The sequence below is a fragment of the Acinetobacter towneri genome, from assembly GCF_001758345.1.
In the GTDB taxonomy this organism is placed as follows: Bacteria; Pseudomonadota; Gammaproteobacteria; order Pseudomonadales; family Moraxellaceae; genus Acinetobacter; species Acinetobacter towneri_A.
Window position 1 is genome coordinate 1 of record NZ_MKQS01000003.1, and the last position, 103724, is coordinate 103724.

Consider the following 103724-nt stretch of genomic DNA (forward strand, 5'->3'; position numbering starts at 1 on the left):
GATTTTAGAGCGCTGTTACTGAAAAATGATTGTACTCAGAGTATGTCTAGACGTGGAAACTGTTGGGATAATGCAGTGACTGAAAGCTTCTTTCATACATTAAAAGGTCATGTGGTACATGGCAGTGTGTTTTCGACTCGAAAAGAAGCGAATGCTGTCTTGTTTGACTATATTGAAATTTATTACAATCGAGTCAGAAGACATTCTGCAAACGGCTGGTTAAGTCCAGAAGCCTTTGAACAGAAATATATTAAAAGTTTAGAGGGGCTGGTTGTCCACGATACTGTCTAGGATCAGTCCACCTATTTTTAAACAATAACAAGGCTTTAGATTTTCTACCCATTAATTCAATTAAAAATGGGGGTATTACCAGAGAACTTTATCTATTGCATCTAAATTGCTTAGAAAATTTAAAATTGAAGAGAATAGTAAGATGGAAAGCCTATTAAATTATATTAATAAAAAAGGTTTATTTTGTCTTACTTTCGATGATCCTCACTTTATGTATTGTATGGATAACTGTTTTGAGGATGTATCTGGAACATCTGAAATAGAATCTATTTTAGCTATGCTTCATCCCCAAAAGGATATAGATAAAATTCGATCGGAAAAGGGTACCTTCAAATCTGGTCAAACACATTTTAGTAAAGACTCAATGTTTCACTTTGTTGAAAAATTACATTCAAAGGATGACTATATTTTTTGTGATGATTTAGGTGATGAATGGGCTGATCATTTAGTAATTAACAATAAAGAATATAGTATTAGTTTTATACATTCAAAATATTCAAAAGAAAGAACAAATTCTGCGAGCCAACTGCAAGATGTAGTAGGTCAAGGAATTAAAAACCTTGGAAATATGCACTTTACTAGTAAGCAAATAGTTTCTAAAAGTTCTAATAGTTTAGCAAAATTTTATAAGAGTGGAAAAGGAGCTAATGGGAAAGGCGAAGGAGTTCAAACAAATATTTCTAGAATCCGAAAGAGTTCTGGTAATCTTGAGCAAGATATTGATTTAATTTTAAAAAATCCAAAATTACATAGGAAGTGTATCCTGAGTTGTAATTTTATTTCAAAATCTAATATAGAAATAGAACTGAGAAAATTACAACAAGGACATAAAGTGGGAGGGCATATTACTCAATGGTTATGGATTTTATCTTCATTTTCTCATGCGGCTAAAGATGCTGGAATCTTTCCAATGATTTATTGTGCAACGTAAACAGTACATATTTTTTTAAATATGAGTTTATCAAGGAGTCAGTAAGAAGGGTCATTGATAATCAAATCTTTGTAAACCTGACTTAATTTTCTAACAAAATCATCCTTCGCTCAACTGCCCTCATCACCTGTCAAAATGGACAATAGACAATCATCACAGAATAGATATACTGGATTGACCATTTCTAAACCACACGGAGAACAAAGATGGTAACTGCAGGTGATAAACCAGGAACAGGCTTCTATTTTTGTGTCCAATGCGGGCATCGCGTTTACTTAGAAATTGGTACAGACCGTTTACCCCCGTGTACCAAATGCCATGGCACCCAATATAACAACAAGGTTGCCTAAGCTACACGACATAAAACAGCAGATCCTGTTTTAATCTAAAGCCCTATCACCCGATGGGGCTTTTTGCTATTTTAGCCATAGAAAACCCAAGGCAATGAGGTAGAACATGGAAACAATACTCGGTTTATGTGTCGGCATTGGGCTAAGTGCTGCCAGTGGTTTTCGGGTTTTTGTGCCTTTGCTGGTCATGAGTGTTGCGGCGCTCATGGGTTGGTTTGAACCTTTAAAAGGTTTTGAATGGTTGGCAATGCCTGCGGTTTGTCTGGCTTTGACTGTGGCAACAATCAGTGAAATTGCTGCGTATTATGTGCCGTGGGTCGATAATTTACTCGATACCGTGGCAACACCTGCTGCCATGATTGCAGGTACACTCACCACAATGGCTGTAAGTAGTGGTGAAATGTCGCAATTTACCAGTTGGGCTTCAGCCATTATTGTCGGTGGCGGTACAGCAGGTGTTGTGCAAATGAGCACAGTGGCGGTGCGTGGTGTATCAACGGCAACCACAGGCGGTGTTGCGAATCCTGTAATTTCAACAGGAGAGTGGATTGGGGCTGCCGTACTTTCAGTGTTGTCTTTCGTTGTGCCTGTATTGGTGGTGTTTGTGGTGGTTATTGCTTTAATTTGGGCGATTCGCTGGATTCGAGGCAAAAAGAAAGTTGTTGAATCGTCCACATAGATTTTTGGTCAGTTTGAAAATATTCAAAAATAAGTGTGGTAATAAATTTAATATTTAAGCTTTATTTGATGGTTTGTGCGCATAAAAAATGCCTATTTGGGAAATTTTTTAAAATATAACTTAAAAAGTGATAAAAATTTTAAAAATAAATCAAAATAAAATCATTTCGGGGAAACAATCCCATCCTCAAATCACTACTATATATCTCAAGGGTGTGATGGGGATCGAAAAGAGTAGATTGCTACCAGTTGCGTACAACGTGCGTGTAGTACTTACCCAAAAGGTCTCGATTCGGCTTAGGACGCTATAAATCAGAAGTTTATAGGCTATAAGATCATGACTTATCCAGCATGATAGTTGAAGTAAACCACAGTTGTTTTCCCTAACACCCTAAAGAACATTGTTAAAAATATAAAAAATAAAACAAGATTAAGAAATAAAATTAAGAAAAAATAATAACTTAAATGAATTTTAAACCATCTTTCCGCTACAAAACTCCCATCAAGTTTTTCGTTTAAATCTGTTAATTTGTAATGATCATCCACATCTAATTAGGTGGGATATGAGTGTTGATTACGATTTTTGGTGTCGTTTATTACTGACCTGCGCACTGATTAACTATGCCATTTTAATGCTGTGGTTTGTGGTGGTGATTTTCGCGCATGACTGGCTTCGACAGTTACATGGCAGATGGTTCAAACTGTCAGATGCAAGTTTTGATGCCATTCATTATGGTGGCATGGCAGTCTATAAAATTGGGGTATTGCTATTGAATATCGCGCCACTTATCGCGCTGTATATGATGCGACCTTAATTTAAAACTCGATAAACAAGCATCGAAAAGCATAGAAACATCGCTTTAAACAGTACATTAAAAACACACGGTCATCGAAATAGAGGCGAAAAGCCCGCAATTTGAGGAGTTGGTAAACATGAATCAATTTAAACCTGCACTGATTTTAGGCGGTCTAATTTGTTTGGGGATGGTGCTCGCAGGTTGGATTTTGGGCAATAGCGCACTTACAATTAAACAATATGAGCGTGTGGTTTCAGTCAAAGGTTTGTCTGAGCGTGAAGTAAAAGCCAATGTGGCGGTATGGCCAATTCGTTTTAGTACAGCCAGTCAAGACTTGGCAGCGTTATATGACACCATGCAAAGCCAAACCTCTCAAATTCAAAACTTTTTAAAAAATGAAGGTTTTAGCCCTGAAGAAATGACTATTGCAGCACCTGTAATTACCGATAAATATGCCCAGCAATATGGAGGCGATGGCAATGTCGCTTTACGTTATACCGCACATCAAACCATTACGGTCTATACCAAAAATATTGATAAAGTGCGCAGCGCACAAAGCCGCTTGGTCGATTTAGGTAAAAATGGAATAGCCTTTGGTGGTGAAGATTATGGGCAACGCACCGAATATTTATATACCCAACTTAATGACATTAAACCTGCCATGATTGAGCAAGCCACACAAAATGCCCGCAGTGTTGCAGAAAAGTTTGCTGCAGATTCTGATAGTCGTTTAGGCAAAATTAAATCGGCCAATCAGGGTGTATTTAGTCTTGAAGACCGTGACAGCAATACCCCTTATTTGAAAAAAGTTCGTGTGGTGTCTACGGTGGAATACTATTTAGCAGACTAAGTTTGGCAGACTAAGCCAATTAAAAATCTAAATTTTACATAAAAAAGCACATCGCCCGACTGAATTGACAGCTCGGGTTGTGCTTGATATTTTGCCCGCACCACTTTGCGTGCTGTAGTTCATGGCTTTAAACGACAACTTTATTTACGCACCTCCACAAGATCCGTTAGTAATTGTCTATGAAGATGACGATTTACTGGTGATTGATAAGCCTGCAGGTTTATTGTCTGTGCCTGGACGTTTGCCTCAACATCAAGACAGCGCATATTTAAGAGTGCTMGCAAATTATCCTCAGGCAAAAATTGCCCATCGTTTAGACATGGCCACCTCAGGTATTCTCATGTTTGCCAAGCATCGTGATGCAGAAGTCGCATTGAGTAAAATGTTTCAGGCACGAACAGTAGAAAAAAACTACATTGCTTTAATTCAAGGCAAACTTGAAGGTGAGGGCAGTGTCGATGTGCCTTTAATTACTGACTGGGAAAACCGTCCACGCCAAATTGTGCATTTTGATTTAGGTAAACCTGCGCAAACGCTGTATCAAGCTTTGGAATATTGTGCGGTTGAAGATATTACCCGTGTTTTGCTCACCCCAATCACAGGGCGTTCGCATCAGTTACGGGTACACATGCAATATATTGGACATCCCATTACAGGCGATAAGTTATATCATCCTGAACCGAAAAAAAGTACTTTAGGTCGGATGGCGCTGCATGCCAGTTATTTGGCTTTCACGCAACCTTTAAGCCAAGTTCCTGTTGCAATTCGAGCACAGCTTCCTTTTTAGGGATTTTCGGATTTAATTTTCTAACAGGCGCATATTTTTCAATTTTTTTGTGAAAATACTCAAAAATTGGGATAGTCTTCGTGCCGCTAACTCGCTAACGTATCCTTAGAGCTTTAGTTATTCATTTGCCTTGGCATAAATGAAGGAGGTGAATGACTCGCTGTTTTAAAATTTTGTGTTTTTGAGTGTGGTGGGCTGTCAAAGCGGGTTAGAAAGCGTCTTTAAAACTGAAGATGACTTTTCAGCATCTGGCAGACCAATGCGGGGTAGAGTCATATGCTGTATAGTTATATGCTGTATATATTGGCTGCAATCATTATTGTATTGGTGGTGATTATTTTTTGGCAATCTCAGCGTAGCCGTGAGTTATCTGCCAGCATTCAATCTTTACAAAGCAATTTAGACCGCACTCGCTCCAATTTAGCGTCCGATGAGTTGGAAAGTAATGAATTAGAGCATCAGCTGGCTGTGCTACGCATTGAAATAGGCAGTTTAAAAGGTCGTTTAGAAACCTTGCAGAACTATCAACATATTTTAGACGTTGAGAAATATGTATTAGAACGTCGCCAACAAGTTGAAATGTTTGTAGAAATGGTTAAATCCGAAGCGGAAAATACGCGGGAGCAGTGCAAGCAACAAGTTGAAAAAGTCCGAGATTTTTTAGCCGAGCATGAGCAAAAAACCAAAGCCAAAATGCTTAAAACTGCACAAGATCAATTGGGTGCTTTTTATAACTTGGTTGAAGAACGTCAGCAACTCGAACAGATTATGACCGCGCTGTATCATAAAATTGAAAATCATACGCCTGATTTTCAGTTGCCTGCTCAGCAGCTATTGGATGATCTGATTGAAGGTTATGGCTACAGTGATACAGCACAACACTTGCAGCAAGTACGACACAAGATTCAAGATGCAGTCAAAAATCAAGAAGTTGCGCATTGTGCTTTTGTCGATGAGCAACGCCGTCTAGCGGCAATGACGTTACTGACTCAAGCATTTAATAGCAAAGCAGATTTATATTTGGCGCAGCTGACTGAACATAATTTGGCTGAATCACTTCAAGCTTTGCAGGATGATTTTACTTTGCTGAATCATTATGCGGCTGCATTTGGACACGCAAAAATTCTGGACTCTTATTTGACACTTCGACAAGAAGAATTAAAGTTTGCCGCTTTGCTGTTGGCATTTAAACAGAAAAGCTCTTGTCAGACGCCACAAATTAAACTGGCGGCAAATACTTAGAGCAATTGCGGTGTCTAAAAACAAGCTTTTGGGTGTTTCAGACTAAAGTCAGTGTATAACGAAATGAAAGCTGAGTCCTTCGAGTAAATTTATGCTATCTTGAATTCACTATTTTGTCACTTGCCAAATATATATTGGCTAAAAAGATAACAAGGACATTCGCATGACACGTGACTATGAACAATTCCCTGATGATGATAATGGCAATGTACTTTGGCAAATGCATGAAGATGGGGATGACCTGACAGAGCCACATGAGATTGAGTACTCCATCGCATTTACCACACAAGAACAAGCTGAAAAATGTGCTTTGTATTTGTTGGCCGAAGAACAAAAAATTTCATTATTTCAAGATGAAGAATCTGATGCCGTTGAATGGATCATTACCATTTATGTTTACATGGAACCAGAGTATTCAGACATTGTTGATTTAGAACAATGGTTCACTAAAATTGCTGAAGAACATGGCGGTGAATACGATGGTTGGGGCTGTATGGCTTACGTCTACGATGATGAAGACGAAGACGATTACGAAGATTAAATCGGTTATCTGAAAAGCATGTGTTGATCACATGCTTTTTTATTTTTAATACATAATCTGCTGCCTAAAACTCTGGCACTGATGAAGACATCATGAAAGATGCAGAGGTGCAAATATGGATATTGCAATCAAACGCGCTTATCTTGAAGCGACTCAAGCAGATGGAACACGGGTGCTGGTTGATCGTTTATGGCCGCGTGGTGTGAGTAAAGAACGTGCTCGTATTGACTTATGGCCCAAAGAAATTACGCCCTCGACTGAACTGCGCAAATGGTATCATCAAAACCCTGAGCAACATTGGAATGAGTTTCAGCAGCGTTATACAGCTGAATTAGCCCAACAACACGCTGCAGTACAGGCTTTAACTGAATTGGCACAGCAACAGAAAGTTACTTTAGTCACAGCAGCCAAAGATGAGCAGCACAATCATGTGGTGGTGTTAAAGCATGTTTTGGAGCAATCTTTAACATCAATGGATTAAAAATCCATCGTATGATTCTATGCATTATCCTTATGCTTTGTAAGGCTTTTAAGTTGATGAAAATTAAATAAAAAATGCTATAATATAGTTTTTGAGGTTTTTTATGTCTTTGCCGAATTGCCCAAAATGCCAATCAGAATACACTTATCAAGATGGCGACCTACTGATTTGTCCTGAATGCTCACATGAGTGGAAAGAAGGGGAACAGCTTGAAGAAACTGCTGCTGTGATTAAAGATGCAAATGGCAACGTGTTGGCAGATGGTGACACGGTAACTGTGATTAAAGACCTGAAAATTAAAGGTTCTTCGGCTGCTGTAAAAGTAGGGACCAAAGTGAAAAATATTCGCTTAATTCCAGAGGCAGCAGATGGTCATGACATTGATTGTAAGATTGATGGCATGGGTGCTATGAAATTAAAATCTGAATATGTGAAAAAAGCTTAAGTTAAATAGATTTCAATAGCGCAGGCAACTTGAGTGACCTGCGCATTTTGGGGTTTATTTAAGTATATTATGATTCAAATTGAGCAAGAATAACTTTAAGAATGTACAAAATTAATACTGCTTTCTTTTACCTAAGCTCTTTATCTTCTAGAGAAAAGAATAGTTTTTAGACAATATAATTGCTAGCATCATTGAACAATATACTTCACCACTCCCAAGAAAACTGGGGGCAATAGTTATGTCTGGATGGTTTGAGATTTCATAAGCAAGCAATGTTCAGTACCGCTTTGAACTTAAAGCGGGCAATGGCGAAATTATCTTAACCAGTGAATAATATAAGGCACAAGCTTCTGCTAAAAATGGCATCGCTTCAGTACAAAAGAATAGTCAGGATGATGCACGTTATGATCGACTGACATCTAAGAATGGTAAGCCCTATTTTAATTTAAAAGTTGTTAATCATCTAATTATTGGGACAAGTCAGCTTTATACTTCTGAACAATCACGTGACAAAGGAATTGAGTCGGTGAAAACGAATGGCGCAAGTGCCACGGTCAAGGATTTAACGCAGGAATCGTAATCTTTTACAGAAAATCTTGATGTTCAATTGTATTAGAAAAGCATGCTCTGGCGTGTTTTTTATTAAGAAGAGTAGGCAAGATGCTAAATTTAGGCTGGATGAAGCCGTTAAATCATAGATGATCATTTCAGGAGTTGTGAAGATCATGAATTTCAGATGCAATCTAAAAATGTTGCTGGCGATCAGTGGTTTGATAGGTAGCGTTAGTATTTTTGCTGCACCCTTCACTACTGATAAAACGATTGCTTCAAGCCAGTCGACTGCTTTACAAGGATTGTATTTTCAGCATCAAGATTGGGAGTTGGCTTGTGATAATACAGGAACCTGCCGTGCCGCAGGATACCAAAGCGATGATGATTTTGAACAACCGATGAGTATGCTATTGACCCGTCAAGCAGGTGCAAAGACTGCTGTACAAGGGCAATTGCAAATTCAGGAAGATATTGCTCAAGCGACTTTATTTTTAAATGGGCGTGTTTTGCAACAATTAAACTTTCATGAACGTATCGCCCATTTATCTGCTGCCAGTGTGCAAAAGCTGTTGGCACACGCGCGTCAGCATGTGGTAATAGAGTTGAAACATGCTCAACAACGCTGGAAATTGTCTGGTGCAGGCATGAGTGCGGTATTGTTAAAAATGGATGAATTTCAAAAGCGTGTGGGCACAGATTCTGCAATATTGGCAAAAGGCAATCAGACATCCACACAGGTTTTAAAAGCGCAAGCGATGACTAAAATCAATATTCGCATGCAGCCTCAATACCGAACTGCCAAAGCTCAGCTGCTTAGTGCAGCCAGTGCAGAAAAGTTATATCCGATTTTACAAAAAACCGTAGATCGTGAAGATTGTTATATGCTGTTTGAACCTGAACAAGCTGAACAGCAAATTCATACTTATCCCTTAAATCAGGATAGGGTGTTGGTTGAGGCAAATTGTTGGCGAGGGGCTTATAATTGGGGTGTGGCTTATTGGGTCATGGATAAAAAATTGCAAAAGATACAGCAATTTGTAACCGATTCTGCTTCAGAGTTCAGCAACGGACAGATTTTTGCATATCAAAAAGGGCGTGGAATTGGCGATTGTTTTAGTCAAATTGAATGGGCGTGGAATGGTCAGCAGTTTGTCAAAAGCTATCAGTTTGATGCAGGACAATGCAAAGGTTTTGCAGGCAGTGCGTGGGAAATGCCAAGCTTTGTCAGTAAGCTTGAATAGATAATGTCCACCAATAAAAGCTGAAATTTTTTAGATAAATCTTAAGTTTAATAGATTCACTGTTTAAGTCGTGTGCGCGACCAATTTTTCAATGATTTCATCCAGTTTTTTCAGACGCTTGATTTCATCCCACAAAGCTTTGGCTTCGGGATAATGTTTCGACATCATACCAAGCCATTGTTTATAACGTCCCAGCATCCCAATTTCTGTTTTGGCAGGGCCGTGAATAAAGCGAATTTGCAGTTGCAGCAAATCTTGCCAACTTAGCAAAGGTTGGTCTGAGTTTTGACGAATACATTGGGTCAAATCTGGGGTGGTGACTGCACCACGACCAATCATTAAATCTTCACAGCCCGATTCTAATTGGCATTGTTTGGCATCGGTATTGTTCCAAATTTCGCCATTGGCGATGACGTTAATCTTCAATGCTTCACGAATCGGGCGCAGTTGATCCCAAAACGCAGGAGGTGTATAGCCATCGGCTTTGGTGCGGGCGTGTACTGTGACCCATGCTGCGCCTGCATCTTCAATGGCGTGCGCATTTTCTAGCATGAAGTTCCGATCCATATAACCTAAACGCATTTTGGCAGACACTGGAATATGAGCAGGAACGGCATCACGCACCGCTTTAACCAGTTCATATACCACTTCGGGTTCATCGAGTAAGACTGAACCGCCTCGATGCCGATTGACGGTTTTGGCGGGGCAGCCAAAGTTCATATCAATGGCAGGAGCGCCCATAGCCGCAGCTTTGGCTGCATTGGCTGCTAACATTTCAGGATTATTTCCTAAAAACTGAACATGCACAGGTGTACCTGCAGCGGTTTTGCCGTTGGTGAGTAGTTCTGGGCAATAGCTGTGGTAGGTATGATCTGGCAGAATGCTGTCTGTGACCCGAATAAACTCTGTCACACACCAGTCAAAACTGCCTACAGACGTGAGTACATCACGCATGATGGGGTCGGTTAAGCCTTCCATGGGTGCAAGAATCAGTTTCACAAGATGCTGCCAGTTCAAACAAAAGTGGAGTTATACGTTTTTTTATTGAGGATGTCTAGGAAAAGGGTTTTGAATTGAAATGGTTGTAGCTAAGGTTTTGGTATTTAAGCTGTTTATTTGATATGGAAATAACGAGAGTGTAAATAATTTTGTGTAATTGCTTTTCATTAAAAGTAAAGGTGATTGCTTAGGTGGTCACCGAATTCAGTGATAAAGCGACTCACGGCTAAACGGTATAGATAAAACTTACTCAGATACTTTTTTGACGATTTTAAACTTCTTCAATATTATAATTTTTTAGACGTTTTCTCAAACTTTCCACCAATTAATAAGTGTATATGTTTATTTTAGAAAAAGTTTATCGATCTAACAGTCTATGGTATTAAATTCGGTAATGTGGATCTTTTTTTAATATGGAATTTTCAATATTTGTATCAAAAAAATCATAGATTTTTTGCATTTTTGCTTTGTATAACAAACTTTTGTCTAGGTAAATAATAGTTTTCCCTTTGTTTATATCAAAAATTACTCGACCTCTTGGAATTTTTTCATATTCATAGTTTTGTAGCTCAAAGTGCTTTTTCCGTAATATATTCCAATAGTCAACATGTGTATATGGGCTATCAATCAACCCTATTGAGTCTGCCTCACTAAAGCTAAAGTTATGAGCAACCCCAATTACTTGATTATTCCAGTACCAAAAGATCCCTATTTTCACTTATTATCCTCTTTTTAAATTGAAAACAGCTTGTCTTTAAACTCTAAAATATTTTCACTTTTATTGAATAAGCGTAAATAACAGAGAGCTGCTTTTCTTGCTTCTTGTGATACTGATGAAAAATGTGCTGGGTGAGGTGTTCGAAATACTAATATCTCATTATTCCATATCTTTATAGTAAGTTTATTAATGGATTTTTTTAGAATGATTTTTTCATTAGAAGATAGATTTAAAGATTCTTCTAGCTTAGGAAAATTGTTGTGATATTGCCCTACAAAGAAAATAACTTTAGGTTTTAATTCTAAAATCTGATCAGCTAAATTCTGAATAGACATTCTTCTCAGCTCTTCATATACATTTTTATACGCAGTAATTTTACTAAACTCATTAAAGGATTTCTTTTTATAATCGAATAAATAGAAGTTTAGCCACTGAACATATTCATTGTTATTGTTTGTTTTAATTAGTTTCATAAACTGAAGAAAACTACTTTGACCTGCTGTTCCTGTATAAAGCTCTATATGACGATTCTTACTCTTTTGAATAATACCTTTTATATCTAACTCTGGTTCTAAAAACTTATTTAGTTTACCCTGCCAACCTTTAGTTTCTTGTCCTACCAATAAAATTCTATTTTGTGATGAATTAAAGTCCTCATCGAAATTAGGGATAAATGGAAAGCTTAAATCTTGTAAACACTCCTTTTCTGATTCGGATAAATTTTTAAGCTTTGAACTTAATACCTCTAATTTGCTTTCAAAGTTAATCATGAACTCTCCTAAGCTTGTATTTATCTCTGGCTGCCTTTATGAAATGTCAACAGACCCTATTAAAATATAAGTGAGTATAAAAAACTTATTTATATCAACTTACTATAATAATGATTGTACTTCAATTGTTGGGGGCTCTAAATTTAAAAAAATATCAATTTAATTTAAACTGCTTATTCCCCCTCAACTAGGCTCTTAAATAATTGATCATCCAACATGTTGAATAGGTCAAACAAAAATATCTTACTTGCCCAAAATCATTTCCAACACAAATTTAGAACCAATAAAACCGAGCGCCAATAAAAAGAAACCAATAATGGTAAAGCGAATCGCTTTTTGGCCACGCCAGCCAAACTTATAACGTCCAAGTAACAATGCCCCATAGACAAACCAAGAAATTATACTAAAGGCAGTTTTATGCGCTAAATGCTGTGCAAAGAAATGTTCTATCGTAAAGAAACCAAAGCCTAGTGCGGCTGTGAGTAAAGCAAAGCCTGCAATCAACATGTCAAATAGCAAAGATTCCATATCTTGCAAAGATGGCAGCAAATTTACCCAAACTCGACGTTTTTGTTTGTTTTTGAGTTCGCGGTTTTGAAACCACATTAACACGGCATGAATGGTCGCCATCAACAATACGGCATAAGCAGACAGCGACAAAATAATATGAATGTCTAAGCCAATCGAGTTTTGGTTAATAAATAAATTATGCTGGCTGAATGAAAATCCTGTAATTAAACCCACGGCGGCTACAGGAATACCAATCAAATTCAGCGCAATCACAGGGCGGTAAGTACTAAACAGCACACTCAATAACAACATTAAACCTGAAGTAAATGACATCAGGTTAAACACATTGTAATTGACCCCCATCGGCGTCCACATATCGTTATACAACACGGCCGCATGCAGCAATAAGCCCAAACTGAGCAGAGAACGAATAAACCAGTGATTTGGCGCACGTTTAGACATTAAATATGAAAATAAATACCAAAAAGAACTGGTATAAGCGATTAATGCTAAAATCGTATAAACCAAGGGGAGACTGATCATGTCAAACCTTTTTCAGGATGATGAATATTCATTTATATAAATTCGATGCGAACTACAGTATCCTATAGCATCTTGCGCATAAATTTTCTATTTTAAAGAAACATTTTTTTGCTAATGGCTATTTTAAGCGGAATTTGCAATGTTTGATACCTTAACAGAACGACTCACGCAGAGTTTAAGAAATGTTACTGGCTCAGGGCAGCTAACCGAAGACAATATTAAAGATACGTTACGTGAAGTACGTATGGCACTTCTTGAAGCCGATGTGGCGTTACCTGTAACTCGTGAATTCATCGCGAAAGTTAAGGAAGAGGCATTGGGTCAGGAAGTGATGACTCAGTTATCGCCTGGTCAGGCGTTCGTCAAAATTGTCTATGACGAACTCACAAAAATGATGGGCGAGGCCAATGAAAGCCTTGACCTAGCTGCCAAGCCACCAGTTGTAGTGTTGTTGGCAGGTTTGCAGGGTGCGGGTAAAACCACCACAGCTGCAAAATTGGCACGTTTTTTACAAGAACGTCAAAAGAAAAAAGTCGCCATGGTGTCTGCCGACGTTTACCGTCCTGCAGCGATTAAACAGCTACAAACAGTTGCTGGTGAAGTAGGTGCGATTTTCTTTGACTCGAATGCCAATGAAAACCCTGTCGATATTGCCAACCGTGCGATCGAACAGGCAAAAATCCAGTTTGCTGATGTTTTAATTGTCGATACTGCAGGTCGTTTGCACGTCGATGATGACATGATGGACGAAATCAAGGCATTACATTCAGCGATTAAACCGACTGAAACTTTGTTCGTGGTGGATGCCATGACGGGGCAGGATGCGGCAAATACCGCCAAAGCCTTTAATGATGCCTTGCCATTAACGGGCGTGATCCTGACCAAGACTGATGGTGATGCACGCGGTGGTGCAGCGCTTTCTGTTCGTGCTATTACTGGCAAGCCAATCAAGTTCCTGGGGATGGGTGAAAAGCTGGATGCGCTTGAGCCATTCCATCCGGAACGTGTGGCACAGCGTATTCTGGGCATGGGTGACGTGCTTTCTCTTGTCGAAGAAGTTGAACGCAAAATTGACAAAGAAAAAGCCGAGAAAATGGCGAAAAAACTGCAAAAAGGCGGTAGCTTCAACTTTGAAGATATGTTGATGCAGTTTGAGCAAATGAACAAAATGGGCGGCATGATGGGCTTCTTGGACAAGTTGCCTGGCATGAGCAATTCAGGTATTCAAGATGCGATTGCACAAGCCAATCCTGAAAAGCAAGTGAAAAAGATGGAAGCGATTATCCAGTCGATGACCATTAAAGAACGCCGTAACCCAGACCTGATGAATCCAAGCCGTAAAAAGCGTATTGCTGCGGGTTGTGGTATGGAGGTGGCGGAAGTGAATAAACTCATCAAGCAACATGCACAAATGGCAAAAATGATGAAAAAATTTGCCAATCCATCGGGTATGGCAAAAATGATGCGTTCACTAGGCGGTTTACAAAAGCAATTCAGTGGTGGCGGTGGTATGGGCCCGCTGTTCGGCGGTAAAGAACCGAAATAGTATGTAATTCAAAGCAACAAGGCGCCGAGTGCGCCTTTTTGCTCTGCATTTTTAAGCTATTCAGGCAAGCGTGTTGTCGCGATCTTTAAGAAAACCTAACAGACGCTTACCCGAAATTCGCGCTGTTTCGGGCACACTGATGTGCATCAGGAACGAACAGCGAGCACAACAATGGCACAAATTTATGTGATACATGGTTATACCGCCAGTCCGGATGAAAACTGGTTTCCTTGGATTCAAGAATATGCCGACCAGCAAAAAGCTAGTCTGAAAGTGTTAAGACTAGATCCATCGCCAACGCCAACCCTAGGAGTGTGGAAGCGGCAAATGGATGAGCAGGTCGATGAGATTGACGAAAACACCATTTTCATTGCCCACAGTCTGGGCTGTATTGCTACTTTGCACCTTCTAACCAAAAAACTGAAAACCCAGAAAATTAAGCAGGTGGTGCTGGTGGCCGGCTTTAATGGCCGTTTGGGCCGACTGGACGAGGTCAATCCTTTTATTGATGCTTGTAAAATTGATTTTGACTTGCTAAAGCGCCAAATTGCGCATCGGGTAGTAATTTACTCGGCTGGCGATGACCGGGTACTGCCAAAATTTAGTCTAGAACAGGCGCGCAGTCTGGATGCAAAGATTATTGAGGCACAGCATCAAGGGCATTTTATTGACTCTCAAGGCTGTACTGAACTGGTGGAAGTCTGGCAGGCGATACTACCTCATATTATTGTGGAATAAGCCGTCTAGGCTTATTGGCCGTGGAGCAATGCTGGATGTAGCGCTGCAAACCTTTCAGCAATAAATCTTGCTCAACTAATGGATGGTAATGTTGCAAGAATTTGGCAAACAGGGGTGCATCACCACCGGTTAGTACAAGTTGCCGCGGAGATTGCTGCATCACATATTCAATACTGCTGAGCAGCCCCAGTAAAATGCCATGATGCACAGCATCCAGGGTATTGGTGCCGGGACTTAGGTCATCAAAGGCTGCTTCTGGAATCCGGATGCCTTTGGTGTGCTGAATTAACGAATCACGCTGCAAATATAGGTTGGGCAGAATATAGCCCCCCAGATGCTGATGGCCTTGGGTCAGATCAATGGTCAGCGCGGTACCGCAGCTAATCACGCATAAATCTTTGTCTGCTTCAGCCACGGCTAGTACCTGCAACCAGCGGTCAATTCCGAGCTGCTGAATATCATAGCCACAGCTCAGGCTGGCATATTCGGCCTGTACTCGGGCAAAAATCACCGGAATATTCAGGGGTTTTAAAATCTGCTGAATCCGTTCATTATTTTTCTGGTCCTGAACAGAAGATACCCCGACATGGGTCAGGTTCAGGCTTTTAAAATGCTGGATCAGGCCTAACAGTAAATCGGCAGGAGATTGCAGATGTAGTTCAGCGGCATGCTCTACAATCTGATGATGTTCGGTAATCCAGTATTTGAGTCGGGTATTACCAATATCTAACCATAAATTTTTCATGAAGATGACTCGGCAAGATCGACAGGGCGTAATCGTCCCTGATAAAAAATTTTAAGTCCTTGTACCGTTTCAATTTGCACCGCACCATCATCCTGAATGCCTAAGAAAGTACCCTGACAACTGCCTTTAAAATGTTTAAATTCAACTGGTCGTTTTATAAACGCGGCATGATGATTGAAGCGGGAGGCCAAATTATAACAATCATGATTAAACCAGTCACAGGCTTGTTGAATAGCAAGATAAAGTTCTGCAATCAGGCGCACACGGTCAATAGATACTAAGCCTAGTTCGGTCAGCGATGTGGTTTTTTGATCAATAACGGGTGAGCTGACAGGAGCAAGATTAAGCCCAACTCCAACTATGACTTGCTGTGCAGAAATTGGCTCAATTAAGATGCCGCCCCATTTGCCCTGCGGGCTGTATAAGTCATTTGGCCATTTTACTTGTAAATCCAGCGCTTGTAGACTTGGCATTTGCAAGATATTTAACGCAACTTCTAAAGCCAAACGCCCATTTACAGGTATTCGTAAATTTAGCAATGTGCTTAAATAGATGTTCCCTTCGGGTGATACCCATTGCCGTTGACGTTGTCCTCGACCATGCGTTTGTCTGGTACTACACACCAAGACACTCTGCACACCTTTTTGTGCAATTTCCCGTACATCATCATTGGTGGAAGTGGTAATCGGCTTCAGGATGAGTACTTCTGGAAGCTGTCCTGCATCTGTGAGTTGTTGTTGCAGTTGTCGGGTTTCTACATCCATACGAATTTACACATAGTGGAATATATTTATGGAGTTAATCATATATTTATTGATTGGTGCAATTGCTGGATTTGCAGCAGGGCTGTTTGGCGTGGGCGGCGGCTTAATTATTGTGCCAATTTTATATATTGTCTTCACTCAACTCAATTATGACCCATCGGTGTTAATGCACATGGCGGTTGGGACATCGTTGGCAACCATTATTGTAACTTCGATCAGCTCGGTTACGGCACACCATAAAAAAGGTGCGGTGATGTGGCCTGTATTTCGTAATCTTGCACCGGGTTTAATTGTGGGTGCATTTGTTGGTGCAGGTATTGCCGATTTCCTTTCGGGTCAGGGTTTGCAGTTATTGATTGGCGGTTTTGCACTGTGGGTGGCTTTTAAGATGTTTAGAGGCGCAAATATTGCGGTTGATCCTTCACATCATTTGCCTTCAACAGCCAAGCAAGTCATGGCGGGAGGTGGGATTGGCATTGCCTCTGCAATTTTCGGGATTGGCGGTGGCAGTTTAACCGTGCCGTATTTAAACCGTTATGGCGTGGTCATGCAAAAAGCGGTAGCCACCTCAGCTGCTTGTGGTTTGCCAATTGCGGTGGCAGGGGCACTCGGGTTTATGTGGTTTGGTCAGCAAGCCGAAATTACAGTACCCAATACCATTGGCTATATCCACATTTATGCGTTTATAGGCATTAGTGTGATGAGCTTTATTACTGCCAAGGTCGGTGCAAAAGTGGCGCATTTGTTATCGCCAGCAATGCTGAAAAAATGTTTTGCCTGCTTGCTCACCACCGTTGGGTGTTATTTTGTTTATCAGGGCATGCGAGTATTTTTCTAAGTTGAGTCGCTGCTTTTTTGTTTTAAGCTGTGTTTTTTTTAAGCCGGGTAAAATTGGCTCTAGCGCCATCAAATTGTCGGACAATGTCATGGCGTTGTGAGCTGTTTCGCAGTAAAAAGAAAGATGCTTGTATCGGAGCTATGCTTGCAGTCAAGGGATGATCTTGAGATGTCCTCAATGAGTGTGGCTCTGAATTCTCATCACTGCATCTTATAAAAACAAGATAGGAACAGTATGCAACAACAAGAATCAGAAAGTTTATCGGAACAAATTGCCCGCCACATCGCAGAACAGATTATTAGCGGTGATTTGGTTGAAGGTGAACGTATTCAGGAATTGCGTATTGCCAAAGAATTGGACGTCAGTCGTGGTTCGGTGCGTGAAGCGTTGTTGTTATTGGAACGTACCCATCTCATTGRAATTTTTCCGCGGCGCGGTGCAATTGTGTCGGAAATGTCGGCACAGCAGGTGCGTGCCCTGTTTGATACCTGCAGCCTGCTGCTGGGGCAGATTGTACAGCGCATTGCAGAAACCTGGCGCCATCATGAAATTGAACAGCTGCAAAAGCTGATGGAGCAGATTGAGGCCGAATACCGGCAGGGCCATACCGAAAAATTTTATGATCTAATTTTTCAATATCTGGCGCAGCAGCCTGATATGGTGGGAAATTTATACTTAATGAAGTTCTATCAAGAGTTATTGCCATCGTTAAGACGCAGTTACTTTTTGACCTTAAATACTTCGCGTCGGGAGTTACAGGAATCTTTTGAATTATTTAAACTGGTGAGTGATGCAATTTTAAGCAGAAAATCACAACAAGCCACTTTATTTATGGAAGATTTTTGCCGACACTTGCGCAACTTGGTGTTGGAATCTCTGACCCGTATGAAACAGATCGAGCTTGCATGGGCAAGACGTTCACGCCGTTAATTGGGACATTATGCGTTTAAGCAGTTTAAAACTTTCTGGCTTCAAATCTTTTGCCGACAGTACGACCTTACATTTTAAAGCCAACCGTACCGCTGTGGTGGGGCCGAATGGTTGTGGTAAATCCAATGTGATTGACGCCATTCGTTGGGTGATGGGCGAATCTAGTGCGCGCCAGTTGCGTGGCGGCAGTATGCAGGATGTAATTTTCACAGGAACTGCCAAACGCAAACCTGTAGGTGTAGCCAGTGTTGAACTGCGTTTTGACAATACCTATGGCAAATTGGGCGGTGCTTATAACGCCTATAATGAACTGTCGGTACGTCGGCAGGTCAACCGTGATGGTAAGTCTGAATATTTTTTAAATGGAACCAAGTGTCGTCGTCGTGACATCACCGATATTTTTCTGGGTACAGGTTTAGGCCCGCGTTCTTATGCAATTATTGAACAGGGCATGATTAATCGTTTGGTTGATGCTAAACCTGAAGAAATGCGGGTGTTTATTGAAGAAGCGGCAGGCGTGTCACGTTATCAGGCGCGTCGTCGTGAAACCATGCTGCATTTGGATCACACCACGCAGAATCTGGCGCGTTTGGAAGATATTGCTTCGGAACTAAAATCGCAGCTGAAAACCTTAAAACGTCAGTCAGAAACAGCAATTCAATACAAAGCGCTCGAAAGCGAAATTCGCACCATTAAAGTCGAAGTGTTGTCTTTTCAGTGTGAACAAAGTGCACGTTTACAGCAAGAATATACCCTGAGTATGAATGAGTTGGGGGAAAGCTTTAAATTAGTGCGCTCTGAGCTAAGCACTTTGGAACATGACTTAACTGCGACCAGTGAGTTATTTCAGCGTTTAATTCATCTATCGACACCGCTACAGCAAGAATGGCAACAGGCAGAAAAGAAACTGGCTGAACTGAAAATGACTTTAGAACAAAAACAAAGTCTGTTTCAGCAAAATACCGCGACTTTATCGCAGCTTGAACAACAAAAAGCACAAACCAAAGAGCGTTTGCAGTTGATTGAATTGCAGCTAGAGAGTTTGGTCGATCAGCAAGAAAACCAACAGGAAAATCTACAGCAGCAAGATCATTTGGCGCAGCAGCAGAGCCAGCAATTTCAGGATTTAAAAGCACAGCAACAAACCCAAGCTGCACAATATGCCCAAGTCAAAGCGCAAGTAGAACAGCAACAACAAAAGCATGTGCACATGCAGGCGCAAAGTGAGCAGTTAGCCAAAAATATCAGCCGTATTGAACAGCAAAAACAAACCCTGACACAGCAGTTTGCACAAATTCAGCCGCAAGATCAGCAAGAGGGAATGCAACAGCTGCAGGACGAAAAGACCCGTTTACAGGCCGAAATGCTGACGCTAGAACAGAATATTCAAGACAGCACTCAGCAACTCGCCACGTTGCAGGCAAGCTATAATGAGCACAAAGCGCAGTGTGCGACCTTAAAATCTGAGATTCAGATTTTGCAGTCAGAACAGAAAAACCTCAATCAATTGCTCATTAAGCAAAGCCCAAAATCCCAAGCCGATGTGGTGCAGTTGATGCAAGTATTACAACTTGCAGATGTGGCGAAACCACATGCCAATTTGATTGAAAAGTTTTTGGCTAAATGGCTGTCTGCGCAGGTGGTAGAGGCAGATACTGAATTTCAGGACAGCCGCGCACGTCAGTTAAAAGTCCAAGTGACGCTAGACTCGCAAACATCGAAAATACAGCTTTCGGGGTGTGAGTCCCTCAGTGACTGGATTGCGTCACCGCAAAGTAGTTTGTGGCAAAGTGTCGCAATTACAGAAAGTTTATCGCAGGCTTTAGCATTGCAAACGCAACTGCAGGCAGGGCAGTCTATCCTCAGTTTAGATGGTTATCATGTCGGACCAGATTGGGTCATCGGGCTGTTTTATGATGAAGCCGCACAGGCGGGGCAAGGGGCGCTCAGCCATCGGATTCGCTTGGAGGAAATTGAACAGGCGTTGGCGCAGCACCTGCCACAATATGAGCAAGCAGAACAGCAACTGCCTGAATTGCAGCAACAGGTACAACAGTTGCAGCAGCAATTGCAGCAGCAACAGCAACAGCTCAGACAGCAGCAGCAAGCTTTGCAAACGCTAGATGTACAAATGGCGAAAGCTGAAAGTGCTGCACAGGCTTTTGCGGTGCAGAAGCAACAATTACAGCATCATTTGGCACAATTAGATGAACAGCTCGAAGAAGATGCCATGCAAAAAGATGATCTGGAAATTGATTTGCATGCATTGGCTTTTAAACTTGAGCAAGCTTTGCCGCAGTATAAAACCTTGCAATTTCAGGTCGAGCAGCTGAATGAACAACTTGATAGTTCACAGCAGCAGTTTCAGCAGCAACAGCAAGAAGTGGAGCTGTTACGTCGTCAGGCGGTACAAACTCAGCAGCAAATTGAGCTGTTAGAAAAAGATATCACTTTCTTAAAAGCACAATATCAACAAATTGTGGCGCAAATGGAACAAGCCAAAAAGTTTGTCGATCCTGTTCAGTTGGAATTGCCTGCCTTAGAAACTCAGTTTTCAGAGCAGCAGCAACAGACTGAAAAGCTGCAAAAAACTTGGCAGGAATGGCAAGTGGAATTGCACAGTGTCCAATCCAAGCAGCAGCAACTGACCGAACAGCGGCAGCAGCAACAGCAACAAGACGAACAATTACGTGCCAAACTTGAAGAAAAACGCTTGGCATGGCAGTCGGCAAAGTCAGACTATCAGCATTATTCTGAACAGTTGAAAGATTTAAACAGCGAGATCATCACAGGTTTGCAGATTGATGTTGCCTCGCATCAACAAAAACTGGTGAAAGCACAGCAGCAGTTTGATAAATTGGGTGCGGTCAATTTGGCAGCTTCGGAAGAATATGAAGAAGTCACCGCTCGTTTTGCAGAATTAAGCCATCAAATTGAAGACTTGCAAAATACTGTTTCGCAGTTGCAGGCGGCAATGAAAAGTATCGATCAGGAAACTCGTAAACTGTTTATGAACACCTTTGATCAGATCAATACCGAATTGCAGGAGCTATTTCCTAAAGTCTTTAATGGCGGTGAAGCCAGTCTGAGTTTGGAAGATGATTGGCAATCTGGGGTCAAATTGATGGCGCGTCCACCAGGTAAGCGAAACAGTTCTTTGGCCTTACTTTCAGGGGGCGAAAAAGCCCTGACAGCTTTGGCTTTGGTTTTTGCAATCTTCCGTTTAAACCCAGCGCCATTTTGTGTGCTAGATGAAGTTGATGCGCCGTTGGATGATGCCAACGTGGGACGCTTTTGTAATTTAGTAAAAGAACTTTCTGAACAAGTGCAATTCATTTACATTACACATAATAAACTTGCTATGACGATGGCAACCGACCTCTTAGGTGTTACCATGCCTGAACCGGGAACCTCAAAATTAGTAACCGTAAATTTAGAAGAAGCCGCAGAATACGGCCTAGTCGCGGAGGCATAATATGGAAATCACCACAATCGTTGGAATTGTCATCGCTATTGTGATCATGGCGTTTGGTTTGAAAATGATTCTCAAAAAACCTACAGATTCAGCACCGTCATTGGATTCTGAATTGCAGTTCAATGAAGATTGTCAACAACCGATTATTCCACGCCATGTACGTGACCAATTGCAAAGCGACGCTAAGCCACCACGTGTGGAGCCTACTTTAATAGCAGATGACGTTGCACCAGAGGCGCCTACCAAGTCTGAACCGCAGGCTTTAACAGATGATATTGTAKCTTCTTCAAATCCTGAAACCGCCAAAGCTGAACCGAGTTTGCAGGCAGATACAAAAACTTCTGCGCTTGATCCATCCGCTACAGCATCCAAATCTGAAGCAGAACAAGATACGCCAACGCCGACAGCTGCAACTACAGAATATTCATTGTCGGATGAAATTCAGCAAGTGATTGCAGAAACGGAACCGAATGCAGAGACTGCTGAGCAAAACAAAGCTTCGACTGAATACAGACTGAATCAACACATTGAAACTGCAAAAATTTCTGACTTTAATGAAGAAAGTAGCATTTTAGATTCACACTTGCACGAACAAAAAATCATGGATGAAGAAAGTGCCTTAGCAACAGCTGAATCTTTTATTGCGCTGAATATCTTCCCTGAACGTCGCATACTTTCGGGCGATAAAGCCCTAAAAGTATTGATGAAATATGGTTTACGTTTTGGTGAAATGTCATGTTTTCATCGTTATAACGAAGATGGCACCAAATTATTATTCTCGGTTTTACAAATTAATGATGAAGGCGCAGATGGTTTTGATTTAGAAACCTTATCGACTGAACAAGTCAAAGGTTTGGCGTTCTTCCTCGCTTTGCCACATAGCGATGTGCAAAATGCCTTTGACACCATGGTTAGTATTTCGGGACTGATTGCACGTGAAATTGATGGAACGGTCTATGACCAAAACCATTTAGAATTTACCCCACAATTACGTGAGCACTGGCGGCATCAGGCAATCGATTATCGTGCTGGTCAGGCAAGTCATGCTTAAAATTACGATATCGCACTTGGTGCCAGCTGTGTAATTGAACTGAGTGCAACAAGATAAATTGCAACTTTGCAGCCGCATTTTTATAATGTGCGCAGCAATACAAGCTGTAGCATACGCTACATAGAAAATTGAAGGGCGGAACAAGACCGCCCTTTTTTATGGTGGAAATATGTCTGTAGATTTAACTGTCGTGGCGCAAATGCGTCAATTGATTCAACTACTTGCCAAGCACAATCATGCCTATTATGTGATGGATCAACCGACAATTACAGACAGCGAATATGATCAGCTTTTCCATCAACTCAAAGCGTTAGAGCAACAGCATCCAGATTTAGTTCAACCCGATACACCGACCAATAAAGTCGGTGGCACACCTTTGGCGAAGTTCACTACGGTTAGGCATGCCGTACCCATGTTGTCTTTAGGCAATGTGTTTAATCAGGAAGAATTATTTGCTTTTGCAAGACGTGTCGAAGAGCGTTTGCCTAATCAAAATATTGAATACGATGTCGAACTTAAATTTGATGGTTTGGCGATTTCACTTTGGTATGAGCACGGTGTTTTAGTGCGTGGTGTGACCCGTGGTGATGGGGAAACAGGGGAAGACATTACCCACAACGTTAAAACCATCCGCAATTTACCTAAAGTCTTGAGTGCAACAGAAGCTGCCATTCCTGAACTTTTGGAAGTGCGCGGTGAAGTGTTGATGCCAAAACTTGGTTTTGAAAAACTCAATGCGGCCAATATAGCTAAAGGTGAAAAAACCTTTGCTAATCCACGTAATGCAGCAGCAGGCAGTTTGCGTCAGTTAGATCCAAAGATAGCGGCATCACGTCCTTTGGCATTCTATGMTTATGGCATTGCGCAATGTGTGCCACCTCATGGACAAAGTACCATGTCCGACAGTTTGGCATGGTTGGAGCAGTTTGGCTTTGAAATTGGTGAACGTCATTTTGTCTGTAAGAGCATTCAAGAGGTTCAGGCGGTCTATGAGCAAATTAACCTTGAGCGTCCGAATTTAAGCGTTGAAATTGATGGCATGGTGGTTAAGGTCAATGATTTGAAGCAGCAACAGCAATTGGGTTTTTTAAGTCGTGAGCCGCGCTGGGCGACTGCCTATAAATTCCCTGCAGTAACAGCTTTAACCACCATTGAGAATATTGATTGGCAAGTTGGGCGCACAGGTACGCTGACACCAGTGGCGCGTCTAAACCCCGTTTCCGTAGGTGGTGTGACGGTATCCAATGTTACTTTGCATAATATTGGTGAAATTCACCGTTTGGATGTCCGTTTAGGCGATACGGTCAGTGTTTACCGTAGTGGTGATGTGATTCCCAAAGTGGAAAAAGTTTGGCCTGAATTTCGCCTTGCCGATGCACAAGAAGTGCATTTACCTAAACAATGCCCTGTGTGTGATTCACCAGTGGTGATGCCTGAGGGTGAGGCGTTGGCGCGTTGCTCAGGTGGTTTGTATTGTGCTGCGCAGCGTATTGAAGCGATTCGTCATTTTGTATCGCGTAAAGCCATGAATATTGAAGGTTTGGGTGATCGTTGGGTGGAGTCATTACTGCACCTGAACTTGCTGCAAAATGTGGCCGATATTTATCACTTACACGAACACCGCGACACTTTGCTCAGCATTGAAAAAATGGGTGAGAAGTCGGTTCAAAACTTGATTGACTCAATTGAAAACAGCAAAAAAACCACGTTGGCAGCATTTATTTATGCCTTGGGAATTCGTGGTGTAGGCGAAACCACCGCACGGATGCTTGCCAATACGTTTCAAACCTTAGAGGCTTTGCGTGAAGCTGATCTTGACGCATTAAAGAAAACTCCAGATGTGGGGGATATTACTGCAGAATGGATTTTGGACTTTTTCCAAGCGCCGCATAATTTAGAAGTGTTGGATCGTTTATTGGCTGCAGGCATTCACTGGGATGCTCCAATTGCACCGACACGTCAGCCTTTGAATGGTGAAAGTTGGGTGATTACGGGGACGTTGAGCCAGATGGGACGTGATGAAGCGACTCAGTTGTTGCAGGCCTTGGGTGCACGGGTGAGTGGCAGTGTTTCGGCTAAAACCAAATGTGTCGTGGCGGGTGAGAAAGCAGGCTCAAAGCTAGAAAAAGCCGAGAAGTTGGGTGTACAAGTTATGAATGAAGCGGAGTTTATTCAGCTGATGCAGGAATATGGTGTACTTGAATAAGCAGCATCCATATATTTTTATTCACTATAAGTACGAAGGCACTTCAACGATGAAGTGCCTTTGTTTTTATTGAGAGAAATCGAAGATTTAACGCTTCTTCACAATGCCATCATCAATGAGTTGCTGAAAATGTTCGATTAAACTTGTATCAATATTACGGTAGCGCATCCCCAATTCACGCTGACTTTTTTCTGCATTAAAATAAATTGGGTAGCCCATATTCAGTTCTACAAATTTGCGGGAAAAACCAAGTAGAGGGCCAAAGGCTTTAAAGGCAAATTTAGGCAACTGATTGCGTGGGAATGGATATTTGCGTCCAAAGTGCTGCGCTAAAATTTTCCCCATTTCTAATAAGCTGAGTGTGCCGCCGCTAATAATATAGCGCCCTTTAGCAGCAGGGTTAAAGGCGGCTTGAATGTGGGCATCTGCCACGTCACGCACATCAACAATGCCATTCCACATGGCAGGGACGCCTGCCAAGGTCATGCCATTGGCAAACTGCAATAACACTTCCACGCTACCCGATTGGGTGTTTTTGGTCAAAGATGGGCCAAGCACCAACGCAGGGTTGATGCAGATCAAATCCCAGCGGGTTTGTGCCTGCGCCATTTCCCATGCTTTGCGTTCTGCCGCCACTTTAGAATAAGGATAAGGCTGATGTTCTGGGCTGCTGCTAGTATTCCAGTGACTTTCATCAAAACAGTTATTGGTCGTCGTTAAAATATCAATCGCATCGCCGTAGGTTGCAGCAATACTTGAAGTCACCACCACACGCTTTACCGATGCAGTACGATTTACGCTGTTTAACACATTTTCGGTGCCAATTACGGCAGGTTCAATAATGTCTTTGATTGCATCTTTATAATTAGTGACCACAAAAGGTGAAGCCATGTGTAGCACGATTTCACAACCTTGCATGGCAACATCAAAAGCGCCTTCTTCAAGTAAGTTGGCTTGGAATAATTGTAAATTTCCTGTGCCTTTTTCGGCGATATCCGTCAGATGTTGAAAACTGAGAGTTTTATTCAGATCACGAACTGTGGCATGTACAGTATGTCCTTGTTCAAGCAGGTTTTTAATGACCCAACTGGCAATATAGCCTGTTGCGCCTGTGACTAAAATGGGTGCTGATGTATTTAGATTTGTCATTATTTTAGGAAACTGATGGAACTCGTGACTATCATATAGCAGTTGAATTTTAAAATCTGCTTTTGAGGCATTTTTTACGATACCTGAGTGTCACAGTACGGCTTCTTTCACTCTTTACAAATTGAAGCAAAATCATTGTATTGCCAGTTTAAAAGCTGATTTTTGCCAAACAGTTGTTTTATATATGGGAATTTTTAAGGTATATTGCAAATGCGTATGTTTATCATTTTTATTTTATAAAAATCATATATTTACAACAATTAACTTTTGCAATTTTGCATAAATGTGGTCATAATGACTAGATTAAGAAAAGGAGTACAGCAAATGCGTGGCAATCCAGAAGTCGTAGACTATTTAAATATGTTGATTGGTGGCGAACTGGCTGCTCGCGATCAATACCTGATCCATTCACGTATGTATGAAGATTGGGGTTTAAGCAAAATTTTTGAACGCATTGACCATGAAATGCAGGAAGAAGCGCAGCATGCCGATGCTTTAATTCGTCGTGTATTGTTCCTTGAAGGCACTCCAAATATGCAGCGCGATGACATCGACGTGGGTGAAGATGTGGTGTCTTGCTTAAAAGCCGATTTAAAACTCGAATATGAAGTCCGTGAAAAATTGGCGCAAGGCGTAAAATTGTGTGAAGAAAAAGGCGATTATGTCAGCCGTGATATGTTGCGTCAGCAAATGACCGACACAGAAGAAGATCATACGTACTGGTTGGAAAAACAGTTACGTTTAATTGAGTTGATTGGTTTACAAAACTATATTCAATCGCAAATGTAATCTGATCAAAGCAAAATAAGCCAAAACCCGATTTTTGATAAATCGGGTTTTTTTATAGATCATTTTTTATAGATGGGCTTCTTTAGATTAATTGGTTTTTTTAAAGGATGTATCTTGGTGCTTGGTAGATGTTGATTGAGCCGAATCAGTATTATACTGAGCTGATTTTCTAACTTGAGAGCAAAAGCCAGGTGCAACAACAGATTTTATTGATTACAGGCTGGGGCGGTGGTACTGCACTCTTAAATCCGTTACAGCAAGCCTTAACTGCACAAGGTTTTCGGGTTGAGCTCATCAATATTTTTAACGCTGCCGATACGGAGGTCATGCAGCAACAGGTCGAATTTGCACGTCAGTTTGATGTGATTATGGGGTGGTCATTGGGTGGGCAATTGGCAACGCTACTGGTCGATGCGATTGCTAGTCAATATGCAGAATATAAAACCTTAATCACCATTGCATCCAATCCGTGTTTTGTTGCACAAGCAGATTGGGATACAGCCATGTCACAAGCCACGTTTGCCCAGTTTAAACAATCTTTTGCACAAGACCCGATTCTAACCCTAAAGCGTTTTGGTTTTATGGTGTGTCAGGGTGTAAGCAGCAGTAAAACGGACTTATTACAATTACAAAGTTTGGTTCAGCCGCAGTCGCAATCTTTGCTTCAACAGGGTTTAAATTTATTGGAAAACTTAAACTTGGTGAAGATGCTTAAAAGTTACCCAGGTCAGCAGTATCATCTTTTTGCAGAGCAGGATGTTTTAGTTGATTGCAAAGTTGCGGCTAAACTGCAAAATTTAGCTGCAAAGTTTTTAAGCGTAGACGTTTTACAAGGTTCACATGGGCTGCCATTGTTCCATGCCAATGAGCTGACTAGCAAAATCTGCCAATATTTACAGAAAAACCCGCCAACAGGTCCATAAGTGACAAATCTCGCAATTTATTTTATCTGTAGACAGGTTTAAGATTTAGCACATCAAGTTTTTTACAAGATCAAGGATGATGGTGGGATGACAGAACAGATGGATTTGGCTTTTGATCGTGAACATCTTTGGCATCCTTACACCTCTATGACTCAGCCCTTAACAACCTTTAAGGTTAAGCGGGCATTTGGCAGCACCATTGAACTTGAAGATGGTCGCCAGTTGATTGACGGCATGTCATCGTGGTGGTGCGCGATTCATGGCTATAACCATTCTGAGCTGAACCGTGCTGTGACTGAGCAACTCGACAGTATGGCGCATATCATGTTTGGTGGATTGACCCATCGTCCTGCTATTGAGTTAGGGCGTTTGTTGCTCGAAATTACCCCACCGAGTTTAGATAAAATTTTTTATGCAGATTCAGGCTCCGTCGCCGTTGAAGTGGCGCTGAAAATGGCTGTGCAATACTGGACTGCACAAGGCAAAACTGAAAAAACCAATTTTATTACCACCCGTTCTGGCTATCATGGCGATACATGGAATGCCATGTCGGTTTGTGATCCTGTTACAGGGATGCATCAGGTTTTTGGCTCAAGTTTGGCGCGTCGTTATTTTGTATCTGCACCACAAACAGGTTTTGACCAAGAGTGGAATCCTGCCGATATTGCAGAATTGGCGCAAAGTTTAGCAAAGCATCATCAGCAGATTGCCGCCATGATTATTGAGCCGATTGTGCAAGGTGCAGGCGGCATGCGCTTTTATCATCCTGAATATTTGCGTCAAGCCAAATTGCTGTGTGAACAATATGATGTGTTGCTAATTTTTGATGAAATTGCCACAGGTTTTGGGCGTACAGGTAAGTTATTCGCGTGGGAACATGCTCAGGTCGAACCCGATATTATGTGTATCGGCAAAGGGCTGACAGGCGGTTATATGACTTTGTCTGCCACATTAACCACAAAGCATGTTGCAGAAACGATTTCGCAAGGTGAGGCAGGTGTGTTTATGCATGGCCCGACCTTTATGGCAAATCCACTGGCCTGCGCGGTTGCAGTCAAAAGTACCCAATTATTATTAGAACAAGACTGGCAAGCCAATATTGAACGTATTCAGCAGCAACTTGAACAGCATTTAACGCCATTGGCTAATTTGGCATGGGTGCAAGATGTACGGGTATTAGGTGCAATTGGTGTGGTAGAACTTAAGCATGCTGTCGATATGCAAAGTCTGCAACAAGAATTTGTGCAACGCGGTATTTGGGTGCGTCCATTTGGTCAATTGGTCTATGTGATGCCACCCTTTGTGATTACAGCTGCAGAACTAAATACTTTATTGCAGCAATTGGTTGAAGTGGTGACAGGCATGCAAGGAGCGAGCGTATGAGTTTACTCGATCACTATGCAGAACAGCTTGATCAACTTCGCCAACAGGGTAATTTTCGTCAATTTCGCAGCAATCAGCAGCAAGGTAAAACCATTGAAATTCAGCAACAGCAGATGCTGAATTTATCGTCCAATGATTATTTAGGTTTAGCTTCTGACTTGCGCTTCCGTGAACAGTTTTTTGATGAAACACCGAATGCACAGCGTTTAATGAGTGCCTCTTCATCACGTTTGCTGACTGGAAATTTCACTGTCTATGAACAGCTTGAAGCCACATTAACGCAATTATTTCATGGGCGAGCTGCCTTGTTGTTTAATAGCGGCTATCACATGAATATTGGTATTTTACCTGCATTGGCAGATGCGAAAACCTTAATTTTGGCCGATAAACTGGTACATGCGAGCATGATTGATGGCATTCGTTTGTCATCTGCAAAATATTTGCGTTATCGACATAATGATTTGGCGCATTTGCAGCAATTGCTGACGCAATATCATGCTGATGAAAATTATGAACGTATTATTGTGGTGACTGAATCTATTTTTAGTATGGATGGTGATGAAACTGATTTAGCCGCTTTGGTCGCGCTGAAACAGCAATTTGCCAAAGTCATGTTATATGTCGATGAAGCACATGCCATTGGCGTACGTGGGCAGCAAGGTTTAGGTTGTGCCGAACAATATGGCGTAATTGATGCCATTGATTTTCTGGTCGGGACATTTGGCAAAGCCGTTGCTTCAATTGGGGGATATTTGATCTGTGATCCGATTATCCGTGATTACTTGAGTAATCGGATGCGTCCGCTAATTTTTAGTACCGCGCAGCCACCTATTTGCATGGCGTGGACGCAATTTATGCTGAATCAGATTGTACACATGCAGGCACAGCGTCAGCATTTGGCCGCCTTGAGCCAATATATGCAACAGGGGATTCGGGACAAAGGTTTTGCTTGCCCATCCACTTCGCAAATTGTACCTGTGATATTTGGGGACTCTATTGCAACTGTAAGCAAAGCCCAACAAATACAGGCGGCAGGTTTTTATGTGATGCCTGTACGCCCACCGACTGTGCCACAAGGCAGTTCCAGACTGCGGATTTGTTTAAATACGCAATTTGAAACGGTAGATTTAATGCCGTTATTGGATTTGCTTTGAGTGTGCGTATGCGTATAGATAAAACACAAGTTGCACAGCGTTTTGCCCGTGCACATCAGAGTTATAAAACGCATGCCGTGGTACAGCAGCACATTTGTCAGCAGTTAATGGCAAAAATGCAAAAATATATTGTGCAGCAAAAGTTGTCGGGTCAATCTCCGCTTTACTTTAAAAAAGTCTTAGAAATCGGTTGTGGTTCGGGAAACTTAACCGACTTGTTACTGAGTGAATTTCAAATTCAACACCTGATTTTAAATGATTTATATGCCGAAGTGTTACAAGCGTATCTGCATCATCCGCAGTCAACTACTACGCAAATTCATGGCTTAATTGGAGATATAGAACAGCTCGACTTTCCGCAGTCTTTGGATTTAATTTGTTCAAGCTCGGCTTTGCAATGGGTGGAAGATTTTGGAGCATTGTTGCGTAAGGCGAATCAAGCGTTAAAGCCGCAAGGGTATTTGTGCTTTTCGACGTTTGGCCCTCAAAACTTTAATGAAATTAAGCAATTAACAGGTCAGGGCTTACATTATTTGAGTATGGATGCGTTACAACAACAGCTTAAACACTACGGCTTTGAAGTATTACGCTGTTCAGAGCAGCTTGAATCAATAAGTTTTGAACATCCCAAACAGATTTTGCAGCACTTAAAAGCCACAGGTGTCACGGGTACAGCGCAAGGGCAGCGTTGGAACAAAACGACTTTAACCGAGTTTTATCGGGGCTATGAACAGTTTAGTCAGCAGCATAGCTCACAGCAAAAAAGTTATACGCTCACGTATCATCCTATTTATTGTCTTGCACGGAGAATGCCATGACAGCTCAAGTTTATTTTGTGAGTGGTATTGATACAGGGATTGGCAAAACCTATGCCACAGGTTATTTAGCCAAGACCATGAATGAACAGGGTATTCAGACCATTACCCAAAAACTGATTCAAACTGGCAATCAAGACGTTTCAGAAGATATTGAGCAGCATCGTAAAATTATGGGCAGTGAATGGTTGCCTGAAGATGATGACAAGCTCACTATGCCTGAAATTTTCAGTTATCCTGCTTCACCGCATTTGGCCACACAAATTGATGGTCGTGAGATTGATTTTGCTAAAATTGAGGCTGCAACTGCGCAATTGGCGGCAAAGTATGATGCGGTATTATTAGAAGGTGCAGGTGGGCTCATGGTACCACTGACCCCAAACCTGCTGACAATCGACTATATTGCGCAAAAACAATATCCTGTTATTTTGGTGAGTTCTGGGCGCTTGGGTAGTATTAATCACACTTTGCTTAGTTTGGAAGCTTTAAAAACACGTGGTTTGAATTTATATGCATTGGCATATAATTTGAAGGATGAATCACAAGACCCTTTAATTTCGCAGGATACTGCCAAGTATTTAAAAAATTATTTGGCAAAAAGCTTTCCGAATGCACAGTGGATTGAAATTCCTGTATTGCCGAATATTTAATGGTTATTATTTTTTGTCCAATAAATTTGCCTAATAAAAAGCCACACATGAATGTGTGGCTTTTTTAGTCAATTTAGCATATTCAGCTTTTAGAATTTCTTAAAGCTTTTATTGCCAAACGGTTTACGTGGTGCATTTTCATCACGACGCTCGCGATTGCCATAGTTGTTACTATCCTGACGTTGTTCACGGTTGCCGTAGCTATTACCATCTTGGCGACGCTCGCGGTTGCCATAGCTGTTGCCATCTTGGCGACGTTCGCGGTTGCCGTAACTGTGCCCTTCTTGGCGTGGTTCGCGGTTGCCGTAGCTGTTACCGTCTTGGCGTGGTTCGCGGTTGCCGTAACTGTTACCGTCCTGACGACGTTCACGCGGTGCAAAACCTGTGTTTTGTGCAGCTTCTTCGGTGTCACGACGTTGCTGACGCAAGAAACCACCACGACGTGCTGCCAACGGTTTTTCCTGCATACGCTCATTGCGACGTTTTGCCATGCCGTACAAACCTGTGCCTTGACGTGGTTTTAACTCAACCGCTTTGGCAAGGTTATCGATGTCATTTTTATCCAATTCCATCCAGCGACCTGTACGTAATTCACGCGGTAAAATTACCGTGCCGTAACGGGTACGCAATAGACGGCTGACTTTCAGACCTTGTGATTCAAAAATACGACGAACTTCACGGTTACGACCTTCTTTTACTACCACTTGATACCAGCGGTTAATACCATCTCCGCCAATTTCAGAGAAAGATTCAAACTTGGCAGGGCCATCATCTAGCACTACACCGCGTAACATGTTGTTTTTCAGTTGTGGTGTTACTTCACCCATCACACGAACCGCATATTCACGTTCAATTTCGTTCGATGGGTGCATTAAACGGTTGGCTAATTCACCATCGTTGGTGAATAGTAATAAACCTGTCGAATTAATGTCTAGACGACCAACCATCACCCAACGATCATTGGCAATTGCAGGTAAGTTATCAAATACAGTCGGGCGTTGTTCAGGGTCGTTGCGTGAGCAAATTTCGCCTTCTGGTTTATAGTAAATCAGAACACGACGACGAATTTCATCTTCAATTTGGAACTGAACTTTACGACCATCGATGCGAAGMTCATCACCTGGTTCAATACGTTCACCCACTTGGGCAACTTGGCCGTTGACACTCACACGACCAGCGGCAATGACTTCTTCCATATAACGGCGAGAACCCAAGCCTACTCGTGCGAGTACCTTTTGCAACTTTTCACTCATAACAGCACAACCTTAGAAATGATCATCAACAGTTTACCTATTCAAGACACAGATGCAGATGCATCGAGTGCCATGAAAGCTTCCTTGGCATCCTGTAGGGGAGGCAATTGACTTAAGGAATTCAAGCCAAACGCATTTAAAAATTGGGGCGTTGTAACTAACAACGCAGGTCTTCCTGGGAGTTCCCGGAAACCAGATTCTTTTATCCAGTTCCAGTCAAACAATGTACGTAAAATTTGACTATTGTTTGATACTCCGCGAATTTGTTCAATATCTGCACGGGTCACAGGCTGGTGGTAGGCAATCACTGCCAGTATTTCTAGTAGTGACGGCGAAAGTCTGGTCGGACGTTCAGGCCATACCTGTGTAATTATTGTACGATACTTTGCCCTTACCTGAAAACGAAAACCTTGTGCGGTTTMGATCAGTTCAATCGAGCGACCATGTTGTAACATGGCCAATTGTTGTAAAAACTGGCGCAATTGTGCTTTGCTATATTTGTCTTGAAACGCTTCTTTTAGACGCGCTAAAGACACAGCACTGTCACTGGCAAAAATAATTGCTTCAAGTTGCATCAGTACTTCATGCTGTTGTTCGCCATCGGACAAACTTGAAATCATGGGTTCTGGATTCATGCTTGCGCCCCTTGAATGCTCAAAGGTGCTTCAATACCGCTACTGATAATGCAAACTTTTTGCTGGCGGGTCAGTTCTAAAATCGCCATAAAGGTCACCACCATGCCCATTCGACCCTGACTTGGTTTAAGCAGCGCATCAAAACTCAGTACTTCACCCGAGGCGAGTTTGGCTTCAATAAATCCAATCCGTTCTTCAAGTAAGACAGGTTCTTGCAAAATTTGATGCGTGACAGGTTCAGGACGGTTAAAAATGCAGAATAAGGCATCACGTAATTGATCGGCTGCATAGCCGACATTATTCACCGCAGTGTGTCCTAAACTCACATTGGTGGCAAAGGTGTCACGCTCTAAAACTGGCATTTGCCCAAGGCGTTCCGCTGCTTGCTTGACTCTTAAATAGGTTTCTAAGCGGTCAATCAGTTCTTGTTTCGGATCTTTCTGAATTGCACTAGTGCTTGGTGCTTTGGGCAATAATAGCCGTGATTTTAAATCGGCCAATAGTGCAGCCATCACCATATAGTCGGCTGTAAGTTCAATATTCAGTGATTTCATGGCATCCATATACGACAGATATTGCGATGCAATTGGGGCGATATCTAACTGGAGTAAATCGAAGCCATTTTTTTGAATCAGGTAAATTAAAAAGTCGAGAGGTCCTTCGAAATGCTCTAATAGAATTTCAAAAGCTGCAGGAGGGATATACAAATCCTCTGGAATCGACTCTTGCCATTCATCTAACACACGAATGTGTTGGGCAGGTTCCATCGCATTGTGGAGGGATTGATTCATTACAGTATTGGGCCACGCGAATTTTCAAAAGCATGCAAACGCTATTTCCGCTTTAGATAGGAGGAGCGGTAGAGAAATAGCACAAAATTAATAGCGGCTAGTCTAAAGGATATCAAGGTTGAAATAAATCTGTTCTACGACCAAATATCAAAAAAAGCCAAAAATAAATAGGGGTATTTTCTTAGGTGATGATGCCACAAAGAAAACAAATACGATGTGTATAAAGGAGTGCTTATTCAAAAGCACTCACATCTCCCACACCACGACGCACAATTTTCGGATTGTCACCCGACAAGTCCACAATACTGGTGGTGCTGAGTGTGCCTAAGCCACCATCAATCAGTACATCTATGCGTTTGTTGAGTTGTAGATCAATCTCATATGGATCATCTAAAGGATCTTCTTGTCCTGGTAAAATCAGGGTACTGGTCAGTAAAGGTTCGCCCAGTTCTTTAAGCAGCATGCGACAAATGGGGTTGCTTGGAATACGCAAACCAATGGTTTTTTTATTGGGATGCATTAAGCGGCGTGGCACTTCGCTGGTCGCAGGTAAAATAAAGGTCGTGACAGCAGGAGTATTGTTTTTCAGTAGACGATACATAGCATTGTCGACTTTGGCGTAAGTGGCAATATCTGATAAATCGGCACAAATAATGGCGTATTGATGTTTTGCGCCTAAACCACGAATTTGTGAAATGCGCTCCATCGCGTTTTTATTACCAATCTGGCAACCAATTGCATAGGCAGCATCGGTTGGATAAACCACCACATCGCCTGCGCGTATGCGTTCAACCGCTTGGCTGATGAGACGCGGCTGTGGATTTTCAGGATGTACTCTTAAATGCAACATGCGAATTCCTCAGTAGCGTAAGTGTGACGTTAGGCTCATTATGAAAGGGGATTGATGTCACTTGCAATCATTGTCTTGTGCTTTATTGCATTTAATCTAGATTTTTACGTTCAAACTCTGCACTTTGTAATGTTTTGCCACCTCGGGTGCAGTAACAAATACAGTCAATAAAGCGTTTGGCATCGCGTGGCAGTTTGGCTTCTCCGTTAAAATAACGCTGTACTTGAGCAAAGACATTGTCTTTAAATGTGCGGCCATCTCCACTTTCACCTGTCAGGTTATCTAAAGACACACGGAATTTACGCCCAAACGCTTGAGCAAATAGCCATTCTATGGCTTGTGGCTTAATTTCGACTTGTTCAAACAAGGCCTGTTGTTCTTGAGTACGACCATCGGGGGCATACCAATAGCCTAAGTCTGGTAATAAGCGCCTTTGTTCACCTGCAATGCACCAATGGCTAATTTCATGCAGTGCGCTATTAAAGAAGCCATGAGCAAATTGAATTCGTGCAGGCTGTGTTGCTGTGGCAGGAAAGTACTCAGGTTCAAAATCACCTTTGACCAAGTTCACATTTAGGTGGGAAAACCAGTGATTAAAGTGTAAGATGAGCCAGTCCACCTGTTCCGTTTCTGTATTGAGTTTTGCCCAGTCCGAGAGTTGCACTTGGGGGTGCGAAGTGTCAGAATTGGTGGTYGGAAGTGTGCTCACAAGTGATGAAAAATTCACTTCTGTTTGCGGCTGCAACAGATGCATGACTGTTTTACCCAAAATTGGTCTGTCTAAATAAGTACAAAATTGTATCTTAATCTTTGACAGAGTACTGATGAATTTGTAGAATTGCCGCCTTAATTATGTCAGCAAATACCTTTCCGGCACAGATTGAGCCGTTTAAATGGGCTGAACAGGGCTTTACATGGTCAGGTAACCTGCCATCGTATCGCTTTGCTCGTATCGCCCGTGAAGCTGTTGGATCAATTGATGATCAATTGGTTAACATAGACTGTAAGCTATCAATGGATGCGTATCATCGCATTGTATGGCTAGATGGTCATATTGAAACGAAAGTTCCAATGGAATGCCAGCGCTGCTTGGGTTCTGTAGAAATAGACCTCGTTTTAGATTTTCATCTAGCTCTTGTGGATGATGAGTCACTGATAGAGCGCTTGGATGAGGATGCTGATTTCATTGTATTAGGTGAAAGTGAAGCCACCACCAAAGGCGATTATGATTCGCCTGCGACGGCTAATTTACTGTCACTTATAGAAGATGAATTGTTATTGTTGTTGCCCTTATCTCCTAAGCATGACGCTTGCGAGCATAAGCATCAACCTGCCATTCAGAACATTGCCGAAGAAAAACGTGATAATCCGTTTGATGTTTTGGCAAGTTTGAAAGGTAAACTTAACTGAAAATTATGTTATAATTTCCAGTTAAGACAACTCAATTTGTTCTGATCCATTTTTTCGATCTTTGTAAGGAGCCATCATGGCCGTTCAGCAAAACCGTAAAAGTCGCTCTCGCCGTGACATGCGCCGTTCACATGACGCTTTAACCGAGAATGCATTAACTGTAGACCAAGCTACTGGTGAAACTCATCGTCGTCACCACGTAACTAAAGATGGTTTCTACCGTGGTCGTCAATTATTCGCTAAAGCAGCAGATGCTGAATAATTGGTGATGTATTAAGCGTCAAGCTTAGTAGAAAAAATGGGAGCGTAAGCTCCCTTTTTTTGTGCCCGATTTTTGTTGTATTTGGCAATTACTAAAAGCAAAATTAAGTGTTAAATTTTCGCTCCATAACTGAGCTTACATGAGAAGGTGTGGGTTGTAGTGGCTAAAAACTACAATTTGCGCATCTTAATTAAAGGATTTTTTATGTCTGCTAAACGACTCGAGCAAGCGGCTCAAGCCACTAAAACTGCATTTGTTTTTCCTGGTCAAGGCTCACAAAAAGCCGGTATGTTGGCTGAGCTTGCAGAACAGTTTAGCGGTGTGCGCGAAACATTTGTGGAAGCCTCTGAAGCAATTGGCTTTGACTTATGGCACATTGCACAAAGTGGTGAAGGTTTAGACCAAACAGAATTTACTCAGCCGGTATTACTCACTGCAAGTATCGCTTTATGGCGTGTGTGGTTAGAGCTGGGTGGTGTTGCACCAAAATACTTGGCAGGGCACTCATTAGGCGAATACAGCGCATTGGTTGCAGCAGGCAGCCTAAGCTTGGGCGATGCAGTCAAATTGGTGAACTTACGTGGTAAGTTAATGCAAAATGCTGTACCACAAGGGCAGGGCGCTATGGCGGCTATTTTGGGTCTTGAAGATGCCAAAGTGCTAGAGCTATGTGAACAAGTCAATGTGCAAGGTCGTGGCTCGGTAGAAGCAGCGAACTACAACGCGCAAGGCCAAGTCGTGATTGCAGGCGATAAAACTTTAGTCGAAGCTGTTATGGCATTGGCCAAAGAAAATGGTGGTAAAGCTATTGCCCTGCCTGTATCTGTACCTTCGCACTGTTCATTGATGAAACCTGCGGCAGAACAGTTTGCACAAGCTTTGGAACAAACTGCCATTGAGCTACCGCGTATTCCTGTAATACAAAATGTCAACGCTGGAATCGCGGCAGATGTTGCGCAATTAGGTCAGGCACTCACTGCGCAATTGTATCAATCGGTGCAGTGGACACAAACTATGCAATACCTACAAGATCAAGGTATTGAATATATCGTGGAATGTGGCCCAGGCAACGTATTGGCGAATCTTGCGAAGCGTTTACAGAATATCGAAAAAGCATTCCCACTCGACACACAAAGTCGTATGGAAGATGCGCTAAATGCCATTTTGGTGGCAGAAGGGAAAATTGCATGACACAAGAACGTAAAGTTGCATTAGTCACAGGTGCAAGCCGAGGGATTGGTGCAGCCATCGCTCAGCAACTTATTCAAGACGGTTTTTTTGTGGTAGGTACTGCCACTTCTGAAGCGGGCGCAGAAAAATTATCGGCAAGTTTTGCAGAAAACGGTGCAGGTAAAGTTTTAGATGTTCGTGATGGTGCTGCCATTGATGCCTTAGTTTCTGACATTGAACAAAGCTATGGTTCAGTTTTGGTATTGGTCAACAATGCGGGTATCACCAAAGATAATTTGTTACTGCGTATGTCAGAAGATGATTGGGATGACATTCTCAACATTCACTTAAAGGCAGTTTACCGTTTATCTAAACGTGTCTTGAAAGGCATGACCAAAGCACGTTTTGGACGCATTATTAATATTAGTTCTGTGGTGGCACATTTTGCGAACCCAGGACAAGCCAATTATTCTGCGGCAAAAGCCGGTATTGAAGCATTCAGCCGAAGCCTTGCCAAAGAAATGGGCAGTCGTCAAATTACAGTAAACTCGGTTGCGCCGGGCTTTATTGCAACTGAAATGACAGATCAGTTAAGTGAAGAAATTCGCAAAAAAATGAGTGAGCAAGTGGCATTAAACCGTTTAGGTGATCCACAAGATATCGCAAATGCAGTGAGTTTCTTGGCTTCTGACAAAGCTGGTTACATCACTGGTACAGTGTTACACGTAAATGGTGGTTTATACATGAGCTAAGCTCAAGTATAAACTTTCAAAATTTTATAGATTCAATTAAACTAACGGCATTAAAAACGCCACAAGCAATGAGGAGAATTCCTGTGAGCGATATCGAACAACGCGTTAAACAAGCGGTTGCAGAACAACTTGGTCTTAAAGCTGAAGAAATCAAAAACGAAGCATCTTTTATGGATGACTTAGGTGCTGACTCTTTAGACTTAGTAGAGCTTGTAATGTCTTTCGAAAACGATTTTGACATCACAATCCCAGACGAAGATTCTAACGAAATCACAACAGTTCAATCAGCAATTGACTACGTAACTAAAAAACTTGGTTAATTGTTGATTTCAGCACTGCTGAAATGAAAGCCACCGCAAGGTGGCTTTTTTATGCGCTATCATTTTTGCAAATTTGGAAGGATCATGAAAAACGCATCTTTTTGAATGTGTGATGTGATTTACACTTTGTTACCAAGCTCGTGTCTAATCACAACCGAAGTCGCTTATTTTTTAGTTATAAAGGAATGAGAACCGCAAAGTGCTTATGTAAATGAGCGACGATTTATAACAGCAGAAAAAAAGGAGCACCTCATGGGTCTTTTTGATTTTGTAAAAGGGATTGGTAAGAAAAATACAGCAGCTGCAGAACCACAAGCTGCACCAAGTACACCAGTAGAACCTTCAGCACAAGAAATTGCAAATAAGCTTTTGGGGCATGTGAAAAGTTTAGGTTTACCTGTGACAGGTTTGTCGGTGAGTTATAACTCAACCACGGACTTAGCGACAGTGCGTGGACAGGTCAACAGTCAGGCAGATCGTGAAAAAATTATTCTTGCTGTGGGTAATATTGACCACGTTGCACAAGTGGATGATCAACTCACCGTTGCAACCCCAGAACCAGAAAGTAAGTTCTATACAGTAAAATCAGGCGATACCTTATCTAAAATTTCTAAAGAGTTTTATGGGGATGCCAACCAATACAACAAAATCTTTGAAGCTAACCGTCCATTATTGAAAAATGCCGATGACATTTTCCCAGGACAGGTGTTGCGTATTCCTGCTTAAATGTGAGCAGCCTGAATAAAGGCGCGTGATGCGCCTTTATTTATTTTGTTTTTTGTCGTTTTTGTGGTGTTAGATTATTGTCCTATTCTCATAATCAACAAAAGAAGTAAAAAAACGGCTTTGTTTTATAAATATTTTGTAAGATGACGATTTTAAAGGTTTGTGGAAATTTTAAAAATAAATAAATTAAACAAAATCAAATTTTTAGATATTTGTACAACCTAGCCATTAAATACTAGATCGTATCTTTAAAAAAACCGCCATGGATGGCGGTTTTCTCAATGACAACTCATGTGTCGCACAATGACAGCATATGTATCGCGTGACGCAGCGCTGTATTACCAGCTTAACGCACCGCCAGTCTGATAGTCCGTCACACGCGTTTCAAAGAAGTTCTTCTCTTTACGCAAGTCCATCATTTCAGACATCCATTGGAATGGGTTGTTTACGCCAGCAAACTGTTCAGGTAAACCTAACTGGCTTAAACGACGGTTACAGATGAATTTCAGGTACTCTTCCATCATGCCTGCGTTCATGCCCAATACGCCACGTGGCATGGTGTCACGTGCATATTCAATTTCAAGCATCGTGCCTTCAAGAATCATTTGAATCACTTCTTGCTGGAATTCTGAAGTCCACAAGTGCGGGTTCTCAATCTTGATTTGGTTAATCATGTCGATACCAAAGTTCAAGTGCATAGATTCATCGCGTAAAATGTATTGGAATTGCTCTGCAACACCGTTCATTTTGTTACGACGACCCATCGACAAGATCTGACTGAAACCGCAGTAGAAGAAAATACCTTCAAGTACACAATAGAATGCGATCAAGTTGCGTAGCAAAATTTGGTCGTTTTCAGGTGTACCTGTTTTGAAAGTAGGATCGCTTAAAGATTGCGTGTACTTCAAGCCCCATGCTGCTTTACGCGCAACCGATGGTACTTCGCGGTACATATTGAAGACTTCACCTTCATCCATACCTAACGATTCGATACAGTACTGGTAAGCGTGAGTGTGAATCGCTTCTTCAAAGGCTTGACGCAAAATGTACTGGCGGCATTCAGGGTTGGTAATGTGGCGATAAATAGCCAATACCAAGTTGTTAGCAACTAATGAATCTGCGGTAGAGAAGAAACCAAGTGAACGCATAACAATGGTGCGCTCATCTTCAGTTAAGCCATTTTCAGACTTCCACAACGCGATGTCGTGGTTCATGTTCACTTCTTGTGGCATCCAGTGGTTTGCACAACCATCTAGAWATTTTTGCCATGCCCATTCGTATTTGAAAGGTACAAGCTGGTTTAAGTCTGCACGACAGTTGATCATGGCTTTATCATCAACCTGTACGCGTGACGCACCCATTTCTAACTCTTCAAGACCTGGAGCAACATCCAGTTGTTCTAGAGCGTTAGATGCTCTTGCCAACGGATCGGTTGAATCTGTTGCTCCACTTCTAGGGGCTGTAGCGGGTTGTGCAGCTGCCACAGTCTTCTGTGGTTGCTCTGCATGAGATACCATCTGCGTATCATGCGCTTTTTGCGGCTCGACGGGCGCAGACTTGTGTTCAGGAGCAGCCGGTTTTTGCGAATCATCTTCGAAATCGTCCCAACTTAGGATAGACATATCAATTCTCTCTTCGTTGCTTTATATCTTTTATGGACATCCAGCCACGCTGAGATGTCTTAATATACGCTTAATTTGTGAAAGCAAAATTAAGTTTTGCTCATCTTGGTCTGAAAAATGTACATTCCGACCAATGTGCTCACGACTTATTTTGCTTTCGCTGTTGTTTTGCCGCTTGTACCCAAAAGTAGGCAATTGGTGCATAAAATAACACTACAAAGGAAGCCAGCAAGACCGCCAGTCCTAACATATAGTTGTGGGTCATGTGTGGCATGGTGGATTCCTTTTATTTATAAATTTAAATACTAGAAATCATGCCCTCACGAGGAGAGCATGATGCTTAAATCAAATCAGCTTACTAATAATTCCATCTATTACCTTTACAACTCCATAAAAGGAAATTGCATAGATAAGATTGGTTATTGCATGAATCATTTGAATTGAAGCATTAACTAGCATTTATGAAGCTCCCTACTGGCAAGCCTCACAATCAGGATTATCAATACTACATGCCATTGGCACTGGCGCTGCTTGAGCAAAATCTTCATCAACAGCTGCAGTCGCTTCTGGTGCAGGAGTTGCTACAGGCGCTGCTGTCACTGTTGCAGGTTTTACTGCGTTCAATGCGCCCGTGTTAATAGTCGATTTCTCTGCAGACGTTGCACCCAATGCACGTAGGTAATAAGTCGTTTTCAGACCACGTAACCATGCCATTTTATAAGTCAGGTCAAGTTTCTTACCGTTTGCACCTGCAATATACAAGTTCAACGATTGCGCCTGATCAATCCATTTTTGACGACGTGATGCTGCATCTACAATCCAACGTGGTTCAACTTCAAACGCAGTCGCAAAAATTGCTTTAAGTTCTTCAGGAATACGTGAAATTTTTTGTACTGAACCTTCAAAGTGTTTCAGGTCATTCACCATTACAGAATCCCACAAATCACGCGCTTTCAATGCACGAACGAGGTAAGGGTTGATTACTGTAAATTCACCAGACAAGTTCGATTTCACATATAGGTTTTGGAATGTCGGCTCGATAGACTGAGAAACGCCACAAATATTTGAAATGGTTGCAGTCGGTGCAATCGCCATCACATTTGAGTTACGCATACCGTCTTTTTGAACTTTGGCACGTAAGCTGTCCCAATCTAAACGCTGTGTACGGTCTACTTCAAACATACGTTGTGGACGTGATTTCGCCACAATGTCTAAAGAGTCAATTGGTAAGATGCCTTGATCCCACAATGAACCTTTAAATGTTTCGTAAGTACCACGCTCAACCGCCAAATCGCTAGACGTTTGAATCGCGTAGTAGCTGATCACTTCCATAGATTCATCGGCAAATTCAACTGCAGCGTCTGAACCATAAGCCAAGTTCATTTCATAAAGTGCATCTTGGAAGCCCATGATGCCCATGCCTACAGGACGATGTTTCAAGTTTGAATTACGTGCTTGTGGTACAGCGTAGTAGTTGATGTCGATGACGTTGTCGAGCATACGTACTGCAGTTTTAATAGTACGTGCCAATTTCTCACGGTCTAACACACCACCTTGAACGTGTTGTACAAGGTTGATAGAACCCAAGTTACATACCGCGATTTCATCTTGGTTCGTATTTAGGGTAATTTCAGTACACAAGTTAGATGAGTGCACTACACCAACGTGTTGTTGCGGTGAACGTAAGTTACATACGTCTTTGAATGTGATCCACGGGTGACCTGTTTCAAACAGCATTGACAACATTTTGCGCCATAAGTCCTTCGCACGAAGTTTCTTATGTAGCATGTTGGTTTCTTTGGCAATGCTTTCGTAGTACGCATAACGCTCAGCAAAAGCTTCGCCCGTCAAATCGTGCAAGTCTGGTGTTTCAGACGGCGTGAACAGTGTCCATTCTGCATCTTCAAAGACACGTTGCATGAACAAGTCAGGCACCCAGTTCGCTGTGTTCATATCATGGGTACGACGACGGTCATCACCAGTATTTTTACGTAGCTCTAGGAACTCTTCGATGTCCAAGTGCCAAGTTTCAAGGTATGCACACACGGCACCTTTACGCTTACCACCTTGGTTGACCGCAACAGCAGTATCGTTCGCTACTTTTAGGAACGGAACAACACCTTGAGATTTACCGTTAGTTCCTTTGATGTATGAGTTCAAGGCACGTACTGGCGTCCAGTCATTGCCTAAACCACCTGCCCATTTAGACAGCATCGCATTGTCACGCATCGCGCCATAAATGTTGTAAAGGTCATCGGAAATTGTAGTTAAGTAACAGCTTGATAACTGTGGACGTAGCGTACCTGAGTTAAACAGGGTAGGCGTAGATGCCATGTAGTCGAAGCTAGACAATAAGTTATAGAACTCAATTGCACGAGCTTCACGGTCATCTTCATTGAGCGCCAGACCCATTGACACACGCATGAAGAACAATTGTGGAAGTTCAAAGCGTACGCCATTTGAGTGAATGAAATAACGGTCAAATAAAGTTTGCAGACCTAAATAGGTAAACTGGTTTGAGCGCTCAGGTTGAATCGCTGCAGCAAGTTTGGCAAGGTCAAACTCAAGTAAGTCTGCAGAAAGCAAATCAAGCTCAACACCTTTTTTCAGGAAAGTTTCTAATGCTTCGCCTTCAGGTGTATCTGTTGCTAAACCTAAAAACTCTAAACCTGTTGCCACCAAGTCATTACGCAATAAACGCGCAGTCACATAAGTATAGTTCGGCTCTTGCTCAATACGGGTACGGGTCGCCATCATCATGGTGGTTGAGATGTCAGACTCTTTTACACCGTTGTAGAGGTTTTTCACGGTTTCATCAATGATGGCATCTACATCAATGCCTTCTAAACCTTCTGCCGCTTTATTCACGGTTGCTTTTAAAGCACCTAAATCTAGTGGTTTAAGCTGACCGTTTGCGTCGGTCACTTGTAAAGTCGGGTGATGGTTTTCACCTGCTTGCTTACGTGCTTCTGAGCGTTGTTCACGGTAGATGACATAAGCACGAGCAACTTTTTGCTCGCCTGTACGCATAAGCGCAAGTTCAACTTGGTCTTGAATTTCTTCAATGTGAATGGTTCCGCCAGACGGTAAACGGCGGTTGAATGTGTTCAACACCATTTCAGTCAGTTGTTCGATCCGATCATGAATGCGGCTTGAATCGGCGCTTTGTTGACCTTCTASAGCCAGAAACGCTTTGCCAATTGCAACTGCAATTTTTTCAGCATCGAAAGCGGCAACATCACCAGTGCGTTTAATCACTTGTAATTGACCGGGGGTTGATGTGATTACGCTCATGTCAGCATAGCTCCATTGTCATCTATTGTTATGTTTATGGACCATTTAAACTGGGCAAAATTTAGGCCACAGCGTTTGAGGAATAAACACAAGACTTAGTGGTTTAAAATTGAATTGAACACAAGATACGGGAAAATTGAGGGTAGATCAATATTGACTTTTTTTTAAATTTTGACTTTTTCTGAATTAAAATTTATCTCAAAAATACCGAATTTTGTCCTATTGGCTATAAGCCTTATCAGACAAGGGCATAGCATAGCAAAGCTCGGAAAAACTGCTTATAGATAACCTTGTGGATAACTTGGAAAGTTAGGAGATAATTTTTCTAAATCAAGCAAGGGCTTGATCTAGTGCAAAAAATACCCATTTTGTAACTTAATATTTCTTAAATGTGCCCAAAAATCACTAAAACTAGAAAAATACTATAAATTCAATGCTTAATAAAAATACAACAAAATACTACGCAGATGTATCATTTTGGTGAACAGTATCTTGTTTACAATGTAAACGTGTGTATATTGCAAACTATATCAAGCCCTATCTCTCAGATTTTAAAAGGATAGGTTGAATCCAATAAAGGGACAGACTATGAGTCAAGAAGAAAAGTTAACAAAAATTTTAATTGTTGAAGATGATGAACGTCTTGCACGACTTACGCAGGAATACTTAATTCGTAATGGTTTAGAAGTTGGGGTAGAACCAGATGGCAACCGCGCGATTCGCCGTATTATTGCCGAGCAACCAGATCTTGTGGTGCTCGATGTGATGTTACCAGGTGCCGATGGTTTAACTATTTGCCGTGAAGTTCGTCCACATTATCACCAACCGATTTTGATGTTGACTGCACGTACCGAAGATATGGATCAGGTGCTAGGTTTGGAAATGGGTGCCGATGACTATGTTGCAAAACCTGTGCAGCCGCGCGTATTGTTGGCGCGTATTCGTGCTTTATTACGCCGTACCGACAATGTGACTGAAGATGAAGTCGCACAGCGCATTGAATTTGATGATTTAGTGATTGATAACGGCGGCCGTTCTGTGACTTTAAATGGTGAATTGGTTGATTTCACCAGCGCAGAATATGACTTATTATGGTTATTGGCTTCGAATGCAGGGCGTATTTTATCTCGTGAAGATATTTTTGAGCGTCTGCGGGGCATTGAATATGATGGTCAAGACCGTTCAATTGATGTGCGTATTTCGCGTATTCGTCCAAAAATTGGTGATGATCCTGAGAATCCAAAACGTATTAAAACTGTACGCAGTAAAGGTTATTTGTTTGTCAAAGAAACCAACGGCATGTAATATGCATTTTTACTGAGTCAAATAATATCGACTCAAATATAAAGTAAGTCACATAGGGCAGGTTTTGTGCTTAAACACAGTATATTCTTGCGCATATATGCAGGATTGGTGATCTTAGTTGCAGTAGTTGCCATTTTGGCGTACTTATTGGTGCAAATCATCAACTATCAGCGTGCGCAAGAATATCGTGAATCTTTAACTGATGGTATGGCTTATATTATTAGTGAAGGGATTGCACGACAGCAAAACGAACAGCAAAAGAAAGACTGGATTTCTGACGCATCCGATTTGCTGGAATTGACCATCTATTATGTGCAGGCAGACAAAGTAGATTTGTCGCGCGCAGAGCTTAGACGGATTAAAGAACGTAAAGCCGCTGTGCGCTATGATGCCAAAAATATGATTGCCTATATTATTTTGGGCATGAAAGATGATCCAAGTCATTATTTATATATCAAGGCAGATAAAATCACAGAACGGCAAATGAAAGCATTGCCGATTTTTGTTTTAGATTATTTGGTGTATTACCCGGGTCAGGAAAAAGAATATCTGGCCAAAATTCAGCAGCATTTTTCTTACCCGATCAATATTAAAAATATTCAGGAACTTCCACTCGATTCAGAGCAGATTGGTCGTTTAAGACTCGATCACAGCATTATTTTATATCGTGATAATGCCACTGTGCGTGGTACAACCATCTCGATTGTGTCACCGATGCCAAACTCCCCCTCAGAAGTTTTGGTTTTAGGGCCTGTACCGTTATTTAACTGGATGCCATTCCAGTTGGCAGCAGGCATTACCTTGCTCAGTATGTTTATGTTGAGCTTAGGGGTTTACGGTCTGATCTTGCCTATGCAGCGTAAGATTCGCCAAGTGAACTATGCCTTAGACCGTACCAAATCGGGCGATTTAAACATGCGTTTGCCTGTAGATGGCACAGATGAAATGGCAAGTTTAGCATCGAGCTATAACAGCATGTCCGACCATATTCAGCGTTTGATTGAGGCGCAGCGTGAACTGATGCGTGCTGTTTCGCATGAGCTGCGCACGCCTGTGGCACGTATCCGTTTTGGTATGGAAATGCTGGCAGAAGAAGATGATTATGAATACCGCTTACAGCAAGTCGAAATGATTGATAAAGATATCGAGGCTTTAAACACCTTGATTGATGAGATCCTGACCTATGCCAAGCTTGAACAGGGCATGCCATCTTTAGAGATTGAAAAAATTGTTTTGGTTGAAGTGCTAGAGCAGGTGGTTACGGAAACCGAAGCGCTRAAAACTCAAAAAGATATTCAGTTGCTTGCACCACCTGTAACGTTGGAAGTGGAAGCTGAACGCCGTTACCTGCACCGTGTGGTACAGAATTTGGTGGGCAATGCAGTCCGTTACTGTGAGCATAAAATTTTGATCAGTGGCGGCATTAACGAGCAAGGCATGGCCTATGTTTGTGTGGAAGATGATGGGCCAGGGATTCCTGAACAAGACCGTGCACGTGTATTTGAAGTCTTTGCCCGTTTGGATGACAGCCGTACCCGCGCTTCAGGTGGTTACGGTTTAGGATTACCTATTGTGAGCCGCATTGCTTATTGGTTTGGTGGGAAGGTTGAAGTCGATCAGAGTCCGAACTTGGGCGGTGCACGTTTTACGATGGTTTGGCCGGCCAAACGGTTTCGTAAGCCAAGAAAAAAAGCCGCAGCAGAGAAAGAAAAAACCACCGATTCATTGACTTGATTTGAGTGCATCAAAACTAATTTTAGGCATAAAAAAACCAGTGCAATTCAAGGCACTGGTTTTTTAATTGCTTTTTTATCTCTATGCAGATCAATCTACAGCTGATTGCGATTCTTTATATTGCTGATCGGCCTGTTCAAAACGCTCTGTCACTTCATGACTTGGTGCTTTACCCAATAAACTCACCACAACAATCGCAATCCAAGAACAGACAAAGCCCGGAATAATTTCATAAATACCTGTATCTGCCCAAAGGTTTTTCCAAAGAATGACCATAAGTGCGCCGACAACCATCCCCGCCAATGCACCATTTAAAGTCATGCGTTTCCAGAACAAAGACAAAATGATTAGTGGACCAAATGCTGCACCGAAGCCTGCCCAAGCATAAGAAACCAATCCCAAGACTTTTGATTCAGGATTACCCGCCATCCAAATAGCAAGCAGCGCAATCATGAGTACCATGCCGCGTCCGACCCACACCAATTCATTTTGTGAGGCATTTTTACGCAGGAACGATTTGTAAAAATCTTCGGTTAAAGTACTTGAGCAGACCAAAAGTTGACAGCTTAGGGTACTCATGACGGCAGCTAAAATTGCCGCCAGTACCACACCTGCTACCCACGGGTTAAACAGAATTTTGGTAAGTTCCATAAATACTGTTTCAGGGTTGGCATTGACCACACCTGCCAGTTCAGGATGTTGTTGGAAGTAGGCGATACCAAAAAAGCCTGCAGCCACCGCACCGCCTAAACATAAGGTCATCCATGTCATGCCAATACGACGTGCATTCGGAATAGACTTGACTGAATCAACCGCCATAAAACGCACTAAAATATGTGGTTGTCCAAAATAGCCTAAGCCCCATGCCATGAGGGAAATGATCGCCACCCAGCTTAAATCACCGACTAAATTCAGCGCTTGCGGGCGAGCTGCTTCTAAAGCAAGTGTAACTTGGCTGAGGTCAGAAAAGCTGAGTAGGGTAATGATTGGGGTCAGCAAGAGCGCAAAAATCATCAAGCCAGCTTGAATGGTGTCCGTCCAGCTGACTGCCAAGAAACCACCAATAAACACATAGCTAATGGTCGCAATGGCACTAATCCACAATGCAGTGCTGTAAGGCAAATCAAACATACTTTCAAATAAGCGCGCCCCTGCGACCATGCCCGAAGCACAATAAATTGCAAAGAAAACTAGAATTACGCAGGCAGATACAATTCTTAAGATTTTTCTTTGATCATTAAAACGATTTGAAAAATAGTCAGGCAAAGTCAGAGCATTGTGCTGTACTTCGGTGTGTACGCGTAAACGGCCTGCCACCAAAAGCCAGTTTAACCATGCGCCAATAACCAGACCAATTGCAATCCATATTTCAGATAAACCTGAAAGATAAATGGCACCAGGCAAGCCCATCAGCAACCAACCACTCATATCGGATGCGCCTGCAGAAAGTGCGGTAACAAAACTGCCCAGGCGACGACCACCTAAAATGTAGTCCGAGAAATTTCGAGTCGCGCGATAAGCCAATAAACCAATGACAATCATGGCGACAATATAAAACAGGAAAGTAATGATGGTGGGGTTGAGTGCGCTCATACAGTATCCATTTGGGTTTTGGACAGTCGATCAAAATACAGACCGCTGCTAGATGTAAGTCACTCAATTTGGTGAGTGCAGACATCTTATTTGCGGTACTGATTTCATCAATAAACGCGAAATTTAAACATACATTAAAAAATATTTCAGACTTTTTTCTGAATACGCATAAAAATAGGCAGCTTGAAAGCTGCCTATCTTCTTGATGTTTTGCTGATTTGCTTATGGATTATTGCGACCCATAACACCACGAATGGTATTCAAGACATCTGCAGGTAAGACCACAGTTTTGGCATTGTTCGATTTCGCCATGTCTTGCATGGCTTTTACGTATTGCTCACCCAATAAATAGGCCACAGGAATTTCTTTATCACCTACCGCAGAGCTGACCATTTCAATAGCGCGTTGTGAAGATTCTGCCAATACAACTTGTGCTTCAGCATCACGACGCGAAGCTTCTAAACGACCATCGGCTTCTAAAATAGCCGCTTGTTTTTCACCATCGGCTTTGGTTACGGTAGCACGACGCTGACGTTCTGCTGCAGCTTGTTCTTCCATCGCTGCCTGCATGGTATGTGATGGTTTAATATCCTGAATTTCTACAGTTTTAAGGGTAATCCCCCAGTCTGAAATATCATCAGAAATGGCTGCTTTGAGTTTAGCTTTAATATGATCACGCGAAGACAAGGCGTCATCTAAATCCATTTCACCTACAATAGAACGCAATGAGGTTTGAACCAGGTTTTGAATTGCCCAAGTATAGTTTTCAATACCATACACTGCTTTTTCAGGAGTCGTGAGGTTAATGTACGCCACTGCATTCATAAGCAAAACTGCGTTGTCACGGGTAATGACTTCCTGAGATGGAATATCTAACACAATATCTTTGGTGGTGACTTTATAGGCCACTTCATCGACATAAGGAATGACGAAGTTGAGTCCTGGTGCAAGTGTGGTGTGGTATTTACCCAGACGTTGCACAATCCATTTATAACCTTGCGGAACAATTCGCACACCTTTAAAAATCGTAATTCCAACAAAGGCTAAAATCGCTAAAACAATAATAGATCCACCAGACATTTTAATTTCTCACTTTTTCGTTGTCATGTGCGCTGTGATGCGGCTGCACCACTAAATCATTTCCCAAAATATCAATCACGCGAATCCGATCTCCCACTTGTACAGGGCTTGTGGTACGGCAGTTCCATTCATCTGAACCTAGCACAGGCATGGGGAAACGGACTTTAATTTGATCATGTTCCAAGTTGGTTTGAATGACCATGCCAATTTGTCCAATGGTCGCTTCGCGTGATAAACCTGCTTTAGTTTTATCGGTAGATAAGGGTTTGATAAACTTAAACCACGCCAGGGTACACAGTACCGACAAGATAATCCACATCACCAATTGGGTAGTAGTGCCCATCATGGGGAACATCCAGTATAAAATACCGACCATGATTGCCCCAACGCCAAACCATAAAGCGGCAAACGCAGGCAAGAGCAGTTCTGAAAGCATTAATAAAACGCCTAGTACAAACCAGTGCCAAGGTTCAAGAACGAATTCCATACATCTACTCGCGTATTTTTACGATTGGTTGATTCTAGTTGCTTAGAGAAACGCATCGACTTAAAAAGATGCGCTCTCATCACTTTAACAGATCAATAAGTTTATGAATATTAAAAAAAACACTAAATCTTAAAATTTTGGACGCGGTGCAGGTTTCAGCGCGGCAGGTGATTTTTTAAAGTTATTGATAGCTTGCTGAATTGCTTTGATTTGTAATTGCGCAGCTTTTTCACCTTCTAAAATGGTTTGGTTACTGGCTTTTAAATCCAGTGTGCCAATATGTCCAACTTTCGGTTGAATCACGATATTGGCTTGCGCCAATTCCTGATTGATACTTTGCTGCCCCATAATATTTAAAGTTTGATCGAGTAAGCCCCACATGCTGACAGGTTGATTGCCTGTTGGACGTGCAGAAATATCCACCGCAATGACTAGATCGGCACCCATGGCTTTAGCCGTCTGTACGGGAATCGGGCTGACCAAGCCGCCATCCACATATTGTGTTCCGCCAATGGTAGCAGGCACAAAAACATTCGGAATACTGCAAGAGGCGCGTACAGCTTGACCTGCATTACCTTTAATAAAGTCGGCTTTACGTCCATTATCTAAACGTGTGGCAACGGCAGCAAAACGAATTGGAAATTTCTCAATCGGTTTATTCGCCACATGTTGATTGACAAAGTCTTGTAACTTTTGACCTGCAATAAAACCCTGACGGTTTAAGGTTAAATCACGAATGTCGGATTCTTTAAAGGTTAGGGCAATATGTTGGAGCTGATAAGGACTTTTGCCGCTGGCATATAAACTGCCGACAAAGCTGCCTGCACTGGTGCCTGTGACAATTTTGGGTTTAATCCCGTGAGATTCTAAAACTTTAATGACGCCAATATGTGCAAAGCCTTTGGCACCGCCGCCACCTAAAGCCAGTGCAATCACAGGCTCACGTGCTTGGATAGGTGTGGTATTTGGCGGTGTTTTTGTTGTTTTGTCACAGCCAGCCAAAGTTAGAGCAAGTACGCCCACTAAAGAATAACGAATTAGTTGCATATCAAATCTAAATTTAGATCAAAGAATATTGCGCCCATCTGAACAAAAAATAGAAACTTTGACTAGCCCTTTTTCAAAAGCTTTTGTAACGGTTTCGCCAACCAATGTGGATTTTTAGCCGAAAATTTGCCGTTATAGTGCGCATAAATGGCATCTAAGTCTTGAGCATAATCGCCCGTAGGAACAAACACGCCCAAAATATGGATGGTTTTATGTGCATAATCAAAAGAGAACATCACAATTGGAATATTGGCACCGTAGGCAATATGGTAAAAGCCACTGCGGATGTTTTCGGCTTGTTTGCGGGTACCTTCCGGCGCCATACCAATCCAGATTTTTTCTTTTTTTCGTACAATCTCGATAATATCTTGGGTATGACCTTGTGGAGAATGTCGTACCACAGGAATGACCCCAATCCAGTTTAAAAATGGCTTGAGCGGGGTTTCAAATAAAGTGTGCTTACCAAAAATAGTAATTTGAATACCTAAACCGAGTAGGGCGGTAAAACCATGCCACGCATCAATATTTGACGTATGCGGAGAAATAATGGCGATTGCTTTGGGCAAGTTAGGAAACTCGCCCACCATTTGCCAGCCTTGCGCCAAAAAGATATTTTTAAATAAAGCACGACTACTGGCTGTTCCACGTTGTGGCACTTGGTCGGGTAACTGTGGAAATTGCCGTACTCTGCGTGCAAAAGGATTGGTGATTTTCATGAATGCGATGTCATCCTGACGTGCGTGATTAACAACAAAAAAGATCCAATATCATGACGCATGAATCTAAATCTATTCAAGATATTAGACTTTCGCTTTGTCTGATACATTGGCAAAATAGTCGAAATCTGAATGTGAAAGTGATGAAAAATAACAATCCATTATTCAAAAAAGAGTGTAGTACTGCGTTATTTTGATCTTTTGTCCCTGTTTAACCGAGATGCCATGCCCAATTTGCGCCAAACCTATTTGTTGTTATTTTCTCTGTATTGGGCGCAGGGCTTGCCTGTTGGCTTTATGACTCATGCCTTGCCTGTGATTTTACGTGCGCAAGGAGTGTCTTTGGCACACATTGGCGGTTTTGGTTTGTTAATGCTGCCGTGGTCAATCAAAGTATTTTGGGCGCCATTGGTAGATCGCTTTGGATATTCATATTTGGGGCATTATCGTAGCTGGATTTTGCCGTGCCAATGGCTGAGTGTTTTGGTGCTGATTGGGCTGTCCTTTTTACCGATTGAGTCTTTAAATCATCCTATCTATTTGTGGGTGTTTTTTGTGGCTTTGCTCAGCATGAATTTKGTCGGTGCAACCCAAGATATTGCCACCGATGGTTTGGCAGTMAATATTTTACAAGCCAAACAGCAACATTGGGGCAATACTTTTCAGGTGGTTGGTTCACGACTAGGCTTTATTGTGGGTGGTGGAGCAATTCTGTGGGCATTGGATTGGCTAGATTGGCAAAAAACCTTTCTGATTTTAGCGGCATTGGTGTTTTTAAATACTCTACCCATTTTAATGTTTAAAGAGCCACGACATGCGGCTAATCAAGTGCTTGTTCAAGCTCAAAGCAAAATGTCATTTCCCGCACGCCTTGCTGCGATTCGTGAATATTTGCGCTATTTTGTTGAAACGCCTGTGCTGTACGCATGGCTATGGGTGTTACTCAGCTTTAAAATTGCCGATGGTTTGGCTGGTCCCTTATTAAAACCTTTAATGGTGGATTTAGGCTTAAGCTTTTCTCAAATTGGCATTTACGTGACCATGTTGGGCGCAATGGCTGCTTTGTTGGGTGCAGGCATCGCAGGGTTGATGCTGAAATGGTGGTTTAGAGCGCATGCCCTCATCATTTTTTCTGTGCTTAAAATTTTGAGTTTAGTGGCCTATGCTTATTTGGCTTATTTATATGAACAGCAAGTTGATGTGGCACACTGGCTGATTTACAGCATTAATGCTGCGGAAGATTTGTGCTCTGCCATGTTACTTGTAGTGATGCTAACCTTGATTATGCAATACAGCCGTAAACAATACGCAGGGACTGACTTTACATTTCAGGTTGCGATTATGGCGACTGTGAGTGGGGTACTCTATACCCTGAGTGGAATGTTGGGCGATGCTTTAGGCTACGCGAATTACTTGCTGTTGATTTGTGTTGTTGCGATTTTTTGTATTGTACCGATCTGGAAATGGGCAAAGCTTGCGAAAGGCGCTCGCTCGTCAGCACTTGAATAAGAAGGTAGATCATCAATGCAGAATAATATGCTTCAACCACGTTAAAAAGTCATTGCGTGGAAAAAATAAAAGCGACCCTTAAAGAGTCGCTGGAGTAAAAAAGGTATCTACATTGAAGCCAATACCGATCTCGTTTTTGTATTTTCAAAAATTATTATTTGCGCTTTGAGTGCTTCACTTCGGCAGCGCTGACAGTATAACGTTAAATTATGACAATCCTGCGACAATTTAAGTCGCATAGAGGTGTGTTGCAGCTAAAATCAACATATTCTAGCTGCGATATGCAGTATTAATTGCCAGTGTCCATTGTTGGTGATTACAACGCGGACAGGCTTCATTGGCGTGTTCAAGTAAACGGACATGCCCACAATACATGCAGGCATAATATGTGTTTGGAGTTGTGCGGTACACGGGTTGGCAAGCTTTAGGAAATAAGGGTAAACCATAGCGTGTGGCACCGTCATGAAAAAATAACATGCTGAATTTGCCATCAGTTTCTAGTAAACCGACACGTACTTGTCCCAAATGCTCCACACCTTGTTGGCGCATTTCGGCAAAGAATTCATCATGCGACATTTTGCCGTATTTAATTTTTTCTAAGACCAGTTCGCCATTTTCTACAATATACAGCGATTTACCTTCAATCAAATCTTCAAAGGGTTGGTATTTCATCATGAGCCATGTGGTCAGGCGATACATTCCAATCACCACTGTCATCACCACCAAGGCGTGTACCAAAGGTAAATCTTCAGTGAACATGGGGTCGCCCGCAATGGAACCGAGCGATAAAATAATGGCCAATTCAAAAATAGAAAGCTGGCGCACTCCGCGTTTCCCTGTAAGGCGCAAAAATATAATAATCATGCTAAACATGAGTGCTGCCCGAATCATTAATTCGGCAACAAATGCCCATGTAGTATCGTGAATAAAGATGGTAAACCAATCCATAGATTGTCTATTTTGTTATTTTGATGCTTGATACTATGCTTAAATTGAGTGGGTAAAATAGTGGTTTTGAGTAAAGAACTGCAATTATTTGAGTGGTTTAGGAAAATAAAAATTTGTTATGATGGCTAAAAACTATAAATACAAAAAATAATGAATCAGAAGATGAATTCACAGCCCTTACAATTTGCCAAATCTATGCGTCATGCTGCTACGGATGCTGAAAATTTGCTGTGGCAGCGACTTTGTGCCAAAAGCTTTATAGCGCTTAAATTTAGACGTCAGCAGGTCATTGAGCCGTATATTGTAAGTTTTTACTGTCATGAGATTGGCTTAGTCATTGAGTTGGGAATAAGCAAAATTGGGAAGTTATAAAAGACTTGATTTTTATCTTTTGATTGTTATTATGAAGTATAGGTGTCCACCTTACTTACACACGAGTAAAAAAAGACAAATCAATTCTTATATTGAGTAACCAAATCTTCTTAAATGTTTTCTTTATTTTGTTTCGTTATTAGATTCAAAAGTTTAAACGTGTGTCCAATTTTGATTCTAAGAAACAATTTTAAGGATAAACATGTATACTATTAGCACATTAGCTTTTGAAATCCAACAAGCTATTAAATCTCATAATATAGAGATTAAACGTTCTCATATAAATGAAATAGTTGCAGCACTTTTTGGTTTTAAAACATTTAATAGTTTAAAACTAAGTTCTTACCCAATTTATATAGATTCAATAGATGATCAATTGAATGCAGAGTTGTTTGTAGAACGTTGTGGGGAATTAAATATATCACTTACTGTAGCCCCAGTGTTTCAAAAATATATTTCAGATTATCATTTTTTATATTTAACAGCTGAAGAAATTAGTAAGCTTGTTCGAGAAGCCCTAGATGATGAATCAATACGAAATAATGTACTAACCCGCCTAAAAAAAACTTTTATAGAGTTTCCTGAATATTCGATTTATCCATATTTGATTGCACAATTTTATAGTGATTGTGAAAATGATTTTGATGAACAAAATAAAGATATGAACTATCTGTATCATAGATATTTGGTAAGCGTCCGCTGAATCCCATACCAATTTTAATTCGATTTAGGTTTCCAGCAGTGTGGCAGTAACTCTTCAATCTGGGTCACTTTATGTGTCGGCAGCCTTTTCAGCACATCACTKARATAGGCATACGGATCCAAGCCATTCAGCTTTGCTGACTGGATTAACGTCATGATGTTTGCCGCTCGCTGACCACTGCGCAGCGAACCTGCAAACAGCCAGTTCTTGCGCCCCAACGCCCAGGGACGCATCTGATTCTCGACCCAATTATTGCAAATAGGTAGATTGCCATCATCCAGATAGCGGCTTAAAGCTGGCCAACGCTTCAGAGTGTAATTGATGGCCTTGGCGGTGGGAGAACTCGATGGCACTGTCAGATGATGTTGGTTGAGCCATTCATATAGTTGTTGCATCACTGGTTGACTATGCTGTTGTCGGTATTCGCGGCGGTCTTCCGCTGTACCATCGGTCTTTTTCCTGAGCTCTGCTTCTATCGCATACAGTTTCTGAATCAGCACTAATGCCTGTTCAGCGACCTGACTTTTCCCAGTTACATGCAGTTCATGGAATTTACGACGTGCATGGGCCATGCAGCCCACCTCAATGACCTGGCCTGATTTAAAGCGTGCTTTATAACCACTGTAATCATCACAGACTAGATAACCCTGCCAGCCTTTCAAGAACTCTGCAGCATGCTGGCCTGAACGACTATCCTGAAAGTCATAGATCACCGCCTGAACTGGATTGTACTGTGTAGTGGCATAGGCCCAGACATAACCTTTCTTCGGTTTTTTATCATTCTCACCCATCCGCATGATGGTGACCGGTGTTTCATCTGCATGCAGCACCTGCTGTTGTAGTACCACCTCTTTTAAGGCATTGGCTAGAGGTTCCAGTTCTACACCGCAGCGACCTATCCAGTCAGATAAAGTTGATCTAGAAAGTTCGATTCCCGCCCGCTGATAGATCAGACGTTGACGGTACAGCGGCAAATGATCGGCATATTTCGATACCAAAACATGGCTGAGCAGTTCAGGTGAAGCAATGCCTTTATCAATCACATAGGCGGGCATCGCTTGCTGAGTCAGAGTGTCACACTGATCACAGACCCATTTACCACGCACATGCTGTTCCTTGGTCGACGTTTAGGTTTATTGGTTTTGGCTTTCTGTGTCGCTGCATCGGTTTTATCTGCATTTAGCCGTTCCAGTTCTAGATCAACCGCAGCAATATCTTCTTCAACCGCTTCATCCCACAGGTGGATTTGTTTTGCAGTGAGATGTTCGTTTTTACTGCCGAATTTGTGCTGTTTAAATAGTGCGAGTTCATGCTCGTATTTTTGATTGAGAATAGAAAGATGTTGAACTTTAGAATCTAATTGCTGATTGGTGACTTCAAGATGTTGAACTTTGGCATCCAATTGCTGGTTTGATTTTTCTAATTCTTGATTTGATTGTGCTAGAGACTGATGCTGCATCGCCAACTGTCTGGTGAATTCCAGCAGTTGTTCATGGGTCAGTTGGCTTAAGTCAGGCAGCGTATTCATGACCGCAGTATGCCTGAGGTCATGAGAAGAATGAAATAGAACGTTTGGAGAATAGCAGAATGGAACAGCCTGGTTTAAAGCATCGTCACCACCTGCTGTCGTCCAATGCGCTGCCAGGGCAAACCTTGGATCAGTGCCTGTAACTGTTCCGGGCTGAGGGCCACGGTTTCACCTTGGTGAACTTGAGCCCAGTGAAATTTGCCCTGTTCCAGCCGCCGGGCACACAGCCAGATGCCCAGTCCATCATGTACCAGTACTTTCATGCGATGGCCACGTTTATTACAGAACAGGTAAGCACAATGCGGTTTGATGTAGCCAAAGGCTCTCACCACCTGAGCCATGGTCGTATCCATACCTGCACGCATGTCCATGGGCTGAGTAGACAACCAGATTTCATCAATGCGGATCATGTTGCAAGTGCCTTGAGTAATTCTGCCAAGGCAGGTATTACTGATGTCTGCCATTTTAGCTGAATATCATTATTCGTATGAGGCACGGTGATACACAACGTGATCCTCTCATCAATAGGTTGGCTGATTGCAGCAGTGTAAGGCAAAGCAATAAATGCTGGATTCAAATGAGTAGGATCCTGCACGGCACCCTCATGATGGCTGAAGATCCTGATCCAACGACTGACAAGGTTGGCATTAATACTATGTTGCAGTGCGACCGAAGCGATCGAGGTATTAGGATTTTTACAGGCATTGACAATACTGAGTTTGAATTCTTTGCTGTATGTTCTGCGTTTTTTAGCAACAGGAGGTGTTGCTGAATATATATCCATGTTCATGGATTAAGTCCCCACTTGTTTTTAGGTGGGAACTAAATTAAGGCTTATAGGATCGCTTGGTAAGGCTGTGTTAGCCGGATGCTTACNGTAGGATCCTGCACGGCACCCTCATGATGGCTGAAGATCCTGATCCAACGACTGACAAGGTTGGCATTAATACTATGTTGCAGTGCGACCGAAGCGATCGAGGTATTAGGATTTTTACAGGCATTGACAATACTGAGTTTGAATTCTTTGCTGTATGTTCTGCGTTTTTTAGCAACAGGAGGTGTTGCTGAATATATATCCATGTTCATGGATTAAGTCCCCACTTGTTTTTAGGTGGGAACTAAATTAAGGCTTATAGGATCGCTTGGTAAGGCTGTGTTAGCCGGATGCTTACGTTGCAATTGCAATTAACCATAGAAACGAAGCCCAAACCACATTCAATCCTGCATCCATTGTGCTGAGTTCAGTTGTTTGATTTAAAAAATATGGTGGATAAAAGCTGAGGAAATCCCCTCAGTTAGTGTTGAATGATCTTATTACGATTGAACTAAACTCCCAATAAATATACACACCAGAAAATAAAGTGTAATTGATGATAGACGTCAGTTAGCTACCTTTAGTTATTGTTTTAAATTTAAATAAATGACTTATGACACAGTAGAAACACTTGATTCCCCAAAAACAAAAAAACCACCTAACAAGGTGGGCTTTAAGTCACTGATTACTCAGTAAATATGGTAGGCATATCCAGACTCGAACTGGAGACCTCTACGATGTCAACGTAGCGCTCTAACCAACTGAGCTATACGCCTAAAGTGCTTCGCATCATATTCAGTTTTGGTTTTTAAGACAAGCCCTTTCTGTGTTTTTTCAGCACATCCGCGCAAGTTTTAAGCAAATCCAAAACTACCTGCTCTGAAGTAGAGTCATGCTCAGGCGCATAAGTATATTGTTGATAGCAGACACTTAAACATTGAAATACATCTTGCTCATTTTCATCTACCTGCGCTGCTAAACGCTGCATCCACACACTCACTGTTTCTGCATCCTGTTTTTGCAACTGAGCGGGCAATCTTTTAGAAAATTTGTCTAAGGCACGATTCACACGAGAACCTTGCTGACGTTTTTTCCAAAAAATCCAGCCAAAATAACCTGCTAAGACTATGAGAATACTTGAAACCAATACTGCTGCTAAAGCATAGTTAGAATGTAGCCCTAAGCGTCCAAACCAGTGACGCTGTGACTCGGCATCATAACCCACGACCTTACTTTGCCATTGATAACTCGCATAATCACTCCACACCCGTAAAGAACGAATAAAATTAGAATGTTGGTATTGCCACATTTGTGTGTCAGTACCTAAAACGGCTCGATCATCTGCCATTAGGTTTTGCATGCCATCATCTATACGTTGAGGCGCAATGATGGCTGTCGGATCTATACGCACCCATTGTTGATTGAGCAAAACTTCTGTCCAAGCATGTGCATCTTGCTGTCGTACTTCCCAGCTTTGTCCATCGGGTGCAAGTTCCCCACCCTGATATCCCACGACTACACGCGCTGGAATCCCAACATAGCGCATCAGTAAGGCAAAACTTGAGGCATAATGTTCACAAAAACCTTGCTTACTCTGAAACAAAAACTCATCGACCCGATTTTGTCCGAGCGTTCCAGGTTTTAAGGTATAACTAAAGCCATTATTGCGATACCACTGCAATATATTCTGCACGTAGCGTTCGGGTTGTTGCTGACTTTGGGCAAACATCTGCAGGGCAAATTGCTGAGCTTTTGGGTCAGATTGCGTCTGCACCTGAACATTTAAACGTTGGCTAAAGCGTCGATAACGCTCGTTCTGTGCATCATCCCCTTGAATATGTGCGGATTCCCCAACCCACTGCAAAGCAATGGGCTGAATCCGACCATTTTGACGCTGCGGCACTATACTCCAATCACGGCGCAATATATATCCCTGCTGATTTGGCACGGATTTTTCCAATGCCATAATCCATTGGACACGTGGGTCTGCTGCAATGTATTGATACTGAAAATCGACTTGCTCTGGCTGTAATTGTGCTGCCTGAACAGGTTGTTGATTGCTAAAATTGCTTGTCCATGTACGACCATCATATTGATCCAGCACCATCGCCCGCCAATATAGTTTTGAGCGTGGCGGCAGTTGCTGCATATCCCCCACAATACGAAATGCCAAAGCAGAAGATTGTGATAATTCAGCTATATCGCCTGGCGACATCGTGTCACTAATGCCTGTCACGCCTTTGGCATCTGGAATAGGCACATGCCATAATGGCGGTAAACGTGGAAAGAATAAAAATAATAATAAAAAGAATGGCAAAGCGTATGAGATAAACTTGCCTACATTTTTAAGGTCATGCTTTGCATCTTGGCTGCTCGAATGACGCGACGCATAATCTGCAAATGCGGTTTTTTGAATTCGATATAATCCAATTAAACAGCTGATCAAACATAGAATGACCAGCACGGTCATCCACATGCTTTGGCTGTATAAAAACGAACTAGCACTCACAAAGAGCGCAAAATTAAATAAAATAATCAGGTCGCGCTGAGTATGACTTTCTAAAGCTTTGGCAAACAAAAAGGTGCTTAATAAGGCAACCCCTGCCTCTATGCCTATCAGGCTTTGATAACTCAGATAAATACTTGCTAAAGCACAGCAGGTCAATCCATAAGTCAAAACTTTAAAAATACGTGCTGTCTTCTTTTTATAGTGACGATACAACAGCAACAACATGATGGCGAAAATAATACTCAATGCCACAGGACTAAACAGCATGTGAGCAGCCAAAATTAAAATCAGGCTAAGCAGAATAGATTGCTGAATTGAGTGGTGCATGATTATCAAGCCTGTGCCAAAAGAATTTTTGCCTGTTTCAACTGACGCTCACCCACACCTTTTTCAAGGGTCGCATGCGGCAAAAACATGGCATAATTCAACTGTTGTTGTTCACATTGCTCAACTAAACCCATCATCAAACTTAATTTTTCTTCGTGGGTCGGTGCAGGCATGTGTTCATAATAAATATCGATACTCTGTTGATCCTGATATTGTTCAAATACTTTTACATATAAGCCCTGACCGCGTGCAGCTTGCTTCCATGACACGGCTTGCAAGGAATCGCCCAATTGAAAATCACGCAGCTCACGAAACTCGTCTAAATCGGGTTGAAAGCTGTGTAGATGCTGTTTGTTTTCTGCGCTATATATGTCGACTTTTGGCGCCACCCAAGTGATACGTGACAAATTCAAGTAAGTCCATGCACGTACTAGTCCAAAAGGATAAACCGAATAAATGTGTAAATGAGGGTAATGAAACTGCCCACGTTGTGCTGCAAAAAATGTCAAAATATACTGCTGTTGGGTGTCTTGAATGAGAACCTTTTCTAATTGATGATCGGCTTTAATCCATAAATAACGTGTCTGGGCGAGCTGTTGTTTGAAATGCAATTGTAGTTGCAATACTTCGCCCACTTGCCCAACTTCCGGGGTCACAATTTCAATCTCTAATTCATGCAACTGCTTAAAGGTCAAATAAAAACTGATACACAAAATGGCGCTGATCAAAAAGCAAAAGCCTAAAATCAAGTTATTACCATAATTCACGCCAGCAATAAACGTGATCAAAATCAGTACTAAATACAGATAACCTTGTTGGTAAATAAAAACCAAAATGTCTTTTTGTTTTAATGTCTTGTGTCGATCAAACTGAAAACGTGTCTTGATCCAGTTTTGCCATGCTTGCTTCAACATGCGCGTACTAACTCACTTTAACCTGTTGCATCACATGCAAAGTTTCTGCCTCACTCAATCCAATACGATGGGCCGCAACGGCCACAAATACCGCTTGAATATCATCGGCAGTGGCAAAACTGCGTTGCTCGATTAAGGCATGTGCTTGCGCTGCTTTTTTTAGCGCCAAAACACCACGAGTAGATAATCCGTGACGTGCTTTACGGGTTTCTGCGGCTAAGTCGAGTAAGTAGTCTAACGCGGTATCAGATACGTGAATTTCTGTGACCAATTGCTGTAAGTTTAAAATTTCTGTTTCAGTAAAAATATGTTTTAAACTAGCAATCAGCGCATGTCTTGAGTTTTGTTGCAACAGCTTTTTTTCAGCAAAACGCGATGGATAACCCAAAGACAAACGCATTAAAAAGCGATCAAGCTGTGATTCTGGCAGCGCATAAGTACCACTTTGAAATAGTGGGTTTTGTGTGGCAATTACCCAAAAAGGTTGCGGTAAGCCATAACGTACACCATCCACCGTGACTGCCCCCTCTTCCATGGCTTCTAATAAGGCACTTTGAGTTTTAGGCGAACAACGGTTAATTTCATCGGCCAATAAAATTTGGGTAAAAATAGGACCTTGCTTAAATTCAAATTGATGTTCTTTTTGATTGAACATATTTACACCAATCACATCACTAGCCAGCATGTCATTGGTAAATTGAATGCGCTGAAATTGTAGACCTGCCAAGTGGGCTAAAGCGCTCGCTAAGGTAGTTTTACCTAATCCGGGTAAATCTTCAAAAAGCACATGCCCGCCTGCTAACAAACAACTTAGCGCCAATTTGGTCTGCTGTTCTTTATCTAAAATAATGGTATTAATTTCTGTCAAAAAAGCCTGAATTTTGCCAGCATAAAATTCAATTTGTGCATTGAGCGGTTGCTGCGCTTGCGTCAGTTGTTGTTTTTGAACTTTTTCTGTACCCCAAATCACAGTAAATCCCCTTGTCCCCAAAAAAACGGCGCATGTTTAAACATACACCGTTTTTCTAAATTTCCAAAGAAATCCTAAAGATATTCTAAGCTGCCTAATCACTGAGGGTTAAGCAGCCCATATCTCTATACATTTCCATCCTGATGCGGGATTAACACGGACACTTTTTCAAACCACCTTTTGCCGATGGATAACGCGCATCGACACAGTAACGATAAAAAGTCTTCGCATCCATGGCTTCTAAATCTGGATGATGCTTACGCATGTGTTCCAAATAGTTCTGATAATCCGGTACACCAACCATTAAACGAAAACTTTGTTGCAAACGCTGCCACAAAGTAGCGATACGCGACCAGTTTTTCGGATTCAAAATCAAATCCTTTTGCGACATGATGGTCATTTTAATGATGTTGTAAATCACTGTTTTGCCCTGTTGGGCAAATTTCAGCTTAATCATGTGCTCTCTCCTAATGACTACTATTTGGCTGAATAGTTTCAGGATCACGATAAATCGCTTCGGCTTCATGTACAGTTGGCGTTGGGCTTGCCAATGCACGGCGAATTACCCTAATAGCAGCGAACAACATCACAAATGCCACAATCATAAAGAAAGCACATAACACGGCGTTAATTTGATTCGACATCACAATAGTTTGCATTTCGGTGACTGTTTTAGCAGGTGCTAAAATTTCATTACGTTGAATTGCGGCACTGAAACGATCTGCTTGCGCCAAGAAACCAATTTTTGGATTGTCATGGAAAATCTTTTGCCAGCCAGCGGTCATGGAAGTAATGAACAAGAATACGGTTGGGATAATCGTCACCCAAACATATTTTTCTTTTTTCATTTTAAACAAAATCACTGTACCTAAAATGAGCGCCATTGCTGCCAAAATTTGGTTACCAATACCAAACAGCGGCCATAAACTGTTAATACCGCCTAAAGGATCGACCACCCCTTGATAGACGAAAAAGCCCCAACCTGCCACTGCGACTGCCGTGCCAAGCAAGTTACCAAAGAAATTATGAGAATTTTTCACCACAGGAATAACAATCCCCACAGTATCTTGCACCATGAAACGGCAAGCACGTGTACCTGCATCTACCGCAGTTAAAATAAATAAAGCTTCAAATAGAATGGCAAAGTGATACCAGAACGCCATCATCGAGCGGTTATTAAAAATCTCGGTGATGATATGTGCCATACCAATCGCAAAAGTTGGCGCACCGCCCGTACGTGACAGAATCGAGCTTTCGCCCACTTCTTTTGCCAAAATGGTTAAAGTTTCAGGGCTCACCACAAAGCCTAAATTTCGTACCGCTTCTGCCGCACTTTCCACCGTTGTACCTAAAACTGCAGTGGGTGCGTTAATAGCAAAGTACACGCCTGGGTCTAGCACCGTGGCACAAATCATCGCCATGATTGCCACGAAAGACTCCATCAACATGCCGCCATAGCCAATCATCCGAATGTCTTTTTCGTTATTGACCAGTTTTGGCGTCGTACCTGAAGAAACTAAGGCGTGGAAGCCTGAAATCGCACCGCAGGCAATGGTAATAAATAAGAATGGGAACATTGAACCCGCAAATACTGGTCCTGTACCATCAATAAAATGGGTCACCGCAGGCATCTTCATTTCAGGCATTGCAAACACAATCCCCACAGCCAAACCTGCAATAACACCAATTTTTAAGAAGGTCGATAAATAATCACGTGGCGCCAATAACAACCACACTGGCAAAACTGAAGCAATAAAACCGTAGGCAATTAAACACCACGTTAATTCTGTGCCACTTAATGTAAACAAAGGTCCCCAGGTTGGATGCTGCGCAACATTTTCACCATAAATAATACCTAACATCATCAGTACAAAACCGATAATGGAAACCTCAGCAATTTTCCCTGGGCGAATAAAACGCATGTAAATGCCCATGAAAATCGCAATTGGGATAGTGGCCGCGATACTAAATACGCCCCACGGACTATTGGTTAAAGCTTTCACAACAACCAAGGCGAGTACAGCGAGAATGATCACCATCACGCCCAGCGCACCTAGCATGACAATCACGCCAGCAAATGAACCCAGCTCTTGCTTTGCCATTTCTCCCAGAGAACGCCCATCACGACGTGTAGAAATAAACAAAACCAAAAAGTCTTGCACTGCACCAGCCAACACCACTCCAACCAAAAGCCAGATGGTGCCGGGTAAATAGCCCATTTGTGCTGCAAGAATAGGTCCAACTAAAGGGCCTGCGCCTGCAATTGCGGCAAAGTGATGACCAAACAATACACTTTTATTGGTGGGAACATAATCTAGACCATCTGCTAGACGATGCGCAGGTGTTAAACGCCGAGCATTTAACTCGAATACTTTGGTGGCAATAAATAAACTGTAGAAGCGGTATGCAATGCTATAGACACAGACCGCAGCTAAAACTAACCAGACTGCATTGACGTGTTCGCCTCTACTGACTGCCAATATCCCAAAAGATACTGCACCCAATATGGCGACCAAAAGCCATATAATTTTTGAAGTCAGAGTTGACTTCGGCTGAACAGATTCCATTTCAATCCCTCATATTTGTTGCATTCAATCAGCGTCTTTAATTATTCGAGGTACTGCTGTTTTCCTTTGCGACTTTACTCTGCATCTCCTTGTTTTGATCTAATACTTTGGCATAAAAAAAGGGATGATTTTCATCACCCCTTGCGATAATAGTCTATTTTTAAACCATTATGCACGTTCTAAATAATCGCCAGTACGAGTATCTACACGAACGCTTTCTTCTTGCTGAACGAATAATGGAACACGTACTACTGCACCTGTTTCAAGTTTCGCTGGTTTACCGCCACCGCCAGAAGTATCACCACGAACGCCTGGATCAGTTTCAACGATTTTTAATACTACGAAGTTTGGTGGGCTTACTGTTAAAGGTACGCCATTCCACAACATAATGGTACATTTTTCGTTTGAATCATCTTTTAACCATTTTGCAGCATCACCCATTGCGGTTTTATCAGCAGCTATTTGCTCAAAAGATACAGGATCCATAAAGTTCCACATTTCGCCATCGTTGTAGAGATATTCCATTTCTACTTCTACAATGTCAGCTGCTTCTAATGAATCACCAGACTTAAATGTTTTTTCTAAAACTTTACCAGAACGAAGGTTACGAAGTTTTACGCGGTTAAACGCTTGACCTTTACCTGGCTTTACATATTCATTTTCCATGATTGAACATGGGTTACCATCAAGCATAACCTTAAGGCCTGACTTGAAATCATTCGTAGAATAATAGGCCATGACTGGCACACTCCAAACTGACTAACTTAACTATATATGCTACAAGCAAATGACCAACGCAGCTTTGCGATGCTCGCCATCTTGCAACATCTTTTTTTTCATCGGACGTATTGTAAATGAGCAAGCCATAACGAAGCAATGAAAATCCACTACCGATCGCCTCAAGATATCGGTAAAATCAGCTGTTTTATAATGATTCTGATTCAAAGCGATCAAATCATTCACGGCATTCACGCTCAATAAACACAGAATTCTTCTAGGCTATACAGATGTGTGCTTGGTTCATTTCACCTTATATTTAAAACTTTTCTGGCATGATCAATTACCTGTACCAAGAACAAAACTGGCAATCTCAACTCAGTGACTTGATCACCGACCCACGCGAATTGTTAAATCTTTTAGAGTTGTCTGAACAGCAGTTGCTGTCAGGTGCATTACTGGCATCAAATCAGTTTAAATTGCGTACCCCAAGAGCATTTGTTGCCAAAATGCAAAAAGGCAATCCGCTCGATCCCTTGCTATTACAAGTTTTGCCGCATCATTTAGAACTTGAAGATCATCCCGGATTTGTCACCGACCCTTTGGGTGAGGAACAAGCCAATCAACAACCTGGAGTCTTACACAAATATAAATCACGCTTTTTGCTCACCCTGACTGGTGCTTGCGCCGTGCATTGCCGTTATTGTTTCCGAAGACACTTTCCTTATCAAGAAAACCTGCCAAAAACTGAAGATTGGGACAATATCCGTAATTATATTGAAAGCCAGCCCGATATTAATGAAGTGATTTTAAGTGGTGGTGACCCACTCACTTTGTCAAATCGTAAATTGAATATCTGGATTGAACGCTTAGCATCTATTCCGCAATTAAAATTTTTGAGAATTCACTCACGAGTTCCGATTGTTATTCCCAACCGTATCGATGAATCGCTGATTTCCTTACTAAAAAACAGTAGGCTGCGTATTATTCTAGTGGTACACTCGAATCACGCATCAGAATTAGATGACTTTACGTGTTCGCAACTCACCAAGTTAGTTGAGCAAAATTTCACCGTTCTGAATCAAGCAGTCTTATTAAATGGGGTCAATAATTCTGCTCAGGTCTTGGCCGATTTAAGCTATCGTCTTTTTGATGCGGGGGTGATGCCTTATTATTTACACGTGTTAGATAAAGTAAAAGGAGCGCATCATTTTGATTTAATGCCGCAAGACATTGATCACATCTATAAAGAGCTTTTAGCGAACTTACCTGGCTATTTAGTTCCTAAACTCGTTAGGGAAATTGCGGGCGAAAAAAACAAGACACCTTTATTTGGGGTTTCAACTTATTGAGTTAAATAATAATCATGAATATAAATACTTCAGATCTTTTTCTAGTTCCCAGCGAACTAAAGCTGGAGCAATTGAGTTTTTGTCAAAATACGGTTAAAAGCATTCAAGCGTGGGCAACGGATTTATCCATTTTACAATTGGGTGATTCTTCCCAAGCCCTGTTTAATGCACTGTTAGAAATTTCACAACTGAAATGTCAGGAAACATTACGTTTTGACTTAATTCAAGCTATTCATCCAACACTTGAAAATGTACTCACCAGCCTAGAAAAGCATTTTTTCAATCAGGCCTTAATTAGTAATGACCGCAACGATCATATTGTTGAACTCGCGCTGTTATTACGCAGTCACTTCGCCAAAGTGTATATTGATATTTCCCGACGCAGTCACCAACAACTCTCTCAACAAAAGTTTTCTTTATTTGCCTTTAATTTAAAGAAGAATTTACAAACTGCACGAGTTCTATCTAGCTATTATGCTTTACAGCAATTGGCTCTACTGCGCTATCAACAACACATGCTTTATAGCCCCGCCTTGCCAAATCAGTGGCTGATTGCACACCAACTTTTAGATACTGCAATTCAACAACATTATTATTTAAATAATATTAATCAGTTACAAGGTACACAACATCAACTGATTAATATTGCACAAGCCTATGCACAGCTGATTTTATTGGAAATTTTCAATACCCATCAAATTCGACCTACTGAAATTCAAGGTTTATATCTTTGTAGCTTTGACTGGGCAAAACTGATTCAAGTTTTACCCAAAGAAACGACATTTTCACGTTATGTGGTCGATGCAAGTAAAGATCATCCCCCTATTTACAATTCGCACCAAAGCCAAGGCTTTCATGCCAACATTTTTATTGCAACTCAATCCCTGCTTGATCATTTAAATGAAGCTCAAGATCGTAAAGCTGTAAATTTATCACGCAATGAAAAACTGTTCTTAACTCCTGCCCTACATTTCCACTTGCATAATATTTTGACCAATACGGCAGAACGTGTGCATGAGCGTTATGAGTATTCGGCACGAATTAAAATTTGCTTTGGATTAACTGTGGCACATTTTTATCTCTCTAATGGTAAAAACTTCAATGAAACATTGGCTTTGGGAGATAACTACCAATTCCAGAATGAAAGCCAGTTTGTCAACGCCATGCATGCCAATTCTACGGTAGATATTAGCGCTGTTAAAACTTTAGACCGTCAAGCCAAACAAATTCACAATGCCGATGTTTTAGATATTAGTGTCAATGGCTATCGTATTAAATGGACCGGTGAAACACCGAAAAACCTTAAAACTGGTGAATTTATTCTCGTTCAGGAAAATAGCCAAAGTCCGTGGCGTGCTGGTGTAATCCGTTGGATTAAACAATCAGTTGAAAAAAGTTTAGAAGTTGGTTTGGAAATTTTAACTCAAGATATTTATCCTTGTTCTGTTTTTATTAAAACAGATCGACATACGGGAAATTATCATCCAACATTATTGGTACAAAGTACACAGGTTGATGAAGTCAATAACACGTTGATTTTGCCAAATCTGCAAATTTTACGTGATAAAAAAACCATACAATTACGTTTAGGTGAAGAAGAACTTAAAGTGTTCTTAATTAAACCGTTACTGATTACCCAAAGCTTTATTCGCTTTGATTTTGAGTTGTTAAATGATCAACAACAGCCTTTAATTGATGGTTTTATTCAGAAACAAGTGAATGAAGTTAAAAATCACGATATATGGGAAGCATTAAAGTGAGAAATCCATTATTATCTAAAAAGCTCAAACGTACCGAAACACGTTTACTCATAATCGATGACAACCAAATACGTTTTAATCAAATTTGTGAGCAACTCACTGCAAATGAGCACCGTGTTCAGGCTTATCTCTTAGATGACATAAAAAATTTTGAAAAACAATTACATTTAACTTGGGATTTGGTGATTTTTGGTCGTGCTTATGACATGAAAATCGATCAGGCCCTTACTTTAATTCGTGCATCACAGCAACCGAATCTTCCGCTACTGTTACTCAAACCAGATGATTACGATGCCACACAATATACCAGTTATGTGCGCAAAGGCATCTATGACATTATCAATTTAGATTATCCTGAACGCTTCTATTTTGGCTTAATTCGCGCATTGTCTTTTAGTCGCTTACAACAGTCACAAGAACAACTTATGACTGAACTTGATAATGCGCAATCACAAGCACAGGCGCTAGTCGAAGACAGTAGCAAAGCTGTGGCAATTATTCAGGAAGGAATTCATGCACAAGCCAATGCTGAATATTTACAGCTATTTGGTTTAAAAAGTGAAGATGACATTATTGGCTTGCCATTATTAGATTTATTGCAACCCCAAGATATTACAGATTTTAAATTCCGCTTTAAGAAAGTCAGTCAAGGACAGTTTGAACACGTCCATTTTGATATTCATAGCCAAAACCCGCTTCTGGCACAACAAAACCCACTCAAAATTGAATTCATTGCAGCAGCTGACGACGCCATACAAATCACCATAGATATTGAAAATACTGCGCATAATACAGCCCCTACTCAAACCACCTCAGACAAAGCGACAGCAAAGCCTAGCGCCTACCAATTGGTGAATCGTACTTTAGCCAAACAGCCTTCTAGTGATAATGCTTTGGTGGTGTTTTCGTTGGCGAACTGCCCAGATTCAATTTTCCAATCCGACTGGCAAACCACAAAAAATTACTTTGCCAACATTAAAAACTTTTTAAAAGAACAGACCAATGTACCTTTATTTAATGTGAGTAATGGTTTAGTCGTTGGTTTGTTCCAAGCAGAATCGCCTACAATTTTAGAATCAAAACTGATTGGCTTAAACTCACTCACGAAACCCCAATTACTCACGGTAGATCAACACAGCTATCCGCTTAATTTGCGTATTGGTTATGTGCCGCTCACTCAAGATATTCAAAATGAAAGCAATTTTGAACAACTGATTAGCCAAGGTTTTGCCAACGCATTACCAAAGCCACAAGAACAACATAACTCAGGTTTAGCCTTAGACTTATCCTTTGGTGAATCTAATTTAAATGTAATTGAACCTGCCGTTGCTGTACCACAATCCTACAGTGAATCAGCAATTATTGCTGCTATACGTCAAAGCCTAGATCGAGGTGAAATTCATCTTAAATATCAACAACTTTACGACAAGCAAGATACTAACTTATATACCTACGAAGTAACCAGCGGCTTTATTTTCAATACCGAATGGCAACCACTGACTGGCTTAATTGACTTGGCAGAAGACCCAGAATTAGCCATTAAACTGGATCGTTGGATTTTGGTTGAAGCCTGTAAACAATTACACAATTTCATTACCCAATACCCTGAAGCAAAGTTGATTGTCAATTTAAACAAATTTGTTTTATTACAAGACCGTAGCTTCCCTGAGTTTGTGTCTAAACTGATTACGATTATTGGAAGCCGTATCAGCCATCCATTAATTTTGCAATTCTCAGAAGAAGATATCAGTCAAAACTTAGGTGATGCACAGAAACAAATCAATTTATTACGTCAGCACGGTGCTGAAATTTCTCTACGTGATTTTGGTCATTCGATTTATAGTGAATCCATCTTGAAACAAGTTGATATTCACTACTTAACCTTACACAGCGCACTGACTGAAAAACTGGCTTCAGATGACTCTACGCAAGAATTGCAGGAACAATTGAGCATTTATAGTGAAATTAAACCTGTTGAAGTGTTATTGCGTGACTTAAATGATATGAACCTGTTTGCAAATGCGTGGAATGTCGATGCACGCTTTATTCAGGGTGATTATTTCCAGAAAAAACTCGATCATTTAATTGATGTGCAAGACCAATAAAGTCTTGTGCATTAGGGTCTATATTTTTAGATCCTAAATCTAAGGCAAAAAAAACGGGCAATTGCCCGTTTTTTTGTACTGGAGATTAACGTTTGATAGAACGTGACATACCAGCAAAACGTTGTTTGAACTTGTCGATACGACCGCCAGTGTCAACATTCTTTTGCTTACCAGTGTAGAACGGGTGGCATGCAGAACATACGTCAAGATAAAGAGTTTCTTTACCAACTGCTGAACGAGTTTCGATTACGTTACCGCAAGAACAAGTTGCAACTAATTTTTCATATTTTGGGTGAATATCGGCGCGCATCGTCGATTACTCCTAAGATTTAAGAAGGCTTAAGCTGTCATCGCAATTGGTCACTCTCATTTAAAAAATGAGGACAAGCTTTAAAGCAGACCAACACCATAACAGACCATTCTTTTGGCCCACCGAGACGGATACCGTCAGAGCTAAGCACAACAAGTTGGGCAATATTATACGGAAAAAATTATTTTAAAGCTAATTATTCTTAGGAATTTAAGTCTTGCGGGTCAGTCGAATCTGGCTGCTTCTCAAGATAATTGGCAATCACGCCACACACCATTAACTGAATTTGATGGAAAATCATGATGGGTAAAACAATCATCCCCAAAGGCTGGCCAATAAATAAAATTTGTGCCATTGGTACACCACTGGCCAAGGTTTTTTTGGAGCTACAAAAAAATGCGGCAATTTGATCTTCACGTGCAAAACCCAACCATTGTGGTACAACCCACGCCAACCACATCACAAGGGTCAATAAAACTGAGCAGGCAATAATCAACAGCAATAAAGTCATGCCACTGACTTGATGCCACAATCCTGCTACCACGGCCCCACTAAATGCGCCATAAACCACCATCAAAATCGAACCCTGATCAAACACCTTGACCAATTTTGGTAATTTCAGCATCTGTGGAAAAACATAAGGACGTAATAATTGCCCCAAGATAAATGGCACCAATAACAATAAAGTAATTTGAATAATCGAGTTTGTCGGGTCAAAACCGTGCTTAGACTGCCCTAAAATAAAGATTCCTACTAAAACCGGGGTAATAAACATCCCAATTAAATTAGAAAAAGACGCACTGCAGACTGCGCTGGCAACATTGCCTTTTGCCACTGAAGTAAAGGCAATTGAAGATTGCACGGTTGAAGGCAAAAAACACATGAACAAAAAGCCCCAATACAGCTCCTGCCCAAGCATTGGAACTAAAATTGGCTTAGCTAGCAAACCTAAAATCGGAAATAACGCAAAAGTAAAAGTAAACACCAGCGCATGCAATTTCCAATGCATCATGCCTTGAATTACGGCTTCACGTGATAATTTCGCCCCATGCAAAAAGAACAAAATTGCAATGGCAACCGTCGTAATCACACTAAAAACTTCGGCGGCCTGCCCTGACACAGGCACGACACTGGCGAGGATCACCATCACAAACAAAAGAATGGTAAAACGGTCCAGTGCCAATAACTTCAACATAAACACATCCTGTATTTTTTACTGTTGCAAAAAAAGCCCAGTAATTTTTACCTTTCGATAAAGGTATATTACTGAGCTCTATTCAAAAAGCGAGCATTTTAAGGTGATGTTCAATATTTTTAAAATGAATACTTAACAATATACACTTTATTGTGTAATAAACGTTTCTTTTTTACTGTTGCACAGATAAAGATTAATTATTGCGTGCGTTCTGATCTTGCTGAATCAGTTCAATCTTATAACCATCTGGGTCTTCAACAAAGGCAATAACAGTCACGCCACCTTTCATTGGCCCTGCTTCACGTACCACATTACCACCACGTGCTTTAATTTCTTCACATGCTTTGTAGGCATCTTCTACCCCAATTGCAATATGACCATAGCCATTACCCAAATCATAACTTTCTGTATCCCAGTTATGGGTCAACTCCAAAACGGTATGATTTTCTTCATCGCCATAACCTACAAAAGCAAGCGTAAAACGACCTTCTTCGTAATCACGCTTACGGAGCAAAGTCATACCTAAAACTTCTGTATAAAATTTTAATGATTGCTCTAAATTACCAACACGTAACATGGTATGCAGCATGCGCATGACATTCATCCTTTTATTCAATCGGTTTTGCTTGTACGTTGATGCTCACCCAACAGTTTCGCTACCCACACCACTAAAATTAGAATAGGTATTCCAATTAAAGTGGTCATAAGGAAAAAGTTCGGATAGCCAATATTCGTCACTATAGTACCCGAATAACCGCCTAAAATCTTAGGGGTCAGGGTCATAAGTGAGCTAAAAATTGCATATTGCACTGCAGTAAATGATACACTGGTTAAACTCGATAAAAAAGCAATAAAAGCTGCACCTGCCAAACCTGAAGCCAAGTTATCGACAATAATGGCAAAATATAACCATGCTGTACTATATGGTTTAATCACCTTGCCCTGAATTTCAACCATATTGTTTGAAGATGATTGAACGATCGGCAAAGGTTGAATATCTACATCTAAAGCATTGGCTTCATGAGTGCTTAAGTCGACCTGATAGGTTTGACTCTGTTGCTGTATTATTTGCTGCCCATTCCACAGTACGACTTGTAGTTGTTTGCTTGGTGAGTCTGCTAAAAGCTGTCCTGCAATCGCTGCAGTAAAAATCCCTTGCGCATCCAGTTTTGCATCAAAACTTTGCCCATCTAGTTGTAGTACAATTTTTTGCTGTTCGGTTAAGGCAGGCCCTGCATATTGCCCACGTACGACAATACTGTTACTGGTTTCATTTGCGCTAATACGATTATCCGACGTCAGTGGTAAAAACTGAAGTTGCGCAGTTTCGGCCTCAGTTTGATGCAAATACGGCATCGCCACTAAACGTGACGGCATATCGCCCGTTTGGTATTGTGCACGCACCTGAATTTCATCCTGCGTTGCTAAAACCTGACTAGGCACAGCCACTTTCCAATATCCAACTTCATCGGCTTGGGTTTGATATTGTTGCTGCCCCACATAAACTTGCACATCGCTCAGTTGCTGTCCTGACTTCACCAGACCAATAAAAATAAGATTAGTGGATGATGCCAACACTGCACCGACAAACATTAATTTCATAATGTTCATGCGCTGTGCCAGTAAGCCACCCAAGAAGCCACCCACCAAGCTAAAAATAACCCCATAAACCTTAACCGCTTCGGCAATTTGTTCTTTGCTAAAGTTTAGATCCTGATAGAACACATTAGAAATTACACCTGCAATAATGTCTGAAACTCGATAAAAACCAATTAAGAGTAGTAACACCAGTGCCAGTTTCATGCCGTAGCGTTTAAAAAAATCTGCGACAGGATGCACCCATGTTTCAAATGCCATCTGTTTATTGACTGCGCCCAATTTGACCAAAATTGTGCCCATACCTACAGCCGCTGCACCCGATGCAATAAATCGTAAAGCTTCTATCGAAAATAATAAAAATGCATCTTTGAGTTGTAATTGTTGTTTTAAGGTTTCGGTTAAATTACCCGAAAAAACATAGCAGAACACAAAACTTAGTACCGCAACAAAAAACACTGCAACTAGACGGAAATAGTCACGTCGTTGATAATGCTTGTTGACCCGATTGACTTGTGGTTCACGAATCACCAGAGTCGTGATAATGCCAATCAGCATCACCGAAGCCATCGCCAAATAAGTCATTTTCCATGCACTATAAATATAGTTGCCTTTGGCTGTACCTAATGATGCTGCCAAAAATAAAGCACCTGCCCCCGCGACAATCATCCCAATGCGATAGCCCGCGTTATAGGTCGATGCCAATACGGTTTGCATTTGAGTTTCAGCCAATTCAATACGGTATGCATCAATCACAATATCTTGCGTAGCAGCAGAAAAACCCAGTAATACTGCTCCAAATGCCATTTGATATAAATGTGACTGTCCCAACGCAGGGTCAGAAAATGCCATCACGGCAATTGCACAGACAATTAAACATTGGGCAATGAGAAGCCATGCCCGACGACGCCCCAGTTTTTTAGTTAAATACGGTACAGGCAATTCATCAATTAATGGCGCCCAAACAAATTTAAAGGAATAACCCAAAGCGGCCCAGCTAAAGAAGGTCACTGCACTTTTATCAATACCTGCTTCGCCCAACCATAAGGATAGACTGGAAAAAATCAGTAAAATTGGAATACCTGCAGAGAAGCCCAAAAACAGCATAATTAGCGCACGACGGTCTAAAAATGTCGTAAATGCCGCTTTCCACCCTGTGTTTTGTGCTGAAGTTTGCTCAGTCTGTTGTGTGGTCATTCGATTATTATTTTCTATCAAGTCAAAGTGTTGTTATTCAATCGCGGAATAGCTTCTGTTTCAACAGTATTTATGAAATTATCCACCATAGCCTTATCATTATGTAGTAAAAATTACGGCTTTGCTTGAATTTTCCGCTTAAACCTGTATACCTTTAAACTTCTAACTGCACTATTTCGTTTTGGATTTCTACAGTGACCCAAAGACTTGATCAAATCACCCCATCAATGACAACCAGCACAACAACAGCAGTGCCAGACGCACAACAACCGCTTCTCAGCTCTGCCTTTGAACAAAGCGAAATACAAACCACATTAGAAAATACGCGACTCACAGCAACACAACTCACCCATATTCCAAATTACGATAACATTCCCGCTTCGACCCGACGAATTAAACCGCTGAATAATTTTTTAGGACAAGATCGGGCACGTGCTTCAGTGGAAGCAGGTATTTCCCTGCCATATTCTGGCTATAATATTTTTGCAGTGGGTACAGCAGGATTAGGCAAACGCACCATGATCAAGCGTTTGCTACAGCAACATGCTAAGAGCATGCCGACTCCAAATGACTGGGTTTATGTCAATAACTTCAAACACCCGCGCCAACCGATTGCCTTACAATTGCCTGCAGGTCAAGCGCCTAAATTCCAAAGCTTGTTACATCAAACTTGGCAAACTATTTTAAAGCAACTTGAACGTCGTTTTACAGCAGAAACCTATCACAACCGCATTGAAATGATTCGTCAACAAGCGGGTGATGAACAGCAACAAGCCTTAATTGAGCTGACCAGTGAAGGTGAAGAACTCGATTTAAAACTGATTGCGCAGGAAGATGAACATTGCTTTGTACCCGTGCATCTGAAAAATGACAAAATGCAAGAAATGTCTAAGGAAGATATTAATGCTTTAGACAGCAAAACCCGTGCAGAAATTGCGTCCAATATTCGTTATATGAATAAAAAACTCGAGCGTTTGGGTTTGCATTTGGGCGATTTAGAAGATGATGCACGTGACAAAGTGCAAGACTTGAACCGTGATATTGCCAAACAAGTGGTGATGCCACGTGTTGATATTATTGAAAATAAATACCCTAGCGTCGAAGGTTTGACTGAATATTTACAATATTATGCCGAAGACATCATAAATAATGTCGAATTTGTTTTAGAACAGGAAGAAGATGATTTTCGTCCTGGCACATTTAGTCGTATTCCTGCACGCTATCAAGCTAATATTATTGTGACGCACAAACCTAACAGCGGCGTACCTGTTATTTTTGAAGATTTTCCAACCCATTACAATTTATTGGGGCATGTGGAACAACTCACGCAAAATGGCACCATCACCACTGACTTTACCTTAATTCGTGCTGGCAGCTTACACAAAGCCAATGGCGGCTTTTTGATGCTCGAAGCAGAACAATTACTGGAACAGCCTTATGCTTGGCWAGGACTGAAACGCGCCTTAAAGTCAGGACAATTGAAACTTTCATCATTGGAGCACATGCTGACCTTAACAGGTAGCATTTCCATTGAACCGCAAGCCATTCCACTGAATATTAAAGTGATTTTACTGGCAGAACCTGAAATTTATTATGAAATTTTAGAGTTAGAACCCGAACTGGGCAGCGTTTTTAAAATCCGTGCCGATTTTACCGATACATTACAACGTAATGACGAAAACGAGCAAGCGTATATGCAACTGATTGCCGACTATGTGCAATCTGACAAATTATTGCCATTTGACCGTTCTGCTTTGGCAGCATTACTTACTGACTCAAGCCGTCAAGCTGAAGATCAAAGCTCACTTTCCTTACATGCCCTCACCTTGGGTGATTTAATTCGTGAATCGCATCACCATGCAGCACAGGCAGGTGATAAAACTGTTTCCGAACAACATATCAATACTGCGCTCGATCATCGTAAATATCGCTTAGGCTATTTAAGAGAGCTGTACTGGCAAGATTTATCACGCGGTACGCAGTTAATCGAAACACGTGGGCATCGTTTAGGGCAAATTAACGCCTTGTCAGTGATTCACTATGCCGATGTCGAATTTGGCTTGCCTTCGCGCTTAACCGCCTCAGTCTACCAAGGCGGTGGCGATATTTTAGATATTGAACGCAGTGTAGAACTAGGCGGTTCTTTACATGCCAAAGGCGTATTGTTAATGGCCAGTTTCCTTAAAGCACATTTTGGCCGTGAACAAATTTTGCATTTTTCTGCTGCCCTCGCCTTTGAGCAAAGTTATGGTCAAGTTGATGGTGACAGCGCAACGGTGGCTGAGCTTTCGGCTTTGATTTCTGCAATCAGCCAGTTACCTATTGATCAATCTTGGGCCATTACAGGTTCAATGAATCAACTTGGTCAGGTACAGCCCATTGGTGGCGTGAACGCAAAAATTGAAGGGTTCTTTGATGCCTGTAAACTGCAAGGTTTAACGGGTAAGCAAGGTGTAATTATTCCACGTCAAAATATGCAGCACCTCATGTTGCGTAAAGATGTGATTGAAGCCGTAGAACAAGGTCAATTCCACATTCACGCCATTGATACCATTGACCAAGCCTTAGAAATTTTAATGGCGCGTCCTGTGGGTAAACTCACTAAAAAAGGACGTTACAGCAAAGGTTCAATTTACGCTGCAGTCATGGAACAACTTGAGTATTGGCAAGCCATTGAAGATGGTGCAGAAATTGAAGAAGAGCCGAAGAAAAAGAAAAAGTCCAAGAAAGAAAAGGACAAAGCACAAAAAGCCAAAAAAAAACAGAAAACGGCTGAACCATCTAATGCAGCACCTTCGGATGAAGTCCCTGCCGAGTCAGCTGAAACAACTGAACTTACAACAGAAAGTTCTGTAGCAGACTAAGCGTAGTGATTCGAGTCAGTTATTCAAGCTCATTCCAGATATAAAAAAAAGCGCCAAGGCGCTTTTTTTATATCAACTTTTGTATGGATGACTTGGGTCTGATTTGACCCAACTCCAATACTTTTAAGCTTCAGGTGCTGGGCTATATTGCTCTACCAAAGGTTTTAACTCACCTTTTTGGAACATATCCAACATAATATCGCTACCACCAATCAGCTCGCCATTAATCCACAATTGTGGGAACGTTGGCCAGTTCGCAATTTTTGGCAAAGTGGTACGAATATCTTGGTTTTCTAAGATATTCACATAGGCAAAAGGACGACCAATTTGACTGAGTGCTTCTACTGCGCGCGCAGAAAAACCGCATTGTGGAAATTGTGGTGTGCCTTTCATATAAAGAAGAACAGCATGTTTAGCAATTTGTTCACGAATTAACGCTTCGGTATCACGTACTTGTTCAGTCATTGGTAAATCCTCAACTCATCTGTGTGGCATTATACCCAAAACCGAGCAAAACAGTACGTCTAAAGCAATAAATCCAATTTTATTTACAATTAAGCTTTCCATCTGCAGTAGATTTTGCTTATATAAGTTTTTTCCTCCAACCTAACAGATAAGAGTTAGTCATGAATAACATTACCCTTGCTCCTGTGCAAACTGATCAACCATCACATTTGATGCCTGTATTTGGCCGTCAGCCGATCAGCTTTGTCCGCGGTCGAGGTTCTTATCTTTATACTGAAAATGGCACAGAATACTTAGATGCACTTACAGGCATTGCTGTATGTGGTTTAGGTCACGCACACCCTGCAATTACCGAAGCAATTGCCGATCAAGCGGCGACTTTAATTCACACCAGTAACTTGTTTGAAGTGCCATGGCAAACTGCTGCTGCACAAAAACTGGCTCAAGTTGCAGGCATGGAAGAAGTGTTCTTCTCAAACAGTGGTGCAGAATCTAACGAGGGTGCAATTAAAATTGCACGTAAGTTTGGTCACATGCAAGGCGTTGCCAATCCTAAAATTATTGTGGCCGATCATTCTTTCCATGGTCGTACCTTGGCAACCCTCTCTGCAACAGGCAATAAAAAAGTTCAGGAAGGTTTTGCACCTTTGGTTGAAGGTTTTATTCGTGTGCCTTTTGGTGATGTCGAAGCCATTGAAGAAGCTGCGATTCAGCATCCTGATATTGTGGCTATTTTAGTCGAGCCGATTCAGGGCGAAGGCGGTGTGAATACTGCTCCACAAGGTTTTAGCTACCTAGAAGATATCCGTCGTATTTGTAATCAACACAACTGGCTGATGATGCTGGATGAAGTACAAACAGGAAATGGTCGTACAGGTAAATTCTTTGCTTATCAGCACACCAATATTGTGCCTGACGTACTGACCACCGCCAAAGGTTTGGGCAACGGTTTTCCAATTGGTGCGGTGATGACGCAAGGTCGCGGTGTAGGCGTTCTTACTGCAGGAAATCATGGTTCTACTTATAGCGGTACTGCGCTTGGTTCACGTGTCGTTTATACCGTGATTGACACCATCCAGAAAGAAAACCTAGTAGAAAATGCAGCAAAAATGGGTGGCTATATTGTGGAGCAATTGCGTCAGCAATTAGCAGACCAAAATGTAAGCGTGCGTGGTTTTGGCTTGATGATTGGTATTGAATTACCAAAACCATGTGCAGAATTGGTCGATATTGCCCGTGACGAATACAAAATGATTATTAACGTAACTGCAGGTTCTGTGGTGCGTTTATTGCCAACATTAAACATTACACAGGCTCAGGCAGATCAACTGATTGAACGCCTTGTAACAATGATTAAAAAATTCTTGGCTAAATGAATTGCTAAAAAAGCCGCAATTAAACTGCGGCTTTTTGTTAACTCATCGATCAAGCACATTATCAACGTTCAATTAATATGCCTCGATGGGCAGATAGCTAAGGAGAAAGTACGGCAATCACATGATTCGCGCCTAATTCTGACGTGGTGGCAATGCTTAAATCACCCACCAAATCATCTCTAAATTCATTAATGCGTATTTTACCACGCTCAGCAGCAAGCATTTCTTGACAACTGGGTAAAAAAACTTGTCCTACTTCAGTCAAATTCAGTTTTCTAGTAGAACGATGCAGAAGTCTGACTGTATATCTTGCTCTAGTGAACGGATTTATTGACTGACAGCACTGGTGGTGATCCCTAGCACCGCTAAAGGTGTTTTTCAACAACACAAGCAAATAGACCCATTGCTCGTAGTTGATCTAACATCAATTCCCTCTAAAAATTATAATCGTTGCCTTCATCTATAGATAAAAGCAACTTATTATATTATAAGGTGAAATTTATAGTTTGTATTCGTGAAATTTAATTTATTGGTAAAACCTGAGTCGGATTAATTGGCTTGCCATCTAGACGTACCTGAAACTCCAACATGGTACGTGTTGCACCTGAAGAACCCATTTCGGCAATTTTTTGACCTGCAGTCACATTCTGACCACTGCTCACATTCATCTTACTGTTATGCGCATAAGCAGTAATGTAACCATCAACATGTTTAATTAAAACTAAATTACCATATTCTTTCAGACCATCGGCTGCATAAACCACTTGGCCATCGGCAGCGGCATAAATTGGATCACCGACATTGCCACCGTAACGAATACCTTTAACATTAGTTGCTAAATTAAAATGCTCAATGATCGCACCTTGCGATGGTTTCACCCAACGTAATGTGCTGCTACGCACAGGTGTACTTGGTGTCGTTGAGCTGCTGGTTGTGGTGGTAGTCGATGTTACCGGTGCAGGTGTTACAGGAGTCGTCGGCAAAGTGACTGTTTGACGCTGAATTGGTGCGGCCTGCGTTACAGGGCGTGTGGTTGTGGTACGTGGTGCATTACCGCTTTTCAGGCGAATAGACTGCCCGACATAAATACGATACGGCGGTGCAATATCGTTCATCTCTGCAATGCTGAGGTAGCTCAAACCATAACGCGCGGCAATACCACTTAAAGTATCACCCGAACGTACAGTATAAAAATTCGGCGCTGTGGCAAAACGTGCAGAATTATTTACTTGAGGTTTAGAGGCACAACCACTCAACACAATGGTAGCAATAATAGCACTGGATAAAACTAAGGTTTTCAACAATCCTGTTGGTGTGCTAAATAAACGATATTGAAACACCACGGGCATTCTTTCCTCTCTACAAATTCTAAATACTTTCTATTGCGCTTAGAGTAGCAAAAAAGTCCTTGAAATGAGGCTTACAAGCTACTTTTTCACAAAGTTATAACATTAGTTAGCCAATTGGGGGAAATTGACTGTGCAATGATTGCAAAACGTCATAATTAGTGGCGTCCATCTGAATTGGCGTCACGCTGACATAGCCATTCGCTACCGCAAAAAAATCGGACTCAATTTCTGTTAAGCCTTTTTTCGGTGCAGCCACTGCCTCGCCCGATAAACCAATCCAATACACTTGACGTCCACGCGGATCGACCTGACTGGTAATAGGTTTGGACTGGGTGCGTTGCCCTTGATACGTTACTTTTGTGCCCTGCAAAACAGGCACATCTGGAATATTCACATTAAAAATATGACGAGCTGGTAAACTTGGCAAACCTTGAGCAATAAAGTCATGCACCCACTGCGCTGCCTGCATATAATCTTGAGGATGCTGATAAGCACGTACATTATGCCCTGCAAGTGATACCGCAATCGCAGGCTGTTTCATCAAACGTCCTTCAAAAGCCGCACCAACTGTGCCTGAGTAGAGCACATCATCCCCCAGATTTGCACCACTGTTAATGCCGCTGACCACTAAATCAAACTCAAAATCGAACAATCCATTCATCGACAAATAGACACAGTCTGCAGGTGTGCCATTGACTGCCCAAACATCTTCAGAAATTTGCACAGGGCGTAATGGTCTGTCTAAAGTCAGTGCACTCGAAAAACCACTGCGTTCACTTTCGGGTGCGACAATCACCACACGACCCAAAGGTTTTAGGGCTTGCGCCAAAGCTTGAATACCGGGTGCAAACACGCCATCATCATTGGCTATTAAAATATTCACAGAAAAATCTCAAATAAAACAAATATAAAGGTTATTTACGAAAATATAGCAATGTCGTTTCAATCTTAAAGTTGTTTATGATTGTCTTATGCCTAAGCACATTTCATAAGCATACGACAACAAAATGACTGATCAGCACATTTCATTGAAATATACAAAAGATTATATATATTTAGCGCTTAACATCCACCCAAAAATATATGTGATTCTCATGATTTTAGCTTTACCATTTCGTCGTTTATTGGGTCTAGGTTTTGCTGTTGTAATGACTCAAGCTGTTGTTGCCAGTGATCTAACGGCTGAAGAAGCCAATACGATTGTGAAAGAAGATGTTGCCGCAGCACAAGTCATGACTGAAATGTGTCCTGCATTGATTGGCAAAAATGCAAAATTAGATGCCAACATTCAAGCACTGATTCAAACGTATCTACAAGACTATTCTGAATCCAACATGACGCTTGCCAAACTACAAGCCGATGCAGAATATCAAACAGTTTTAGCAGAAGCGCGTGAAGCAGCAAAAGATACAGCCAAAGAAGAGCAAAAAGTGGTGTGTCAGGAAGCTTTAGAATTGGCACTTTAAATCACATGATTTAAATACTATTTTGGGCCTGTAAATAATTTGCATGTTCACCTTTTAAGGCAAACGCTCAGCGTTTGCCTTAAATTTTATGCTTAGTTTTATATCGGATATTTATCCACCCCTCATTTACACCTGATATCAAGCCACAAAATTTCAAATTTCAGACCTCAATCTTCACATTTAATACATGAATTGCGCTCAGATCACACAGCTTTAATACATTTTCACTCTTTCAATTCTGAAATAAATGAATCATCTTATAAGCACTTAAATGAATCTCAAGATTCTGTTCAAACCATATTTAAGGTATTTTATATGCAATTTTCTGGCTTAAAAAATTCACGTGCAATTCATTTTTTTGGCGCAGTTGCGCTCAGTTTGGGTTTAAGTCAAACCGCAATTGCGCAAGAAGAAAATATTGAAGTGACACCATTACAACAAGTGACTCAGCAAGAATTGGCAGCTATTTACGTGTTATCTGAGGTTTGCCCTTCGCTAGTCAAAGAACAAAATCAATTTCATCAGGGTTATGCAAAACTTGCCCAAGAATATATGCCTAAAGAAAAAGATGCTGTTGCTGCCTTAAACAAACTCAGCAAACAAAAAAGCTTCCAACCAATGTTAAAAGAAGCCCGTGCTGATGCCAAAGCTGCGGGAACAGCCAAAAACCAAGCAATTTGCCAAGAATTGACAGCATATAGCCGATAATACAATTTGGTTACAATACTTTTATCAATAAGCCGATTTCTCCCATAGAAGTCGGCTGAGCTTTGCCCTAAAATGCTAGCTCTTTTGTGCATACCTCAAGTATTGGAACCTCTTAGAATGACCCCAAAAAGCGCCCTTGCTGCATTATTACTATTACCAAGCTTTTCTTATGCAGCAACTGTCTTAGCTACGCCACCAGAACTCAATAACAAATCATACGTTTTGATGGATTATGAGACGGGACAAATTTTAGCTTCAAAAAATGAAAACGAAAAACTCGCCCCTGCCTCAATGACCAAAATGATGACCAGTTTCATCATTGAACAAAAGTTATTAAAAGGCGAACTCACGGAAGATGAACAAGTCCGCATGAATGAGTCTGCATGGTGTCGTGGCAGCAGCACAGAATCATGTATGTATGTTCCTTTAAACGGCACTGCAACCGTACTTGAAATGCTGCGCGGGATTATTGTGCAATCGGGCAACGATGCATCTAAAGCTATGGCTGAACACATTGCAGGTAATGAAGGCACGTTCGTTCACATGATGAATGAAGAAGCCAAACGTATAGGCATGAGCAACACCCAGTTTATGAACTCTACGGGTATGCCTGCCGAAGGACACTTTTCTACCGCAAAAGATATGGCGACTTTGGCACAGCACATCATCCATGACAGCTCAAAATACTACCCAATTTATTCTGAAAAAGAATTTTCTTTTAATGGAATTAAACAAGGCAATCGTAATGCCCTGTTATATACCGACCCAAGCGTAGATGGTCTAAAAACAGGTCACACCAATGAAGCAGGTTATTGTTTAACCACTTCAGCTAAACGTGGCCCAATGCGTTTAATTTCGGTAATTTTTGGTGCGCCTACCATGCAGGCTCGTGCAACTCAAACCCGTGAATTACTGGCTTGGGGTTATGCAAACTACGAAACTGTTCGTGTACAGCCTGCCAACCAAGTCTTGGCCAAAGCCAAAGTATGGTACGGTAAAAGCAAAGAAGCTCAAATTGGTTTACCAGAAAACTTTAACGTGACCATGCCAAAAGGCAAAGCCAACCAAATAAAAACCCAATTGGTGGTTCAACCTAAATTGACTGCACCTTTGAAAAAAGGTCAGGTGATTGGTAAATATGTAGCGACTTTAGATGGTAAAGTGATTGCTGAAAAACCGTTGGTGGCTTTGCAAGAAGTGGAAGAAGCTGGTTTCTTTGCTCGTATGTTAGACCATATCAAACAATTCTTTAGCAACTTATTCTAAGATTTATACCTTAGACTAAAGCGCAAAGCACACATGCCCGCCTGTGTGCTTTTTTATTTTATACTGTCCTTAATCCCCAATTTATAAGCTAAAGATTTGTGCATTATGAAAAAAAATGTGCGTGCTTATTTAGAGCATACTCCAAAAATTGACGCAAGCTGTTATGTAGATGAATTGTCAATTGTGATAGGTGATGTGCATTTGGCTGCCAATGTATCGGTTTGGCCATTCGCCGTGATTCGTGGTGATGTCAATCATATTCGGATTGGTCAAAATTCCAATGTGCAAGATCATGCCATGCTGCATGTTAGCCATAAAAAAGCCGACAAACCTGAAGGTTCACCACTGATTATTGGCGAAGATGTCACAGTTGGACATGGTGTGACTTTGCACGGCTGCACCATTGGCAATCGGGTGTTATTGGGCATCAATACAATTGTTTTGGATGATGTCATTATTGAAGATGATGTGATGATTGGCGCAGGGTCTTTAGTGCCACCGCGTAAGCGTTTGGAAAGTGGCTATTTGTACGTGGGTAGTCCTGTGCAAAAAGTTCGCCCTTTAACCGACAAGGAAAAAGAGTTTTTAGCTTATTCTGCACGGCACTATGTAAAAGTAGCGGGGAATTATCAATAATCCCCTATTAACATAGCCACATCCCCCTAAATTTTGTAGAATATGCGTTTTAACCATGGTGCTTTTCAATGACTGCTTGGACTGCTCACGTTACTGTCGCCACCGTTATCGAAAAAAACGGAAAATTCCTGTTTGTTGAAGAACATACAGAGGGTGTGACGCATAGCGTGTTCAATCAGCCTGCAGGGCATGTTGAAGCAGGCGAAAGCTTAATTGAAGCCGCAGTACGTGAAACCATGGAAGAAACCGGGCATCTAGTTCAAATTAATGCATTAATTGGTATTTATAGCTATACTCCGCCCATGTTTCCTGACCGCACCTATTACCGTTTCTGCTTTCTAGCCAAATCTCTGCAACACGATGTTCAAGCCCAGCTTGATCCCGATATAATCGGTACTGTGTGGATGTCTGCAGATGAACTGGCTGAATCGGCACGTGCCCGAAGTCCGTTGGTGATGAAAGCAGTGCAAGATGCGCTCAGTGGTCAGTCTTATCCTTTATCGCTCATTTACGAGCACCAAAATTCTCCCTTGATTTCTAATTTGGATGCCTAATCCTATGCAACAACGTGTCATCGTCGGTATGTCAGGTGGTGTTGATTCATCTGTTTCTGCTGCACTTCTACTTCAACAAGGTTATCAGGTTGAAGGGCTTTTCATGAAAAACTGGGAAGAAGATGACGGCACAGAATATTGTACGGCAATGGAAGACCTTGCCGATGCGCAAGCGGTGTGTGACAAGCTAGGCATTAAATTGCATACAGCCAACTTTGCCATGGAATATTGGGACAGAGTGTTTGAGCATTTTCTTGCCGAATATGCGGCAGGACGCACGCCAAACCCAGATATTTTATGCAATAAAGAAATTAAGTTCCGTGCCTTTTTAGATCATGCCATGAATTTGGGTGCAGATTTTATTGCGACAGGGCACTACGCACGTCGCGGTGAAACGCAGTACAACTCCAAAGGCGAAGCCTACGCTCCACTGTTACGTGGTTTAGATAAAAATAAAGATCAAACCTATTTCTTGCATGCCGTACATGGTCGTGAAATTAACAAAACCTTGTTTCCAGTGGGTGAAATTGAAAAACCGCAAGTCCGAAAAATTGCCGAAGAACTAGATTTAGTCACCGCCAAGAAAAAAGACTCGACAGGGATTTGCTTTATTGGCGAACGTCGCTTTAATGATTTCTTAAAACAATATTTACCTGCTCAAGCTGGAAAAATTGTTTTAGACAATGGCAAAGAGGTTGGTGAGCATCACGGCTTAATGTACTATACGCTCGGTCAGCGTGGTGGGATTGGCATTGGTGGCTTAAAAGGCGTTGCCGAAGGAGCATGGTTTGTCCTGCATAAAGATATTGAAAATAATAGATTAGTGATTGGTCAAGGTCATGAACATCCACTCATGCAAAGCACTATTTTATGGAGCGAAGCAATTGATTGGGTGGCAGGTGAACAAGAAATTCCAGCATCGGGCTTCCGTTGTACTTGCCGCACTCGCTATCGCCAAGATGATCAAGATTGTGTGATTTTCAATGATGACAGCATGCCTGGCGGCGTACGTGTGGAATTTGATGAGCCACAACGCGCAGTCACTCCTGGTCAAAGTGTCGTATTCTATTCAGGCGAAGTGTGTTTAGGTGGTGGTGTGATTCACCATACCAATGCACCTAAACCCGATTTTATTTAAGGATTGTTTCGGATGACAGAGTTACCGTTTCAACAGTCTCCAACTCTGAATATTCGCCAAAATCGTGCCTTGGCGTTAGCGGGTGTGTTTCAAGCCACCCAGCTCACGCACATGACTGCACTCACAGGCCGACAAAGTATTGGTGAAAGCGGTAACTTTTATTTTGAGCAAATGATTAAAGCCAGTTTAAATATCCGTCCAAGTAGCAATCACAGTTTGCAAACTTTAGATTTTTTTAATCATTTGGCCGATATTTCTTTGGGTTTAAAAACGCTAGAAAGTTGCATCAACCAACCTTTTAATACCGCCCCTAAATCGCGTTTACCTAAATTATCCAATACCAAATTACCTATGTCATATGCGATGGCACTCTTACAATTAGAAAAAAAAGTATATCGCAATCCTAAATACGTCGAAATTATTGAGCAATCGCAGCAAAAAATCTTAAAACAACTTTCATTTTTTGATCATAACTATTTACATCCCAGTATTATTGCCAATTTAGCCCAAACCTATGTCGATACAGCGGGACAAATTAACCCGCGCATTATGGTACGTGGCAATGCAGAAGCATTTAAGGATTCTGCTCATACCAACCGAATTCGAGCTTCGCTTTTTACAGGCTTACAAATGGCACACCTTTGGCGTCAACTTGGTGGCAGTTCATGGGGCATGGTATTTAGCAAACGTAAATTATTAGGTGATATTCAAGATCTGGCGCGTTTACAGTATCAGGTAGTTTAAACCATGCTGAACACGCTTTTGTTTTAGGTTTAATTCCAAAGTTTAAGGAATCGATATGAACGCTTTAACCGCACTTTCTCCATTAGATGGGCGCTATGCAAGCAAATGTGATGCACTCCGCCCTTTCCTTTCTGAGTTTGGTTTAATCCATGCTCGTGTGACTGTTGAAGTGCGTTGGTTACAAGCGCTTGCCAATCGTCCTGAAATTACTGAAGTACCTGCGTTCAGCGCGGCAACCAATGCTGCATTAGATGCAATTGTTGCAGATTTCTCTGAAGATGATGCCAACCGCATTAAAGAAATTGAACGCACCACCAACCATGACGTAAAAGCAGTTGAATATTTCTTAAAAGAAAAAATTGCCAACATTGATGAATTGAAAAATGCAGGTGAGTTCATTCACTTTGCTTGTACTTCAGAAGACATCAACAACTTGTCACATGCTTTAATGCTCAAAAATGGTCGTGAAGTATTGGTTGCAGCTATGCAGCAAATCATTGATTCGATTGTTGCATTGGCAGAAAAACACGCAGATCAACCAATGTTGTCACGTACTCACGGTCAAACTGCAAGCCCAACAACTTTGGGTAAAGAAATGGCAAACGTGGCATATCGTCTGGCACGTCAAATCAAACAGTTCAAGCAAGTTGAGCTTTTGGGCAAAATCAATGGTGCAGTAGGTAACTATAACGCTCACCTTTCTGCATATCCAGAAATCAACTGGCCTGCGCACTCTCAAGCATTTGTAGAATCTTTAGGTTTAAGCTTTAACCCATATACGACTCAAATTGAGCCACACGACTATATGGCAGAATTGTTTGATGCGCTACGTCGCTTCAACACTATTCTAATCGACTTCAACCGTGACGTTTGGGGCTACATCTCACTTGGTTTCTTCAAGCAAAAACTGAAAGAAGGTGAAGTTGGTTCTTCAACCATGCCACACAAAGTAAACCCAATTGACTTTGAAAACTCTGAAGGTAACTTGGGTATCGCGAATGCAGTCTTGGCTCACTTAGGCGAAAAATTACCCATTTCTCGCTGGCAGCGTGACTTAACTGACTCGACTGTATTGCGTAACATGGGCGTTGGTTTTGCACAAAGTTTGATCGCTTTTGAAGCTTGCTCTAAAGGTATTGGTAAACTTGAATTGAACGCGCAACGTATTCTAGAAGATTTAGACAATGCTCAAGAAGTATTGGCTGAGCCAATTCAAACCGTTATGCGTCGTTATAACATCGAAAAACCATACGAAAAACTAAAAGCCCTTACACGCGGTCAAGCCATGACACGTGACATGATGGTAGATTTCGTGAATGGTAACGAGTTGGAAGGCGTTCCTGCAGCAGATCGCGCACGTTTAGCAACAATGACACCTGCAACTTATACAGGTAATGCAGCTGAACAAGCGAAACAAATTCAAGATTTAATTGCTAAAATCTAAGTTGTAAAAGTGGCAACCTAATACAAAAATGCGAAGCTTCGGCTTCGCATTTTTATTCCCTCTCCATTGAGGAGAAGTTTTAATTTATTCCTCAGGACAATACATTGCAAAATCTGTCTGCATTTTTTCTAATTCAGCACCCGTTAAAATATCGCTAAAGTAGATGTAATAGGTGATATTTGGATATTGAATTTCGTGGAGATACATCATGCCACGCAGTGAAATAAATAATTCTTCAGGAAAATCACCCAAGTTCAATTCGTCAAATTCATAATTAAAATAACAATTTTGCGTTGCAAGATATGCTTCAGCGACAGCCATATTTCTGCTCTAATCATAAAATATACTTTATTTTATCTGATTCGCTTCAATACTGGTCTGTATTTCGGTGGGTTCAATCCATTTCAGCAGCTTAGATTCTGACAAATGTGGGTATTTAAACCTGTCCAAGTATTCAAAGCAGACCTTGTGTCCTTTCGGCACTTTCTCTAAGTGCTGGCCAAACAACAAATGCCGATTGTATTTATCACCCTCAAATCGAATACTGACACGCTCAAATGCTTCACGACGACGAACCTTATGTAACTGAGAAAACTGCACTACGCCACATTGCTGAGATGCAATCACAGGTGGATCATTTGGCTTTAAAACACCATACAATAGAAAAATGCAGACACTGGGTAGAAAGCTCAGCCAAAATAAAACTTTCTTTGAATCATGGTTAATGAGTTTGTTTTCAGCATAAAGCATTGTGAACATCGGAATAAACACGATGCTTAAGAATCCCAGTAACAAAATAAACGTAAGCATATGCGTCCAGGCTAAATCAAACTACTAGCCTTATATCATAATGATTTGATTTCAAAAATGAAAAGCCCACAAAAGTGAGCTTCCCACATTATTTACACAGAAATAATTAAAGCTTCGGATCACGCATCTGAACCAGATTTGAATTGGCTTTCGTCAGCGTGTCGGCTACTTTGTTCATCACGGCAGGAATCAAATTGTCTGCCATTTGTGCAACTTGTAAACCCAGCTTTTCACCCAAAGTTGGCTTTTTACGAGTTTGAATCACATAGATATCATACTGTGGCAACAAACTCAGCAAATATTCATCTGAGGTTTCCAACTTGTCTATCAAGTTTAGCTCCAACGCATCCTGACCATACCAATGCTCACCTGTTGCCACTTTTTCAACATTCAGTTGTGGACGGTATTTTTCAACAAAGTGTTTAAATAGCACGTGAGTTTGTTGCAATTCTTCTTCAAACTTAGCCTTGCCTGCTTCGGTATTTTCACCGAACATGGTCACAGTGCGTTTATATTCACCTGCAGTGTACATCTCAAAATCTATATTTTTTTCTTTGAGCAAACGATTAAAGTTTGGCACTTGTGCCACTACGCCAATAGAACCCAAAATCGCAAATGGCGCTGACACAATTTCTGAACCAATGCATGCCATCATATAACCACCACTTGCCGCGACTTTATCGACACAAATGGTTAAATGAAATCCTGCATCACGTAAACGCACCAATTGAGCAGCAGCAAGACCGTAGCCATGCACCATGCCACCAGGGCTTTCTAGGCGCAACACCACACGATCACGACCTGCTTTAGCAGTTGCCAAAACCAATGTGATTTCTTCACGTAATTGCTCTACTGCAGACGCAGCAGTATCACCTTTAAAGTCAAGTACATAAATTTTTTGATTGTTCTTTTTACGGGCTCGTGCTTCACGTGCCATTTGTTGGCTAAGTTGCAACAACTCAAGTTTAGATGCCGTAGTTTGCGCAATTTTTTTTCGTTGTTCATTAATTCGCGCATTCAAATGACTAATCCGAATTTCGGCAGGAAGTTTAGGTAAATGAAATAACATAAAAATGAGTTCTCAATTTAATTCGGTTTATTAGGACTACATTAGGTCAATTTCGACTTTTTCAATACTTTTTCTATCTTAAAGCAGCTTCTTTTTGAATCAATCGTAAATATCGTTTAGAAATCTGCCGAACAGCCATTAAACGTACAGCAAACCAAATTTGCCCCTGGTAGCAAATCCCAATAATAAGTGCGTTGATCGGCCACCAACCAAACAGTAGAAAACTACCTCTACGCTCATGATCTAAAGGTGTAAGCATTGAATAGAAACACACTAAACCTACGCAGAAACACATCACGAAGAGAAATTCACCTACTGTACTGTGCAAGAGCGGCAACTTATTTTTTTGTTGTGCTTTTACATAGCGATAAAACTTAAATTTAGCATTGGCATCAATATAGTCTCGCCAAGCCTGCCGAAAATCAGGATCACTTACTTGCTGCTGTACCCTAAAATAAACAACTAGCACTATCACACCTGAAACTATCACAAATTGATCATACAACCAACGATGATAATTGCTCATATTGGGGCTTTGAGAGGTTGGAAACCACCCATCATGGTTAAAAAAAGTTGCCAATAAAATACTCAGCAAAACTAAAAGCGCTGCTATCGTCTCTGCACTATGTTGAAATCCAAACAAGGCATCGATTATTTTTTTCGTGGCTTGGCGTGCTGGTTTTGCCTGTTGTCGTTCTTCTTGTGAAGGAAACTGCATTTTTTATTTTCGCTGCGCGTACAAAACAATCAATACTATAACAAAAAAACAGAATCCTAAGATTCTGTTTTAATAGCTTTCAGGATTTAAGCAGATTAACCAAAACGACCTGTAATATACGCTTCTGTTAATTGATGGTCTGGCTGAGTAAATACTTTTTCAGTTGCATTCACTTCAATCAAATCACCTAAATGGAAGTATGCGGTACGGTCAGATACACGCGCTGCCTGTTGCATTGAGTGCGTTACAATCGCAATCGTATATTGAGTAGAAAGTTCAGAAATTAGCTCTTCTACTTTTGCTGTTGCAATTGGGTCAAGTGCCGAACATGGTTCATCCATCAAAATTACTTCTGGACTTACCGCAATGGTACGCGCAATACAAAGACGTTGTTGCTGACCACCAGAAAGACCTGTGCCTGGTTGATTCAAACGATCTTTCACTTCATCCCACAAACCTGCTTTACGCAAGCTGTTTTCTACAATTTCTTCCAAATCGTATTTATCGCGCGCTAAACCATGCAGTTTAGGGCCATAGGCTACGTTTTCAAAAATTGATTTTGGAAATGGGTTTGGCTTTTGGAACACCATACCCACTTGCGCACGTAATAATACGACGTCAAGGTTAGGATCATAAATGTCTTGGTTATCCAACATCACTTTACCCGTTACACGGCAGCTATCAATTGTGTCGTTCATACGGTTTAAAGTACGCAAGAATGTCGACTTACCACAACCTGATGGACCAATGAAGGCAATGACTTCATTTTCATAGATATTTAAATCAATACCTTTAATCGCTTCAGACTCACCATAGTACACATGCACGTCATTGGTGCTTAACTTTACATTTGAAGATTTCGCTTCTTTTTTGCTTGAAGCTTGCGTATCAAATTGTGAAACAAACGAAGTCGTTGATTGCTTCTGTTCTACATCTGGAGATGTAAATTGGCTTTGCTGTGGATTCACTTGTTTATCCTGTTCTAAGGAATTCGTTTTTTCTGTGCTTGCTACAGTATTCATATTCTTTGCCCTCAATTACCAGCGTACTTCAAACTTCTTACGTAACCAAATTGCAAGGCTGTTTAAGCCAATCATTAGCGCAAGAAGTACGATAATGGCTGCAGCGGTACGTCCCTCGAAGAAGTTACGCAATTCATTACCCTGCCATAAGAAAATTTGCACAGGTAACGCAGTAGATTGATCAAGTGGAGTTGCTGGTACACTGGCAACGAAAGCACTCATACCAATTAATAACAATGGTGCGGTTTCACCCAAAGCTTGTGCAACACCAATAATTGCACCCGTTAAAATACCTGGTAATGCAAGTGGGAGTACGTGGTGGAACACTGTTTGTAAACGAGAAGCACCCAAACCTAAAGCAGCTTGACGAATAGATGGCGGCACTGCTTTTAATGATGCACGCGTGGTAATAATCACGGTGGGTAAAGTCATTAAACTGAGTACCAAACCACCGACCAATGGTGCAGACAATGGTAAATGCATCCAGCCAATAAAGATCGCAGCACCTAGCAAACCAAATACAATAGAAGGGACAGCAGCCAAGTTATTGATGTTCACTTCAATAATATCAGTAATCGCATTTTTGGGTGCAAATTCTTCTAAGTAAATTGCCGACGCAACACCAATTGGAATCGAAATAAAGATTACAATCAGCATCATGAATAACGAACCCATGAATGCGCCTGCCAAACCAGAAGTCGCTGGAGAACTACGTGAGTCTGGGCTAACAAAAATGTTGGTATTGAATGTACTTTCAATAATGCCTTGTGACTCTAACTTGTCTGCCAATTGACGTACTTCAGGGCTTAGCTGTTGCTGCTCATCTGGTAAACTACGGTCAATCTTGCCCTCTAACCATACATCAACGTTGGCATCTGCAAGAACTTTCACTTCTTTAGTTTGACCAATTAAAGAAGGATCAGCCAAGACCATGTCACGAATACGGTACGCTTCTGAACTGGTATATAAGTAACCAAGATCATCACGCTGTGCTTCTAGCGCTTTGTCTTTCGCCACAATACCATTCACGATTAAAGCATCCCAATCGACCATGCCCATTTCGGTTTGCCACTTAATCATACGTTCTTCGTATTGTGMTGGTGACTCACCTGCAACCGMCTTTGGTTTTGGACCTGCACTCACAATTGCTGGATCGAAGTAAATTGGAAGGCTCATGCTGCTTTGCCAAAATGCTGGCAAGCCTTTGGCCAAAATACTGCCAAAAAGCAACACGACAAAGAATAAACCTGCGATAACTGCCGACAGCCCCATAATACGGAAAGTTTTTTCCTTACGATGACGCTTGCCTAATGAACTGGCGATGGTTTTTTTACGTTGTTCACGTAATTCGGCAGCAACTTGTGGATCTAACTGATCCAAAGACGATGTATTTGAAGTATTCATTAGTCGTATTGCTCACGATATTTACGCACGATGTATAGTGCAACAATGTTCAAACCTAAGGTAATCACGAACAGGGTCAAACCAAGTGCGAAAGCAACCAATGCTTGCGGACTTGCGAAATCTGTATCACCTGTTAATTGGTTCACAATCGTAATCGTAACCGTAGATACCGCTTCTAATGGGTTTGCGTGTAGTAAAGGACTATTACCTGCAGCTAACACCACAATCATGGTTTCACCAATTGCACGTGACGCAGCAAGTAAGAACGCACCAATCACCCCTGGCAATGCAGCTGGCATCACCACGCGACGAATGGTTTCAGATTTGGTTGCACCTAAGCCTAAAGAACCATCACGTAGCGCACGCGGCACTTGCGTAATAATGTCATCAGACAATGAAGATACAAAAGGAATGATCATGATACCCATCACTAAACCAGCAGTTAATGCACTCGTGGCATTAATATCTAGTCCAATGATTGCGCCCGCTGTTTTAAGGAACGGACCGATGATCATCATGGCAAATACACCGTACACAATGGTCGGGATACCTGCTAAAACTTCAATGGTCGGCTTTGCCCATGCACGKAATTTAGGCGATGCATATTCTGCAAGGTAAATGGCAATCATTAAACCAATAGGTACTGCCACCAATAAGGCAATACCACTCACCATCAATGTACCCCACAGTAATGGAAGTAAACCATAACTGCCATCTGCACTACCCGATGTACTAAAACCAGGGTTCCAGACCGTCCCAAAGAAGAAATCCAGTGGGTTAACGAAACTAAAGAATCGCATTGCCTCACTGAACATAGACATCACAATACCGACTGTAGTTAGAATCGCAACACCAGAACATAATGCCAAAGAAATGTTGATGATTTTTTCAACTTGGTTACGTGCGCGGAATTGTTGTGAAATACGTTTCTTTGCCCACAGCAAACCAAATAAGGCCGCACAGATCACCACCGCAAGTTTGGCATAAGAACCAATGGTTTCAATTTTCGCTAATTGCTCTGCCGCTGCAACTTCGTATGCAGCAGGTGTATCACTTACACCAAAACCAGATGCAATGGCTTGTACGCGATCAACCAAAACACTTGTACTTGCAGGGTCTAGGCTTGCAGCAATGTGCGCTGGCACATTATTAATTACCACTTGCTCTAGAATACTTGGCTCAACCAAGTTCCAAACAATCAAAATTAAAAAAGCAGGAATACCACACCATAATGCTACCAACGCGCCATAATATCCTGGGCGTGAATGTAACATTGCAGAGTTATTTCCCTTACCTGCTAGGTTACGGCTCTTGCTTAACCCGATTTGATAGGCTACGGCGATAATCGCCAATAACACACCTATGAGTAGCAGATTCATGTATTCTCCACTGTTTTTTCAATCTGTGTTTTTGAAAAAACATTTCTTAGCAAAAAGCCAATGGCAGGTTGTTCCCTGCCATCAGCTGCTTTAACTCAAATTACTTAACCGCTTTACCAGCTTTGAAGTTAGCAAGAACTTGTGCACGCTCTTTGTCAGACATTGAAATTAAGCCTGCTTTGTCTAACTTAGAACCTTTACCAGATACTTTTTTGCTCAAGAAGTATTCAGTAAACTCTGGTAAACCTTTGATTGATTTAAGGTGCTCACCTTTCACGTAGAAGAACAATGGACGTGATACTGGGTAAGAACCATTTAAAATAGTGTTTTCAGATGGTGCTACGTTGTTCACAGTTGCAACACGTAAACGGTCACGGTTTTGGTCATAGAAACCTAAGCCGAACACACCTACTGCGCTTGGAGAAGTTTTCAAGCGAGCCAATGTTTCTGTGTAGTCACCAGAAATTTCAATTACACGACCATCCTTACGGAAAGTAGTACATGCTTTCTTTTGAGCATCTTTGTCTAATGCTTTAATCGCAGCATAAGCCTCACAGCCTGCATCAACCATTTTCTCTTGGAACACTTCACGTGTACCGTGGTTTGACGCTGGGATTACAAGGGTAATTGGCTCGTTTGGAAGTGTTTTGTCAATTTGGTTCCAACGTGTATATGGGTTAGCAACCATTTTACCTTTAGATGGTAATTCAGCTGCAATTGCTGCATATACATGGTAAGGCTTTAGTTTATAAGCCGCTTTGTTTGCGTTAGAAGCAAATACGATACCGTCATAACCAATTTTAATTTCTAAAACTTGGTTTACGCCTGCTTTTTTACAAGCAGCCAATTCTGAATCTTTAATTTTACGAGATGAGTTCGCGATGTCGATGGTGTTATCACCCACACCTGTACAGAACTGCTTCAAACCACCTGAAGAACCGCCTGAACCAACAACAGGAGTTTTGAATTGTGGGAAAGTATTACCAAATTCTTCAGCTACAATACTAGCGTATGGTAGAACTGTTGAAGAACCCGCGATTTGAATGGTGTCACGAGCTGCGTTTGCAGTTGTTGCTACAGCTGCTGCAGATACGGCTAAAGCAAGGGCGATGTTAGTAAAGCGCATTCTGTTCTCTCTCATTTATGCAAGTTCGGAGTACGTCACTTGTTATTAAGTTTTGTACTTATTTCGATAACTGCATTGTGGTTTTATAATATGACAGGCATGTTACAACTTTGTTACGCTTTGATTATATTTACCTTTTCTACGTTGATTTATTTTAATTTCCTTAAAAATCAATATGTAATAAAATATTATTGTGCTCTTTTTTTTCTTAGATTTATTTTTAAAATGTAATAATTCATGCCAATGTCATCATTGTTTATGGTTTTTTCTTCCAAAATTGATGTTTATTCACCAATTGCGTAATTTTTATGACATCAGCAGTGCATTTCTTAAGCCAAAACCACGTAATCCATCACAAGATTCAAGCAAAAACGGTACAATGCTTCCACCACACTTCACTGCAATATTTTTAATCAGACACAAAAAAAGCCACCGTAGTGACTTCTTTTATTGTGTTTCATCACAATCTGAATAATGAGAATATTAGTCGATTGGTGGTGTATAAGTACCCGCTACAATCGCATCTTTAATGCGATCTGCTTCTGCCAATACCAAGCTCAATAAGTTTTTCACGTTGTCTAATGTTGCAACAGGGCTTAAAGTCGTCATCTTCAATGATTGAACATTACCAACTTTAGTGACACCAATATTGGCTTCACCACGCGCAAACAACTCATCTGCTACGTTTTGGTTCAAGCTATCCAAGAACTCTGCTTGATAACCTTCAGGTACAACACGGAACAATACTGATGCAAACTGAGGCTCAACCAATAACTCTAAACCTGCCGTTGCTTTAATATAATCAGCAACGTCACGTGTTAGCTTCACACCATGATCAATCATCGAACCGTAAAGCTCTTCACCTAATGCTTCAATCGTCATCCAAAGTTTCAACGCATCAAAACGACGTGTTGTTTGTAATGACTTAGACACCAAGTTTGGTACGCCATGCTCTTCATCATAAGCAGAGTTCAAATATTCTGCTTCATAGTGCATGAAACGATAGTTCGCTTCATCTTTCAGTAAGAACGCACCGCACGAAATAGTTTGGAAATAATGCTTATGGAAATCCAGTGTCACAGAATCAGACAACTCAATACCATCAAGCATGTCGCGATGACTGTTAGAAAGAATTAATGCACCACCCCAAGCTGCGTCAATGTGCATCCACGCGCCATATTGATTGGTGATGTCACGAATCTTTTTAAGTGGATCAATCGCGCCTGCATCGGTTGTACCTGCAGTCGCAACCACACACGCAACGATCTTACCTTCAGCTTTTAAATGCGCAATGGTTTGCTCAAGTGCAACCACGTCCATTTGTGCATTTTCATTGACAGGTACAGTAACAACTGACTGGAAGCCCATACCCATCATCGCCATGTTCTTTTGCACAGAGAAGTGTGCATTTTCAGAACAAATGACTTTCACATTACGCATTGCATCGCTTGGAATACCATCGCGCTGAACAGACCACGGATTACCGTTTTCATCTTTCCAGTTCTTTGCAATACACGCATCACGCGCCAATAACACACCCATCAAGTTAGACTGCGTACCACCTGAAGTGAACACACCTGCTTGACCTGCACCATAGCCAACTTTTTGACGTAACCAGTCAATCAGTTGTACTTCCATCAATGAACCTGCAGGGCTTTGATCCCAAGAGTCCATAGATTGGTTGGTTGCGTTAATGAGTACTTCTGCAATTTGACTTGCCACCATAGTTGGGCAATGCAAATGTGCCAAAGAATGTGGATGATGAACTTTTAAACTTTTGTTTAAGAAAAGCTCTACCATGCGTTCCAATGACTTTTGTACACCTAAACCCTGTTTAGACGGCTGGAAAGCAATCGCTTCACGCAATTCTTTAATGCTGCCGCCTGTGTACATTTTGTCATTTTGCAACCATGCCGCGACTGCTTGAGTCGCTTGTTCCATTGCTGCACTGTAGTCAGCAATGGATTGAGCATCATTGCAGAGTAACGCTTTACGATGTTCTGCAAAATCTACCATAAACTTATGCGCCTCGAACTGCGACTAACGCTTCAGCAATTGCTTTCTTGAAGCGAGCGATAACTTCTACACACTCTTCTTGAGTAATGATGAGTGGGCAAAGTAAACGGATTACCGTACCACCACGACCACCTTTCTCAAGCAACAATTTGTTGTCAAAACATGCAGCTTGAACAGCAGCAGCCAATTGAGAATCTGCTGGATAAGCACCTAAACGGTCTTTTTCTTGGCGTTCATCTACAATTTCGATACCAATCATTAAACCGCGACCACGCACGTTACCAATACATGGGAATTCAACAGCTAATTTTTTCAATTCAGCTTGTAAGAACTCACCACGCTCTTGCGCGTTTTGTGCAAGGTTTTGTTCTTTAATGGTTTTAAGCACCACAAGACCAGTACCCATTGCCAATTGGTTACCACGGAAAGTACCCGTGTGACCTGCAGGCTGCCATGCGTCAAACTTACGTTTAATAGCAAGTACAGCTAATGGCAAGCCACCACCAACAGCTTTAGACATAACAATCACGTCTGGCTCAATACCTGCATGTTCAAATGCAAACATTTTGCCTGAACGTGCAAAGCCCGCTTGTACTTCGTCTAGAATTAAAACGATGTTGTGCTTTTCAGTCACTTCACGGATTTTCTTCAACCATTTTACTGGTGCAGTCACAACACCGCCTTCACCCTGAATTGCTTCAAGAATTACAGCTGCAGGCTTAGTCACACCGCTTTCTACATCTTCAATGAAGTTTTCAAAATAATACGTTAAAGCATCTACACCCGCTTCACCGCCAATGCCAAGTGGGCAACGGTATTCATGCGGATATGGCATAAATTGAACGCCAGGCATTAAACCATTGACTGCATTTTTCGCAGACAAGTTACCTGTCATTGCCAATGAGCCATGTGTCATGCCGTGATAGCCGCCTGAAAAGCTGATGACTGAGCTACGACCTGTATAGGTTTTTGCAAGTTTGATAGCCGCTTCTGTGCCATCTGCACCTGTCGGACCACAGAACTGCAAGCAGTATTCTTCTTGACCACCCGGCATATGTGAAAGTAACGCTTCAGTAAAAGCATCTTTCAAAGGTGTCGTTAAATCTAGGGTATGTAATGGCAAACCACTTGCTAAAGTGTCTTGGATGCTTTGAACCACCGCAGGATGATTATGGCCCAATGCCAAGGTTCCTGCCCCAGCCAAACAATCTAGGTACTCAGTACCTTCAACATCGGTAACCCAACAACCTAGTGCTTTCGCTATCGCTAACGGTAATTTACGAGGATAACTACGCACATTCGATTCCATCTGACTTTGGCGAGTCAAGTAGTATTCGTTTGTGGAATGGTTGGCAGGGTTTACAGAAGTAACGCTCATATCGAATTACCATCTCTGATATGGGTTGAAAGAAATAAGTCTGGTGACTTGCGGTCCTTTGACTCGGTGCTTTTTTGATCTAGCGAGATAGAGTTTTGTTCTTCAAGACTAGGAAGCGGGATAATACCTAATTTTTCTAGAAAATAAACAGGTTTAACCCAAATATTGCCTAATTTCATCGAAAAAACATATCTTGCAGATGATTCGATTGAATTATCATCTTACATTGTGACAAAGGAAAGAAAATTTAACTCTTTCCACTTCCTTTATACGTTTTTTTGCACAATCTCTCAAGTCATGCAGCATTTATTTTCAAAATAGTATAGATCATTATTTTTATTGAATTTTATAAATGCTTTTTTGCTGCAATTTTTAACGCATATTTTACAAAGCCACCACAAATTCAGCTAAGAATCCTCACAAAGCAAAGCTAGAATTTATAATAGTTAAAACAGTTCTAAAATCTCGATAATTTGAACAAAAGGTCAGAATATGCGCTTACTTTCTCTCGTTGCTACCCTGTTGGCTGTTGGTGCTGCAAGCACTGCTTTTGCCCAACAAAATGAATCTTTAAATTACAATATCGTCAATGTTCAAGCCGAAGCTTCACGCGAAGTTTCAAATGATCAAATGCATGCTGTGTTATATATTGAAAAAAGTCACAAACAGCCTGCTGAACTTGCATCACAAATTAACCAGTTAATGAGCCAAGCCATTGCAACTGCACGTAAGTATCCACAAGTGAAAGTTGAAACGGGCTCACAAACCACCTATCCAATTTACGACAATGACAGTCGTAAGTTAAAAGAATGGCGCGGTCGTGCAGAAGTACGTGTGCAAAGCACCGATTTTAAAGCGGCAAGCCAATTGGTGAGTGAGCTACAACAAAACTTTCAGACTCAATCTATTAATTTTAGCGTGTCTGATGCACAACGTAAAAAAGTTGAAAATGAGTTGATGGTCGAAGCATCTAAAAACTTTCAACAACGTGCGCAAATGCTCAGTCAGGCTTGGAATAAATCGGGCTATAACTTAGTGAATTTAAATCTGAATACTAATTCTTATTTCCCGCAGCCTGTTATGCGCGCGAGTATGGCTAAATTTGCTGTCGCTGAATCAGCTGTAGCTGATCAAGATATGGCAGCAGGTGAATCTAAAATTACAGTCAATGCAAATGGAACGATTCAGTTTAAATAAACTTGAAATAAACTATTTTGAGGGGCGCTACTCAGACCAATGAGTCGCTCCGATCAATAAGTGCTTATTCACACCACTCTTTGCCAATAGGCTTTGCAATTAAGTCGCTATGTGCGCTGTCAGCATCAATCTTGGCAAGTAATTCAGACTCACTGAATGGAAGTTTAGATTGCTTCTGAATCATGAGCTTGATCATCATGTTTCCATTTTGTTCTACGATCTCTACAGGTGTATCTACCCTAAGATTAAATTGTTGCATGACAGATGCTGGAATAATGATGCCTAAGCTATTCTCGATTTTTCGTAATTGTAATTGCATGATATTTCCCTCAACAAAGTGATAACAATATGCACATTTGCTATTTGGTGAGTGTGTTGAGCATATTAAAGTCCCGCAAGTTGCTGTACGCTGCGGGACTTTTTTTATTACTTACAAATACTTTTGCAAAATGGCTTGTTTTTGCTGAGGTGCTGCATCAATCACTTGTTGCGCTTGTGCAATTTGCATTTCTAAGGCTTCAATTTGCTGAACAATTTTTTCTTGTTCGGTTAAAGGTGGGACAGGAATCATAAAGTTTGAATATAACTGCCCATTAATATTTGGTTGAGAGCTTCCTGTTTGTGAATCTGCTACCCACTTCTTATAAACATCACCCTTTGTCAATATTTCAAGAAATTTAGGTAATAAAAATTCCTTTAATGGCTTAAATCTTATCAAGTATCCTGCATAAATTGCTTTACCAAAACTTGATTTATATAAAAAAGTCTTTCCAACAGTATTACCTGATCTAGCAAATAAAACATCACCATCTTCTAAAATATATTTATTTTCTATATTCTTAGCGGTATGAAAATCATCATTAAGCTGACCATCTGAAGTTATATCAGTAATACGAATGTATCTATAATCAATCAAAGGGTTTCCTACAATAGCAGACTCATTTGCTCCATATTGTGGTGAGCTACAAACAAGAGGCTTTGTTGCACAAAGATTTGAAATGCAAAGCGCCCCTAATTGAGCCAAATTTAAGGCGTAACTTGGGTAAGTGGTCGACCTAATTCCGTAAATCTGTTAAGGACTGCTACACGTGCATGGATCTCATTCACTTGGCTATCAAAACTCCTTGCACTGAGTTTATCTCCTAATAATTTGATGCAATGCATCTTAGTTTCAACCAAACTTCGCCGATGATAGCCTGACCATTTTTTCCATAGTGTCCTGCCTAAACGTTTAATTGTTCGAAGTAATTCATTTCGCTCTAGCGAGCTACTC

The 103724-nt window shown here is 41.4% G+C and carries 98 protein-coding genes, 1 tRNA gene and 5 pseudogenes; 51 read left to right on the plus strand and 53 right to left on the minus strand.

Annotation, left to right across the window (positions count from 1 at the left end; translation table 11 throughout):
- The 13 genes and pseudogenes from BJN41_RS02365 to BJN41_RS02415 all read left to right on the plus strand — a co-directional run.
- A partial coding sequence (locus BJN41_RS02365; protein WP_141730355.1) for an IS3 family transposase occupies nucleotides 1-291 on the plus strand: 291 nt, incomplete at its 5' end.
- Nucleotides 292-433: 142 nt separating this feature from the next.
- Nucleotides 434-1222, plus strand: coding sequence for a hypothetical protein (locus BJN41_RS02370; protein WP_227515205.1), 789 nt, complete (start codon nucleotides 434-436; stop codon nucleotides 1220-1222).
- A 206-nt stretch (nucleotides 1223-1428) separates the two neighbouring features.
- Nucleotides 1429-1572: a zinc ribbon-containing protein gene (locus BJN41_RS14565; protein ID WP_004972403.1), complete on the plus strand. Its 144-nt coding sequence runs from the start codon at nucleotides 1429-1431 to the stop codon at nucleotides 1570-1572.
- 106 nt (nucleotides 1573-1678) lie between these two features.
- A complete protein-coding gene (locus BJN41_RS02375) occupies nucleotides 1679-2251 on the plus strand; it encodes a DUF4126 domain-containing protein (RefSeq protein WP_070152908.1) in 573 nt (190 codons plus the stop codon).
- A gap of 562 nt (nucleotides 2252-2813) precedes the next feature.
- Nucleotides 2814-3065 carry a DUF6868 family protein gene (locus tag BJN41_RS02380; RefSeq protein WP_004972400.1) on the plus strand — a complete coding sequence of 84 codons (252 nt, stop codon included), beginning with the start codon at nucleotides 2814-2816 and terminating at the stop codon, nucleotides 3063-3065.
- A gap of 118 nt (nucleotides 3066-3183) precedes the next feature.
- Entirely contained in the window at nucleotides 3184-3897 is a 714-nt protein-coding gene (locus tag BJN41_RS02385) for an SIMPL domain-containing protein (protein ID WP_070152911.1), read from the plus strand.
- Between the two features lie 121 nt (nucleotides 3898-4018).
- Nucleotides 4019-4684: an RluA family pseudouridine synthase gene (locus BJN41_RS02390; protein ID WP_070152914.1), complete on the plus strand. Its 666-nt coding sequence runs from the start codon at nucleotides 4019-4021 to the stop codon at nucleotides 4682-4684.
- 276 nt (nucleotides 4685-4960) lie between these two features.
- Nucleotides 4961-5926 (plus strand): DUF5660 family protein, encoded by a 966-nt coding sequence (locus tag BJN41_RS02395; RefSeq protein ID WP_081406271.1) that lies wholly within the window; start codon nucleotides 4961-4963, stop codon nucleotides 5924-5926.
- A gap of 163 nt (nucleotides 5927-6089) precedes the next feature.
- Nucleotides 6090-6467, plus strand: a complete 378-nt coding sequence (locus tag BJN41_RS02400; RefSeq protein ID WP_019837763.1) for a ribonuclease E inhibitor RraB — start codon at nucleotides 6090-6092, stop codon at nucleotides 6465-6467.
- 115 nt (nucleotides 6468-6582) lie between these two features.
- Nucleotides 6583-6948, plus strand: a complete 366-nt coding sequence (locus tag BJN41_RS02405; RefSeq protein ID WP_070152920.1) for a DUF488 domain-containing protein — start codon at nucleotides 6583-6585, stop codon at nucleotides 6946-6948.
- A gap of 103 nt (nucleotides 6949-7051) precedes the next feature.
- Nucleotides 7052-7393, plus strand: a complete 342-nt coding sequence (locus BJN41_RS02410) for a zinc ribbon domain-containing protein YjdM (RefSeq protein WP_070152924.1) — start codon at nucleotides 7052-7054, stop codon at nucleotides 7391-7393.
- Nucleotides 7394-7631: 238 nt separating this feature from the next.
- Nucleotides 7632-7973, plus strand: a pseudogene (locus BJN41_RS14570) (YegP family protein).
- 145 nt (nucleotides 7974-8118) lie between these two features.
- On the plus strand, nucleotides 8119-9186 hold the full coding sequence (locus BJN41_RS02415; RefSeq protein WP_074964442.1) for a DUF1176 domain-containing protein: 1068 nt from the start codon (nucleotides 8119-8121) through the stop codon (nucleotides 9184-9186).
- 63 nt (nucleotides 9187-9249) lie between these two features.
- Here the strand turns inward: BJN41_RS02415 and BJN41_RS02420 are convergent, their stop codons facing one another.
- The 4 genes from BJN41_RS02420 to BJN41_RS02435 form a co-directional block, all read right to left on the minus strand.
- The gene (locus BJN41_RS02420) at nucleotides 9250-10185 is read right to left on the minus strand and encodes a tRNA dihydrouridine synthase (RefSeq protein WP_201787565.1); all 936 of its coding nucleotides are present in this window, start codon (nucleotides 10183-10185) and stop codon (nucleotides 9250-9252) included.
- A gap of 382 nt (nucleotides 10186-10567) precedes the next feature.
- Nucleotides 10568-10903: a hypothetical protein gene (locus BJN41_RS02425; protein WP_070152927.1), complete on the minus strand. Its 336-nt coding sequence runs from the start codon at nucleotides 10901-10903 to the stop codon at nucleotides 10568-10570.
- A gap of 14 nt (nucleotides 10904-10917) precedes the next feature.
- The gene (locus tag BJN41_RS02430) at nucleotides 10918-11673 is read right to left on the minus strand and encodes a hypothetical protein (protein ID WP_070152930.1); all 756 of its coding nucleotides are present in this window, start codon (nucleotides 11671-11673) and stop codon (nucleotides 10918-10920) included.
- 243 nt (nucleotides 11674-11916) lie between these two features.
- Complete coding sequence (locus BJN41_RS02435; protein ID WP_070152932.1) at nucleotides 11917-12726, minus strand: inner membrane protein YpjD; 810 nt, start codon at nucleotides 12724-12726, stop codon at nucleotides 11917-11919.
- Between the two features lie 139 nt (nucleotides 12727-12865).
- Here BJN41_RS02435 and ffh point away from each other — a divergent pair, with 139 nt between their 5' ends.
- Nucleotides 12866-14272, plus strand: coding sequence for a signal recognition particle protein (gene ffh, locus BJN41_RS02440; RefSeq protein ID WP_070152935.1), 1407 nt, complete (start codon nucleotides 12866-12868; stop codon nucleotides 14270-14272).
- A gap of 171 nt (nucleotides 14273-14443) precedes the next feature.
- Nucleotides 14444-15010 carry an RBBP9/YdeN family alpha/beta hydrolase gene (locus tag BJN41_RS02445; protein ID WP_070152938.1) on the plus strand — a complete coding sequence of 189 codons (567 nt, stop codon included), beginning with the start codon at nucleotides 14444-14446 and terminating at the stop codon, nucleotides 15008-15010.
- Here the strand turns inward: BJN41_RS02445 and BJN41_RS02450 are convergent.
- Both BJN41_RS02450 and BJN41_RS02455 read right to left on the minus strand, forming a co-directional pair.
- Nucleotides 14997-15755 (minus strand): type III pantothenate kinase, encoded by a 759-nt coding sequence (locus BJN41_RS02450; RefSeq protein WP_070152941.1) that lies wholly within the window; start codon nucleotides 15753-15755, stop codon nucleotides 14997-14999. The two genes, BJN41_RS02445 and BJN41_RS02450, sit on opposite strands and share 14 nt — an antisense overlap.
- On the minus strand, nucleotides 15752-16519 hold the full coding sequence (locus BJN41_RS02455) for a biotin--[acetyl-CoA-carboxylase] ligase (RefSeq protein WP_070152944.1): 768 nt from the start codon (nucleotides 16517-16519) through the stop codon (nucleotides 15752-15754). The genes BJN41_RS02450 and BJN41_RS02455 overlap by 4 nt, the downstream gene beginning before the upstream one ends.
- Nucleotides 16520-16547: 28 nt before the next feature.
- On the opposite strand from BJN41_RS02455, the gene BJN41_RS02460 reads away from it, so the two are divergent.
- From BJN41_RS02460 to ligA, 5 genes are all read left to right on the plus strand, one after another.
- Nucleotides 16548-17357 carry a sulfite exporter TauE/SafE family protein gene (locus tag BJN41_RS02460; protein WP_070152947.1) on the plus strand — a complete coding sequence of 270 codons (810 nt, stop codon included), beginning with the start codon at nucleotides 16548-16550 and terminating at the stop codon, nucleotides 17355-17357.
- A 234-nt stretch (nucleotides 17358-17591) separates the two neighbouring features.
- On the plus strand, nucleotides 17592-18287 hold the full coding sequence (locus BJN41_RS02465; RefSeq protein WP_070152950.1) for a GntR family transcriptional regulator: 696 nt from the start codon (nucleotides 17592-17594) through the stop codon (nucleotides 18285-18287).
- A 10-nt stretch (nucleotides 18288-18297) separates the two neighbouring features.
- Nucleotides 18298-21762 carry a chromosome segregation protein SMC gene (smc, locus tag BJN41_RS02470; RefSeq protein WP_070152953.1) on the plus strand — a complete coding sequence of 1155 codons (3465 nt, stop codon included), beginning with the start codon at nucleotides 18298-18300 and terminating at the stop codon, nucleotides 21760-21762.
- A gap of 1 nt (nucleotide 21763) precedes the next feature.
- Nucleotides 21764-22813, plus strand: coding sequence for a cell division protein ZipA C-terminal FtsZ-binding domain-containing protein (locus tag BJN41_RS02475; RefSeq protein ID WP_070152956.1), 1050 nt, complete (start codon nucleotides 21764-21766; stop codon nucleotides 22811-22813).
- A 169-nt stretch (nucleotides 22814-22982) separates the two neighbouring features.
- The gene (ligA, locus tag BJN41_RS02480) at nucleotides 22983-25019 is read left to right on the plus strand and encodes an NAD-dependent DNA ligase LigA (RefSeq protein ID WP_070152959.1); all 2037 of its coding nucleotides are present in this window, start codon (nucleotides 22983-22985) and stop codon (nucleotides 25017-25019) included.
- A gap of 87 nt (nucleotides 25020-25106) precedes the next feature.
- Here ligA and BJN41_RS02485 read toward each other — a convergent pair whose 3' ends face one another.
- Nucleotides 25107-26168 (minus strand): SDR family oxidoreductase, encoded by a 1062-nt coding sequence (locus BJN41_RS02485; protein ID WP_070152962.1) that lies wholly within the window; start codon nucleotides 26166-26168, stop codon nucleotides 25107-25109.
- 324 nt (nucleotides 26169-26492) lie between these two features.
- On the opposite strand from BJN41_RS02485, the gene ftn reads away from it, so the two are divergent.
- The 6 genes from ftn to bioD all read left to right on the plus strand — a co-directional run bounded on the left by ftn (nucleotide 26493) and on the right by bioD (nucleotide 31882).
- The gene (gene ftn / locus BJN41_RS02490) at nucleotides 26493-26957 is read left to right on the plus strand and encodes a heteropolymeric bacterioferritin subunit Ftn (RefSeq protein WP_004972356.1); all 465 of its coding nucleotides are present in this window, start codon (nucleotides 26493-26495) and stop codon (nucleotides 26955-26957) included.
- Between the two features lie 191 nt (nucleotides 26958-27148).
- Nucleotides 27149-27880, plus strand: coding sequence for a hydrolase (locus BJN41_RS02495; RefSeq protein ID WP_070152965.1), 732 nt, complete (start codon nucleotides 27149-27151; stop codon nucleotides 27878-27880).
- A gap of 99 nt (nucleotides 27881-27979) precedes the next feature.
- A complete protein-coding gene (gene bioA / locus BJN41_RS02500; protein ID WP_070153109.1) occupies nucleotides 27980-29263 on the plus strand; it encodes an adenosylmethionine--8-amino-7-oxononanoate transaminase in 1284 nt (427 codons plus the stop codon).
- Nucleotides 29260-30417 carry an 8-amino-7-oxononanoate synthase gene (locus tag BJN41_RS02505; RefSeq protein ID WP_070152968.1) on the plus strand — a complete coding sequence of 386 codons (1158 nt, stop codon included), beginning with the start codon at nucleotides 29260-29262 and terminating at the stop codon, nucleotides 30415-30417. The genes bioA and BJN41_RS02505 overlap by 4 nt, the downstream gene beginning before the upstream one ends.
- 8 nt (nucleotides 30418-30425) lie before the next feature.
- On the plus strand, nucleotides 30426-31235 hold the full coding sequence (gene bioC / locus BJN41_RS02510) for a malonyl-ACP O-methyltransferase BioC (RefSeq protein ID WP_070153112.1): 810 nt from the start codon (nucleotides 30426-30428) through the stop codon (nucleotides 31233-31235).
- Nucleotides 31232-31882: a dethiobiotin synthase gene (gene bioD, locus BJN41_RS02515; RefSeq protein WP_070152971.1), complete on the plus strand. Its 651-nt coding sequence runs from the start codon at nucleotides 31232-31234 to the stop codon at nucleotides 31880-31882. The genes bioC and bioD overlap by 4 nt, the downstream gene beginning before the upstream one ends.
- 332 nt (nucleotides 31883-32214) lie before the next feature.
- On the opposite strand, the pseudogene rluB reads toward bioD, so the two are convergent.
- The 5 genes and pseudogenes from rluB to BJN41_RS02540 all read right to left on the minus strand — a co-directional run.
- Nucleotides 32215-33135, minus strand: a pseudogene (gene rluB, locus BJN41_RS02520) (23S rRNA pseudouridine(2605) synthase RluB); the annotation flags it as partial.
- A gap of 41 nt (nucleotides 33136-33176) precedes the next feature.
- Nucleotides 33177-33770: an SMC-Scp complex subunit ScpB gene (gene scpB / locus BJN41_RS02525; protein ID WP_070152974.1), complete on the minus strand. Its 594-nt coding sequence runs from the start codon at nucleotides 33768-33770 to the stop codon at nucleotides 33177-33179.
- Nucleotides 33767-34561 carry a segregation and condensation protein A gene (locus tag BJN41_RS02530; protein ID WP_070152977.1) on the minus strand — a complete coding sequence of 265 codons (795 nt, stop codon included), beginning with the start codon at nucleotides 34559-34561 and terminating at the stop codon, nucleotides 33767-33769. Before BJN41_RS02530 ends, scpB begins: the two co-directional genes overlap by 4 nt.
- Before the next feature lie 232 nt (nucleotides 34562-34793).
- On the minus strand, nucleotides 34794-35411 hold the full coding sequence (locus BJN41_RS02535) for an L-threonylcarbamoyladenylate synthase (RefSeq protein ID WP_070152980.1): 618 nt from the start codon (nucleotides 35409-35411) through the stop codon (nucleotides 34794-34796).
- Nucleotides 35412-35502: 91 nt separating this feature from the next.
- Nucleotides 35503-36165 (minus strand): elongation factor P hydroxylase, encoded by a 663-nt coding sequence (locus BJN41_RS02540; RefSeq protein WP_070152983.1) that lies wholly within the window; start codon nucleotides 36163-36165, stop codon nucleotides 35503-35505.
- Between the two features lie 98 nt (nucleotides 36166-36263).
- Here BJN41_RS02540 and BJN41_RS02545 point away from each other — a divergent pair, with 98 nt between their 5' ends.
- From BJN41_RS02545 to lysM, 6 genes are all read left to right on the plus strand, one after another.
- On the plus strand, nucleotides 36264-36821 hold the full coding sequence (locus BJN41_RS02545) for a YceD family protein (RefSeq protein ID WP_019837738.1): 558 nt from the start codon (nucleotides 36264-36266) through the stop codon (nucleotides 36819-36821).
- Between the two features lie 76 nt (nucleotides 36822-36897).
- Nucleotides 36898-37083, plus strand: coding sequence for a 50S ribosomal protein L32 (rpmF, locus tag BJN41_RS02550; protein ID WP_000290730.1), 186 nt, complete (start codon nucleotides 36898-36900; stop codon nucleotides 37081-37083).
- A gap of 204 nt (nucleotides 37084-37287) precedes the next feature.
- Nucleotides 37288-38274, plus strand: coding sequence for an ACP S-malonyltransferase (gene fabD / locus BJN41_RS02555; RefSeq protein WP_019837737.1), 987 nt, complete (start codon nucleotides 37288-37290; stop codon nucleotides 38272-38274).
- Nucleotides 38271-39005, plus strand: coding sequence for a 3-oxoacyl-ACP reductase FabG (gene fabG, locus BJN41_RS02560; RefSeq protein WP_019837736.1), 735 nt, complete (start codon nucleotides 38271-38273; stop codon nucleotides 39003-39005). Before fabD ends, fabG begins: the two co-directional genes overlap by 4 nt.
- Nucleotides 39006-39088: 83 nt before the next feature.
- Nucleotides 39089-39325: an acyl carrier protein gene (gene acpP / locus BJN41_RS02565; protein ID WP_001279871.1), complete on the plus strand. Its 237-nt coding sequence runs from the start codon at nucleotides 39089-39091 to the stop codon at nucleotides 39323-39325.
- 252 nt (nucleotides 39326-39577) lie between these two features.
- On the plus strand, nucleotides 39578-40051 hold the full coding sequence (gene lysM, locus BJN41_RS02570) for a peptidoglycan-binding protein LysM (protein WP_070152986.1): 474 nt from the start codon (nucleotides 39578-39580) through the stop codon (nucleotides 40049-40051).
- 338 nt (nucleotides 40052-40389) lie between these two features.
- Here the strand turns inward: lysM and BJN41_RS02575 are convergent, their stop codons facing one another.
- The 3 genes from BJN41_RS02575 to BJN41_RS02580 all read right to left on the minus strand — a co-directional run bounded on the left by BJN41_RS02575 (nucleotide 40390) and on the right by BJN41_RS02580 (nucleotide 44967).
- The gene (locus tag BJN41_RS02575) at nucleotides 40390-41673 is read right to left on the minus strand and encodes a ribonucleotide-diphosphate reductase subunit beta (RefSeq protein ID WP_070152988.1); all 1284 of its coding nucleotides are present in this window, start codon (nucleotides 41671-41673) and stop codon (nucleotides 40390-40392) included.
- A gap of 139 nt (nucleotides 41674-41812) precedes the next feature.
- Nucleotides 41813-41947: a hypothetical protein gene (locus tag BJN41_RS15940; protein ID WP_019837031.1), complete on the minus strand. Its 135-nt coding sequence runs from the start codon at nucleotides 41945-41947 to the stop codon at nucleotides 41813-41815.
- A gap of 197 nt (nucleotides 41948-42144) precedes the next feature.
- Entirely contained in the window at nucleotides 42145-44967 is a 2823-nt protein-coding gene (locus BJN41_RS02580; protein WP_070152990.1) for a ribonucleoside-diphosphate reductase subunit alpha, read from the minus strand.
- A 588-nt stretch (nucleotides 44968-45555) separates the two neighbouring features.
- Between BJN41_RS02580 and bfmR the strand changes: the two genes are divergently transcribed.
- Together bfmR and bfmS are read left to right on the plus strand one after the other, a co-directional pair.
- Nucleotides 45556-46272, plus strand: coding sequence for a response regulator transcription factor BfmR (gene bfmR / locus BJN41_RS02585; RefSeq protein WP_070152993.1), 717 nt, complete (start codon nucleotides 45556-45558; stop codon nucleotides 46270-46272).
- Between the two features lie 66 nt (nucleotides 46273-46338).
- Complete coding sequence (bfmS, locus tag BJN41_RS02590) at nucleotides 46339-48006, plus strand: sensor histidine kinase BfmS (RefSeq protein ID WP_070152996.1); 1668 nt, start codon at nucleotides 46339-46341, stop codon at nucleotides 48004-48006.
- 90 nt (nucleotides 48007-48096) lie between these two features.
- On the opposite strand, the gene putP is transcribed toward bfmS, so the two are convergent.
- From putP to BJN41_RS02615, 5 genes are all read right to left on the minus strand, one after another.
- A complete protein-coding gene (gene putP / locus BJN41_RS02595) occupies nucleotides 48097-49599 on the minus strand; it encodes a sodium/proline symporter PutP (RefSeq protein ID WP_070152999.1) in 1503 nt (500 codons plus the stop codon).
- A gap of 222 nt (nucleotides 49600-49821) precedes the next feature.
- Entirely contained in the window at nucleotides 49822-50679 is an 858-nt protein-coding gene (locus BJN41_RS02600) for an SPFH domain-containing protein (RefSeq protein ID WP_004972306.1), read from the minus strand.
- A 1-nt stretch (nucleotide 50680) separates the two neighbouring features.
- Complete coding sequence (locus BJN41_RS02605) at nucleotides 50681-51166, minus strand: NfeD family protein (protein WP_070153002.1); 486 nt, start codon at nucleotides 51164-51166, stop codon at nucleotides 50681-50683.
- Between the two features lie 129 nt (nucleotides 51167-51295).
- Complete coding sequence (locus BJN41_RS02610; RefSeq protein WP_070153005.1) at nucleotides 51296-52213, minus strand: patatin-like phospholipase family protein; 918 nt, start codon at nucleotides 52211-52213, stop codon at nucleotides 51296-51298.
- A gap of 62 nt (nucleotides 52214-52275) precedes the next feature.
- Complete coding sequence (locus tag BJN41_RS02615; RefSeq protein WP_070153008.1) at nucleotides 52276-52929, minus strand: 1-acyl-sn-glycerol-3-phosphate acyltransferase; 654 nt, start codon at nucleotides 52927-52929, stop codon at nucleotides 52276-52278.
- Nucleotides 52930-53154: 225 nt separating this feature from the next.
- Here BJN41_RS02615 and BJN41_RS02620 point away from each other — a divergent pair, with 225 nt between their 5' ends.
- Nucleotides 53155-54438, plus strand: a complete 1284-nt coding sequence (locus tag BJN41_RS02620) for an MFS transporter (RefSeq protein ID WP_070153011.1) — start codon at nucleotides 53155-53157, stop codon at nucleotides 54436-54438.
- Between the two features lie 270 nt (nucleotides 54439-54708).
- Here BJN41_RS02620 and BJN41_RS02625 read toward each other — a convergent pair whose 3' ends face one another.
- A complete protein-coding gene (locus BJN41_RS02625; RefSeq protein ID WP_070153014.1) occupies nucleotides 54709-55386 on the minus strand; it encodes a YetF domain-containing protein in 678 nt (225 codons plus the stop codon).
- A 150-nt stretch (nucleotides 55387-55536) separates the two neighbouring features.
- Between BJN41_RS02625 and BJN41_RS02630 the strand changes: the two are divergent.
- Together BJN41_RS02630 and BJN41_RS02635 are read left to right on the plus strand one after the other, a co-directional pair.
- Nucleotides 55537-55749: pseudogene (locus BJN41_RS02630) on the plus strand (endonuclease domain-containing protein); the annotation flags it as partial.
- Nucleotides 55750-55960: 211 nt separating this feature from the next.
- Nucleotides 55961-56461, plus strand: coding sequence for a hypothetical protein (locus tag BJN41_RS02635; RefSeq protein WP_227515206.1), 501 nt, complete (start codon nucleotides 55961-55963; stop codon nucleotides 56459-56461).
- A 14-nt stretch (nucleotides 56462-56475) separates the two neighbouring features.
- Here BJN41_RS02635 and tnpC read toward each other — a convergent pair.
- The 11 genes and pseudogenes from tnpC to efp form a co-directional block, all read right to left on the minus strand.
- Nucleotides 56476-57989: pseudogene (gene tnpC, locus BJN41_RS02640) on the minus strand (IS66 family transposase).
- Nucleotides 57990-58063: 74 nt separating this feature from the next.
- Nucleotides 58064-58399: an IS66 family insertion sequence element accessory protein TnpB gene (gene tnpB, locus BJN41_RS02645; RefSeq protein WP_000618091.1), complete on the minus strand. Its 336-nt coding sequence runs from the start codon at nucleotides 58397-58399 to the stop codon at nucleotides 58064-58066.
- Nucleotides 58396-58779 (minus strand): transposase, encoded by a 384-nt coding sequence (locus tag BJN41_RS02650; RefSeq protein WP_070153020.1) that lies wholly within the window; start codon nucleotides 58777-58779, stop codon nucleotides 58396-58398. Before BJN41_RS02650 ends, tnpB begins: the two co-directional genes overlap by 4 nt.
- A 44-nt stretch (nucleotides 58780-58823) precedes the next feature.
- The gene (locus BJN41_RS02655) at nucleotides 58824-59075 is read right to left on the minus strand and encodes a transposase (RefSeq protein ID WP_070153024.1); all 252 of its coding nucleotides are present in this window, start codon (nucleotides 59073-59075) and stop codon (nucleotides 58824-58826) included.
- Between the two features lie 427 nt (nucleotides 59076-59502).
- Nucleotides 59503-59579: transfer RNA gene (locus BJN41_RS02660), tRNA-Val, on the minus strand.
- Between the two features lie 32 nt (nucleotides 59580-59611).
- Entirely contained in the window at nucleotides 59612-61639 is a 2028-nt protein-coding gene (locus BJN41_RS02665) for a transglutaminaseTgpA domain-containing protein (protein ID WP_070153027.1), read from the minus strand.
- A gap of 5 nt (nucleotides 61640-61644) precedes the next feature.
- Complete coding sequence (locus tag BJN41_RS02670) at nucleotides 61645-62550, minus strand: DUF58 domain-containing protein (protein ID WP_070153115.1); 906 nt, start codon at nucleotides 62548-62550, stop codon at nucleotides 61645-61647.
- A gap of 10 nt (nucleotides 62551-62560) precedes the next feature.
- Nucleotides 62561-63487, minus strand: a complete 927-nt coding sequence (locus BJN41_RS02675) for an AAA family ATPase (RefSeq protein ID WP_141730358.1) — start codon at nucleotides 63485-63487, stop codon at nucleotides 62561-62563.
- Nucleotides 63488-63674: 187 nt separating this feature from the next.
- The gene (locus BJN41_RS02680; RefSeq protein WP_019837636.1) at nucleotides 63675-63980 is read right to left on the minus strand and encodes a YbdD/YjiX family protein; all 306 of its coding nucleotides are present in this window, start codon (nucleotides 63978-63980) and stop codon (nucleotides 63675-63677) included.
- A gap of 10 nt (nucleotides 63981-63990) precedes the next feature.
- Entirely contained in the window at nucleotides 63991-66090 is a 2100-nt protein-coding gene (locus tag BJN41_RS02685; RefSeq protein ID WP_019837637.1) for a carbon starvation CstA family protein, read from the minus strand.
- A gap of 168 nt (nucleotides 66091-66258) precedes the next feature.
- Nucleotides 66259-66828, minus strand: coding sequence for an elongation factor P (gene efp / locus BJN41_RS02690; RefSeq protein WP_026438184.1), 570 nt, complete (start codon nucleotides 66826-66828; stop codon nucleotides 66259-66261).
- Between the two features lie 314 nt (nucleotides 66829-67142).
- On the opposite strand from efp, the gene epmB reads away from it, so the two are divergent.
- Genes epmB through BJN41_RS02705 form a run of 3 tightly spaced genes read left to right on the plus strand, consistent with a single transcriptional unit; the run spans nucleotide 67143 to nucleotide 72024 of the window.
- A complete protein-coding gene (gene epmB, locus BJN41_RS02695; RefSeq protein ID WP_070153033.1) occupies nucleotides 67143-68159 on the plus strand; it encodes an EF-P beta-lysylation protein EpmB in 1017 nt (338 codons plus the stop codon).
- Between the two features lie 14 nt (nucleotides 68160-68173).
- Nucleotides 68174-69919, plus strand: coding sequence for a GTPase (locus BJN41_RS02700; RefSeq protein ID WP_070153036.1), 1746 nt, complete (start codon nucleotides 68174-68176; stop codon nucleotides 69917-69919).
- Nucleotides 69901-72024, plus strand: a complete 2124-nt coding sequence (locus BJN41_RS02705; RefSeq protein WP_070153039.1) for an EAL domain-containing protein — start codon at nucleotides 69901-69903, stop codon at nucleotides 72022-72024. Before BJN41_RS02700 ends, BJN41_RS02705 begins: the two co-directional genes overlap by 19 nt.
- An 85-nt stretch (nucleotides 72025-72109) precedes the next feature.
- On the opposite strand, the gene rpmE is transcribed toward BJN41_RS02705, so the two are convergent.
- The 4 genes from rpmE to BJN41_RS02725 all read right to left on the minus strand — a co-directional run bounded on the left by rpmE (nucleotide 72110) and on the right by BJN41_RS02725 (nucleotide 76322).
- Nucleotides 72110-72334, minus strand: a complete 225-nt coding sequence (rpmE, locus tag BJN41_RS02710) for a 50S ribosomal protein L31 (RefSeq protein WP_004971624.1) — start codon at nucleotides 72332-72334, stop codon at nucleotides 72110-72112.
- Nucleotides 72335-72536: 202 nt separating this feature from the next.
- Nucleotides 72537-73535 carry a bile acid:sodium symporter family protein gene (locus tag BJN41_RS02715; protein ID WP_171066659.1) on the minus strand — a complete coding sequence of 333 codons (999 nt, stop codon included), beginning with the start codon at nucleotides 73533-73535 and terminating at the stop codon, nucleotides 72537-72539.
- A 187-nt stretch (nucleotides 73536-73722) separates the two neighbouring features.
- On the minus strand, nucleotides 73723-74124 hold the full coding sequence (gene gloA, locus BJN41_RS02720) for a lactoylglutathione lyase (protein ID WP_019837644.1): 402 nt from the start codon (nucleotides 74122-74124) through the stop codon (nucleotides 73723-73725).
- A 17-nt stretch (nucleotides 74125-74141) separates the two neighbouring features.
- Nucleotides 74142-76322, minus strand: a complete 2181-nt coding sequence (locus BJN41_RS02725) for an AmpG family muropeptide MFS transporter (protein ID WP_070153041.1) — start codon at nucleotides 76320-76322, stop codon at nucleotides 74142-74144.
- A 194-nt stretch (nucleotides 76323-76516) separates the two neighbouring features.
- Between BJN41_RS02725 and BJN41_RS02730 the strand changes: the two genes are divergently transcribed.
- The gene (locus BJN41_RS02730; protein ID WP_070153044.1) at nucleotides 76517-79186 is read left to right on the plus strand and encodes a Lon protease family protein; all 2670 of its coding nucleotides are present in this window, start codon (nucleotides 76517-76519) and stop codon (nucleotides 79184-79186) included.
- A 123-nt stretch (nucleotides 79187-79309) separates the two neighbouring features.
- On the opposite strand, the gene grxD is transcribed toward BJN41_RS02730, so the two are convergent.
- Nucleotides 79310-79651: a Grx4 family monothiol glutaredoxin gene (gene grxD / locus BJN41_RS02735; RefSeq protein WP_019837647.1), complete on the minus strand. Its 342-nt coding sequence runs from the start codon at nucleotides 79649-79651 to the stop codon at nucleotides 79310-79312.
- 161 nt (nucleotides 79652-79812) lie between these two features.
- On the opposite strand from grxD, the gene BJN41_RS02740 reads away from it, so the two are divergent.
- Entirely contained in the window at nucleotides 79813-81027 is a 1215-nt protein-coding gene (locus BJN41_RS02740) for an aspartate aminotransferase family protein (protein ID WP_070153047.1), read from the plus strand.
- Nucleotides 81028-81127: 100 nt separating this feature from the next.
- Here BJN41_RS02740 and BJN41_RS02745 read toward each other — a convergent pair.
- From BJN41_RS02745 to surE, 3 genes and pseudogenes are all read right to left on the minus strand, one after another.
- Nucleotides 81128-81452, minus strand: a pseudogene (locus BJN41_RS02745) (LysR family transcriptional regulator); the annotation flags it as partial.
- Between the two features lie 96 nt (nucleotides 81453-81548).
- Nucleotides 81549-82376: a peptidoglycan DD-metalloendopeptidase family protein gene (locus BJN41_RS02750; RefSeq protein ID WP_070153050.1), complete on the minus strand. Its 828-nt coding sequence runs from the start codon at nucleotides 82374-82376 to the stop codon at nucleotides 81549-81551.
- A 106-nt stretch (nucleotides 82377-82482) separates the two neighbouring features.
- Nucleotides 82483-83259 carry a 5'/3'-nucleotidase SurE gene (surE, locus tag BJN41_RS02755; RefSeq protein ID WP_019837651.1) on the minus strand — a complete coding sequence of 259 codons (777 nt, stop codon included), beginning with the start codon at nucleotides 83257-83259 and terminating at the stop codon, nucleotides 82483-82485.
- 211 nt (nucleotides 83260-83470) lie between these two features.
- Between surE and BJN41_RS02760 the strand changes: the two genes are divergently transcribed.
- The 8 genes from BJN41_RS02760 to purB all read left to right on the plus strand — a co-directional run bounded on the left by BJN41_RS02760 (nucleotide 83471) and on the right by purB (nucleotide 90332).
- Nucleotides 83471-83842, plus strand: coding sequence for an MCR_0457 family protein (locus BJN41_RS02760; RefSeq protein ID WP_026438185.1), 372 nt, complete (start codon nucleotides 83471-83473; stop codon nucleotides 83840-83842).
- A 315-nt stretch (nucleotides 83843-84157) separates the two neighbouring features.
- Nucleotides 84158-84550, plus strand: a complete 393-nt coding sequence (locus tag BJN41_RS02765) for an MCR_0457 family protein (protein WP_070153053.1) — start codon at nucleotides 84158-84160, stop codon at nucleotides 84548-84550.
- Nucleotides 84551-84667: 117 nt separating this feature from the next.
- Entirely contained in the window at nucleotides 84668-85816 is a 1149-nt protein-coding gene (dacC, locus tag BJN41_RS02770; protein ID WP_070153057.1) for a D-alanyl-D-alanine carboxypeptidase PBP5/6, read from the plus strand.
- 105 nt (nucleotides 85817-85921) lie between these two features.
- Nucleotides 85922-86452, plus strand: a complete 531-nt coding sequence (locus tag BJN41_RS02775; protein WP_070153060.1) for a gamma carbonic anhydrase family protein — start codon at nucleotides 85922-85924, stop codon at nucleotides 86450-86452.
- A gap of 68 nt (nucleotides 86453-86520) precedes the next feature.
- Complete coding sequence (locus BJN41_RS02780) at nucleotides 86521-87006, plus strand: NUDIX hydrolase (RefSeq protein ID WP_070153063.1); 486 nt, start codon at nucleotides 86521-86523, stop codon at nucleotides 87004-87006.
- 4 nt (nucleotides 87007-87010) lie between these two features.
- Nucleotides 87011-88144: a tRNA 2-thiouridine(34) synthase MnmA gene (mnmA, locus tag BJN41_RS02785; protein ID WP_070153066.1), complete on the plus strand. Its 1134-nt coding sequence runs from the start codon at nucleotides 87011-87013 to the stop codon at nucleotides 88142-88144.
- Nucleotides 88145-88156: 12 nt separating this feature from the next.
- Nucleotides 88157-88888 (plus strand): high frequency lysogenization protein HflD, encoded by a 732-nt coding sequence (gene hflD, locus BJN41_RS02790; RefSeq protein ID WP_070153068.1) that lies wholly within the window; start codon nucleotides 88157-88159, stop codon nucleotides 88886-88888.
- Nucleotides 88889-88943: 55 nt separating this feature from the next.
- Complete coding sequence (purB, locus tag BJN41_RS02795) at nucleotides 88944-90332, plus strand: adenylosuccinate lyase (protein ID WP_019837658.1); 1389 nt, start codon at nucleotides 88944-88946, stop codon at nucleotides 90330-90332.
- An 84-nt stretch (nucleotides 90333-90416) separates the two neighbouring features.
- Here the strand turns inward: purB and BJN41_RS02800 are convergent, their stop codons facing one another.
- From BJN41_RS02800 to BJN41_RS02845, 10 genes are all read right to left on the minus strand, one after another.
- The gene (locus tag BJN41_RS02800) at nucleotides 90417-90653 is read right to left on the minus strand and encodes a hypothetical protein (RefSeq protein WP_019837659.1); all 237 of its coding nucleotides are present in this window, start codon (nucleotides 90651-90653) and stop codon (nucleotides 90417-90419) included.
- Between the two features lie 27 nt (nucleotides 90654-90680).
- Entirely contained in the window at nucleotides 90681-91142 is a 462-nt protein-coding gene (locus tag BJN41_RS02805; protein ID WP_070153071.1) for a hypothetical protein, read from the minus strand.
- A 106-nt stretch (nucleotides 91143-91248) separates the two neighbouring features.
- A complete protein-coding gene (gene sohB, locus BJN41_RS02810) occupies nucleotides 91249-92211 on the minus strand; it encodes a protease SohB (RefSeq protein ID WP_070153073.1) in 963 nt (320 codons plus the stop codon).
- 73 nt (nucleotides 92212-92284) lie between these two features.
- Entirely contained in the window at nucleotides 92285-92929 is a 645-nt protein-coding gene (locus BJN41_RS02815) for a hypothetical protein (RefSeq protein ID WP_070153076.1), read from the minus strand.
- Between the two features lie 95 nt (nucleotides 92930-93024).
- Entirely contained in the window at nucleotides 93025-93951 is a 927-nt protein-coding gene (pstB, locus tag BJN41_RS02820) for a phosphate ABC transporter ATP-binding protein PstB (RefSeq protein WP_070153079.1), read from the minus strand.
- Nucleotides 93952-93966: 15 nt separating this feature from the next.
- Nucleotides 93967-95355 (minus strand): phosphate ABC transporter permease PstA, encoded by a 1389-nt coding sequence (pstA, locus tag BJN41_RS02825; protein WP_070153082.1) that lies wholly within the window; start codon nucleotides 95353-95355, stop codon nucleotides 93967-93969.
- Nucleotides 95355-96734, minus strand: coding sequence for a phosphate ABC transporter permease subunit PstC (pstC, locus tag BJN41_RS02830; RefSeq protein WP_070153085.1), 1380 nt, complete (start codon nucleotides 96732-96734; stop codon nucleotides 95355-95357). Before pstC ends, pstA begins: the two co-directional genes overlap by 1 nt.
- 100 nt (nucleotides 96735-96834) lie before the next feature.
- Nucleotides 96835-97860, minus strand: a complete 1026-nt coding sequence (locus BJN41_RS02835; protein ID WP_070153087.1) for a substrate-binding domain-containing protein — start codon at nucleotides 97858-97860, stop codon at nucleotides 96835-96837.
- Nucleotides 97861-98343: 483 nt separating this feature from the next.
- Nucleotides 98344-99876 (minus strand): pyridoxal phosphate-dependent decarboxylase family protein, encoded by a 1533-nt coding sequence (locus tag BJN41_RS02840; protein WP_070153090.1) that lies wholly within the window; start codon nucleotides 99874-99876, stop codon nucleotides 98344-98346.
- Nucleotides 99877-99880: 4 nt separating this feature from the next.
- On the minus strand, nucleotides 99881-101254 hold the full coding sequence (locus tag BJN41_RS02845) for a diaminobutyrate--2-oxoglutarate transaminase (RefSeq protein WP_070153093.1): 1374 nt from the start codon (nucleotides 101252-101254) through the stop codon (nucleotides 99881-99883).
- Nucleotides 101255-101746: 492 nt separating this feature from the next.
- On the opposite strand from BJN41_RS02845, the gene BJN41_RS02855 reads away from it, so the two are divergent.
- Nucleotides 101747-102451 carry an SIMPL domain-containing protein gene (locus BJN41_RS02855; protein ID WP_070153096.1) on the plus strand — a complete coding sequence of 235 codons (705 nt, stop codon included), beginning with the start codon at nucleotides 101747-101749 and terminating at the stop codon, nucleotides 102449-102451.
- Nucleotides 102452-102515: 64 nt separating this feature from the next.
- On the opposite strand, the gene BJN41_RS02860 is transcribed toward BJN41_RS02855, so the two are convergent.
- The 3 genes from BJN41_RS02860 to BJN41_RS14575 all read right to left on the minus strand — a co-directional run.
- Entirely contained in the window at nucleotides 102516-102770 is a 255-nt protein-coding gene (locus tag BJN41_RS02860) for an AbrB/MazE/SpoVT family DNA-binding domain-containing protein (RefSeq protein ID WP_070153098.1), read from the minus strand.
- A gap of 111 nt (nucleotides 102771-102881) precedes the next feature.
- Nucleotides 102882-103475 carry a restriction endonuclease subunit S gene (locus BJN41_RS02865; protein WP_201787566.1) on the minus strand — a complete coding sequence of 198 codons (594 nt, stop codon included), beginning with the start codon at nucleotides 103473-103475 and terminating at the stop codon, nucleotides 102882-102884.
- A gap of 2 nt (nucleotides 103476-103477) precedes the next feature.
- Nucleotides 103478-103724, minus strand: a 247-nt coding sequence (locus BJN41_RS14575) for a transposase (protein WP_141730357.1), incomplete at its 5' end; no start/stop codon positions are given.

What these genes read in the sequence shown, in the direction of transcription:
- BJN41_RS02370 (WP_227515205.1), top strand. Translation starts at nt 434, where the DNA reads ATGGAAAGCCTATTAAATTATATTAATAAAAAAGGTTTATTTTGTCTT.
- BJN41_RS14565 (WP_004972403.1), top strand. Translation starts at nt 1,429, where the DNA reads ATGGTAACTGCAGGTGATAAACCAGGAACAGGCTTCTATTTTTGTGTC.
- BJN41_RS02375 (WP_070152908.1), top strand. Translation starts at nt 1,679, where the DNA reads ATGGAAACAATACTCGGTTTATGTGTCGGCATTGGGCTAAGTGCTGCC.
- BJN41_RS02380 (WP_004972400.1), top strand. Translation starts at nt 2,814, where the DNA reads ATGAGTGTTGATTACGATTTTTGGTGTCGTTTATTACTGACCTGCGCA.
- BJN41_RS02385 (WP_070152911.1), top strand. Translation starts at nt 3,184, where the DNA reads ATGAATCAATTTAAACCTGCACTGATTTTAGGCGGTCTAATTTGTTTG.
- BJN41_RS02395 (WP_081406271.1), top strand. Translation starts at nt 4,961, where the DNA reads ATGCTGTATAGTTATATGCTGTATATATTGGCTGCAATCATTATTGTA.
- BJN41_RS02400 (WP_019837763.1), top strand. Translation starts at nt 6,090, where the DNA reads ATGACACGTGACTATGAACAATTCCCTGATGATGATAATGGCAATGTA.
- BJN41_RS02405 (WP_070152920.1), top strand. Translation starts at nt 6,583, where the DNA reads ATGGATATTGCAATCAAACGCGCTTATCTTGAAGCGACTCAAGCAGAT.
- BJN41_RS02410 (WP_070152924.1), top strand. Translation starts at nt 7,052, where the DNA reads ATGTCTTTGCCGAATTGCCCAAAATGCCAATCAGAATACACTTATCAA.
- BJN41_RS02415 (WP_074964442.1), top strand. Translation starts at nt 8,119, where the DNA reads ATGAATTTCAGATGCAATCTAAAAATGTTGCTGGCGATCAGTGGTTTG.
- BJN41_RS02430 (WP_070152930.1), bottom strand. Translation starts at nt 11,673, where the DNA reads ATGATTAACTTTGAAAGCAAATTAGAGGTATTAAGTTCAAAGCTTAAA.
- BJN41_RS02435 (WP_070152932.1), bottom strand. Translation starts at nt 12,726, where the DNA reads ATGATCAGTCTCCCCTTGGTTTATACGATTTTAGCATTAATCGCTTAT.
- ffh (WP_070152935.1), top strand. Translation starts at nt 12,866, where the DNA reads ATGTTTGATACCTTAACAGAACGACTCACGCAGAGTTTAAGAAATGTT.
- BJN41_RS02445 (WP_070152938.1), top strand. Translation starts at nt 14,444, where the DNA reads ATGGCACAAATTTATGTGATACATGGTTATACCGCCAGTCCGGATGAA.
- BJN41_RS02450 (WP_070152941.1), bottom strand. Translation starts at nt 15,755, where the DNA reads ATGAAAAATTTATGGTTAGATATTGGTAATACCCGACTCAAATACTGG.
- BJN41_RS02455 (WP_070152944.1), bottom strand. Translation starts at nt 16,519, where the DNA reads ATGGATGTAGAAACCCGACAACTGCAACAACAACTCACAGATGCAGGA.
- BJN41_RS02460 (WP_070152947.1), top strand. Translation starts at nt 16,548, where the DNA reads ATGGAGTTAATCATATATTTATTGATTGGTGCAATTGCTGGATTTGCA.
- smc (WP_070152953.1), top strand. Translation starts at nt 18,298, where the DNA reads ATGCGTTTAAGCAGTTTAAAACTTTCTGGCTTCAAATCTTTTGCCGAC.
- BJN41_RS02485 (WP_070152962.1), bottom strand. Translation starts at nt 26,168, where the DNA reads ATGACAAATCTAAATACATCAGCACCCATTTTAGTCACAGGCGCAACA.
- ftn (WP_004972356.1), top strand. Translation starts at nt 26,493, where the DNA reads ATGCGTGGCAATCCAGAAGTCGTAGACTATTTAAATATGTTGATTGGT.
- bioA (WP_070153109.1), top strand. Translation starts at nt 27,980, where the DNA reads ATGGATTTGGCTTTTGATCGTGAACATCTTTGGCATCCTTACACCTCT.
- BJN41_RS02505 (WP_070152968.1), top strand. Translation starts at nt 29,260, where the DNA reads ATGAGTTTACTCGATCACTATGCAGAACAGCTTGATCAACTTCGCCAA.
- bioC (WP_070153112.1), top strand. Translation starts at nt 30,426, where the DNA reads ATGCGTATAGATAAAACACAAGTTGCACAGCGTTTTGCCCGTGCACAT.
- bioD (WP_070152971.1), top strand. Translation starts at nt 31,232, where the DNA reads ATGACAGCTCAAGTTTATTTTGTGAGTGGTATTGATACAGGGATTGGC.
- BJN41_RS02530 (WP_070152977.1), bottom strand. Translation starts at nt 34,561, where the DNA reads ATGAATCAATCCCTCCACAATGCGATGGAACCTGCCCAACACATTCGT.
- BJN41_RS02535 (WP_070152980.1), bottom strand. Translation starts at nt 35,411, where the DNA reads ATGTTGCATTTAAGAGTACATCCTGAAAATCCACAGCCGCGTCTCATC.
- BJN41_RS02545 (WP_019837738.1), top strand. Translation starts at nt 36,264, where the DNA reads ATGTCAGCAAATACCTTTCCGGCACAGATTGAGCCGTTTAAATGGGCT.
- rpmF (WP_000290730.1), top strand. Translation starts at nt 36,898, where the DNA reads ATGGCCGTTCAGCAAAACCGTAAAAGTCGCTCTCGCCGTGACATGCGC.
- fabD (WP_019837737.1), top strand. Translation starts at nt 37,288, where the DNA reads ATGTCTGCTAAACGACTCGAGCAAGCGGCTCAAGCCACTAAAACTGCA.
- fabG (WP_019837736.1), top strand. Translation starts at nt 38,271, where the DNA reads ATGACACAAGAACGTAAAGTTGCATTAGTCACAGGTGCAAGCCGAGGG.
- lysM (WP_070152986.1), top strand. Translation starts at nt 39,578, where the DNA reads ATGGGTCTTTTTGATTTTGTAAAAGGGATTGGTAAGAAAAATACAGCA.
- BJN41_RS15940 (WP_019837031.1), bottom strand. Translation starts at nt 41,947, where the DNA reads ATGCCACACATGACCCACAACTATATGTTAGGACTGGCGGTCTTGCTG.
- bfmR (WP_070152993.1), top strand. Translation starts at nt 45,556, where the DNA reads ATGAGTCAAGAAGAAAAGTTAACAAAAATTTTAATTGTTGAAGATGAT.
- putP (WP_070152999.1), bottom strand. Translation starts at nt 49,599, where the DNA reads ATGAGCGCACTCAACCCCACCATCATTACTTTCCTGTTTTATATTGTC.
- BJN41_RS02600 (WP_004972306.1), bottom strand. Translation starts at nt 50,679, where the DNA reads ATGTCTGGTGGATCTATTATTGTTTTAGCGATTTTAGCCTTTGTTGGA.
- BJN41_RS02605 (WP_070153002.1), bottom strand. Translation starts at nt 51,166, where the DNA reads ATGGAATTCGTTCTTGAACCTTGGCACTGGTTTGTACTAGGCGTTTTA.
- BJN41_RS02610 (WP_070153005.1), bottom strand. Translation starts at nt 52,213, where the DNA reads ATGCAACTAATTCGTTATTCTTTAGTGGGCGTACTTGCTCTAACTTTG.
- BJN41_RS02615 (WP_070153008.1), bottom strand. Translation starts at nt 52,929, where the DNA reads ATGAAAATCACCAATCCTTTTGCACGCAGAGTACGGCAATTTCCACAG.
- BJN41_RS02625 (WP_070153014.1), bottom strand. Translation starts at nt 55,386, where the DNA reads ATGGATTGGTTTACCATCTTTATTCACGATACTACATGGGCATTTGTT.
- BJN41_RS02635 (WP_227515206.1), top strand. Translation starts at nt 55,961, where the DNA reads ATGTATACTATTAGCACATTAGCTTTTGAAATCCAACAAGCTATTAAA.
- tnpB (WP_000618091.1), bottom strand. Translation starts at nt 58,399, where the DNA reads ATGATCCGCATTGATGAAATCTGGTTGTCTACTCAGCCCATGGACATG.
- BJN41_RS02650 (WP_070153020.1), bottom strand. Translation starts at nt 58,779, where the DNA reads ATGAACATGGATATATATTCAGCAACACCTCCTGTTGCTAAAAAACGC.
- BJN41_RS02665 (WP_070153027.1), bottom strand. Translation starts at nt 61,639, where the DNA reads ATGCACCACTCAATTCAGCAATCTATTCTGCTTAGCCTGATTTTAATT.
- BJN41_RS02680 (WP_019837636.1), bottom strand. Translation starts at nt 63,980, where the DNA reads ATGATTAAGCTGAAATTTGCCCAACAGGGCAAAACAGTGATTTACAAC.
- BJN41_RS02685 (WP_019837637.1), bottom strand. Translation starts at nt 66,090, where the DNA reads ATGGAATCTGTTCAGCCGAAGTCAACTCTGACTTCAAAAATTATATGG.
- efp (WP_026438184.1), bottom strand. Translation starts at nt 66,828, where the DNA reads ATGGCCTATTATTCTACGAATGATTTCAAGTCAGGCCTTAAGGTTATG.
- epmB (WP_070153033.1), top strand. Translation starts at nt 67,143, where the DNA reads ATGATCAATTACCTGTACCAAGAACAAAACTGGCAATCTCAACTCAGT.
- BJN41_RS02700 (WP_070153036.1), top strand. Translation starts at nt 68,174, where the DNA reads ATGAATATAAATACTTCAGATCTTTTTCTAGTTCCCAGCGAACTAAAG.
- BJN41_RS02705 (WP_070153039.1), top strand. Translation starts at nt 69,901, where the DNA reads ATGGGAAGCATTAAAGTGAGAAATCCATTATTATCTAAAAAGCTCAAA.
- rpmE (WP_004971624.1), bottom strand. Translation starts at nt 72,334, where the DNA reads ATGCGCGCCGATATTCACCCAAAATATGAAAAATTAGTTGCAACTTGT.
- gloA (WP_019837644.1), bottom strand. Translation starts at nt 74,124, where the DNA reads ATGCGCATGCTGCATACCATGTTACGTGTTGGTAATTTAGAGCAATCA.
- BJN41_RS02725 (WP_070153041.1), bottom strand. Translation starts at nt 76,322, where the DNA reads ATGACCACACAACAGACTGAGCAAACTTCAGCACAAAACACAGGGTGG.
- grxD (WP_019837647.1), bottom strand. Translation starts at nt 79,651, where the DNA reads ATGACTGAACAAGTACGTGATACCGAAGCGTTAATTCGTGAACAAATT.
- BJN41_RS02740 (WP_070153047.1), top strand. Translation starts at nt 79,813, where the DNA reads ATGAATAACATTACCCTTGCTCCTGTGCAAACTGATCAACCATCACAT.
- BJN41_RS02750 (WP_070153050.1), bottom strand. Translation starts at nt 82,376, where the DNA reads ATGCCCGTGGTGTTTCAATATCGTTTATTTAGCACACCAACAGGATTG.
- BJN41_RS02760 (WP_026438185.1), top strand. Translation starts at nt 83,471, where the DNA reads ATGATTTTAGCTTTACCATTTCGTCGTTTATTGGGTCTAGGTTTTGCT.
- BJN41_RS02765 (WP_070153053.1), top strand. Translation starts at nt 84,158, where the DNA reads ATGCAATTTTCTGGCTTAAAAAATTCACGTGCAATTCATTTTTTTGGC.
- dacC (WP_070153057.1), top strand. Translation starts at nt 84,668, where the DNA reads ATGACCCCAAAAAGCGCCCTTGCTGCATTATTACTATTACCAAGCTTT.
- BJN41_RS02775 (WP_070153060.1), top strand. Translation starts at nt 85,922, where the DNA reads ATGAAAAAAAATGTGCGTGCTTATTTAGAGCATACTCCAAAAATTGAC.
- BJN41_RS02780 (WP_070153063.1), top strand. Translation starts at nt 86,521, where the DNA reads ATGACTGCTTGGACTGCTCACGTTACTGTCGCCACCGTTATCGAAAAA.
- mnmA (WP_070153066.1), top strand. Translation starts at nt 87,011, where the DNA reads ATGCAACAACGTGTCATCGTCGGTATGTCAGGTGGTGTTGATTCATCT.
- hflD (WP_070153068.1), top strand. Translation starts at nt 88,157, where the DNA reads ATGACAGAGTTACCGTTTCAACAGTCTCCAACTCTGAATATTCGCCAA.
- purB (WP_019837658.1), top strand. Translation starts at nt 88,944, where the DNA reads ATGAACGCTTTAACCGCACTTTCTCCATTAGATGGGCGCTATGCAAGC.
- BJN41_RS02800 (WP_019837659.1), bottom strand. Translation starts at nt 90,653, where the DNA reads ATGGCTGTCGCTGAAGCATATCTTGCAACGCAAAATTGTTATTTTAAT.
- BJN41_RS02805 (WP_070153071.1), bottom strand. Translation starts at nt 91,142, where the DNA reads ATGCTTACGTTTATTTTGTTACTGGGATTCTTAAGCATCGTGTTTATT.
- sohB (WP_070153073.1), bottom strand. Translation starts at nt 92,211, where the DNA reads ATGTTATTTCATTTACCTAAACTTCCTGCCGAAATTCGGATTAGTCAT.
- BJN41_RS02815 (WP_070153076.1), bottom strand. Translation starts at nt 92,929, where the DNA reads ATGCAGTTTCCTTCACAAGAAGAACGACAACAGGCAAAACCAGCACGC.
- pstB (WP_070153079.1), bottom strand. Translation starts at nt 93,951, where the DNA reads ATGAATACTGTAGCAAGCACAGAAAAAACGAATTCCTTAGAACAGGAT.
- BJN41_RS02835 (WP_070153087.1), bottom strand. Translation starts at nt 97,860, where the DNA reads ATGCGCTTTACTAACATCGCCCTTGCTTTAGCCGTATCTGCAGCAGCT.
- BJN41_RS02840 (WP_070153090.1), bottom strand. Translation starts at nt 99,876, where the DNA reads ATGGTAGATTTTGCAGAACATCGTAAAGCGTTACTCTGCAATGATGCT.
- BJN41_RS02845 (WP_070153093.1), bottom strand. Translation starts at nt 101,254, where the DNA reads ATGAGCGTTACTTCTGTAAACCCTGCCAACCATTCCACAAACGAATAC.
- BJN41_RS02855 (WP_070153096.1), top strand. Translation starts at nt 101,747, where the DNA reads ATGCGCTTACTTTCTCTCGTTGCTACCCTGTTGGCTGTTGGTGCTGCA.
- BJN41_RS02860 (WP_070153098.1), bottom strand. Translation starts at nt 102,770, where the DNA reads ATGCAATTACAATTACGAAAAATCGAGAATAGCTTAGGCATCATTATT.